Consider the following 97,453-nt stretch of genomic DNA (forward strand, 5'->3'; position numbering starts at 1 on the left):
AGGCATCGCATATTAAAGATAAGCTTATCGAAATGCAGCACCTCAACGAAACGTTGTATGCCTGCGGCATCGCCTGCTCCGCATTGGGTACGAAGACCGCTTCGGGCAACTACCTCATCGATCTCCTGCTGGCAAACGTCTGCAAGCAGAACGTTACCCGTTTCCCCTATGAAATCGTCCGCCTTGCCGAAGATATTGCCGGCGGCCTCATGGTAACGGCTCCGTCCGAAAAAGACCTGCGCGATCCGAAGATCGGGCCGTACGTTGAAAAATATCTCCGCGGCGTAAGCTCCGTATCGACGGAAAACCGCTTGAAAGTACTGCGCCTCATCGAAAACCTCAGCCTTGGCACGGCTGCCGTCGGCTACCGCACGGAATCCATGCACGGTGCAGGCTCGCCGCAGGCGCAGCGCATCATGATTTCCCGTCAGGGCAACCTGCGCATGAAGAAACAGCTGGCTAAAGCTATCGCGCATATTGAAGACTAATTTTGGTATCACTTCACTGCTTATGAATGATGTATAAGGCATATCCGCCCTGAGGCCTGACTCCTTGCCTCCGGCGGTATGCAGTTGCAAGGCAAGATCTCCCTGCAGGCGGCGTGCGCCGGCACGTTTACCTGACAGGGAGATTTTGCATCATGAGAGTATAACGGATAAGAAAGGCGGAATATACATGGCTATTGGATTGAAAGCTCCCGGATACTATATCCAGGGCGAAGGCGAATTGGATAAGTTAGGCAAGTATGTAAAAAAATTAGGGACGACGTTTTTGGTGTTGCTGTCTCCCAACAATAAGAAGCGCATTGGCGACCGCATTGCGGCCTCACTGGAAAGCGCCGATAAAAAGGTCGTATTCTGTGAATTTGGCGGCAAGTGCACGAAGCAGGCCATTGAAGATGCAATGACTGTAGCCAAAGAAAGTGGCTGCGACGTCATCGTCGGCGTCGGCGGCGGCACGGCTCTCGATACGTCGAAGGCCGTCGCTACGAATTTAGGCGGATTGCCGTCTGTCATTATTCCGACGATTGCGTCTAACGACGCGCCATGCAGCAGCGTAGCTGTCATTTATAACGATGAAGGCGTGGTCATCAAGGCCCTCATGATGCACCGCAACCCCGACGTCGTCCTCGTCGATACGGGAATCATTGCCCAGGCTCCGAAGCATTATCTCGTTTCCGGTATGGGCGACGCCTTGTCGACGTATTTTGAAGCCCGTGCCTGCTACCGCAGCGGCGCAAAGACCATGTCCCGCGGCAAGTGCTCCATGACGGCCCTGGCTTTGTCCGAATTGTGCTATCAGACGCTCCTCAAGAATTCTCTGAAAGCCCTGGAAGCTGTAGAACAGCACGTCGTCACGCCGGAACTGGAAGCCGTCGTCGAAGCCTGCGTATATTTGAGCGGCGTCGGTTTTGAAGACGGCGGCCTGGCTGCGGCGCATGCCGTCAACGACGGATTTGCCTATGTGCCTCAGGCGCACGGCATGTCTCACGGCGAAAAGGTAGCCTTCGGTTTGTTGGTACAGCTGCAGCTGGAACAGGCTCCGCAGGAAGAATGGGATACGGTTCTGCAGTATATCAAGTCCGTTGGCTTGCCGTCGTGCTTAGCCGATATGGGCATTACAGACGTCAAGGAAGAAGAACTTCGCCAGGTTGCCGCCGCAGCGACAGTTCCGACGCAGTTTACGAAAAACGTCCGCGCCGATATTACGGCTGACGAAGTGTACGCTGCCATTATGGCAGCCGACGCGGCTGGCCGCGCCTAAGGTTATGTTTACCGTAACGCCGGCGGCGAAAGGGTATATTCAAAAGCATGGCGGACACGTTATCATATCCTTGACGTTTGAACCGTCCTTGGGCGGGACTTGAAAAGGTGATCGCATCTGGGGCAGTTATGTTCCGGAAATTGGTTTAGGTAAACCAATTCAAGGCGGTTTTCTGCGTAAAGAATGCGACGGAATAACCATATGGTATCACAGTCGTCTCAAGATCAAGGAAGGCTTTTCTTCTATACGCATAGCACTCCGTTCCATCTGGATAAGCTCTTGGCTTGAAGTGGAAGGGGCTACGGGATATGCTGTCATACCGCCGGCAGCTGACAAAACATAATATAATGAAAAAGATGTCGCTTGAAGAAAGATCGATTTCTTCGGCGACATCTTTTTTATGGGGTGTTTTGACTGTGTTTAAGATTAAGGCTCTTGATGGGGCTGGCTGTATGACTGATGAATTTCCTATGTAAAATTTGCAAGGGAGTCCTAAGGCAAAGGTTTCTTGCGTATGATATACTAAGAGCGTTGCTTACCCAAACCGCAACGGGGAGGGGGTGGCAGATACAATGCAGGAGTTTGTTTCATTCATTCTTTCTATTATGGCAAGTGTAGTAGCGAATTACATTTGCAGATGGCTGAATAGAAAGATGTGAGCAACCAGCCTTGCCGAAGCGCCTGTATAAATAGCGTTAGAACCCCCTCACAGTGGCCGCTGTGAGGGGGTTCGTTCGGTGCATCTACAATGCTCCTTGTTTCATTCATTCTTCATGGTTAGTATATCATATCCTGAAGAATTTACAAGGTGAAAATCGCTTTAAAGGATATCAATTTGGCACATTTTCATGGCCTCCAAGGCCCGCGCGTGGCTTTCCGGCGTGACGCCGGCGCAGCACGAGGCGTCGACGCAAATTTCTTTTTCCGGATAAAAGGCTTTCAGCAGCATGGCGTTGGAAATGACGCAGATATCCGTACATACGCCCATGAGGACGATGCGGTCGTACTCCGCCGTTTCAGCAATCAAATCGGTGCTGCCGAAGGTAGGCTTTTCCAAGATGGTGGCAAATAAGGTATACGGCAGGAGCTGACGGCATATATTCCAGCCCTTTGTATCCTTGATACAGTGCGGGACCGGAAGTTTCTGCCCTTCCTGCGTGTCTAAGTAATTTTCTCCGTGCGTATCCTGCGTGAAGATCAAGTCGGTGCTGACGGACGTGTCCTTTTTGCTGGCGACGATTTTAGCTTCGATGCGCGGTACGACGGCCTGGGCTTCCTTGGTCCCCAGGGCGCCGTCGATGAAGTCGTTCTGCATGTCGATGATGACGTAAGCCTGATTCATACAGTATCCCTTCTTCCTTAATGCTGCTGCTTGAGTTCGCGGACATAGGCCGGCACGTCATGGCAGACCATGAGCCCTGACATGAGGGCGACGCCGGCAACGGGCGTAGTGCCGAGCTCTTTGACCGTTTGAAGATTGATGCCCCCTAAGGCGTAGACGGGAATCGACACGGCGTCGCAGATGGCCTGGACGGTCTGCGTGCCGATTGGCGGCATCGTTTTTTTGCAGTCTGTCGGAAATACGTGGCTGGCCATGATGTACGTTGCGCCCAACTTTTCGGCGCGCGCTGCTTCCTCCGGCGTATGGACTGAAACGCCCAGGGTCGTCATATAATAGAGAAGGGACGAATGGGTTTCCAAATACTCCAGCGAACACTGGAAACGGGGAACGTGCAGGCGGATGGCCGCTTTGCCGAAGTGGTGGAGAATGCACGTCTTGTCGTGCATGTTGCACAGGCGCAGCGCTTTTTTTGCGTATTCGACGTATTCATCTTCTGACAGCGTTTTTTCGCGAAGAACAATGGTATCGACGTCGGACGCGGCGATTTGTTCAAGCTGGTCCCAATAATTCGTCGTGGCAAGTTCGCGATTTGTTATTGCAACTACTTTTAACACAATAATATCACCCGATCGTTGTATAGTATAATGACATAAAATTATAATGTATATATACTATTACTATATATTAATCTCATAGCTCCGTCAATGTTTATACGGTAGGAATATAGGTCATTCTAAAAATAAATGATGTAAGGGCATACACTGTATAAATTTTTACAAAAATAAGTATTTTCTGGAGATTTATCTAACAAAATAAATGCCGCGAAGATATAGAAATAATGATAAATAATCATAGCAAAGACAGCAGGGGGAGATAACAAAAACAGCTTGGCAGTGGATTAGTCTGCAAGCTGTTTTTGCCGTTTCTATAGTTAGGTTATAAAAAGGAGATAGCTTATACATAGATGTAGTCGCTGGTCACAGGCTGCAGGCCCATGTGCTTGATGGCGGCGTACATTTCGTCGAAAGAGCGGCTGTCGGTGATTTCAAACTGTTCGTCGCCCATTTCGGAGCCGTCGTCTTCCAAGTGGCCGCCGATGCCGACGCAGACGCTGGCCGATACCTTCGTAGCGGCGATTTTCATGATGGCGTTGCGGTACCGGGCGCTTTCTCGGCTCGATACGACGATGCCCGCATAGGGGAGAAACAGGCGGTAGGCGCAGATGATCTGCGTGAGCTTCCGTTCGTCTACGTCTTTCGGATTGATTTTATCGTTGTTGATAATCGGGCACAGCCGCGGACAGGACAAGGAAATTTCAGCGTGAGGATATTTGCGCTGCATGAGGTAGGCGTGCATGCCCGTGGCGACGGCGTCTTTCTGATAGTCGTCGAGGCCGAGAAGGGCAGCGAAGCCGACGCCGCGCATGCCGCCTAAAATTGCCCGTTCCTGAGAATAGAAGCGGTAGGGGAAGATGCGCTTATTTCCAGCCAGGTGCAGCGTTTCGTATTTCGTCGAGTTGTACGTTTCCTGGAATACCGTAACGTAGTCGGCGCCGCATTCGTGGAGGTATTTGTAATCGTCGGAGTTGACCGGGTAGATTTCCATGCCGATGACCCGGAAATACTGGCGGGCGATCTTGACGGCGTTTCCGATGTACTGAATGTCCGACATCTTCGGGCTTTCGCCGGTCAGCATGAGGACTTCTTCGATGCCGGCGTTGGCGATGTTCTGGCATTCGCGGTGGAGCTCTTCGTCGTTCAGGCGGGCCCGCTTGATTTTATTGTGGGAGTTGAAGCCGCAGTAGATGCAGTAGTTGTCGCAGTAGTTGGCAAAATAAATCGGCGTGAGGATGGAAATGTTGGAACCGAAATGGCGGCGCGTCACGATGTGGGCCTTCTGGGCCATTTGTTCCAAATACGGAGCGGCGGCCGTCGACAAGAGGGCCATGAAGTCCCGCGGTTCCAGGTGCTGCTTATTCAGGGCCCGTTCGACGTCTTGGGACGTATAGTCTTCGTCATGGAAGGCGTCGTGGTATTTCGTCACTTCGTCGAGCATGTTCGAATCAAGGACTTCCATGCCCGGAAGATAGGTCATGTGGTCAATGCGTTGTTCTGTCATCGTCGTACCTCCTTAGTCGCCCAAGAATCCTGTCAGCGGGTCTGACGCCGATGCCGTTTCGCTGACGCGGCCCATGCCGGCCAGATAGGCCTGACGGCCTGCTTCAATCGCCTTGCGGAAGGCGCTGGCCATGAGGGGCAGGTCTCCTGCCGTCGCCAGGCCCGTGTTGGCCATGATAGCGGCGGCGCCCATTTCCATGGCTTCGCAGGCCTGGGACGGGCGGCCGATGCCGGCGTCTACGATGATGGGCAAGTCGATTTCGTCGATGAGGATTTGGATGAAATCCTTCGTGGACAGGCCCTTGTTGGAGCCGATCGGCGACGCTAAGGGCATGACGGCGGCTGCGCCGGCCGATACGAGGTCGCGGGCCGTGTACAGGTCGGGGTACATGTAGGGCAATACGACGAAGCCTTCCTTGGCCAGGATTTCCGTCGCCTTTACCGTTTCGACATTGTCGGGAAGCAAGTATTTAGAATCGCGCATGATTTCGATTTTGATAAAGTCGCCGCAGCCGATTTCGCGGGACAGACGGGCGATGCGGACGGCTTCGTCGGCGTTGCGGGCGCCCGACGTGTTGGGAAGAAGGGTTACGCCCTTGGGAATGAAGTCGAGGATATTATCTTTCTGCCCGGCTTCGACGCGGCGCAGGGCCATCGTGACGATCTGCGCGCCGGCCTGTTCGACGGCAGCCTGAATCAGGTTGACGGAATACTTGCCCGAACCGAGAATGAAGCGGGATGTAAATTCATGACCGCCGAGAATCAACGTGTCTTTTTGTTCCATGAGAAACAACTCCTTTGTATTTGCTGCTGTATGAGATAATGGTACTTCTGTGCGGGGAATGCCTATCAGCCTCCTCCGACGAACTGGACGATTTCCATCGTGTCGCCGTCGCATAAGGTGACGGTGCGATAGGTTCCGCGCTTTACGATAGCGCCGTTCAGCTCGACGGCGATGCGTTCCGGCCGCAGCTCTTCCTGGTCCAAATAGGCCTGCAAATTCATGCCCGCAGCCTGGACTTCTTTTCCATTAATTCGTACCATCGGCGTTCTCCTTTCATAAAAAATAAGCCGCACGAAGAGAATTACACCCGCGGTGGTGTACCCCTTCGTGCGGCTTTGTCAGTCACACTCTACATATTATTATAGCGGATAGATGCTTCTTGTCAAGATATTCGTGAATTTTAGTACATATGACAGCGCAAACTAATTATGGGAAAATTTATTATATAAGAGTAAATGACGTATAACGTAACGGCAATACCCGTACCGGCATATGGCTGCATGGCGTTTATGACGCAACGATAGCAGCAGTATCAACTAGTTAAAGGACCTATTGAAAATGTCCTTTCAAAAAATACCTACAACTACTTTACACTATTAGCCGAGAGAGTTCTGCTTGACATGTCTGAAAACTGTATTATAATACAATTATTGGTCTTTTTTTATTGGCGTTTTTGTGCATACAGACCTTGAAACCATCTCGATTTTTGAAGAAATCGAGATAAATTTATTTATAAAATTGCAAAATCAACGGCTGGAGTTTGATCCATGCCATACAAAACGGAGGGATTTTAAGATGAAATTCGGACTGTTAAAGGATATCAAAACCGGCGAATACCGCACCATTGTTACACCTGCGGAAGTCGACGCCATTGTGGGCGACGGCCACGAGGTCTACGTCCAGCGCGGCGCCGGTATCGGCGCGGGCTTTTCGGACGAGCAGTATGAGAAAGAGGGCGCTAAACTGGTGGACACCATGGAGGAAATCTATGGGACATGTGACTTTGTTACCAAGGTCAAGGAACTGGAGCCCTGTGAGTTTCCCCTGCTGCGGGAGAATCAGATCATCCTGACCTGCATTCATCCTGCCGCTCATCCCCAAGAGGTGCAGGCTCTTCTGGACAGCAAGTGCATCTCTTTCAGCGCTGAGGACAGCCATCGGTATGGCTCCCCTAACTGTGAGGCAGCTGGCAAAATGGGGGCCTTGATGGGTCTTGATTCCCTGTTGTCTATCCACGGGGGCAAGGGAAAATTTGTCAATGGCCTGGGCGGCGCGCCTGGCGTCAAAGCTCTGGTACTGGGCGGCGGTACCGTGGGCCGGGCTTGTGTATCTGTCCTCCACGCCTTGGGGGCCTGGGTGACCGTGATGGACATAAATATCGGCACTTTGCGGGATATTTCCCAGCAGTTCAACGAGGAAATCAATACCCAGATTTCCAACCGGTACAACCTGAAAAAGCTTCTGCCGGAAATCGACGTAGTATATAACTGCGTGCGCTGGCCCAAGAACGCCACGGAGTACATGATCGACCGGGAAATGGTCCGCTCCATGGAGAAGGGCTCCGTCATCGTAGATATCAGCAACGACGTAGGCGCTATTGAGACGTTCCACGAAACCACTCACGACGATCCCCGCTATATCGAGGAGGGCGTGGTTCACTATTGCGTCAGCAACATCCCCGGCGCCATTGCCCAGTCGACCTCCATCGCCTATGCTGCCTCAGTGCTTCCCCACTTCCGTTCCATTTTGAACAACGGGGTAGCAGAGGCCTGCGCCCGGGACGGATTCCTTCGGCGCAGCTTGACTACCTATCAGGGATACCTCACCCATGAGGAAACCAGCGCTATCCAAAACCGGCCCTGGATTCGCCCTGAAGATATTCTGGGGATAGCGGATCGGGAACTGGATCCCGCTCCCCGCACTACGAATACCCGTTCGGAAAACTTCATTCAGCTCTAAGCATACTCGCAGCCCTCTGTGTGGAGAGCTTGGCGAGTTTGGGAAAGTCCTGCTGAGGAGAACCACCCCGGCGGGACTTTCCCTTTATTTTATTTCATGGGAGGAATTTTATGAGCGTCAACGACTTTTTACTGGACTTTGCCTTTGCCTCGCTGTTTATTGTGATTGGACAGTTAATCCGGGCCAAGGTGCCTCTGGTTCAGAAATTTTTTGTGCCGGCCAGCATGATTGCCGGTTTTATCGCTTTGGTCCTGGGGAATCAGGGGTTGAACGTGCTGCCCTTCTCCAACTCCATTGGCAGTTATCCCGGCGTGCTGATCATCCTGATTTTTGCGGCCGTGGGCATGGGGGGCTTCTCCTTCTCCAAGACCAAATTTAAGTCCGAGGTGGAGCGGGTTGGCTCCTATTTCTCCTACAAAGTGCTGGCTCAGGCCATCCAGTTCGCCTTTGCGCCTTTGTTTGGGGTGCTGGTGATTTCCGAGCTGTTCCCGGAGATTAACTACGGCTTTGGGTTTTTGCTGGCCTCCGGATTCTCCGGCGGTCACGGTACCGCCGCTGCGGTGGGCTCTGCTATGGCGGAGCTGGGCTTTACTGACGCCACCGACATTGGGATGACCTGCGCCACGGTGGGCATCCTGTCCGGCATCTTCGGCGGGCTGTTCTTTATCAAGATTGGAACCAAGCGAGGCTGGACCAAGTATATTGAGAGCTTCCAGTACATCTCCGGAGATTTGAAGACCGGCCTGATCAAGGATGAGAAGAATCGGGGCTCCATGGGTAAGGAGACGGTCGCCTCCGTGGTGCTGGATCCCTTGGCCTGGCATTTGGCCCTGCTTTTGATAGCTTCCGGCGCAGGATTTTTGGCCAACGGGTGGATCAAGGACGCCATAGGATTGGACCTGCCCAGCTACCTGCTGGCTTTCCTCATTGGCATGGCCATGTTCCTGTGCTTCCAAAAAACTGGAGTGGGGCATTATATGGATAATACGGTGATCAGCCGCATCTCCGGCACTGCCACTGACTATTTGGTGTTTTTCGGTATCGCCTCTATCAAGATCTCCGTTATTGTGGCGTACGCTATACCGCTGCTGTTGCTGTTGCTGTTCGGCATGGTGCTGGTGGTGCTCACCCTGATGTACTTTGGCGCTGCTATGAATAAAGGCAGCTGGTTTGAGCGCTCCCTCTTCGTGTGGGGCTATTCCACTGGTGTGTTTGCCATCGGCTTTATCCTGCTGCGCATCGTGGACCCGGAAAACAAGTCCAAGACCCTAAACGATACTGCCTTGGCCGGGCCGCTGACTACTCCCTTTGAAATGTTTGCTTGGTCCATGGCCCCCAGTATGCTTCTCTGCGGCCAGCACTGGCAGTTTATTATCCTCTATATTGTGATCTTTGCGGCTTGTATCCTTCTCAACCGCGTCTTTAAGTGGTGGTGGCTCAAGATGCCTCTGAACCGCCCTGCGGAGAATGAGTTCTGATACTGCAAGCCGGAATTTCATCAAAAAAAGAGTATTGCCCATGCGGTATGATTTTATGCTATTCTTGTGAAATCCCGTGCAACAGCGTATGCACTGTATTTAAAATCAATATAAATCGTAGCAACATGAGGGGCTGCCGCACTGTTACCGTGCGGCAGCCCCTTGATATTTTAATTCTATTTATAGAAAGGAATGCATCGAACCTGCGTTTGGCAGGTGCAAATGTAAAGGAACGGAAGGACGCAAATTCTCAATGTCACATGCCGCGGCTGGATATGACAGAGCCATAAGCGGGTAAAACGAATGAGAAAGTTACAAGCTAAGGGCAAGGCTTACGCATGTCTGGTAACGTTGACAGCCGGGAAAAACCGGTATTTGTCAGGCGGCAAAGCAGCAAACAAAATGGCGCGAGCTATCAATGACGCAATGCTTCGGGTATGGAAAGGCCAGCCTCTTCGCAGTTTTACGCTACCGTGTCAGCCATGACAGCGATGAAAATACAAAGGGATGGTGCGGGAGTATTTTACAAAAGGGATGGATATCACGACTATTTCAGGAACCTATATGCAGCCTGTCTTTACAGAGCTCAATCTTCGGCTGCAAACATGCTGGGGATATAAAACACCTTATGAAGTCTGCCATTAAAACATTGTACTTAGCTTGACAATTCACCCCACAAAAACATGATACGGCATTATACCTATAAAGTTATTACGAGGTACATTCCAAGTACATTTTGCACAAAAAAACGGGTTCCCGATTCCGGGAACCCGCATGTTTTCTGGAGCCACTAATAGGATTCGAACCTACGACCCTCTCATTACGAAATAAACGAGGCCTCTTTTGGAGTGCATATAGATGGTTTCAGTTTCCTAATAAATAGCTAAATAAAGCCATTTTTTATGAATGTAAAAATAATAAGTTTTTTTGCTTCTAAAAGGTATTTTTAGGTATACTAGGTACAAATAGGTACATGTTTTGGGTCGAGATTTTCTGGGCAAAATTTTGACAGGGAAAATGATTATAGAGAACAAGATTCATTTTAGTCCATGGTTTTGAATAAAGAAAGTGTCAGTAAGAAGTGACACATGGAGCTAAAATGAGCAAATATAATATTTTTTAATTAACACTACAGTAAGAAAGAGAAGAAGGGGGTACCCCCTTCTTCTCTTTCTTACTGTAGGTATTATGCAAATTATCGTTATAGAATTTTTCAAAAGTCTTGGAGAGATGTAATGCTAAATAAGATTATGTGCTTTACTAAGTTTTGTAATATACTCTACTGAAAGTTTGGTATATTTAGCGATAGTTTCAATGGGTACGCCGTCCTGTAACATTTCTAAAGCAGTCGACGTTTTACCTTCTACTAAGCCTTGCTTCTTGCCCTCCACTAAGCCTTCTTCTTTACCAGCTTTATACCCTTCTCTGTTTTGACGCCATTATTTCATTGCTAGTGTCATATATTCTTACCTCGTTTTCAATATTGTATATGTTTGGGTTTAGTAATCAGATGGCGACACGTAACGTAACATAATAGTAAATAATGTCCAAAGGAGGTAAGGCGTAATGCAGATTACAAAAGCTGTATTTTTTGTATCAGAAGCAGCGTGTTTATTAGGATGCAGTTCGTACCAAATTTATCGTATGATTCATGAAGGCAAGTTATTGGCGTACAAAGATGAGGGTGCCAGAGCTTGGAAGATACCGGAACAAGCTATTCAGCAGTATATTCAGAAACAGTTTAAAGCCTGTTCAATTTCGTCGTCATGAAGAAGCGTTTTTGTTGATGAAAAAACATGTTTATAGGTTTGTTGGCTTTGTATGGCATTTAGGTAAAGGAGGTTGTTTTTTTATGAATGGTATTATTTCAGATGATATTATTACTGTGGACGAGATGTGCGAAATACTGATGATTGGAAAAAATATGGCATACCGGTTGTTAAATTCCGGAGAGATCCGATGTTTTAAGATAAGCAGAGAGTGGAAAATTCCCCGAAAAAGCGTATATGAATATATTCAACGCCAGTGCAGCAAGAAGGGCGACGAAGATAAAGTTCACTGATTTTTTAGAAAATTCTGTATATTGGTTAGGTTGAGGGTGTCAGGGGAAAAGCCATGTAAAACTTCTTTTTTTCAATGATATATTATAGAAGTGAATATATCAATTAGTTTTATGTAACGAATAGCTGGTTGATATATACGTTTATAATTTTAAAGTCTTAGGAGGTGAATGAGCATGATACTGGATATTGGAAAAATTATTTTAGATATTTTATCTAAAAACAGTGATGGAACGATGAAGTAAAATGAGTTAAGTTTTTAGGCGCGAAAACAGCAAACAGCCCTGTCGAGTATTCGGCAGGGCTGTTTGCTGTGCCGTTTTTTTATCACAAGGAGGAAATTACGATGAAACAAGGAAAAACATTACAAGCGTTAGGAGAAGAATTACAACGGCAGCGTGCGGCACGGAAAGACTTTTTAGCCGATACGAGAAGTTTGCAGATGACGACCAACGGCAATGCGTCGCTGCTGTATATGACCGTTGGCAAGGAGCAGAAGGAGTTTAAAGTGGGAGAACTGGCCCATCAGCAGATTGCCTCACGGCTGCAAATCCCCTACCGGTATTACCAGAAAATGCAGCGGGAATTTCCCGATTTGCTTGATGAAAACGTTAACGGCTGGTTTGACCAGAATCCGGAACGGCGTATGATCCGGACACTGGACGGCCATGTACGGGCATTTTTGTCGGATCGGTACAGACGGCTGGATAATCTGGAATTGTGCGCCGCTGTCTTACCTGTCATACAGAACATGAAGGGCTCAAGTATTGAAAGCTGTGACGTGACGGAAAGGCATATGTACCTGAAGGTGGTCAATAAAAAGATGAAGGCCGAAGTAGCCGTCGGCGACATTGTACAGGCCGGCTTTGTCATTTCCAACAGCGAAGTCGGCTTGGGTAGCCTGCGGGTAGAGCCGCTTATCTTCCGCTTGGTCTGCAAGAACGGCCTCATCTGCAAGGATTATTCGCAAAAACGGTATCATGTCGGACGACAGGCGGCAGCTTCGGAAGATGACGCCTACGAGCTGTATTCCGACGAAACATTGCGACAGGACGACAAAGCCTTCTTTATGAAAGTACAGGACACAGTGCGCTGTGCTGTGGACGAAGCGAAATTCATGCTGACGGTAGACGCTATGAAACGTTCTATGCATATCCCCTTGGAGCATGATCCAGTAAAAGAAGTAGAAGTCTTGGCCGACCGGTTCCCTCTCAATCAGGGCGAACGTGGCAATATCCTGCGCCAGCTCTTTTTAGGCAAAGACCTGAGCCGGTACGGACTGGTCAATGCTGTCACGGCGGCCAGCAAATTCTGCGATTCCTACGAACGGGCAACGGATTTAGAGCGCATGGGCGGCGAGCTGTTGGCTTTGCCTATTCCGTCTAATATGCAGCCGAAATCCTTGGAACAAAGGCGGGTGCCAAAGGACATTACGTCGAGGATACCGCAGATGCAGGTTATTCCGTAAGGTAGGATTGTCTAGGCAGCCTTTTTTCAGTATAATGAAATATATAAGAACGCATTACGGGAGGGATGGATATGACGATTGATGCCATTAAATCGGCAGTATTAGACGTTATCAAAGAATACCCGGCCATTACAAAAGTTACGCTATTTGGTTCTCGTGCCGCTGGCAACAACCGTGAAGACAGCGACATCGATTTGCTGATTGAATTTACTACGGACAGCATCAGCTTGATTACCCTGTCTGCGATACGGTACGCATTGGAAGATCGGCTGTCTCTTCCCGTCGATGTGATTCACGGGCCGCTGCGGCCAGACGATATGCTGGAAGTGGAAAAGGAAGTGGTGCTGTATGCCGCTGCGGCGTAGAGACAAGATTGTGCTGGAAAAGATTCTATCTGAAATCGACGTCGGCCTATCGATTATGGATGGACATAGTAAGGAAGAGTTTTTAGCCAATGAAGTCGTCAAGCGGGCGATTGCGATGACGGCTATTAATATTGGCGAATTGGTTAAAACGGTTACGATGGAATTACGAGAGCAATATCCTGAAATTCCATGGAGACCGATTGCTGGGCTGCGCGATTTAGCAGCTCATAAGTATGCTACGTTGCGAATGGAAGACATTTACAGCACAGTTACAAACGATTTTCCTAAATTGAAGAAAGATATAACACATATTTTGAAAGCACATGTGTAATATATAAACTGTATTTCGGCGAGGTAAGGCATAGTCCTTGCCTCTATTTTTATTTGTTTCTTAGCAATTAAGGGAAACGCAGCAAGATCCTGTGCCAACTCTTTTACGAACTTGGAATGCATGAGCGGCGCACTGTTAGCCTTGCCTGTGGCGTCCAGTATATAGCCGAAAGCCATGGATTGTGCAGACAGTTTCTTTTCCATATAAAATGAATAGAGATAGTATGAAGAAAGGGTAAGGCCGGCGCCTTACCCTTCTTTTTATGTAAGGAGAATACATGATGAAACTACCATATCCTTTATCTGATGAAGAATTATTGACGGCTTTTGTTCCCAAGGACAGTGCGCAAAAGCTGATACAAGAGTATGCCAGCCTGTATCACATTTTTACCCGCGTGTCTGACGAGCAGTTACAGCAGATTGCCGGTATCGGTAAGGCCAGATTGCGCAAGATGTCTATGGTCAAAGAAGTCATGGAACGGATAGATGAAGAACGGCGGCAGGAACTAACAGACGTGTCCGACGATAAAACGGCGTTTGCCTATTTTCAATTTCTGGCCGACAAGCCTAAAGAGGAATTATGGGCTTTACTGCTCACTACGAAAAATCAGGTCTTGGCTTGCAAGCAGATTTCTGTTGGCTCCGTCAATTCGTCATGGGCTGGCGTGCGGGAAGTATATCATGAAGCCGTACAGCATCTTGCCGCCGGCGTCATATTGGCGCATAACCACCCGTCCGGCGATCCGGCGCCTAGCTTGGAAGATGTTAATGTGACCCGGAAGATGATACAAGTCGGCGAGTTGATGGATATTCGTTTTTTAGATCATGTGATTATTGGACGATACGGCAATTACAGTTTTTATGTTCAGCGGCCCGAATTATGGTGTTAAAATATAGGAAAAATTTTGCGTATTTATAGAAATATAAGCATATATGCGATATACTGTACACAGAGTACCAGAATAAAAGAGAGTGAGGTGGATACCTGTATGATCCGTATTAACCCTTATCGTCCCGGGGCGGGCATGGTTCCCGCCTATTTGGCTGGGCGGCAAGATTGTATTGAAGAAGCTGTTCATGTACTGGAAGCTGTCAGCGTTGGCTTCCCATCACGATCCATTGTCTATTATGGGTTGCGCGGCGTAGGTAAGACTGTACTGCTGAATCACTTGGAAACGGTAGCGGAAGAATTGCCGGTTGTATCAGAGTATATGGAAATTACAGAACGTGGACGCTCCTTTCAGCAATATCTGGCCTTAGCTGTATATAAGCTGATTCATCAGCTCAGTATAAAACAGCAGATAGCCGAACAGGCTAAAAAAGTATTATCTATCTTAAAAGCCTTTTCCCTGAAATATGCCTGTGGCGATGTGAGCGTCGAAATTACCTTAGATGCAGCCCATGGTATTTCTGATACGGGAAATTTAGAAAACGACATCATGGAAGTCCTTATATCTTTGGGGCAGGCTGCCAAATCAAGCCGTCAGGGCGTCGTATTATTTATTGACGAAATCCAGTATATGAAGGAAGATGAACTGGAGTCTCTCATGACGGCCTTGCACCGGTTGAATCAGAAAGGCCTGCCTATCGTCATCATGGCGGCAGGATTGCCTAAAATAGCCAAAATTGCCGGAGACGTCAAATCGTATGCGGAGCGTTTATTCCAATTTGTAGAAATCGGTACGCTGACTGCCGAAGATGCAAAAAAAGCACTGACGGAACCAGCCGCGCAATTTCACGTGACTTACGAACCGGAAGCGTTGCAATATATGCTAAACATAACGGAAGGGTATCCGTATTTCTTGCAGGAGTATGGAAAGTGGACGTGGGAAGCGCGGAAAAAGGATACTATAATTACCAAGGCGGACGCAGTGGCTGCCTTTGGGAAATTTGAAGCTAGTTTAGACGAATCGTTTTTTAAGGTGCGTCATGACCGGGCAACGCCTAGGGAACTGGCATTTATGATCGCCATGGTACAATGTGGAGAACGGCCTTGTAATACGAAAGATATAGCCTCGCAAATGGGAGAATCGGTGCAGCGCATTTCGCCGTTACGGGCTCAGCTTATTCATAAGGGATTTATTTACGCGGCGAAACGAGGCGCTGTCGATTTTACAGTGCCGCATTTTGATAGTTATTTGAAACGAATGCACTTGGTATAAAGAATTTTGAATTGTATAAACATATATTATAAGCCCTGACACGTAGATGTCAGGGCTGTTTTGTTTAGTTGAAAGGAATGATGACCTATGCCAGCTACACAATTTATTTGCCCTGACGGAAAACAAGTTCCTATCCTGCACTGCTTGCAGTCCTGCCCGCAACGGCAGCGGTGTATGTTTCTGCCGACTTTACGGGCTATTGCAAAGTCCCTGCACAGGGATATTACGGAACCGACGGTGACGGAACTTATCGCCGGCGTCCGGGAAACGTACCTCAAGAAAACGACAGAGTATGCTGTTACTCCTCAATCCGTACTTTATGCCCTTCATGGGCAGGGCGTTCATGCCGTTCATGAACAGTGTACTCAAGGAGATATGCTCAGCGAGATTCGTCTAAAAGATACGTTGACGAGCGGTAAATTTGATCTATACGGCAAGATTTTAGACGATACCGAAGGCGTACTGGGCGATCTGAAAATAACCAGCTCATATAAGCTCATGAAAGCCCTCGGCATCTATAAGGTTCGCGTTCCGACGGGAGAAGTCTACAAGACAGGCCTGCGAAAAGGACAAGCGAAGTATCGGAACGAGCTGCGATACGACGGCGCAAGGCATGTCTTGGACTGGGCTATGCAGCTTAACTACTACCGCATTTTACTAGAACAGGAAGGCTTTACGGTGCAGAAAATGTACATTCAGGCCATGTGCCGGGATAACAACCTGCGCATGGCTGCCGAACGGGGCATCGACCAGTCCGTCTATATTATTCCTATCTATAAAATCAGCGACCGCTGGTTGCTACGCTATTTCCATCATAAAGCCGCCCTACTCCACGAAGCCATGAAGGAACGGAAACTGCCCCCTATCTGTTCCAGCCGAGAACGATGGCATGATCGGAAATGTCTCGGCTACTGCGCCGGCCGGGCAAACTGCCCGTATGCGCGGCGGCTTCAACGAGAAAAGACAGGAAATGTAGGCTAAAGGAGGACGATAACTATGCCTCGCTATTCGAGAAGTTTAGATGATTTGCAGTCCTTGTTCCATTCTGTCGTCATCGTCAGCCAGACCGACGACAGGCATTGCATTACGGCCTATCAGGGACGATTATACCAAACCGTTTGGGATGATCGTATGGGACAATATATTTTAGAACCTATTCCATGGAAAACGTAAAGGAGCGTATGATACATGGCAAACCATGTGCAAAATGTATTACTCGTAGAAAGACAAGCCACACAAGCCGTCCGGAAATATGTCCAACGTCCAGAAAATCTATTTGATTTTACAACTATCCTCCCCCTATCGAACGCCTCACTGGAAGAAAAAATACGATGCTGGGGAACGAAAGAAAATGCCATGGGAGCCGTCTTTCATAAAGAGGACGGCTCTTTTTCATTTCAAACGCTAAACGCCCCTCCCCTACCCGTCATCGAGCAGTTGTCTAAAAAGTTTCCGAATTGTACATTTACGCTGCGCTGGGCAGACGAAGGCGGCGGAATCTGCGGCGAAGCAGCCTATCGGAACGGCTACGAACAATACAGCCTCTATCCTGCCGACGGTACTCGCTGGCAGGAAGAACTGTATGAGCTTTGCTGGGGCCAACCTATGTATATTGAAGGAGTGAATCAACCATGCAAAAATTAGCAAAAAAATTTATCGATGTCATGAAAGAGTGCAGTTACGTCGAAAAAAACGGCACGAATACATATCACAATTACCAGTATGCGACCAGTGCCGATGTATTAGCTAAAGTCAATGCTTCGCTGGTAAAACACGGCATCGCTTCCGTAGCCGTGCCGGAACTGCTGGATATGGCCGATGTAACGACTGCCAAGGGCAATGCGGAAAAGCTGGCAACGATCCAGATGCAGATTACCCTGATAGATACGGAATCGGGCGAAACCTTTACCATCGTTGGCATTGGCTCCGGGCAGGACAGCGGTGATAAGGCGGTGATGAAAGCTGAAACGGCGGCTATTAAATACGCCTATATGCTGAGTCTGGCTATCAGTACAGGTGATGATCCCGAAGCAGACCTGCAAACCGACCTTGCTACGGCTCAGCAAAAGCGACAAACTAATACGAACCCTGCCGCTCCTGTGAAACCAGTTTCCAAAGCGCAGCCGTTAGTATGCGCAGATTGTGGAGCCACCATCAGCGATAAAGTTAGCCGGTACTCGCAAAAACAATTTGGCCGTCCGCTGTGTATTCGTTGCCAACATCAGGTATCTAATATTGCCTGATTGTTAATAATCGAATGTAAACAAGATAACGCATAAAAGGCCTCGTGGGAATTACCATGAGGCCTGCTATGCTAATGACAGTATAGCAGCGGTTTAAGCGCTTGATTAAAATCGGGGAATATTTTCGAAGAAGTACTTATTGGTAATTTCATCAACTATTTCGGTATTAAATTGCGGATATTGTTGTCGCATGTAAAATAATAATTGAATAGAATCCATATTTGTTAAATTGCCTAAAGAACTAATATAACTTGTCCAGATATTATTGGGATCAATTACATTTCGAGATAAAATTTCTTCGTTAGAAGTATTGTTTACGCATTTCAAAGTAAGGGTTAAATTTTTTTCATTAGTGTTGAAGTTAAAATATTGTGGGGAGTTTTTGTCCTTAAAATAAGATGATAATATATTTGACATCTCTGAAATTTCTCTAAAGCACGCGTTGTATAATATAGAAACACATAGACAATCCATTACTGGAAAAGATATAGTAATTTGGCGAAGAAGAATTTGAGTTAATAAGTCAATAATTATAGAAAAATGAAGAGTAGTGCCATAAGAAAGGCATAATTCTAATAATTTTATCCGGGCAGATGGGAGCGGATACAGGAGAAGTATACGAATAAATTTCGTAAATGATAGGAATGTTTTTTCCTCTTGGAAGAACTCCTGATGCGGTGTAACCAGATCATAGAATTTATATAATAAATTTATGTTTGTAAGTCGTTCTAATAAATAATCGCTTTCTCTTAAAAAATCGGGAGTCAGATCTGATATTTTTATGAAGGGGAAGTCCTCAAATAAAGAAAGAAACTTTTTAAAAGAAACCGGAGGTATTTTGTTCTTTATTGGCGCGGATAAGATAGATAAAAACGGATTTTTATATATTGCAGGCGATAATAAAATTTTTAAGAGTAATAAATCATAGTGGGAATCTAATTTTAATGATTTCCTCTTCGAGAGAGGATCTTCCGATAGCTCCCCTGATAGCGGATTGTAAGCAATATATTGATAAATATAGTCGTCTATCGCTTCAGTTCTAGTTAATACGGCTAAGCATTTTTCCTTCCAGTTCGAGATTAATTGACGATATTTTTCAGCGGTTTCAGGATCGATGCCGGCCTTTTTCCAAGCAGCTACTATTGTTGTAGGGCAGGTATCTTTTGTAGCAGAAGTAGCATACAGTGCAGAGAGGAACAGCATGTCTATTAACTCGGCATAAAAACCAGCATTTTCAGCAGCAAAAAAATTTGTCAGTTTATCTATTTCATATTCCCACATAGTTTCTTTTCCTTTAAACGAAGGAGGCGGTGTGGGATAATTCGATATTAAACCGCCTATTCGGGAAAAATAATTTGTGCAAATATTTAAAGCTAGCTCAAGCGGAGGTAATAAATTCTCGTCTTCATAGATATAGCTAAGATAGGGAGTTAATAAAGCCGGGTCAATTACAGAAAGCTCTAACAATGTGTCTTGCGGAGAGAGTACAGTCAATATGTTATCTTTGAAGGTATCTGTGCCCATGGTAAATAGATTTTTCATAGTCCGCTCCTTTGGTATACAATAAATATCTATAGTTAATAAAATATAAATAAAAAAGATATAATTATACTAATATTATATCATATTTCATAAATTTTATATCTTAAAATTTTATATAAAGATATATTTCCTGAGAAGCAATTTTCCACGTATACTTAAAGCGTGAACAGAAGTTCACAATCCACATTAAAGGAGAAGATACTTATGAAACCAAAGGAACCACAATGGGAACAACTTCTTGATCCCAAAACAATGCCGATTCGGTACGATGGCCGCACGTTTTATACCCCACGGCAGCATGGACAGATTGTTGTCTGGCACGAAATCGAAAGGTCTCATCTCTTGAGAGAAATTCGTATTCACCTTCCAGAGGAGTTTAATACGCCGGAAGCTGCCAGACGGGTCAAAGATGAAATTATGACCAGTAAACGTTTTGCCATAGACCCGCCTCAGACAAAAGGAGACCGGCATGAGGTAATCACGTTGCAAGGCCGGTTGAATCTGGACACGCTGGAGGTGTTGCCGGTTGCCCCCGAAGAAAAAATATTTCATTGTTCCCTGTTTCGGTATCGGCCCAATGCCGAATGGCGCGACGCCCCGAACTTCGTTAAATTTGTTCGGACGTCCTTACACATTGATCTGGAAAAGGCTACGGGCAGTAGTGTTGTTGGCAAGCGACGTCTGTTGCTTGAAATTTTAGTATACTTGCTGACGGATCTTTGGGGCGCAAAGAAGGCCATCATTCTTTTGGGGCCTGCTTCTTCCGGGAAAACCGTATTACTCAATTTTATACGTGGTGTAGCGGGAGATGATGGATATACGGCCTTATCGCTGAGCGATTTATCTGACCGGTTCAGAGGAGCGCTAATTGCTGGACGCCCGCTTATTCTCAATGATGAAATAGGCGCGAAAATCAAAAATCTTGATTACGTAAAAAAAATAATAAGCGGCGAGCCGATCATCATCGAACGAAAAGGGGCCAACCCGTATACGTATTGTCCGCGGGTTAAGCTGTGTTTTGCAGCCAATTCACTTCCCCTGCTTCTGGAATGGGACGGCGAAGGAGCTTTTGCCAAGCGGCTGCAAGTGCTTCGGTTTCCCGTAGCTATTTCACCAGACCAATGGGACTATTCATTGGCAGAAAAAATTTTGAAGGAGCGAGATGAGATCATGAGCTGCGCCATTAAAGAAACAGCTTCCTTTATAAAACATCATGTTTTTTCTAACGATGAAGAAGGCGCTGACGTCCTGCAACAGTACCAGCGGGAAAATGACAGCCTTAAAGCGTTTCTGGAAGAACCCGGCTTTTGTAAAAAAGGAAAGGAGGAAAAATGTCTGGCCGAGGAGTTCCGGGAGTGTTACGAATCGTATTGTAAAGAAGAAGGGCTGAAGCCCATAAAGCGACACCTGCTGGGGTTGTTGGCGCAATACGGGATTGGCCATACACGGCTTCGAGATGGAAAGTATCCTAACGCCCGCGCCTATTTTACCGGCATATCTTTGACTCAAAGGGAGGCATAGCGATGGGAGATACAAAATCTCTTTCTATTCGACTGCCAACCCCGTTGGCGGACGAACTGGAGGAAAGGGCTAAACGAAATCAGGTTAACAAAAGTCAACTTGCCCGTGAAGCCGTAGAACGTTATTTGCACCCTGATTTTATCGTTCCCGTGGACATTGTTGACAGGGCTCAGTTCATCATGGTGTTGTTACAGGAAGATATTCAAGGGTGCAAGCTGGAAAGCAAAGTTAAACAGGAGGTAGAAGAGCTATGCAAGCAAATTATCGATTTGCAATTTTAAAGTGGGTAAATTACAAAAAGACATCACTGGAAGGGTTGGAAAAAACTGTTCAGTACATATGCAATCCCAAAGCGTCTCCCCGTTCATGGCAACATCATTCATTCTTGTCGTCAAAGGATCCGGTTCGGGCTTTGGCAGCGATAGACCGCCGGTATAAAAAGAACCCTGACGGGCGGTTATATAAGCAAGGTATCATTTCGTTTGGGTGTGAAGTCAACGAAGAGAACATGAACAAGGGCTTTCACATGGTAAAAGAATTACTAAAACAGTACCATGGCACATACCCGTACATTGTTGCCTTGCATACCAACGTAAAGTCCCGGTTACACGCGCATTTTGTCTTGGGAATGACGAGTATGCGGGACGGCCAGAAGTTTTCTCAATCGCCTGAAGATCTCCAGGCCTTTAATCGCCTGTATAAGAAAATTGCGATAGAAACCCGTATGCCCCCGTTAAAAGGGTATCTGCCTGTTACTAACGTTTGCCCAGAAGATGATGGTTGGGAGCATTCCGAATATGAGGACGGGTATCCTATTATCTGGAACCCAATGGAGTCTATAGCTAGATATAACGCTGCCATAGAGCAATCAACATATCTGGCTAATTCCGGTCAAGGACAAGTAAGCAATCCCACGGTGGATTTGACGGGAAATTCCTCAGATCTACTTCCGGTTGCTACGTCAAGCAGTCCGTATGAGCCAGTTTCAGTGCCGATGGGGCAATATATAATGCCAGCCATGAATGATGCCGAAATCCGAAACCTGCTTACTATGCTGTTTGCAACCCTTATACGCTCAAACATATACATGGACAACTTAAAAGCAGAAATAGAACGAGGACAAGAATCTTTGAGGGAGCAACTGGCATACTGTCAGGCCGAAAACCAGCGTCTTCGACAACAAATAGATGCATTAACTGCTCAACAAAGGGGGAACATATTATGAGTGATACGACAGCAGCTCCGGCATTGCCTCAGATTCACGTCATGACGGAACGTGAATTGGCGGAATATTTGAATTTAAGTTGCTATGCCGTACGGCGAATGAGGCTCTGCAATAAATTACCTTATTTCAAGATCGATAAAAGGGTTTTATACTGTGTCGAAGATGTCGTAGAACATATCCATCAGGAAGGTATGCGCCATATAAAAATGCAAGAACTTTCGTCGATGCAGATACCAAAAGATCCCTATTGTTTGGAATAGAAATTGTAGGGCCTGCCGACAACGGCAGGCCCGATACGTTAAGGAGGAATCAGCCATGCCTACTAAAATATTAAAAATGAAAAACGGAACCTACCGACTGGCAGTCACGCTAGGCGTAGATTTACGAGGTAAACAAATTGTCCGATATAAGACCATACAAGCTGCAACGCAAAAAGACGCGCAAAAGCAGTATCGTATGTTTGAGGCCGAACTCTTAAGCGGAAAAAATTTAAATACGGAAAAGCTGAAACTAGCTGACTTTGCCCGGCTTTGGTATAAGGACTACGTTAAACAAGAATTAGCGCCCAAAACGATTCTCAGCTATAAAAGCCATCTAGAAAAGCGAATCCTTCCCGCATTAGGACATTTGGAGCTTCAACAGCTCAAACCGATAGACATTATCCGGTTTATTCGTGAATTACAGGAAAAAGGTGTGCGGTACGATAAAAAGAAGCAGCCCTTATCGGATAAGTCCATACAGTATTGCTTTCGCGTGCTCTCCTCTATGTTGCAGGACGCTGTGGAATGGCAGCTCATAGAGGATAATCCTTGCCTGCGGGTAAAGCGCCCGCGAGTTAAACGGAAAAAAATCAAGATCCCTTCTGAAGAAGAGCTGCAAAATATATTGAAATCCTTAAAAGGAGAACCTTTGCAATATCGGGCGATCATCTATTTAGCGATAGACAGCGGCTTGCGACGAGGCGAAATATTAGGGTTGAAGTGGGCGGATATTGATTTTGACAGCCGTGAAGTTCATGTCCGGCGGAGCAACCAGAGCATTCCGGGACAGGGAACATTCAGCAAAACGCCTAAAACGGAAGAATCTATTCGTACCGTTGTCATTTCGGCCTATACCATCTCGTTGCTGAAACAACTGCATACATCGCAGCTGCGGCGGAAACTGATGCTTGCTAATAAATGGCATGATGAAGACTGGGTCTTTGCAAGATGGAATGGCGAGGCGTTATATGACGGAACTCCGTCTCTTTGGTTTTCACGTTTTTTGAAACGCAAAGGCCTTCCCCATATTCATTTTCATAGCCTGCGTCATGTGTCGGCTACCATACTCATCGCAAAGGGAATACCGTTAAAAAGCGTGAGCAGCCGGTTAGGCCACACAGATATAAAGACGACTGCCAATATCTATGTAGATGCTGTACGCTCCGTAGATGCGACGGCTGCCGAAAAAATGGACGATTTCTTTACTGGCGATGAGACCGGTCATAGCGCCGTTAAAGATAAAATCGTCATGTATCATAGGGCCTGCGGTATGTAGAGGGGCTAAAAAATAGGACTCTTGTGAAAGAGTCCTATTTTTTATGCCTAAATATATTAAATGTAGGATAAAATGCTACAAATCAAGGCGCACATAAAAACGCACAATTATGGCATAATTAGTAATATAGATAATAATGAAGGTAACGGAAGTGGTGAATGTGGTCGATAATCGAAAAAGGCTGTGCGAAATTATCGGGGCGAAAGTTCGGTATTATCGAACGATAAACAGGGTAACGCAGACGGAACTGGCGAATCGGTTGAACGTAAGCCGAAGTGTTATCGGCCGGATAGAACAAGGGACGTATAACCATGATATTAGCGTAGTACGGCTGGCGGAAATCGCTGAAGCTCTGCATATCAATACGCAGTATTTATTAACATTTACAGAATATGAGCGAAATTTGCTGGAGTGGAAAGATCCATGACGCTTTAGCATATTTTATACGAAAGAATAGGGAATATTTTCGCATTGGCAAAATATTCCCTATCTTAAGTATTGGAATAAGTAAATGAGATAACGATGGGAATGTATGCGTTTTTGGCATCATATATGTAAATTTTTATTTTTTATTTTCTGATGACGTTATATGTCATTGGGAAATTGTATGATGTGATTGGAAGAAACGAGGTGAACGAATGAATCATGCGGAACGAGTATTGACGTTATACTGGAGGTTATTACAGGGAGAACATGTTCACAAAGTAAATTTTTCAACAGAATTTCAAATAACGGAACGCTCATTTGCACGGGATATTCAGGCTATCCGGTATATGTTAGCAGAGGTACATTCGCCGGCGAGAGTATGTTTCGATAAGATGGCTGATAGTTACTATTTGTCAGATACACGGTTATCTTACATAGATGGCATGGACGTAATGGTGCTGATAAAACTATTATTAGGGACACGGGCACTGAGAAAGGACGAAATGACGCATTTGGTTCATGTCGTCGGTTCGTTTCTTTCCGCTCATGAGAAAAAGGGGGTGTCCAGTGTATTGTCTGATGCCATGGAACAGTATGAAGGCCCGGTACACAAAAAAGCCATAGTGAAAATGCAATGGGACTTAACGCAGTGCCTAATAAAACGTTGCCGGATACGGATACAGTATCAAACGTATAAAGGAGAATGTTTGGAAAGAGTTGTAATTCCTGTTGATCTGGCCTTTTCAGAGTGTTATTTTTATTTGATTGCATTTCGCGTACAAGGAAAGCCTTATGCCTACCCTGCTTTTTTCCGTATAGACCGGATTCAGTCCTTCTCCATTCTACCATCGGTGCCGGATGATGCTCCGTACTGGCAATTCCGGTTTAGCAAAATAGCGCCGTCCTTACATTTTATGTTTGGCGGCGAACAGACAGAGGCAACGCTGTGGTGCAGTACATGGGCAAAAGAAGCCGTGTTGGACAACTTTCCTAACCATCAAATTGTAGAGTATGCAAAGGATGGGGTGATATTTACAACTAATGTCTGTATAGAAGGATTTTTACGCTGGCTTCCGACGCAGGGAACGGAAATAAAAATCCTCTCGCCAAACTTTTTACAGGAATTACTGAAAAAAAGATTGGAAGCGATGATTGGTATGTATTTACAGAAAGGATAAGAAAATGATGAAATCTACATTGCAGGATACGTTAGTACGGTATATGGATGCCGGTTTTCCGATTTTATATGTTAATACGTTTGAAGAAGACAAGGCTGAAGCGATGATACGAGATATTGTCGGAGGCCGAAATATATTATCATGGAGCGTACTCGGATTTTATGATGAAAAAGCGCATGTAAGACAAGAGTGGAATTTGGCGGATACCCTTTATAGCCTCGTAACCGGGACAATTCAGGCTGATCGGAGCGTACTGATTCTACGTGATGTGCATACGTTTTTATCGGACGCGCTCGTTATAGGCTATTTGAAATATTTGTCGCGTCGTATCAATAATGGGGAAATTGATTTCACGATCCTTATACTCTCCCCTGTGGTTGTCATTCCGCCAGAGTTGGAAAAGCAACTGACCTTATTAACCATGGATTATTTAACATTGCCGGAAATTCGCCAAACTATTCGAGATTTCTGTGAGGAGCAAGAGATTACGCCTCTTCATAAGGATTTCTTTGATGAACTGGCATTGGCGTTGAAAGGATTATCAGAATTTGAAATTCGGAATATTTTAGCTTTGGCGATTTCGGACGATGGTGAAATTACGCGGGCGGATTTATCGTTGATCTTTGAACAAAAAAAGCAAATTATTCAGAAAGCCGGGATCTTAGAAATGATCCCCTTAAAAGAAAGTTTAGATGATATTGGCGGACTTGAAAGGCTCAAGCAATGGCTGCGCCGCAAGGCAAAAATCTTTAAGAGCTTGGAACAGGCAGAAAAATTTGGCGTGGATATTCCCAAGGGCGTACTCATTGTAGGGATGCCGGGTTGTGGTAAATCCTTGAACGCTAAAGCGGCGGCTAAGCTTTTCGACGTCCCGTTACTGCGGTTGGATATGGGCCGAATTATGGGAAAATACGTTGGAGAATCAGAAGCGAATATGCGACGGGCTATTGCGTTGGCCGAGGCTATTTCTCCTTGCGTATTATGGATCGATGAACTAGAAAAAGCCTTTGCCGGTACAGGCGGCGAAGGCGGCGGTGCGGAAGTGACAACACGACTGTTTGGAACCTTCCTGACATGGTTGCAGGAAAAGGAAAGTCTGGCTTTTGTTGTAGCAACGGCAAATGACATTACGAAAATGCCGCCGGAATTATTACGAAAAGGCCGTTTTGATGAAATTTTTTATATAGCCCTCCCTAAAAATGAAGAACGGCGAACTATTTTTTCAATACATATTCGCAAGAGACGGCCTGATGATGTGCAAGCAATCAATTTGGATAAGTTGGTTTCGTTGACCACGGGGTATAGTGGCGCTGATATTGAAGGTGTAGTCAGAGACAGTGTTGAAGAAGCGTTTACGAAAGGTAAGGATCGTATTACTACGCAGGATATAGAAGCGGCGATTAAAGATACGCACTCGTTGTCAGAAATCATGAAAGATTCGCTGGATAAGATGGCTAAGGTTTATCAGGAACGCAAATTTAAGAACGCATCGGAATGAGGAGTGAACAGGCATGAAAGAAGCAAATTCAAGAGAATATATAGAAACAGAGGTTATTGAAACTGACAACATAACGATTCAAGGGAAGCCTGTACTTAGTGAAAAAGACGCTGCGGCATTGCAGCCTATTATTAAGGATTTTATGGCGTCATATGCGGCCAAACCTGCCGATGTAACTGATGAAACATGGCTTATAGAAAAACTTCAGGCAGAACTCCCGGATAAGCCGGTTGCAGAGATACGCGCTATGGGACAAGAAATTTTACAGGAAGTAGCCCGGTTTGATGAAAACTTAGCGTCTGTTCGTACCGCGTGCGATAATGGGCAGACGAAAGAAGGTTGGTTTCGGGATAAAGCACAGGAAGCTGCTATCGGAATCAGTGTCAATGACTATGGCGCTTACTTGCAGCAAATTGATACGGCACTATCGCAAAGTAATGCGGCGATGGCGGAAGCTGTTTTGACAAAAAGCGGAGCCATAAATATGAATCCGAATTTGGATGGCTTTATTGCAGAACAGCAAACTGCTAATTCCTTTAATCAGGCGGCCGCATTAAAAAACTCTCCGTATCGGGCGGAAGTATTAGTGCCGGACGGAGAGGGATATGGGAAAAACTCTGTTGATATAGTGATTCGAGATACGCGGAAAATGACGCAAAATATCGTACGTCGTTACCAATTAAAGTTTGGGCAGGACGCAGAGGCGACGGCCCGGTATATCCAGCATGGAGATTACCGGGGACAACGCGTGGTAGTCCCGGAAGGGCAAAGTGAAGGTGTCCAACACTGTCTGGACACGCAACGCAAAGTCAGCGAATACATAGAAAGTCCTGATGGTGTACGCTCCAAGCCGATCAGCAAAGAGCGGGCAAAACGTATGCAGGAAGAAGTACAGCAGGGAAAGGGAAGCCCGAATGTGTCGTGGAACTCGTATAATACGCGGGAACTGGCTTTTCAGATTGGGAAGCAAGCCGCGTTTACCGGAGTAGCGGCGGCTGCGATTGGTACGGGATTCCATTTAGCGTCTAAGTACATACAAGGAGAAAAAATTGACGGTGAAGAAGTAGTCGCGACGGCGTTGACAACAGGCGCAGATGCCGGCATTAAAGCGGCGGCGACAGGCGCATTAAAAGTAGGCGTAGAGCGGGGACTCGTACCTGTCTTACGAGGAATCCCCAATAATGGATTAGTTGCGATTGCCTGTACAGGTATTGAATCAGCTAAAATTTTAGGCCAATTTGCCGATGGCAAAATCAGCGGCATGGAAGCTGTAGATAAAATGGGGCAAGTGGCGGTCTCGACAGTCTATGGATTGTCTTGGGGAGCTAAAGGAGCCGCTATTGGCGCAGTGGCATTAAGCTGGATTCCCTTAGTAGGGCCTGTCATAGGTGGATTTATCGGCGGAACCATTGGATATATGGCCGGTTCTAAGGTAGGCAGTGCCATATATAGCGGGGCAAAAAAGATTGGCAAGGTTGCCAAGTCGGTAGCTAAGACTGCTTGGAATGGAGTCAAAGCGGGGGCAAGAGCTATTGGTAGTGGCATAAAATCTGTTGCTTCAACTATATTATCATGGTTTTAAAAAATTAATGGAGTGTAGTGATAATGGCGAAGAAAATAAAATTTGCATTAACAATGAAAGATGGCGTGAAAGTGCGGACGTTGGAAGAACTGCAAGCTCATTTTGATTTGGAAACGATTATCGGATATTTCCTTGACGGCAAGCTGGAAAAGTGGCTGGAAGATCGCTATTATGATGAAAAAGTCAAAGCTTTGAGGCAACTGGATGCGAACCTGCCGGACATAAGGGCTATTTGTAACATTTTAGAAGTTCCATATGCTGAAACGGTAAAGTTGGATATAGACGGCATACAAGAGCAGAACGAAAAATTGGATATATTAAAACAGCTTACAGACGATGACAACGTATTAGCTAATATTTCAAAAGTCGCTTTTTCGCAGGACGAATTAGAGGCGCTCTTAGCGCGGGGGGAGCGGACTATTTATCTGTGTGGGGAGACGTTTTCTATTTCTTTAAAATGGGAAAATCGGACGTATATTGGCGTGGGGAAAACGCCTTATATAACCATAAAAGAAGAGATTTCCCTTAAAACACTAGAGCAGTGCCAAATTTCTTTTGTTAATATACGGGTACCTGAATATGCGCATTCAGTACAGACCTTGAATACGGAGGAACAAGGTTCGACATGTCATAGAAAGCATAGTACTTATAAAGCATCTCAAGCTTTTGATTTTATGTTGAACAATCAGCAACGCAAAGAGAGTGAAACGTTATTTGACTGCATTATAGAAGAACTGGAAAATTATCAATTCAATCCTGATAAAGAAAGCGATAAATTACTAAAAGTTATAGAAAATAATTTGTCAGGGTATATATTTGATCCAGATTATAAAAAAATTTATTAAATGTAATTCAATATGGCAACTTGAATGGGTATTTTCAACATTTTTTGAAACGTATGGTATGGGAGGAAATTCTAATGGAAACTGTAAATGAAGTAAAATTGACTAAGTTTGAAATGATAGTAAGGGAAACTTGTAAGTGGTTGTATCCTTATGAATCTCACTTTGTAGAACTTCCTTTTTACTTACCTGTTTTAGACAGTTCTAAAATTAAAAAATATTTGGAAAATGCGTATATAAAAAAAATATATACAATATGCTTTAATAAGAGAAATAGCGAATTAGGTCCTGAGGTACAGTACTTGCGTTCAAAGATAGAAGAGATAAAGAAGGTCCAAACACTATGTAGAGTAAGCGGATATTATAGTGGTGAGTATACTATTCCTTGTTATAAAATTCGTGGCGGATTGATATTTTGGGCTTTAGTTTTAGTAGCTATAGACGAAGAATTTTATAAGAATGAAGTTAATATGATTGCTGATTTAGCGTATATGTTGGATTTTAACGAGGACATGATGGCAGATTGGATTCAAGCTGTTAAATACCTGCTTGATGGAAATATGTTCAATGAAAATATGAACATTGATTTTAAAACGGCTGAAGCAAAGTTATTTTTTAAACATGAAAGAAAATCATTTTTTTAACATGAAGGATTAGACTAATTTTATTTTACTTATGCTATTCAGCTGTTTAATAAATTTAAATAATTGATGAAAGAAGTGCTCGTGATAAGAAGTATGGTGATATTACATGGAAGAATCAAAAAGAATAGCGGTATTCTTAGATTTGTTGGGCTTTTCTGAATTAGTAAAAAGAGATAAGGAGGCAGCATACAACAACTTGAATAAAGTTAGTAGGCATATACATACGATGTATAGTGATTGGAAAAAATTAAAGAAACGGAATTTATCTAGTGAGGAAAGAGAATTATTTTTGAGAACTTCTGTTGATTCATTTGAATATCTGCTATTTATTAGTGATTCGTTAATTATTGGGGCACGTGCTCAGGAAATAGAACTATTTATTTGCCAATTAAGTAATTTTATTTCAAAACTGGTCATAGAACAACTAGAAAATTTTCAACGGCGAATTGAAAATAATATTGATGAGGTCAAAGATTATAATACGATAAATGGATCTTTGGAAGGGGAGATTTCATACCCCAATGCATTTCCTATTTTATTTAGAGGTGGAATGGCAGTTGGAGATGCTGTATTTCATATGGAGCCCAGAATAGCAGATAAAAAATATTCCCAGTTAAAAAACTTGAATGTGTATGGCAAAGCGTATGTAGAGGCTGTACATTTGGAAAGTAGTGGCAAAGGGCCACGTGTCTTTTGTAGGGAACAAGATGTTATTGATCTAAAAGAAGAACTTCCAGCAGTTCAAAAAGTTAAAAATGAAGTGTACGAAATAATTTGGCCTTATTATACTTGTCTAAGTAAATCAATTGAACATTGTCCTGAAAAAGCAAAAGAGAATATAAATAAAGTTATTGAAGAGTTATTAAGTCCTGCTTTGAATTTAAGTACTTATTATTGGAAAGAAGGTGCCATCTCAGAACATTATATGGAATTATTGCGACTAATTTGGAAGGGGATTATTCTCTATGCTGAAAAATGTTTAGATGATAGAGAGGTTGAGAAAATAAAACAATATATGGATCAACAGTGGTATAAAAACTTAGAGCAATCATTTTTGAATAAAGAAGGATTTTTATAATATTCTGAAAACTGGGGTAATTAAAATTTAGTTAGTATTTTTTAGCAGTCCGAAGTTTCGGGCTGCTTTTTTTACAAACTAAAGTTTTTTGTCATAAGATACTACTAAACCATAGTAAGCTAGCAATTAGTGCGCTACTAAGGTAAAGAAAATTGTAATATCTATTCTGCTCTTAGGAGTCTAAAAATGTACTTAAGAGTGGTAAATCACAAATCGCTTTACAGACAAAGATATTGGGACAGTTATAACTTTTTATGAAGACAATATATGGATAGCGTTCAAGAAGTGATAGCAGGGTTAAAATCTTTTTATACCAGGATACCGATTTGTCACACAAGGATTGTATGACAGGTTAAATAGCCGGAAAAATGCAATTTCAGCGCCTTTATGTAAGGAGCGCTATGATAGCAGCCAGTGCAACACATTTTTCTTTTGGATACCGTCGTAATTCATATCGCCGAATACTTCATCTAGCGTCAGCAGATATTTCGGGTAGTTATCCCGGATTTTCCGTAACGGCGCTAATTCTCGCGCCAAAACGTGTTCATCTAGCGTGGTCTGGGTGACTTGAAAATAGGTCGGCATACTGTCGCGGATCGCAACAAAATCTACTTCGCCGTCTGCGCCAAACTGGCCGACGTATACTTCGGGGTATCGCCGCTTTAGTTCCAAATAGACGATATTTTCAAGAATATGCCCGATGTCGGAGTCTTGGCTTCGTACTAATAAGCTCCGCATGGCTACGTCGCAGACGTAATATTTGTTCATAGAGGCCAACAATTTCTTCCCTTTAATGTTGTAGCGGCGTGCCTCATAAAATAACAGGCTGTCTGTCAAGCCGCGGAGATAGCGGTCTACGGTTTTAGGGTCTATTTTCATTCGTTGCGAAGTCATGGTATTAGCGATTGTAGTTGGGGACGTCCGGTTGCCAATGTTGTGCATCAAAAATCGCGTAATGTTTTCCAGCATATTCACGTCGGCTACGTTCAAACGTTTTACAATATCATTGAGCAGGATTGTATTGTATATACCGCTCATATATTCCCGCGCCTCTTGCTCCCCGTAGCCGTATCGCACTGCATAGGGAAAGGAACCGTTTCGGACATATAGGTTGAAGGTTTCGTTTACGGATAGATTTTCGTCAGCCAGACCAGAATAAAATTCTTTAAAAGAAAGAGGCAGCATAGATAACTCTACATAACGGCCAGTCAATAACGTGGCTAATTCGCCGGAAAGCATGTAGCCGTTTGAGCCGGTAAGGTATAGATCGCAGTTTTCACGCAATAAAAGGCTGTCTACGGCTTTTTCGTAATTTGCTACGTGTTGTACTTCGTCCAGAAAGATATAATTCATCTGACCTTCAAGAAGCCGATTTTTAATGTAGTTATACAGTGCTTTATAATCTGTCAAATCTTCAAAGTCTAAATCTTCAAAATTGATGGCTACTATTTGTTCTTTAGCGACGCCATGGGTGAGCAAATAATCTTGGTACATGGAAAATAATGTTGATTTCCCGCAACGCCGCACGCCTGTTACTACCTTGATGATTTGTTGATCTTTCCATTTTAGAAGCCAATGGAGATATGTTGTTCGTTCTATTCGTTTCATGACAATACCCTCCTTTATCAATAGTATATTCCATACAAAATAAGATTTCAACAATAAACGGAATATATTCCATTTACTGTCGAAATCTTGGATTTATTGGAATTTGTTTTTTATGAAATAGAATAAAAAAATTTATGACACAACTGACACAGCCAACACAATAAATATTTTAATTTGATAATATATTTTAATATTGCAGATGTAAAATAATGATTAAAAATAACTATGTGCTTTGAAAATGCGGGCTTTAAGCTAAAGAGACGGAAACTATAAAAAGTTCAAGGTACATTCTAGGTACATTTCATACAAAAAAACGGGTTCCCGAAATCGGGAACCCGCATGTTTTCTGGAGCCACTAATAGGATTCGAACCTACGACCCTCTCATTACGAATGAGATGCTCTGCCAGCTGAGCTATAGTGGCGAGTACTCTGTTATTATATGCGGAGATGGATGTTTTGTCAATACTTTTTTTGAAATAATTTGAATTTGTGTGAAGGGCTGTCAGCAAATATTGTAAGAGAGCAAAAAAAAAGAAATGGCCGGAACCATTTCTTTTTCTGCTAACGTTATTCTTTTAGGTAGACGGCGAAGACCCGTGCCGGGAAGCCGACGCCGTTTTTTACCTTGGGGAAGGTGACGAAGATGATGGCTCCTGTCGGAGGAAGAGCGTCGAGGTTGGTCATGAGTTCGACTTGCAGCCTGTCTGTTTCTAAGATATAGATTTCGCCGGCAAAGTTGACATTGGCTCCCGGGGCGTCCGTGTCAGCTGTTTCGTGTCCAATTGCGCCGATATGGCGTTCTTCGACGAGCCAATGCAGCGCGTCCAGCTTCCAGCCGGGATAATGGGGCTGATTGTTTTCATCGTAGTTGTTCATGTCTGGCCGCTTGGACCAGTCGGACCGGAAGGCAACAAAGGCGCCTTCGGGAATGGGGCCGTGCTCCTGCTCCCATTCCCGAAGGTCGGCAATGGTCAGCTCGTAGTCGGCGTCTGCTGCACAGGCTGCCGATTTATCGATGACGACGAGAGGATATACCATTTCCTTCAGCGTCATTTGGTCCAGCGTACGCGCTCCTTGAACGAAGTGGCCCGGGGCGTCGACGTGGGTGCCGAATTGGCCGGCAGGAATGACGTATTTGTCGGAGTGGAAAATGCAGTCAGGACTAAAATCGTAAATGACTTCGGTGGTCAAATCGCCGAAGCCGTACCAATGGGGCGTCGCAGGACTTAGTTCATGCGTTAAATCTACCCAGCAGTATGCCGGAGATTTTAATTCGTTGACGAATTCCCATAATTTCATCATATAAAGCCCTCCCTTCGTAATAGACGATGTGCTGCGTTTCAGCATATATACAAATTTCTATAGTGATGAAAGGATTCCTTCTGATAAACGAGAAATTTATATGAATTAATGAAACTAATTCATTGCATGAAAAGTAAAAATATATGTATTCGAAAATAATAAAAGAACACGATTATCTTGCACAATGAATTTGAATTCTATGTTATAAGAGTTAAAGATACCAAAGTTGATGTCAGCGCAGCATCGGGGAGGGATTAGAGATGAAAAATCGATTTTTAGACAAGTTCCGCAGCGGTGAGCCTTCTGTCGGGACGTTTTTTGAAATGGGCGGGCCGGCTGTCGGGGAAATGATCGCCTTGACGGATTTGGATTATTTTGTGATTGACGGCGAGCACGGGCCCTATGACGTGCTTCAGGCTGCCGATATCATCCGGGCGGCCGAAGGCGCCGGCACGGCGGCTCCCTTTGTGCGGGTGAAAGACAGCCAGCGCAATTCCATTCTGCGCATGCTCGACGTCGGCGCGAAGGGCTTGATTATCCCGCAGGTGCAGAGCGTCGACGAGGTGCGGCGCATCGTCGAATACGGAAAATATTATCCCGTCGGCAGCCGGGGATTCGCGCCGACGCGCAATTCGCTGTACGGCTGCTCGGACGACGCAAAAGGGAGCGTGCAGGAGTATTTCGACCGATGCAATGCGTCGCAGCTGCTGATTCCGCAGTGCGAGACGATGGGCTGCTTGGCGGCTATTGAAGAGATTGCTGCCGTAGACGGCGTCGACGGGATCTTTGTCGGGCCCTATGATTTGTCCGTCGCCATGGGCGCGCCGGCGCAGTTTGACCGGCCGGAATTTGCCGCCGCCTTGACGCGGGTGCTGGAAGCGGTACAGCGTGCCGGTAAGTTCTGCATTATCTACGCCGATACGGAAGACGCGGCGGTGAAACGTTTTTCCGAGGGATTTGACAGCGTGGCCTTGTCCATGGACTGCATCTTGTACCAGCGGGCAATCAACGGGGCCGTCGCCGCGATCAAAGGGGCCTTATAGCGGTTGCCTTGCAGTGCGCCTCCTGATATAATAGAAATGGTTTTACGCAGGTTACGAACCGATGAAGGATAACGACTGCGGCATGGATGTCATGCCCTTCGTTATCCTTTTTTAGTATGGGAGGGAGATACGAATGAAAAAAGAGATTCGCCGCTATGCATGGAAGGATGGAAAAACGCTGACGATAGGGGAAAAGACGCTGATTATGGGCATACTGAACTATACGCCCGACTCGTTTTCCGACGGCGGCAAATGGAATCGCATAGACGATGCCCTGCGTCATATGGAGGAGATGGTCGCCGACGGGGCGGACATCATTGATATCGGCGCAGAATCTACGCGCCCGGGCCATCAGGCGATTACGGCGGAGGAGGAAATCGAGCGGCTTCGCGGCATCTTGCCGAAGCTGGCCGCCGCTTGCCCCGTGCCTATTTCCGTCGATACGTACAAAGCGGAAACGGCGGCCTATGCCGTGGACATGGGCGCCCATATCATCAACGATATCTGGGGGCTCCAGTATGAGGCAGAGCCGGGACAGATGGCAGCCGTCGCTGCGGCAAAGGACGTGCCGGTCGTGGCGATGCACAATCAAAACGGCACGGAGTATACAGATATAATCGGCGATATGAAGGCCTTTTTTGCCTGTACGGCCGAGCTGGCCGCCGAAGCGGGACTTGCGCAGAGCAAGCTCATCTTCGACCCGGGCATCGGCTTTGGCAAGACCTTTGCCCAAAACATATACGTCATGAAGCATTTGCGCGAACTGACGGCCCTGCCGTATCCGATGCTCCTCGGCCCCAGCCGCAAGCGGTTCATCGGCGAAGTCCTCGACTTGCCGGCAGAAGAGCGGATGGAAGGGACGGGCGCGGCCTGCGTCGTCGGCGTGTTGGCGGGCTGCGCGATCATGCGGGTCCACGACGTCAAGCCGATTGCCCGCATGTGCCGCATGGCCGACGCGCTGCGCGAAGACGACGGCTCGAGGTAATCTGGCTACAGGGTATAGGTATGCGGAAATTTTTCTGAATTCATGCAAAATACGGGGCTGGTTATGGATATATATGGTACAATAAGAGTGTACAACGCGGATTTGCATGAACGAGGAGGAATACCGTATGAGTCGTGAAGTGACGGATTGGATGAATATAGCCCAGTGCTTTTATTGGAGCAACGAGCGGCTGCTGCAGTTTTCCCAGCAGTTTTCCGCTGAAATAGAGCGCGTCCTGGCTGGACAGCCTTCATCGCTTCAAGCCGTTAAGTCGTATTTGTCCCTGCCGACGGGCAGGGAGCAGGGGACCTACCTGGCTCTCGACTTCGGCGGCACGAATGTGCGCGTCTCCCGGATTCGCCTGCTGGGGCACCATTGCTTTATCGTGGAGAAAAAGATTTCCCGTCCCTTGAAGCAGGACGGAGAATACAATTATATGACGGCTCAGACGACGGCGGACGAATTGTTCGATTTCATTGCCGATCTCGTCGGCGAAGCGGCCGGCGGCAATAAGCCCTTCTATTTAGGCCATACCTTTTCCTTCGGCGTGGCACAGCACGACGTCGGCGACGCCCGGTTTCTGCAGTGGTCGAAGGAAATTACCGTCGCCGGAGCCGAAGGCCGCATGGTCAACGACATGCTTCGCCAGGCCTTGGTGCGAAAGGGCCTGGACGACATCATTCCCGTCGCGCTGCTCAACGATACGACGGCCTTGCTGCTGGCGGCGGGATATCAGCACGGCCAGTCCCAGGTCGGCATCATCTGCGGGACGGGGTTTAATATGTGCTATTACGAGCCGCGCTGGGATATGATCGTGAGCCTGGAAGCCGGCGGATACGACGGCATGGCCCGGACGAACTGGGATATTGCCGTAGACGAAGCGTCGCAGCAGCCGGGATACCATCAGCTGGAAAAGATGGTCAGCGGCGCCTATCTGAGCGAAATATACCGCCGCGTCGCCATGGAGTATTTGGAAGCCGAATCCATGCCGCCCTTTACGACGGAGGCGATGAATCATATCGTGGCGAACGACAGCCCGGCCGAAGGGCGGCTGCTCATGGGGCGCGTGTGGAAGCGGATCGTCGCCCTGCAGGACGTTAAGCCCCTGCGCAGCATCGGCGCGGCCGTGTTCGTGCGTTCGGCCCAGCTGACGGGGGCGTCCTGCTTCGGCGTGCTCCGCCATTTGTATCCCGACGGCGCGATTCCTGCCCAGACCATCGCCGTAGAAGGCAGCGTCCTAGAGCATGTGCGGGGCAGCTTATTCATGCTGGAAGACGCCCTGCACATTTGCCAGGCCGGCTTCGCAAGAGGGAAAAAGATCGAGGCGTCGCCCGTTTTGGTTAAGGACGGTCCTTCTGTCGGTGCGGCCATCGCCGCGGCTATGGCTGCCCATCATTAGCCGGGCAGGCCGGCTTCCGGCCTAAATCGCGGAGCATTTCCATATCGGCAGACTGGTCGTTTCCCTTCGTCGTCAAGTAGCCGCCGATCATGAGGCCGTTGAGTCCCCCTGTCAGGGCGAAGGGCTGGAGGGAGCGCAGGTTTACTTCCCTGCCGCCGGCAGTGCGGATCAGGGCCTGCGGCAGGATGAAGCGGAATACGGCGAAGGCCCGCAGTATTTCAAGGGGCGGAAGCTGCGGCGCATGGGCCAGCGGCGTTCCCTGAATGGGCGTGAGGATGTTCAGGGGAATGGAGCGGATGCCGAGCCGTTTCAGCGTAAAGGCCATTTCTACGCGCTGCCGCGGCGATTCGCCCAATCCCAATATGCCGCCGGAGCAGACGGAGACCCCTGCGTCCTGGACGGCGCGGATCAGGCGGATTTTGTCGTCTATCCCATGGGTCGAACAAATATGAGAAAAATATGACGGAGCCGTTTCGATATTGGCGTGGTAATGAGATACGCCGGCGCGTTTGAGCTCTCTGGCCTGGGAGGCCGTAATCAGGCCGAGGGAACAGCAGGCCTGCAGCCCTGCGTCCCGGATAGAGGAAATCGCGCGCAGGATTTCGGCGAATTCGGCTCCTTCCCGGACGGAGCGCCCGCTGGTCACGATGGAAAAGCGGGACGCTCCCTTTTCTTTGGCCTTTTTGGCGGCGTCCAGTATCGCGGCCTTGTCCAGCAGCGGATAGGACTGGATATTCGTTTGGTAATGAGACGATTGGGCGCAAAACCGGCAGTCTTCGGGACAGCTGCCGGAACGGCTGTTAAGGATGGCGCAGCAGCTTACGGCGTCGCCGCAGAAATGCTGGCGGATCTTGTCGGCCAGGGCCAGCAGCAGGGGCGTGTCGGTGTCGGGCAAGGTGATGAGCCGTTCTCCTTCTTCCGGCGTAATTTCCCCTCCGGACAATACCTTTTCAGCGTATGAGCAAAGCTCGGCAATCTTCATGATAAAACCTCCTTGGACGTTTTTTGTAAGTATACTAAACTGTTGGTAATAAATCAACTTCTTACAAGTAAATAAAAGTTAACAATAAGAGCTGTGTATACTTTTTATAGCCCTAAACTTGTACAGATATTTTGTTTGTCAGCTCTTTTCACTAGGCCAGTTTTTCGCTACAATATAACTAATCATGACAAATCATAGTTAGGTGTCTCGTATGCTGCAAATCGACAGAACGCTTAAAATACCATATTATGTACAAATCTATAGATATTACCGCCGCGAGGTGGAAGGACAGCGCATGATTGCCGGCATGAAGCTGCCCTCTGTCCGCGAGCTGGCCCAGACGGTGAACGTCAGCAAGATGACTGTGGAAAAGGCCTATTATCAGCTGGCGAGCGAAGGATATATTTTGCGCAGGAATAAGGCGCGGTATGAAGTGGCCTTCGTCGGCCAAAGCCGGGAAACTGCCGGAGGACCGGGCGATGAAGCGGCGCCGGCCGCGTCGCGCCGTTCCTACTTATATGACTTCGGAAGCGGCGACATGGATATGGAGCGCTTTCCCCTGGAAATTTGGCGAAAATATATGAATAAGGTACTGTCGGAGCCGGCGTACCTGACGGCCTGCAACGACGAGCAAGGCGTGCCGGATCTGCGTGACGCCCTGAGCCGCTACGTCTATGAGACGCGCGGCGTCTATGCGCCGCCGGAGCGCATCGTCGTAGGAGCCGGCACGGCGGCCCTGCTGGGCGTGCTGACGTCGCTGCTGCGGGAGGCGCACTCCGATATTGTCGTAGAAAATCCCGGCTTCCGCTTGGGACGGGAACTGTTCCGCAACATGGGATACGGCATTGTTCCCGTAGCGATACGGCAGGGAATTCTCGACATGGATGCTCTGGAACGCAGCGGGGCGTCGCTGGTGTACGTCAGCCCGTCGCACCAATTTCCTACGGGGACGGTCATGCCCATTGGCATGCGCCGGCAGCTGCTCCGCTGGGCCGAGGAGCGCGAAGGCGTCATCATTGAGGACGACTATGACAGCGAGCTGCGCTACTACGGCCGCCCCATTCCGGCCTTGCAGGGGCTGGATACGTCGGGCCGGGTCATTTACATGGGAGCCTTATCCAAGGTGCTTCCTTTTTTTGTCCGCCTGAGTTATATGGTGCTGCCGCCGAAGCTGATGGAGCTGTACAATGAGCGGCGGAGTCTGTTCCGGCAGGGAGCCTCCGTACCGGAGCAGTGCGTGCTGGCCGCGTATATCCAAAGCGGCGAGCTGGCCCGGCAGGTGCGCCGCCTGCGCAAGGATTATCAGGAGAAAGGCGCGCTCATGGAGCGCCTATTGCTGGAGGCCTTCGGGAAGGATATTTCCGTGAGCCGCGTCGTGTCCGGCGTGTATTGCCACATCGCCCTGCAGAGCCCCTATGACGAAAGCGAGCTGCGCCGCCGGGCAGAAGAGCGGGGATGCCGCGTGCTGGCGATGCAGTCTTTTTACGAGCGGCCGGAGCAGGCGGACACGAAGGAATTTCTCTTGTCGTTTTCAAAGATACCCAGTCAGGACCTGAAACAGGCCGTTGCGGCCCTGCATCGGGCCTGGACGGAAAAGGAAGGATAGCGTCATGGCAAAAAGTTTACGGTTTATTCATTGCGGCGATTTACATTTGGGCAGTCCCTTTCACGACGTCGCCGCTGTCGGCAGCCGGTGGGAGCGCATCGTAGGCAAAGCGCCGATGCGGGCGTTTCAAAAAATCGTGCAGCTGGCCATTGATAAAAAAGCGCACGCCGTGCTGATCAGCGGCGACGTATATACGAGCGCAACGCACAACTTGACGGCCCAGCTGGACTACGTGCGGCTGTTGCACAAGCTGGCGCAGAACAATATACAGGTCTTCGCCGTCTTGGGCAATCACGACCCCCTGGAGGCCTGGAAGGCCCGGATTCCCTTTCCGCCGAACGTGCACATTTTCAGCGCCGAGAAAATAGAGCGCATGCCCCTGGTCGTCGACGGCGAGGAAGTAGCGGCCGTGTACGGCCAGAGCTACGCCAAGGCGGAACAGCGGGACAACCTGGCTTGGAACTTTGCCCGTGAATCTGGGGACCGCTACGCCATCGGCCTGCTCCATACGCAGATCGGCGGGCCGTCTCCCTATGCGCCGTGCTCTTTGACGGATTTGAAAGAGAGCGGCATGGACTATTGGGCCTTGGGCCATGTCCACGCCCATCAGATATTGAGCGAAAAGCCCTATATCGTGTACGCTGGAAGCCCGCAGGGCTTAGACTGCACGGAGACCGGCGCCCACGGCTGTTATTACGTAGAGGTCGGCCCCTACGGGACGACGAAGGTCGAGTTTTTAGATACGAGCATCGTCCGCTGGGAAAGCACGGACATCAGCATCGAGTCGATTGAGTCGGTATCGGGCCTGCGCGAGGCCGTGCGGTTCGCCAAGGAAAAAATCCGCCGCGACATCGGCAAGCCGACGTTCCTGACGGTCAATTTCACCGGCGCCGGCAGCATGTACCAGGTCATCAACAATCCCGAAGCGACGCAGTACTGGATCGACAGCTGGCGCGAAGAGGAGCAGGGGAAATACGCCTTCGTCATGGTGGAACGGCTGCGCAATATGGCCCGGCCGAAGATTAATCTGACGGAACGGAGCAAGCTGCCCGATACGGTAGGCGATTATTTGAATGTTGCCGACAAGCTGGCCGCCCTGCCGCCGGAAGAAATGATCCAGGCCCTGCGGGAGATCCTGCGGGAACGGCCCGAATTCGACCGCCTCGGGGCGTACGGCAAGGCGATTTCTGACGACAGGCTGCTGGAAGCCTTTGAAAAAGCCAAGTGGCTGGGGATGCAGAAATTGCTGGAAGATGGAAGAGGATAGGACTTATGAAGATTATACAGATGAATTTAGACGATTTCGGCATTTACCATAATGTCGAATGGAACCCGCCGGAAACGGGACTCATCGTCATGCACGGCCATAACGAAAGCGGCAAGACGACGCTGATGAAATACGTGCGCTCCATGTTTTTCGGCTATCTGCGCGGCGATTGGAAAGGCTTTTTCGGCCATATGGATATTCGCCGCGACGATGGGCGCGAATACCGCATATATCGGAAGGAAAAAGAATCGTATATGACGGACGGCCAGCTGACGCTGCACGACGAGCCGGCCGACTTGTGGTGGCACGGCCTGGACCGGCAGACCTACGATAAAATTTTCGCTATGGGCCTGGAAGATTTGCAGGGCTTTAAGATCTTGTCCAACGAAACGGTGCGCAGCCAGTTTTTCAGCGTCGAAGGCGGCGTGCGCATGGGCGCGACGCGGCGGGACATCATCCGCCAGATGGGCGATCTCCTCGTCGCTTCGCCTCAGGGGAAGAAGCCGATCAACGCCCTGCTGGCGGAGCAGCGCGAATTTGACAACCGCATCCGGGCTCTGTCCTACGACGAAGACGAGTTCGCCCAGCTTCAGGGAAAGGAGCAGGCGACCCACGAGACGGAAAACCGCATACGGCTGAGCATCGAAGAAACGAAGCAGCAAATCGAGCGCATCTCCATGCCTATCGCTGCCTGGGACGTATACAAGCGGGGACAGGACGCGCTCAAGCGCATGCAGGATCTGGCCGACGTCTCCCAGTTTCCGGCCGACGGCGCGCAGAAATGGACGGAGCTGGAAACGAAGATTGGGGAAATCGACGAGCAGATTCGCAAGCTGGAAGCCCTGTCGGCTAAAGGGCCGGCCTTCCGCGAGGAATGGAACAGCTGGCTGCTGTGCGGCCCTCACCTCGACGACCTGTATCTGCACGTCGGCGAGTGGAAGCAGGGACTGGAAGAAGTCGCCGCCCATGCCGATATGGAAATAGACTGGCAGTTTGAGCAAAATCAGTGCGCAGAATCGCTGAAGCAATGGACCGGCGATACGATTCCCGCTTCCGTCGATTGGACCGGCGGACAGGCTGCGGCGGCCGGACTGGCTCGCTGCGAGCAGGAGCTGGAAAAGTGGCAGGCCGCCAAGCCGAAGAACGTCGCGGCGGACAAGGCGGAAGCACCTGCCGAAGGGGAACCGTCCAAGGAGGAATGGCAGGCTGTAGGCAAGGCCGTTTCTTCCATTCAGGAATGCCTGATGGAGCGGAAGAAGCTGCGCGAACAGCTGCAGTGGCTGAAATCGGACGGAAGCGGCGTATCTCACGGGCCGGCCGTATTGGCGGTCCTGTGTTTGGCCGCCGCTGCCGGGCTGGCGGCGATGGTCTTCGTATACGGCATGGACCAGCTGTTCGGCTACGGAGCCGGCTTGTTCCTGGCTCTGGCCGTCGCGGCCTTTGCCAAGCAAAAATCGCTGGCCGGCAAGGGCCCCCGGCGAATCGAGGAATTGGAAAAGAGCCTGGCCGCCGTGCAGGAGCGGATGGAAGCCTTGGCGGCGGAAGCGAAGGCAGGTCTGGCGGCGAGTGACGATGACGACGTCTGGTCGCGTAAGCTGGACGAAATCAGGATGCGGTACATGGACTGGAAGACCCAGGAGTCGAAGACAGTCTGGGAAAAAGAACAGAAGGTCATGTACGACGCGATTTATGACGAGTGGAATAAGAAAGGCGCCGCCTGGCAGAGCAAGCTTGAGGCCAGCCGGAAGGCCTGGGAATCATGGCGCAGCGGCAGCGGATTTGCTTCCCTTGAAGTCGGCCAGCTGGCCCAGGCCAAGGAAGTCTGGGACAAGTGGCACGCCGCCGTGTCGGCGTCCGAAAGCTGGCGCGTCCGCAAGGAAGAGCTCCTGCGGCGCATGGGCCAGTGGCGCGACAGCGCGGAACAGCTGTTTCGGGAATTAGGCGTCGCCGGCGAAGGCACGCCGGAACAGACCGAGGCCGTATATAAGCAGTGGCAGACGATCCGCGTGCAGGCCGAAGTTGCCCGGGAGCAGGACAAGCAGCAGCAGGAACGGCAGGCTCAACTCGTCCAGCTGCGGAAGGACAAGGAAATCCGGCAAAACCAGCAGCAGGACTTATTGGCCCTGACCGGCGCCCAGACGACGGGGGAATTCCGCAGCAAGGTCCTGAAATTCCGCCAGTTCCAGCAGTATAAGGAAGTATACGAGCAGTCCGAAGCCCATATCCGGCTTATCGCCAAGGCGCCGAAGCAGCTGGCGGAGCTGCGGCACGAGCTGAAAGTCCATACGCTGAAAAACTGGACGGACGAACGGGCATATTACGAAAAGAAAATCGCCGACGCGGAAAAGAAATTAGCCGAAGTTGCCGAAAAACGGGGCAGCATCATAGAACGGCTCAGCCAGATGGCCAGAAGCGACGCCTATGGCCAGCTTCTGCAGGAAAAACAAAACCGCAAGGCCGAACTGGACGGCAAGGTGAACGAGTGGCTGACCTGTCTCTTCGCCCAGTATATGCTCGGCGAGGCTCAGTCGTATTACGAACGGGTGCGCCAACCCTTGGTCATCCGCCAGGCCGGCGACTACCTCCACCTCATGACCCAGGGCCGCTACACTCTCCAGGCCAGCTTTGACGGCCGCCAGCTCTACGCCGTCGACGGCACGCAGCGGCGCATCCCGGAAAAGCAATGGAGCAGCGGCCTGGGCGACCAGATTTATCTGGCTATACGCATTAGCCTGGCTATGGCGTTTTCCAAGCAAATCGAGGCGATGCCCCTGATTTTGGACGACATCCTCGTCCGCTTCGACGAACAGCGGCAGAAGGAAGCCATTCACTTCCTGGCCGATTTAGGCAAGAAAGAACAGATTTTCTTATTTACCTGTTCCCAGACGACGAGAAATCTCGCCGGCGAGGTGCAGAAGGAATTAGCCGGAGAAACCGATACGATCCATTTATTTGAAATCGAACAGGGAACGATTCGGCAAAGCGTATAACCCGCGAGATTGGAAAGGCAGGTGCAGAAGCTATGACAGCTGCTCGGCCGGCGCTGCCGTCGGCTATGATGCTGGCGGCGATGGACGCCGTAAGCGACGGCATCGTTATCGTAGACAAGGATTCCCGTATTATTTACATAAACGACGCGTATACGCGCATCCTGCGGGTAGAGCGGCAAAAGGTGCTGTATAAGCAGATCAGCGTCATCGAGCCGGGCGCCGTCATCCTGGACGCCTTGCGCGACAGGCAGCCCCGCTCGCGCCTTCCCGTAGAAGTCAAGTCGCGGGGCAAGCAGATACTGGTCAACATCACGCCGATTTTCGACGGCGGCGAAGTCATCGGGGCCGTGTCGGTCTTTGAAGACATTACGGAGCTGTCCCTCAGCCATCAGGAGCTGGAACGGGCTCAGCGGCTGAGCCGGTCGATCTTCAAGGCCGCTGCTGACGGCTGCCATACGCTGCCGCCGGAATTTGCCCATATCGTCGGGGACAGCGCCAAGTTCCTGCGCTGCCTGCGGCTGGCGGAGCTCGTGGCTCCGACCGACGCGACCGTCCTGGTAGAGGGGGAAAGCGGCGCAGGAAAGGAAGTCGTCGTCGACGGGATTCTGCGCCTCAGCGGCAAGCGGCGGCGTCCCTTCGTCAATATTAACTGCTCGGCCATTCCGGAAAGCCTCATGGAAAGCGAGCTCTTCGGCTATACGGCCGGCTCGTTTACCGGCGCGGCCAAGGGCGGCAAGGCCGGGAAATTTGAGCTGGCTGACGGCGGCACCATCTTCCTCGACGAAATCGGCGAAATGCCGCTGTTCATGCAGGCCAAATTGCTGCGGGCCCTGCAGTCGGGGGAAATACAGAAAATCGGCTCCGACGCGATGCAGAAGGTCGACGTCCGGGTGATTGCGGCGACGAACCGCAACTTGAAGCAGATGGTGCGGGATGGGAAGTTCCGGGAAGACTTGTACTTCCGCCTCAATACCTTTACGATCGTCATTCCGCCTCTGCGGGAGCGGGGCGAAGACGTACTGCTCCTGGCAGAGAATTTCCTGGGAAAATTTTCCAAGAAGTATGGAAAAACAGGACGCCTTTCGCCGGCGGTGCAGCGGTTTTTCCTGTCTTATGCCTGGCCGGGAAACGTGCGGCAGCTCGAAAGCTGCATGGAGTACGCCGTCATCGTATGCGGCGACGGAGAAATCCGGATGGAGCATCTGCCTGAAGAACTGCAGGGCTTTCCGGCAGAGGGAGACGGTACGGACGCGGCAGAAGCTTCCGCTGCAGGCGCGCCTCACGGCTTAAAGGCCGACATACAGGCTATGGAGCGGGATTATATTCTCCGCGTGCTGAAAGAAACCGGCGGCAACAAGACCAAAGCCATGGAAGTCCTGGGAATCAGCCGCCGTACCTTTTATAAGAAGTGGAAGCTCTACGGACTAGATAAAGAATCGTCTATAAAGTAAACACTATATACATGGTAAACACAAGAAATCCTCCCAGGTATACAGTTTGTACTCGTATCGCCGGGAGGATTTTTTGTACAGATATAAGATGTTGTGCTTACAAAAGGGCAGTTAGACAGGAGTATATGCGCAAAGTGGAGTTTTATTGTAAAAATGCATGGCGGAAATACTATATATTGGCATATAAATTTCATATACATAAGCGAAGCTATTCTGATGATAGCGCTGCGTCGCGACAATACATGTAATATAAGACAGAAAGAAGGTATATCTATGAAGACAATACGCATCGGCGGCGGCCAGGGTTTTTGGGGAGACCTGATCGACGCGCCGATTATCATGGCGAAGGAAGACAACGTAGATTATATTTGCTGCGATTATCTGGCGGAATTGACCCTGTCCATCATGCGGCGGCAGCAGGAAAAACGGCCCGAAGCCGGCTACGCCCGCGATTTCATCACGTCGCTGAAGGGCATGCTGCCCTACCTGGCAGAAAAGAAGACGAAGGTTATTACCAACGCCGGCGGCATGAACGTAAAGGCCTGCGTGGAAAAGGTAAAGGAAGTCGTCAAAGCCGGCGGCTACAACCTGAAGGTCGGCTACGTCCTCGGCGACGACGTGCGGGAAAAGATTCCCCAGCTTCGCGAGCAGGGCGTCCAGATGCAGCACATGGATACGGGCGAAGATATCGACGGCATCCTGCCGAAGATGGTCAACGCCAACGTCTATTACGGCGTAGAGCCTATCGTCAAATGCCTGGAAGACGGCGCGGACATCATCATCCTGGGCCGCTCGACCGATACGGCTATGTTTGAAGCGCCCCTCCTGTATGAATTCGGCTGGAAGCTCGACGACTGGGACGCCAAGGCCACGGGCATTCTGGCCGGCCACCTCTGCGAATGCGGCGCCCAGGCTACAGGCGGAAACTACGACTACGACTGGGAACACGTCCCACGTCCGGAGCTTTTAGGCTATCCCATCGTCGAAGTCAGCGAAAAGGGCAGCCTCGTTCTGACGAAGACGAAGAACACCGGCGGCCTCGTGACGGTCCAGTCCGTCAAGGAACAGCTCATGTACGAAATCCACGACCCGTCGCAATACATTACGCCCGACGTCGTCGCCGATTTCAGCAAGATTACACTGGAAGAAATCGAACGGGACCACGTCGCCGTCCGCGGCGTCACGGGCAAACCGGCTCCCGACACCTTGAAGCTCTGCGTCGGTTATCTCGAAGGCTACCGCAATATTGCCTACCTGCCCTACAGCTGGCCGAGAGCGCTGGATAAAGCCAAGATGGCCGCGAATATTCTGGACAAGCGCATGGCCATGAAGGGACTGAAAGCCATCCGCACCCATATCAGCTACTTAGGCGTCAACGCTCTCCATGGCCCGCTGGCTCCGGAACTCGACGCCGATTTGAACGAAGTCGTCCTCCGCTACGCGATTCTGACGGAAACGAAGGAAGAAGGCCTGAAACTGACGCCGGAAGTCGCCGCAGTCAGCAACCTGAACGGCCCGGCCCAAGGCTGCTTCTTCGGCGGCCGTACCCGTCCCAGCGAAGTATTCGCCCTGTGGCCGACGCTCATTCCTAGAGAGGCCATTACGATTGAAACGCACGTAGAGGAGGTTTAATGTCATGAAAGTTCAGTTGAAAGATATAGCTCACGGCCGCTGCGGCGATAAGAGCGATACGTCCAATATCTGCATTTACGCCCGCAAGCCCCAGTATTATAAGGCCATGGAACGGCAGCTGACGGCGGAAGCCGTGCGCCGCCACTTTGAAGGACTCGTTTTCGGCGACGTCGTACGCTACGATTTGCCCCAGCTGGACGGCTTCAACTTCGTCATGCATCATGCCCTGGACGGCGGCGCGACGCGCTCCCTGCGCCTCGACACGCTGGGCAAATGCATGGAAGCGGCGCTGCTGCGCATGTACATTGAAGTTGATGACGAATAAAACAATTTGGAATTATACATAGACCGTGTCAGGATGTTAAAGGAGAGATTACATATGAAAACCAATAATTACTCTGGATTCCATAAACTTTCTGTAAGTCAAAGAGCGGCGGAAGTCGCTGAATTTGCCAATCTTACAGAAGACGAACTGCGCCTGATTACCGAGCCGGGCGCACTGCACAACGACGTAGCGGACAAGGTTATCGAAAACGTCATCGGCACCTATCAGCTGCCTATGGGCGTCGCCATGAACTTCATCATCAACGGCAAAGAAGTACTTGTTCCCATGGTCGTAGAAGAAGCGTCCATCATCGCCGCGGCGTCTAACGCCGCAAAGATGGCCCGTCCAGGCGGCGGCTTTACGACGAGCTATACGGGAAATATCATGATCGCCCAGATTCAGACGATTGGAATTTCCAATCCGTATTTTGCCAAACAGGTTATCCTGCACCATAAAGAGGAAATCTTGAGCATTGCCAATGAAAAAGACCCTGTGTTAGTTGGTATTACAGGCGGCGCGAAGGATGTGGAAGTCCGCATCGTCGAATCCCTTATCGGTCCGATGGTCGTCGTGCATCTGCTCGTCGACACGGGCGACGCCATGGGAGCCAACGCCGTCAACACGATGGCCGAAGCCGTTGCTCCGTTTATTGAAAAAATTACCGGCGGCACCGTTAAGCTCCGTATATTGTCTAACTTGGCTGCATATCGTCTGGCCCGGGCCACGGCGACCTTTACGAAGGAAGCTATCGGCGGAGAAGATGTTGTCGACGGCGTGATTGCCGCCTATGCCTTCGCCGAAGCCGATCCCTTCCGGGCTGCTACGAGCAATAAGGGCATTATGAACGGCATCGACCCGCTCATTGTAGCGACCGGCAATGACTGGCGCGGCATTGAAGCGGCCTGCCACGCATACTGCTCCTATAAAGGCAAGTATACGTCTATGACCCGCTGGGAAAAGAACGCCAACGGTGATTTGACCGGTTCTATTGAACTTCCCGCCCTTTGCGGCCTCGTAGGCGGCGGCACGAAGATTCTTCCGGCGGCTAAGGTCGGCGTGAAAATCCTCGGTGTCCAGACGGCGGCGGAACTGGCTCAGGTTATCGCTGCGGTAGAGCTGGCGCAGAACTTCGCGGTCATGCGCGCGCTGGCTACAGACGGTATCCAGAAAGGACACATGAAGCTCCATGCCCGCAATATCGCAACCGTTGCCGGTGCGACAGGCGAAATGCTGGATAAGGTCGTCGCAGCTATGGTTGCAGAAAAGAATATTTCCGTTGAGCGGGCAAAGGAATTATTGTCTACATTGTAAGCAAAGGAGGCCGTTATGAAACGAGCGGTTTTAGCAGATATTTGGGGAGATACGGTAGATCTCCGAAACTTGACGGGCGGTATTCTCATCGGCGTCGTTCTTAGTTTCTGCTGCTATTTGGGCGCTAGTACGGCAATTTCGTCTTCATATCCGGACTTAGCGGCGAACCTCGTCTCGGCGTACTCTTTATTGTTTGGCATCGGCGGCTGTGTTTTGTCGGCCGTCGTATCAGCCAAGCTGTTTAAGCCGAAGCGGACGCTGAACGAAGAGGAATTTTCCGAAGCTGACAGAGAGCGCGTCTTGAAGGAACTGCAGATTGATTTGGAAAAAGAACGGGAAGAATTGAAATATGTCGATGAAAAAGTGCTGCAGGAAATGAAAGACCTGCGGTTGTATGAATTGTTTGCCGGGACAAGTGAAAACGCGCCGCCGGCACAGACTGCAAAGGATGGTGAGCGGTAATGGACGGAATGATTCTTCACGATTTGCTCTGGGCCGTAGGCATGGCCTTGGCCGGCGGGATTATCTTTTCCGGCATCGGCCTGATTTCCGGGACGGACGAAACGTCGACGATCGCGCCGCTGACTTTGCTGATTATCCTGCTCGGCGTTCCGCCAGTCGCCGTATTTTCCTGGTTTATGGCGGCGGCTATTTCGAAGCATATGATTCACGCAATTCCGACGGCCCTCATGGGCGTTCCCGGCGACACGATGGCCGTGCCTATGCTGGAAGATGCGGCGGTGCTGCGCAAGCTGGGCGTGCCGCATATGGCGCTGCGGAAAATGATTTCCGGCGGTATCATCGCGGCGTTTATCGCCTTGCCCGTCAGCGTCGGCTTCGCGTCCTTGCTGGCGCCTTTCGCCGACATTGTTAAAGCCTGGGCTCCCGTCGTATTTACCGTTGCGGCTATCATCATCGCCTATACGTCGGGCGGCAAATGGGCCAGCCTCTTCGCTCTTCTTCCCTTTGCCTTCTTCATCCAAGGCTTGAATAAAATGGCCATTGCCGGTATCGGTCACGGCGTATTTATCAGTATGTTCCTGGGCATCGCTATCGGGCCGATGTTTGCTGACTTGATGACGATTTTATCGCCTAACTCCCGCCATATCCTGAAACGGGATTCGTCCCGCGAATTCTGGCTGGCTCCGGAAGTTAAGATGTGGAAGGGATATTTTCCGAATCCCATCAAAATTTTGTCTAAGCATCAAATTATGTACAACGCCATGACGGCCGGCGTATCGGCGCTGACCTTTACGTTCAGTCCCGTCGGCATGACCGTTATGATGGGCGAATTCGTCGGTGCGCGCATTAAGAGCTTGTACCAGCGCATGACGTCTACCCTGGCTGTCATGAACGGGACGACGGAAGCGACGTACATTGCGGAAACGATTATTCCGCTCTTAGCCTTCGGCATCCCTCTCAGCCCCGTCGGATTAGGGCCGGCAGCTCCGTTATTCAACGCGCCGCCCGTATATACGGCTCAGCCTGTCCATAACCTGCATACCTTTTTATCGGCGGCGGATTTCTTGATTTATGGATATATCGGGCTGTTTGTCGCCTTCCTCGTAGCCTATCCGTTTTCGATGAATTACGCCCGCCGCGCCAGCGCATGGGTATTGAAACACGTAAGTCAGGAAGCGATTATCAGCATGTTCTCCGGTCTGATTGTCGTCATTTCGTACTTTGAAGCCGGCGTCGTCGGCATCGCTATCGCCATTACCATTGCCATCTTCGGCGGTATCTTAAACAGATATTTCGGCGTCCATACGGGCGTGCAGTACATGGTGTATTACGCTTCTCCCTGGCTGATGGCGACACTGCTGGGCATTAAATAAGATGAATTCATTCTCCTGCATCGCTATGCGGTGCAGGAGATACTGCATTTTCGCAGCAAAATTTGACAGCCCCATCTTCTTATGGTATGATAAACAAAGTTAGGCGACATGAGGCCTAGCTTTTTTAAGTTGCAGTAAAATTTTCTTGACTTAGCCTGACAGGTGTGGTATCTTATAAAGGCAGTCTTGCGCAGGCACTGGGTTTGCGCGTAGTATCAGACTATTTTTAAGAGAGGTGTAAGGGAATGCGTACAGCGATTACATTGGCATGCACAGAATGCAAACAGCGTAACTACCGGACAAACAAAAACAAGAAAAACAATCCGGACCGTTTGGAATTGAAAAAATATTGCCCGTTCTGCAAAAAACAAACCGTACATAAAGAAACGAAATAATTTTGATGGAATAAGATGTGCTTAATCTTATTTGGGTGTGAGAGGTTATATGGCACTTTCAAAAAAAGCAGCACAAAAGAATAAGAAGAATCCGGGCAAGTCATTTTTTCAAGGCGTTAAGGTGGAACTGAAAAAGGTCATCTGGCCGACGAGAAGAGAGCTGATAAACTACACGGTCATGGTCATCGTCGCGACGATCGTCGTCATGGCGATTATCGGCGTGGCCGACGGCGTTTTTGGTCAGTTGTTTAATTTGCTTCGAGCCGTTGTCGGATAGGGAGGCCTGCGCTTAAATGGAATCTGAAAAAAAATGGTATGTCATCCATACGTATTCCGGTTATGAAAATAAAGTAATGGCTACGTTGGAACGGAAAGTTAAATCCATGGGATTGGAAAATGTCATTAACCGCATCCTCGTCCCGATGGAGGAAGAAATCGACGTCGGCAAAGACGGGAAGAAGCGCGCCGTGAAACGCAAGGTTTTCCCCGGCTACGTCCTCGTCGAAATGGAAGTCAACGACCGTTCCTGGTATGTCGTCCGCAACACCCCGGGCGTAACGGGGTTTGTAGGCTCGGCGACGAAGCCTATTCCCTTGGAACCGGAGGAAGTTAAGAGTATTCTGAAATCGCAGAATCTTGACACGGAACCGAAACCGCATATTTCCGTTGAAGTAGGCGAACAGGTCCGCATCACATCCGGTCCTTTTGAAAACTTCATTGCGACCATTACGGAAATCAATGAAGAAAAAGGAACCCTCAAAGGCCTTATCGATATGTTTGGCCGGGAAACTCCAGTAGAAGTCGACTATTCTCAAATTGAGAAAAGTCTGGAATAAATACTTCTAAAATGCGGCGAAAGCCGCGAGTGGGAGAATCATTAGGATTCGCGTACCACATCTTGTAATGTGAGGAGGTGTAAATCACCATGGCAAAAAAAGTAGCAAGAATGGTAAAACTTCAGTGTGAAGCTGGCAAGGCAACTCCGGCGCCTCCGATTGGTCCTGCATTAGGCCAGGCTGGCGTTAACATCATGGCCTTCGTAAAGGAATTCAACGAACGTACGGCGAAACAGGCTGGTTACATTATTCCTGTTGAAATCACTGTATACGAAGACAGATCCTTTACCTTCATTACAAAGACACCGCCCGCTGCCGTATTGTTGAAAAAAGCAGCTGGCCTTGACAAAGCTTCGGGCGAACCGAACAAGAAAAAGGTTGCAAAACTGAGCCGCGACAAAGTCCGCGAAATTGCAACGACAAAGATGCCTGACCTCAACGCCAACGACGTAGAACAGGCTATGAAAATGATTGAAGGCACTGCCCGCAGCATGGGTATTGAAATCGTAGACTAATTCCGATTTCCCTGCCCGTGGAAGGGGCGAATGCCCCGCTAAACCACTAAGGAGGAAAAGACATGGCAAAAGTAGGCAAGAAATATGCTGAAGCCGCTAAAATGTACGATAAATACAAATTGTACGAACCGGCTGAAGCCATCGACATCTTGAAAAAGATGGATACGGCTAAATTTGACGAAACTGTCGAATTGGCTGTAAACTTAAACGTAGATCCGAAATATGCCGACCAGCAGGTTCGCGGCGCTTTGGTTCTGCCTCATGGCATTGGCAAAACGAAGACTGTTCTCGTATTTGCTCAAGGCGATAAAGAAAAAGAAGCTCAGGAAGCCGGCGCTGATTTTGTAGGCGCAGACGACCTGATTGAAAAAATCAAAGGCGGCTGGCTCGATTTCGATGTAGCTATTGCTACGCCGAACATGATGGGCAAAGTTGGCCGTTTGGGTAAAATCCTCGGGCCGAAAGGCTTAATGCCGAACCCGAAAGTCGGTACGGTTACGATGGACGTTGCAAAAGCTGTTTCCGAAAGCAAAGCTGGTAAGGTTGAATATCGTACGGATAAGGCCGGCAATATTCATTCCCCTATCGGTAAAAAGTCTTTCGACGCTAATAAATTGATTGAAAACCTTACGACTCTCGTCGACACGCTGATTAAAGTAAAGCCGTCGGGCGCGAAAGGCCAGTACATCAAAACGATTACTGTCAGCTCCACTATGGGCCCTGGTATCCATATCAACCCGTTCAGCGTAAAAGGCGTTGTAAAAGCTGACGAACAATAATAATATCACTCTTAGCTGTAGACTGAAGGTATGTATAATGGACGCAAGTCCGCCATCTGAGGCTAAAACTAGTAGATTATTGAGTACTACTGATAACGACTAGTTCGGCCTCATGGAAATGAGGCCGTTTTTATTGCTAAGACGATATAAATCCAAATCAAGGAGGTGTATCGAAGGAATGTCTATGTATGCAAAGCATCAGGTTTCTCCTGCTAAAGCCGCTGTCGTTGAAGAAATGAAGGAAAAACTGCAGGCAGCTCAGGGTGTTGTATTCGTTGGATTTACGGGTTTGACCGTAGCCGACGTTACGAAGCTCCGCCGCAAATTCCGCGAAGGCAATGTTGAATACAAGGTTATCAAAAACACCTTGACTCGCATCGCCGCCAGCGAAATCGGTTTCGAAGGGGTATCTGAATTCCTCGAAGGCCCGACAGCTATCGCCTATTCCACGGAAGACGCCGTAGCTCCGGCTAAGATTTTAAAAGAATTCATCAAAGAAACGAAAACAGAAGCTCTGACGGTCAAAGTCGGTATTGCCGACGGTCAGATCATCGATGCAGCAGCCGTCGACGCATTGGCAAACCTGCCGAGCCGCGACGAACTTATCGCGAAGGTTGTCGGCAGCATGCAGGCTCCTATTTCCGGTCTTGTCAACGTACTTCAGGGCAATATCCGCAATATGGTTTATGTGCTTGACGCAGTACGTGCTAAGAAAGCAGAACAAGAAACTGCTTAATCTAAATTACAACTTTTAATTAAAAAAATCGATACTATGGAGGTATTTTAAAATGACTAAAGAAGAAATCATGCAAGCCATTGAAAACATGACTGTTTTGGAACTTTCCGAACTCGTAAAAGAAATGGAAGAAAAATTCGGCGTATCCGCTGCTGCTCCCGTAGCTGTTGCTGCTGCTCCGGCTGCTGGCGCTGCTGCTGCTGAAGAAAAATCCGAATTCGACGTTATCCTCGCTTCCGCTGGCGACAAGAAGATCAACGTAATCAAAGTTGTCCGCGAAGTAACGGGCCTCGGCTTGAAAGAAGCTAAAGCTCTCGTTGACGGCGCTCCGAGCCCTGTTAAAGAAGGTCTCTCCAAAGCTGACGCTGACGCTCTCAAAGCTAAATTGGAAGAAGCAGGCGCTACTGTTGAATTGAAATAATTTCAGATGAAATTATACGCTCCCAAGACCCGCTGATGTTGGGTTTTGGGAGTTTTTCTATGCCTTTGTTTCATAGGCGGCTAACCATAGGGAGGAGGAACGGATATTGAACTCATTGATTAGTCCTGAAAATACGTGGATGCTGCTGGCCGTGATGTGCGCGTCCGTCGCCGCGTCGATTTATTTGGAACAGACCTATGCCTGGGCTTCGAAGGTGTCGGGAGCCGTCATCGCCCTGATTCTCGCCCTGGTGCTGGTCAACGTCGGCGTCCTGCCTACGCATGCGCCCTTGTTTGACGATATCGTCTGGGGGTACGCCGTGCCGATGGCGATTCCCCTGCTGCTGCTCCAGGCCAACATGACGAAGATCTGGCGGGAAACGGGTCGGATGCTCTTCGTGTTTCTCATCGGCTCGGCCGGGACGATTTGCGGAGCCCTGCTGGGGACGGTGATTTTCGGCTCTATGATCGACGGGCTGCCCAAGGTGGCGGCCATGATGACCGGCTCGTATATCGGCGGCGGCGTCAACTTCGTGGCCCTGGCCGATGCCTTCAAGACCGACGGCACGTTGGTGTCCTCGACGATCGTGGCGGATAATCTCAATATGGCCATTTACTTCCTCGTCCTGTTGGGATGCGTAGGCAACGCCTTTTTCCGCCGCCACTTTACCCATCCCCATATCGACGCGGTAGAGCAAAGCGGGCAGGCCGATGAAGGCAAGACGCTGGCCGCCGCCTATTGGAGCCGCAAGGATATCTCCTTGCGGGACATCGCCGTGAATGTCATGTATGCAGCCGTCGTCGTGACCTTATCCAAGTGGGTCGGCTCGTCCCTGTCCGCCCTCATCCCTGCGGACAACTGGCTTCTCCACATGGCAAATACCTTTTTCGGCAGCGAATACGTGTGGATTACCTTTATTTCCATGATCGTCGCCACCTTCTTCGACAAAAAAGTGGCCTCTGTCAGCGGCGCCCAAGAAATCGGCACCTATTTCATCTACCTCTTTTTCTTTGTCATCGGCGTGCCGGCGTCTATATCGGAAATCCTGCGCAACGCGCCCCTGCTCTTTGCCTTCTGCTTCCTCATGGTCGTCGTCAATATGCTGTTTTGCTTTGTCGGCGGCAAGCTGTTCCGTTTTCATCTGGAAGACATCGTCCTGGCGTCCAACGCGAATATCGGCGGCCCGACAACGGCTGCCGGCATGGCCATTTCCCAGGGCTGGACGAAGCTCGTCGGCCCGTCCATGTTGGTCGGTACCTTCGGCTACGTCATCGGCACTTATTTAGGCATCATTGTCGGCAGTATATTAGGCGCGTAATCAAATAAATGATACATGTGTATATGACAAACCCGCCGCCTTTCTAGGGCCGGCGGGTTTTGTCGTACTGCGTTGCTGCGCAGGAGCTGCAAGATATAGAAAACTTGTATGCTGGGAAATACGGGGCAGGCATTAGACAAGGCGGCGGCCAGACGTATAATAAACGTATACCGATGCAGGAAGGTGAGAACATGGAATATGTATTGTTAAACAACGGCGTGTCTATGCCTGTGCTGGGCTTCGGCACCTTTCAGATTCCCAATGGAGCCCCTTGCCGTGAGGCCGTCGCGGCGGCTCTTGCCGCAGGGTACCGGCATATCGACACGGCCAGCTCGTATCAAAATGAAGAAGCCGTCGGCCAGGCAATTCGCCAGTCCGGCGTCGCCCGCAGCGAATTGTTTATCACGTCGAAGGCCTACATTCACGAAATGGGCTATGACAAGACGAAGGCAGCCTTTGACCGCCAGCTCCGCCTGCTGGGGCTGGACTACCTCGACTTGTACCTCGTGCACATGCCCTTTGGCGATTATTACGGCTCGTGGCGGGCTATGGAAGAGTTGTATAAGGAAGGGAAGATTCGGGCGATCGGCGTGAGCAATTTCAGCAGCAGCCGGCTGATGGATTTGTGCTATAACGCCGACATCGCGCCGGCTGTCAACCAGATTGAACGGCATCCCTTCTATCAGCGGGCAGAGGAATTAGCTGTCATGGAAGAATTGAACGTGCAGGCCGAAGCCTGGGCTCCCTTCGCCGAAGGAATGAACGGCATGTTCACCCAGCCCGTATTGCAGGAGATTGCCGCGGCTCACGGAAAGAGCGTCGCCCAGGTCATTCTGCGATGGGAAATCCAGAGTGGGTTGCCGTGCATCGCTAAATCAGTCCGGCCCGAACGGATTCGGGAAAACTTCGCCATCTGGGATTTCGAGCTGACTGCGGATGAAATGAAGGGCATTGCCGCCCTTGATTTAGGTCATCCGCAGATGCTCGATACGGAGCGGCCCAGCGAAGTAAAACGGGTCTACGATTTCCTGAATAACCCCGTCGTTACATCTCTTCATGAATAACTGCACACGCAGTATGAAAAAGAACAGCGCCTTCCCTTGGGAGTGCGCTGTTTTTTTGACGACGTGTATTAAATTTATGAGGTATATGCTATCATAAGTAAGCTACCGCCTCCATACTGGCAGCAGGAAAGAGGAGTGCAAATGGAATGGCTCATATCTTTCTGTATCTCTTTCGCAGCAGGAATAGTATGTCACTATCTTTGCCGATGGCTGGATGGAGAATAGCCGGTAGTCAGCCTAAGGCCTAAGCCGTCCTTTGAATCGGAATAGGAAAAGCCGCAGGATGCAGCCTGCGGCTTTTTCGCTGTGCTTATGAATTTGTGATTTCATCCTTTTGCCTACGCTTAGTATAACAGCCCTTTCGGCGCTCGTCAATAGACGCAGGGCTCTGCTGGGAACGAAGGCGGCGGGATGCAGTACATTGTGCATTTTTAAGTACCTGAGACGATAACAAGTATTTACGAAAGAATGACAAGGGATATATTTTAATTTGCAACGAAATTGTAAAGAAACTGTGACACAAAATGGATTGAATCGAGGCTGTTTTGTGATACAATGAAGACAAGAAATCAAAGTACGAAGGAGGGATATTCGATATGCGCATTTGGAAACGGTCTATTATCGTAGCTGCTATTGTCGGCGCGTTGTGCGCTCCGACCTTTGCGATGGCTTCCCAGGCAAATTCCTTTGGCGATATGAGTTTTACCGGCGCGCAGCTGACGGAGTTCAAGGCTCGTCCTCATCATCCGGGTCCGCCGCCGCCGAAAAAGAAACCAAAACCGCCTAAAAAAGTTAAGAAGCCAAAACCGAAACCGCATAAGCCCGGCCGGCCTATGCCGCCTCCGCCCCCGCCGCGTCATCACCGCTAAGGGGAGGCATGAGGTACATGCTGAAAACGACAGGAATTTCGCAGAGAGATTTCTGTCGTTTTTGGCATACGCTGTGTTATGAAATATTTTTGAAAGGAGAGGTGCGTCATGTCGAAACGAATGGCCGCATATCTTGCCGCCGCAGCCTGCGTCGCCGTCTTGTGGAGCGCGCCGGCTCTTTTGGCCCAAGCTGCCGGACAAGATAATGCGGCGAGAAAGGGCAGCGCCTATATGACGGTACTGCGGGCGAGACAGCTTCCCCCGCCGCCTGCGCCTCCGGCAGCTCCGCCTATTCCTGCGCCGCGGCCTATTCGGCCTATACCGCCGCCGATGCCGCCTCCGCCAGCGCTTCATCCGGGACGGCCTCCCCAGCCGCCGCCCCCTCCGGTTTCACCGCCGCCTGCGCCGCGGCCGGACAGACCCCAGCCGGCACCTAAGCCGCCGTCTCTGAGTCCGCGGCATCCCATTCCGCCGCCGCAGCCGCCGGAAATTCCAAAACCGAGGCCCATTCGCCCCATCCCTCCGCCCATGCCGCCTCCTCCGCCGCGGCGATAATAGGGGGAGGGAGTATAGCTATATTTTTGCCAAAACCTCTCATTGTTAACTAATAGGTTGCGATGAGAGGTTTTTTGTCGTTCCGACTGCAGATTGCCCGTTTTTACTAAGGGTGAAAAATATGCGATAAATTCATAAAAATACATTGACAAATAGGAATACGCAGGATATCATCAAGTATTTCCGTTCGTTCCTACAGAAACAACGAAACCGGGTGCGTTGGGTTATCATGGATATGTCTAACCTGTTCCGGAAAGTTGTACAGGCGGTCTTTCCCAATGCTGTCATCATATGCGACCGGTTTCATATCGTCCGAATGGTGCTGTAGGCCATGGAACGGGTACGTAAGCGGATCCAGAAATCATTTCCCAAGAAAAACCGTTATTTTAAGCGGAATAAGCGGATTCTGCGGAAAGCCGGCCATACGCTGACGCCGGACGAACTGGTGTGCCTTGAGGAAATCCTGTCGCATTCGGAGGATTTACGGAAAGCGTACGCTCTCAAAGAAGCCTTTTACAAGGTACTGGATATGAAGCGAACTCCGTATGCAGAACCAGTGCTGCAGGACTGGCTGGAATTAGTCCGGTCTGCTGACCTGGAAGAATTTCAATCGCTGCAAAAATCGTTTACAGACTGGTTTGAGAAGATTGTAAATGCCCTGAAATACCCATGGTCCAATGGGTATACAGAAGGGTGCAACAATAATAAAACGAACCAGCTTGGGGATTCGAAGCTATAGTCGGTTAAAAAAACGAATTTGATATATAGCCTAATTAACAAGCGAGAATGAGACGCAAAACATTGTAAAAAGAGCAGATACCTCAACATTTGACAAAGAACCAAAAATAAGCTAACAAATTTGCTGAAATCGTTTGCTGATTTCGTGTATTTGTTAGCTTATTTGAATGAGTGTGAAAAAATTTGCAATATGTCAGCTCATCGGATGATGGGACATGTAATGCGACAAGGCAGCGCGGTTGGTAATGCCCAGCTTTTTGTATATTTGGCTCAGCGTCTTTTTTACGGTCACTTCGGCGATGTTTAGCTGTTCGGCGATGGCTTTGTTGGTCAGGCCGGTGGCGACCATGGCGGCGACTTCTTGTTCCCTCTTGGATAAGGGCAGGGACGGCTTGGCGAGAGCGGTACGCAGCGTCGACAGAGGCTCGGCCAGAGAAAGGTCTTGCGCTTGTTCGATAAAGGGCGCCGCCGCCGCGTCGGAGCCGAGCCGTTCCATCGTCTGCGGCAAGTATTCGGCGTGTTCGGCGAAGGGCATGACGAGATGGTCGGGCTGAGCCAGTACAATGGCCTGCTTCAATGCCGTTGCCGCTCCGTCTATGTTGCCGGCGTGCTCGTAGACGCAGGCGAGAAGAATCGATTCGTAAATCGCCGGCAATATGTACTGCGAGGCCATAGCCGTTTTATAATGTTCCGTCGCCTGCAGCAGGAGCTGAGGAAATTCTCCGCGACTCAGCAGGACCTTATCCTGTATGACGGCGGCTATCGGCGCGATGGGATAATAACAGCCATTTACGTCTATCGGGGGGGGGGGTGAGGTGTATAAGGGCACAGAAGCCGACGAACTGTTCAGCATCGACTGGAGGAAGGCTTCGCACAGGTGCTTTACAGCCGTGCCGCATTGTGGGTAGACCTGGAGCTTCAGCGAGTGCAGGTGCTGTACTTCTTTCTGCAGCGCTGCGGCGTCGCCGCGGCAAAGGGCCAGGCGAGCCAAATAAAAATGAGCCGTTTGCAGATGGGAAATGCATTTCGGCACGATAGAATTGGCATGAACGTACTGAGTCAGCGTCTGTTCCGCCTCGTCGAGACGTCCTGTCAGGTATTCGTATTCGCCGCGGATAAAATCGGTCTGGACCGGAAAGGCGTCGGCGTGTATCAGCCGTATATAAGAAGCTGTAAATTGCCGCAGTCCTTCCATTGTTTGCTCCAATTTTTCCGGCAGGGAATGATAGAGGGACAATGGCGACGGCGAGCCGAAGGTCCATGGCAGGATGAGGTCGTGCGGCGACGGGAGAAGCTCCCGGGCGCGCTGGACGTGCTCCGTCATAGCGGAAAGATCCGGGTACGAGCAGAAACCTTTCATCACCTCGGCATAGGCTGCGTAGTACAGGCGCTGGGCGGCGTCGGCGAATTCCGTCTCGACGCAGTCCGCCAGAACGGAAAGATATTTGACAGCGAGGAGCCGCTTGCCGCAGCGGAAGGCGTATAAGACGCAGTAAAAGCAGCCTTCCAGATGAGCGGCCCGCTCTGCGGCGGAAGCGTGCTGCAGCGTATCGGCTGCGACGTCATGGGCGAAGCCGTATAGGCTTTCCCGGCCGCCTTGTTCGATTGCCGTCAGGACCGTATCGTAATTGCCGGCGCGGCGGGCCAGGACGATGGCCTGTTTATAGTCGCCTTCCTGAAGGTACCAGCGCGCTGCCCGGAGCTGCTGCGCCTGCTGCCAGCGGCGGCTTTTCCGTGAAAAGACATAGTGCAGATACGAGGCCAGCAGGGGATGGAAGGAATAGGTCCCGTCATGGTAATCGAAATATAAAAAGGGATTTCGCTCCACCTCGGCGTCGAGAAGATCCTTGGCGCGGGGCGAATCCATCACATAGGACGCCAGCTCTCCCGTAAAGGATGGAAAGAGGGACAGGGCCAGAAAGAGATTTTTTCCCGCTGCGTCGAGATTGGCAAAGGCATTTCGTTTTATGTAGCTGTACAGCTGGTACTTGTCCTGCGTCGTCAGGACGTTTTCTCCATCGGCTTCGGCGCGCTGCTGGAAGTTGTGCATACCGTACTCGACGGCGAACAGCTCCTGGTCGTTCAGGCGGTTATAGGCGACGGAATTATTCAGGTAGATGATTTCCCAGCCGTCATCGCAACGCTGCGTTTTTTGAAAAATAAAGACGCAGCGCTGGTATTCGTGGATAAACATGTTGCAGGACGGGTCCGTCGTGATGTCGGAGCAAATCTGGCAGAGCCACGTCGTATCGCTCAGCGGGCGGACGGTGTACTCCTCGTTGCTGATGCGGCAGGGGACGCGCTGGCTGTGGCCGCGGCGGAGGGCCTCCGTGACGGCTTCATAGCCTGTGAGCTGCATATGCTTTCCCGCGCCGGCCCAGATGACGTTGTCCGATAAATGAGAAAAGAGCGGCGTCAAGTCCAGTTCTTCAAAATACGCCGTCATAATTCGTTTGCTTAGCTGCAATATAAGCGCTTCTTCCGTCATCATGCAAGCACCCCCTTCATAGGCAGATAGATAGATTCATGGAAACACCCCGAAACAACATGGGAAAAACTGCAAGTAATTACATTATAATACGGAATAAGGTCCTGGAAAATATACTTTTCACAATTTTATAAATATTTAATGAGCTTTGTGCGAAAAGAGAGAAAGAAATTCGCCGGAGCTCGTTTTTTATTAAAGTATATACTTTTGTATAATATATTTACCTTAGTACCTTCCTTTATAATATAAGTTGAAGAAGTATATGACTGCACGAACTGCGGAGCAGTTGGCAAAAAGTTTTGTATGACGCATAAAAAGTTATTATAAAGAATAAAAATACGATAAAAAGACCATAGAAACAGGAGGGTTACATGACGATGAAAGTCTGGACTAAATATATATCAGTTATCATTGCCTCCAGCGTGCTCCTTGGGGGTCACGCATGGGCTGTCGAATTGCCGCCGGCAAATGAGCTAGCCGGGATGAATGATTCGGGCGTACAACTGAGCCGAACGCGGCAGTATCTGGAATGGCAGCGGACGATGCAGCGCATTTCCGAAGGCCGCGAAGCGAGCCAGGTAGAGGATCAACGGGAAACGACGCCGGAAGACACGTCGAAAGCCGTTCGCTTTCAGCTGAACGACATTATCGTCGACAAGTCGGACGTACTGAGCAGCGAAGAAGTACAGGCTGTGACGGCGTCCTATATCGGCAAAGAAGTTTCCATACAGGACTTATATGCCATTGTAGAACAGATCAACGAACTGTACAGCAAAAAAGGCTACATGACCTGCCGGGCCTACTTAGCCCCGCAGACCATTAAGGGCGGCGTCGTCCATATCAGCGTCGTCGAAGGTAAGACCGGCACCGTAACGGTACAGGGAAACGACTCGACTAGGGAAGATTACATTCGAAACCGCATCGCTATTGAAGAAGGAAAGATAACTAATGTTTCCGACGTCAATAAAGATCTCCTGCGGTTCAACGCGACGAACGATGCGCAGCTGCGCATCGCCATGAAAGCCGGCGAGACCTATGGCACGACGGACTACGTCATTACGGCCTATGAGCCGCAGCAGCAGGTCTTCGGCCTCTTTTCCGATAATGCCGGCAGCGAGACGAGCGGCCTGTACCGCGGCGGCATGTTCTGGCAGGCCCGGAGCCTGACGGGTGTCCGAGATTCTCTCATGATGACCTCGGTCTTTTCCGAAGGCACGAAATCCTTTGGCTTGTCCTACTCCCTTCCCATCAACCGCAATGGGACAAAGCTGGGGATCAGCTACAGCACCAACAGCGTCCACATTACGGACGGGCCTCTGGAAGACCTGGATGTCAAGGGCCATTCCTATGCCTACGGCATTTCCCTGACCCAGCCCATTCTAACGACGGAAACGGTGAAATCCGAAATGGGACTGGAATACGGCTACCAAAACTCGAAAACCGACTTCATGGGCATGCACTGGATCGACGACACCGTCAAGGGATGGTCCCTGTTCTTCGACCAGATCGACTACGGCCGGACGACGATTTTCTATCAGAAGCATGCCTACCGCGTCGGCGATTACGACGACATCGCCGGCAATACGAAGCATTTCGGCAAGTACTACTTCAATACCTTATACCAAAAGGCCTTTCCGTCGGGACAAATGATTACGGCCCGCCTGGACGGGCAGCTCAGCAGCACCCAATACCTGCCGTCGGCTGAGCAATTCTACATCGGCGGCATGTACAGCGTCCGCGGCTATACAGAAAGCCTGCTCGGCGGCGACAGCGGCGTCATGGGAAGCGTGGAATACACTGTTCCCCTCACGTCGTCCAAGAAGACCAACGCCTACATCTTCCTCGACGGAGGCCGCGTCTGGGGCGAAAGCGCCTACGACGACACGCTCCTCGTCGGCACGGGCTTCGGCATCAAGACGGCTATCGGCGACCACATGTCGGTCAACGTCGGCATGGGCTTCCCTCTCATCCGCACGATCAACGACGAGGAACAAAGCCGGGCCCGCGTCCACTTTTCCTTCAACAGTCAATTCTAACGCGTTCATGTAAGGAGGCACTGCGATGAGATACATACGACAATTTACGCGTAAGCAAGAGCGTAACCAGACGAAAACAATAGAACAGCAGAAACACGACCTCGACTTGGCAAGAAAAGTCCTGACGGCCGTTACGGCTTTTAGCTTTATCGGCAATCCCTTTGCGGCTATGGCGGCGTCGACCGTTACTCGTGTTCCTGGTGCGAGCGGGGAAATAAAGTTTGATAACAACGTTGCCAATATTTATGCCGAACAGATGAAAGGCGACACGGCGGTGAACCGATTCCAGGACTTCAAAATTGATGCCGGTGATATTGCCAACATGTATTTTCAATCTACTGCGTTGCAAGGAACAGATACATGGGCCAAGAACTTAGTTAACTTCGTCAACAGCCGCATCGACGTAGCTGGCACGGTCAACGCGATTAAAGAAAATAAAATCGGCGGCAACCTGTTCTTCCTAAGCAGCAACGGCATGGCCGTAACGAACAGCGGCGTAATTAACGCCGGCTCGTTGACTGTGTTAACGCCGACGCAGGATATTATGGATTTACAAAATAAACTTGATGGTAATTGGTCGGCTTCTGATTTTGCTCAGATTACGGATGCTTCGCAACGAATGGAAATTCCTCTTAACCAAGATGGCACGATTACCGTTGCTGGTACGATTCATACGTTAGGCGACGTGCAGTTGTATGCAGGGAAACATGTTAATGTGTCAGGGATGATACAGACAATGACCGGCGTTTCTAAGTTGCCTGATAATATCTTTAAGCATACTGTCAATATTGGCGATAAAAACGTGGCTTTTGAGAGTGATTTAACCGCAACAAACGTTGGTAACGGCGACATCGTACTGTCGGCGAAATCGTCCGTTACGGACAATCGCAAAGGCAGCGCCGACGCCAGTATTGACATCAGCGGTAAATTATACGGCCACGATATTACTGTATCGGCCGAGTCGGAAGCATCTTTTGCCGATGACGGCGGAAATATCGAAGTTGGGGAAATTGATACAAATAAAGTTCTGGATAAGTTGAATTTAGGCACGCTGAATGCCGATTATGCCGACGTGTCCAGCAAGGCAACAGTCAATATAACAAATGGCGCCGAAATCAAAGCGACGAACGACGTTTCCATCACTGCGAACAGCACCGCGTCTGTTGATGTCGGCGCGGCTCCTACGCAAAATGAAGATGGAACATACGGCGGTTTTGTTCCGGCTGCCGGCGTCGTCGTAGCTGATGTAGACAACACGGCGAAGGTTACGATGAGCGGCAGTACCGTTGAATCCGGAAATAACGTCGACGTGAAGGCCAATGCCGCGACTGAGCTGAAAGTAAGCGCGGCTGATGCCGGCGAAGATGAAGACAGCGGCGGACAGAAAGCCGGCGGTCAAGAATCGGCCAGCCTGGTTCATGCAGCTGTGGCTGTCGTCAGCAATACTACAGAGGCTGCTGTTGAAATGAACGGCGGCACGATTACAGGGAAAGGCGACGTCAACGTCAATGCCAACGTAAACAACAGCCTGGACGTATCGGCACAAGTCGGCGCGCCCGGCGCATCGGCAATGGCAACGGCTGTGGCCGTTGTACAGTCCAAGGGTTCTGCAACAGTAGATGTAACCAATAATGCAGCCATTACGGGGGCAAACGTCACGATTGCCGCTGAAAACACGGTAGACGGCAACGTCATTAACGTGGACAACGGCATCGGCGTGCCGGAAGAAGACCCGGCGGAAGAACAGCCGGAACAGGGCGGTTCTTCCGTGACAGATGAGCTGAAAGATGCGGCGTCGCAGATTTTATCCGGCGACTCGCTGACCGACGTCTTTATGAACGGGATTACGGGCAAAATCGACGAAGCGACGGGTACGGAAGACAACGGCAGCGGCGGCAAGCAAAATGCATTTGTCAAGAAGCTCGGCAATATGCTTGATTTAGGCGCCAGCGTGGCCGTCGTAGAAGAAAGCAACGCCGCAAATGTATCTATCAACAATGCGGTAATTACGGCAGGAGAAAAAAATTCTGAAGGTGTACTGGAAAATCCGGGCAAGGTAGATATTCATGCGAATACGGTCGTCGACGGCACGTCCATGATCGTTACCGGCCACGCCAATAAACAGACTAATACGGCAAAGAAAAAAGGTTCGTCCGGCAGCGGCGCGGCGGCAAATACCGGCAATATCATAGCCGATGCAGCCGTGTTGTACAATAAGATCGACAACGACGCCGCTGTTGAAATCAACGGCGCAGCTATTTCCGGCAGCAGCGTAGATATCAACTCGTCTGCTCAAATGCGGTATAATATCCGCAAGATGTATGATGACTTAAAAGATTCTGTAGACGCGTTAAAAGACGCTCTGGGAGATGCGTGGGACGATACGAATGACTTCTTTAAGCAACTGGACGAATTGGTACAGAAAACCGGCGAAGCTGTTACAGCGGTAGAAACGGAAGGAAAAGACGACGCCGTAGTGGAACAGCTGTTTAATAAAACCGTTACGGCCTTGCAGACCATTGCGGAAAATGCCGATGCTGTGACCGATAACGCCTCGGCTATTGTTGATGATGTCAAAGGAGCGAAAGAGGCTTTTGACTCGGTTAAAGAAAATCTGGAAACCTTTAAAGATACGAATAACTACGTCAACTACTATGTCCATACGGAAAGTACAGACGGCATAGAAAACAGCGCTGCCGGCGGCAAAGCCGGCGGGTTTGAACTGGGGATTGCAGGCTCTGTCAACGTGACTAACGTAAACAATACTGCTGCGACGGGCATTGGCGCCGGCACGACGATTATGACGAACGACGCTAATATTGCGTCTAATACGCAGACGGAAACCATAAGCATTACAGGCAACGCCGTGGAATTGATGGGTTCTAAAAAGAAAAAGAAGCCGTCAGGCGGCGCAGGCAGCACTACGGGAAATTCGTCGTCGGCTAACGTCGGCGTCGGAGCCAGCGTAGCTGTACAGGATATTACTGGCAACAGCGTCGTCATGGTCGGCGAAGGCGTCAATATCAGCGGCCTTAATAACGGAGCGGCCAAAACGATTACGATCGCGTCGAAAAACGTCATGGGACAGCAGGGTATTGTCTACGGCGCAGGCATTAGCGGCGGAAAGTCCGGCAGCGGCGCGGGAAGCGGCTCCGGCAATATCGGCGTAGAACTGCAGGGCATGGTCAATCTGATGAACGGCGGCTCGGACAGCGTCGTCAGCATAGATGACAACGTAAATCTGACCGGCCGGACAGTAAACCTTACGGCAGATAACGACAGCCTGATTACGGCAGTGACCGGCGGCGCGACGCTAGGCAACGAAAATACGGCCGCGTCTGTCGGCGCGAGCGTCGGCATGGTCAATTATGATGTCAACAACATCGTCGTCGTAGGTGATAATGGTAACGGCAATTCGACCGAAAGCGGCGAGAAATCGACAAAAGAAAAGACTGCCGATGATAAGCGCAAAGAAGGTACGGAGCTGGCAAAGAATTTAATAAAAAATGCCGGCATAACAATAGCGGCTAATCCGAGCGGAACGACTGCCGAAAAAGGTACGATTACGGCATCGGAATTAAATGTCAAGGCCAATACGAGCGGCCTTATTACCAACCTTGCCGTTGAAGCGGCAGCTAATACGAAGAGCAAAAATAAAAAGCAAAACAGCGCATTGACAAATCTCACGAATTTGACAGGAAGTAACAACGCCGCTAACGGCCTTATCGGCGAAAACGGTCAGGTCAACCAGCATCTCGACGCCGGCGACGCCAGCGCTAATACTGCCGTGAATACGGGAAATACTACGTCCGGCGGAGCTATGGGCACAGGCACAGCATCTTCCGGAACGACGACCTTGGCAGCGGCCGGAGGAAGCAATACGTCTACTAAAAACTCTGTAAACGTAGCGGGAGCCGGCAGCGTAGCGATCAATCTCCTCGACGGCGAAACAGGGGCCTTTGTTGACAACGTCGACATTAAGATGCAGGAAGAAGGTTCTGTAACAGTAGGGGCGAACGATTCCCTCTTTGACGGCGCTTTAGCCGGCGCGGCGGCGATTAACTGGTTTACTGCCAAAAATTCCGGCGGCAGCAATACCCCGAATATTCCCGCAAACGCTGCCGGCGGCAGCTCCGGCAATAATACGGAAGTCAGCGTCGGCGGCGCCGCAGGCGTTTCCAAGCTGGACCGCAATGTTTCGTCTGTTATCAGCAATTCGACGATTACAAATGCCGGCAGCATTGAAAATACGGCGACAAAGAGCGGTGCGGAGCTGGCGACAGGGCTCGGTCTTGCCGTCGCGGGAAGCAGCGATACGAGCGGTACGAATGTGGCCGTAGGCGCAGCCGTTTCCTATAACGAAGCGGACAGCGATATTCACGCCCTCCTGATAAACAACATGGTCAAACATGAAGAAGGGACCGAAGGAAAGACCAATATTACCAACAAAGCGACGAATAAGGATCTTCAAATTGCAGGAGGTATCAGCGTAGGCGTTGCGAAAGGCGGTAAAAACGGCGTCGGTGTCGGCGGTACAGCCGTTATCAGCGATATTGACAGCAATCTCCAAAGCGGCGTCATCGGCGGCACGTATGAAGATGTCGGAGACATGAAGGTCACGGCTACGGTGGCGACGACGCAGATCAGCGCAGGCGTAGCCGGAGCAGCTGCTGTAGGCAACGGCAGTACGTCTGCGGCCTTCGGCGGCGCTGTCAATTACAGCACGATTGACAATACGAACCGGGCTTTTATCGATAAAGCGACCATTACAGCAGATGGCAGCGTCGCTGTCAGTGCCGGCGATACAAATTCAGAAACAAGCGATTTCGCTTCTTTGGTAGAAGATCATGGCATTGATGCGTCGGGAAATACGGGAACAGAATGGGCCGATAAAGGCTATGAAGACAAGGAAAACGGCGTCGATTTCAGCAATGAAGATAATACGGGCAGCACCATCGTCAACGTTGCGACGGCTGTCGGTATAAGTACAGGCGCAAGCAGCGGCAGCGGCGCAGCAGCTGTAAACGTGAGTCAGGTAACCAACGACATGAGCGCCGATATTACGGGCGCGACGATTACAGCCGGCTCTGTTGCCGGCACGGCTGACACAAATACGAATTTGGTTACTGTTTCGGCGGGCATCGGCGCGTCCGGCGGCAAATTCGGCGGCGCCGGTTCTGTAAGCTGGAATGAATTGAACAATAACAATAAAGTAACTATTTCCGGCAGCAAGATTACTACGGGCAGCTTGACGGAAACCGCTTTAAATAAGGCTGATATTGTCAATGTAGCCGGACAGCTCAGCGGCAGCGCGTCCGGCGTCGGAGTAGGCGCGTCTATGGCCTATAACGACATGAATAATACGACTGGAGTCTATCTTAATGGCAGTACCGTAGACCTGACTGACGGCAGTGTGGGTAAAGTTAAGTTGAATGCTGAAAATGAAGCCGACATCATGGCGATTACTGCCGGCGCGACGGCGGCCAACACTGTTGCTGTCAACGCTATGGTTGCGGTGAACCGAGGCTCCAATTCGACGGAAGCTGTTATTGGAGACGACGGCAAAGACGTTACGATCAACGGTGTAACCTCTCTGGATGTTTCTGCGTCTGACGAAACGGAAGAAATGACGATTGCCGGCGGTATTACAGGGGCAGGCACTGCGGCAATCGGTGCAGGCGTGGCTTATAGCGACGTCGGCGGCAGCAGCGGCGATAATGATAAGGCCCAGCAGAAAACCCGTGCGGAAATCAATCATGCGTCTATTACGACGGCAGGCGAAACCGTCCATGTCGGTGTGTCTGTAAACGATGCGTCTAAGCTGACGACGATTGCAGCCGGCGGCGGCATCGCAGGCACTGCAGCCGTACAAGGCGAAGCGGCGACGGCTCTCATTAATAAACAAGTCAACGCGGCCATGAACGATGTTGATATCAATGCCGACGACGCGGATAATACGGCGGCTGACGTCGATGTAACGGCGAACAGCGACAGCCATATTCTGACCAGCGCAGACGTACTTACTATCAGCGATACGGCCAGCGTCGGCGCAGGCGTCGCCGTCAACCGCATTGTGCAGCAGACGAACGCGGCCGTGAACGGCGGCGTCATGAATGTCAATAACCTTGCCGTTCAGGCTCACGGCAAGCCGCGAATTGAAAACGTCGGCGTAGGCATTGCGGCGGCAGGACAAGGTGCAGGCGTTGCCGGTTCCGTATCGGTCAACATGATCGACAACGACGTGACGGCCCATATCGGCAGCGGTGCGAATATCGACGCCGACGGCAGCGTAGGCGTGGTCGCAACGAGCGACGAGCAAATCAGCAATTACAGCGGGATGCTTGCCGCGGCTGGCCAGGGGGCCGGCGTTGGGATTTCTGTCAGCGTAAATCAAATTCAAGGTGAAACCAGCGCGACTGTCGGCGATGAAGGCACGAATACGACTGTTTCTGCCAAAGGCAACGGCGACGGCTTGACGACACATACAGATATTTCCGAAGAGGATATCAATAATACCTTGATCAGCAGCGATACTGTCGATATGAATACGACTATTGGCAGACAGGATGAAACGCGCAAGGGATTTATTGTCGACGCTTCTTCGACTCGCGATATGAAATCGTTCTTGATTAACATCGGAGCTGCCGGTCAGGGAGCTGGCGTAGCGCCTACGGTTAACGTCAATATGATAGACGGTGCTACGACTGCCGGTATTTCCCATACGGTCATCAACAAGGGCGTATCGGCTGGCGATGTATTTGTCAATGCTGGCGATTATACGAATATGTCCGGCTTTGTCGGAAGCGGCGGTATTGCCGGCATGGGCGCTGGCGTAGGTCTCGGCAGCGATACGAATACGGTGAGCCGCAACGTCGAGGCTGTCGTGGATGGCAGCGATGTCAATGCCAAGGCCTTTGAAATCGACGCGGAGTCGATGCAGGGCGTATCATCCTTTACCGTAGGTGCTGGCGTAGCCGGTATTGGCGGCGGCGTAGCCGGCGTCGTGACAGTAACCGACCTTGCCAACACGACGAAGGCGGAGTTGCGTAACAGCAACGTGACGGCGAATACTGTCGACGTAACGGCTGACCATAAAGGCATCGTAAATGCTGGTAATGTCGGTGTTGGTGCAGCTGGTATTGGCGCAGGCGTAGGATTGTCGGTTGGTGTGCTGAAAGATAATTCGGAAACATATGCTCTGGTAAGCAATGATAGTACAGAAGAAAAGTCTATTGTGGCAGCCGGCGATGTTTCCATATCCGCGCAGAATACGACAACTGTGAAGCCTTCTATCTCAGCAACAGGAGCAGGCGTGGCGGGCGTAGCGGGAGCGACCTCTATCAATAATCTTAACAGTAAAGTTGTTACTGATCTTGCCAATGCAAATATTAAATCGAAGAGTGGAAGTATTCACGGAACTGCTAATAATACCTTTAACATTGAAGCGTATATGGGCAGCCAAGCTGGCGGCGCCGTCGGTGTCGGTGCGGGCGTAACGGTCAACACGATTGACAGTACCGTGCAAATGAACGTTTCTGACAGCAAGTTGCAAGCGGCTCAAAATGTGGCATTGACTGCCGACGAAACTCGCAATATCCAGCAGACGGCTACGAATGTGGCTGCTGGCGGCGCAGCGATCGGAGCAAATATCGCCATTACGACGGTTGGGCAAGCTGTTGAAAATATCGTCAATGAAGATGGCGAAGTCATTTCTAATGCTTCCGATAAAATTGATGAAGCTAATGAGGTATATGGCAGTAATGCAGATACGTTATTAAATGGTGCCGGCGACGCTCTGAAAACGGCCGGTATTGATGAAGAGAGCGTAACTCCTTCCGTCGGCGCAGCATACGGCGGTGGCAAAGATTCGCAAATTACCGTCAATATTTCGAACAGCGACGTGACAGCAGACGGAACGGTCAAAGCAGAAGCGACAGAGCATGATGACATTGATATGACTTTGGGCAGCGGTTCGGCCGGCGGTGCAGCCCTTAACGCCAGCGTCGGCATCCTTGATGTACACCGCAACGTAGGCATCAACATAACGGACGGCCGCATGACGGCGAACGCCATTGATGTCGATACGGATATTACCGGCGCAGCCAATCTTGACGTATACCAGGGCAGTGCTGGTGTAGTGGCCGGTAATGCCGCTGTGGGACAGGTCAGCACTGGCGGTGCGAGCCAAATTGATATTATGGGAACTAAGTTGACCGGAAGCAGTGTTGCAATAGTAGCTCAGGATACGAGCACGACAGGGATTCAGGCGTTTGCCGCGGCGAACGGCGTTGGTGCATTAGGTGCGCTTGTAGCAGAAGCATCAAATGACAGCGATATTTCTGTTAGCCTGATTGATGCCGAGGTAGATGCGAAAGAAGATGTTACCATTCAGTCGGAAAAGGCTAATACTGTGACCGCAGAAGCAGTAAACGAGGCTGGTGGTCTAGTCGGCGGAGCCGGCATGGGTGCGACTGTAACCGATACGGGAAGCAGCAAGATTACTCTTGAGAATGCGAAGGTGAAAGCTGGAAATACGATCGGAATTGACGCCGAGACACGCTCGGCCCTTACGGCCAATATCAATTCTGATGCCGGCGGCTGGTTTGCCGGTGGTTCAGTCAGCATTGCACAGGTCAATGCCGGTACGGCAGACGACCGCCTCTCGACAACTGTAGCAATGAAAGGCGGCAATACCTTTGAAGCCGCTGAGGTCGATATGTCCACAATGTCTAGTGTGGAACAGCATGTCGATATGGATGCGCTGTCCATTAGTGCTTACGGTGCGGCGCAGGGCAACGTGACGGAAACGGGTGCGTATACGGATGTAGCGATTACTCAGGAAGGCGCAGACATCTTCAAAGGCGCGTCTGATGACAGCACGGCGAACGTTCTCTTCAATGCGGATAATACGGTGTCGCAGACTGTTGATACCAGCGGCATCAGCGCAGCGGGAGCTTTTGCAACAGGCACGAATATCAGCACGACTACCAGCGATCTGCGCACGAATATCGCTCTTGCCGGCAGCGGCAAAGGCAGCCGAATCGGTGATTTTAAAGCAGATGCCGGAAGCTATGCTTCTATCTCCAATCATGTTAACGGCGACGGCGGCGCAATTGCTGACATCAGTTCTTTTGCAGCTAAAGCAAACAATACCTATAAGGCCGATACGGATGTGACGATCGGCGGAAATTGGAATGCTTCCGGAAGCTTTACGGCGCAGGCGCTGAACGGCATGGATATTGATGTCTTGTCCGAAGCGACCCGTGCAGCCGTCGTCGGCGGTAGCGGCACATGGCTCCGCAATACGATTGACAACGCAGCCAACGTGACCCTTGACAATGCTACCATCACAACGGAAGGCGCGCAGAGCTACGTTGCGCAGAACCAGGTCGATTACGTCGGCGAGATTGACGGCTCCGGCTACGGCGGCATCAACGTCAACGCCACCGATTATAAGGACGACCTCGACTTTACGGCTGGCGTAGATATGAAGAACAGCACGCTTACCGGCGCAGGCGACGAAGGCAGCATCACCGCCTTTGCCTCGACGACGGGAGACATTCACGCCAATAATAACTTGAAATCGGCGGGTGTTATTCCTGTTGCCCTTGCTTTCAGCGACCATGCTATTAATTATAAAAATAGTGTCAATGTAACGGACTCTACGCTTACTACGTCCAAGAAAGATCAGGACATCACGCTCGCTGCCAGTGATGATACAGTTGTTGATTTAGAAGCCATTGCCGATACACAGGGCGGAGCTGTTGGTGCGGCCTCAGCAAGCCTTACCAATAACATGGTTCGTCAGAATACCGTGAAAATTGGAGATGGCTCGAAGATAGAAAGCGCAAACGACGTCAACTTATATTCTGGCGCGGATGCGGATGGAAGAAATTCTTCACTGAAGATCAATGTTATTGCTGATGCATATAACAAAACAATCATTCCTGTGTATACTGCGCCGACCCTTGACAACAGCATGAAACAGGAGAACCATGTAGAAGCTGGCGGGGAGGTAAACAGTGTTCGCAATATTAATGCGAAAGCGAACAAAGGGAATACGGTCTTGGTCAAGTCTGCCAAAGAATACAATAATTATACTGGTACAAACGGAAACGGTTCCATTGCATCAACGGCTGATGGCACAATTAACGAAGAATCTGATGAAAAACATGATAACAAGATCAATGTAAGTGGTCAGTATACTGCAGGTATTCACGATAAATTAGAAATTAATATCAGTGGATCTACTGAGACGACCGAAGAGAATGGGGTGAATTACGATCAGATTAAGGTAGATATTACAGAAGGAGCAGAATGGTTCAATCCAGAAGGAAAAGACCCTAAAGATCTGTTGGATGTAAAGACGTTGGAGCTTGAAAATACGTTGTTAGCTCAATATACGGCTCTTCAAAATGCACTGAATGACTATAAGCCTGGCTCGAAAGAATATAAAAATCTATCGGCTGAAATGGACAAGTTAATCGAGCAGATGAAAGAGCTGAACTTCGTCGATATGAAATACGAAGAAGGAAAAGGCTGGTATAAGACAAATACGCCTGCATCCAACGTTACGGTTCAGGGGATTGCGTTGCCGGACATTCTCGTATCCGGCGGCAATATCAATATGGAAAGCGATAGTCTTACCAGTACGAATAATGCTGTGCTGACGGCCAAAGGCTCGCCGGAAATCACGATTAATAATAGCAGCGATCTTTATCTGGAAATTCATGATTTGGCTATTGTTGGAAAAGGCGGCGAAATTAGCTTCAATGGCCAGGATCTGACCGATACCAATAAAGGTAATTACCAGGGAGCGTGGACAAGCATTTCTCCGACCGATGAATTGCCGACCATTAATATTACTTCTACCTCTGCTTCTTCGTTCTCAAACAATCCTCTGGCACAGCCAGATATCAGTGTCGTAGGAAATCTTTCCAATACGGAAGGCAAGATCTGTGTCACTAACATAAACCATAATATTCTTATTGGTGAAAATGGAAATGTCAGCGCGAAAAACGTGTTCCTTACGGCTGAATCGGGAAGCGTGTCTCAGACAAGTAAGACAGGGATTTTCAATGTAGCCGGCGATCCGATCAGCCAATATCAGTTTAGTGATAAGGTTGCTACGCAGGTTCAAGAATATCTAAATAAGATACTCTTAGACGATGATCCGGAGAATGATAAACTGAATTTTAATTCATATGATGAATATTTGAAATGGTTAGTATCCAAGGTTGGTGTTGATCCTGATGATTTGGGCATCAATTCCGAAACGGCAACAAAAAATGAAGTCATCGACGAATCCGCAGGCATTCTTGCTGGGAACAATGTTTACATTAATGCATTAAATGTGAATATTAATGGCCTTGTACAAGCTGGGTATGGCAATTATTCGTCAACACTTACAGAAGAAGCCAATGATCGGATTAAGGAGATTACGCAAAATTGGAATCACACGCCGCTTTTGGATAGCGATGTTATCGGGCAGGAAAAATATCTTGTCAACGCTGGCGGAAAACGCTGGAATGATGAGACCAAAGTTTGGGATTATGAGGTAGGGATCTATTATAACCCGGCTACTCAAAAACTACTGGTAGATAAAGTGAGCCCAGATGGAGGCCAGATCTATATCAATGGAGCAGTGTCCAGTACGGGCAGCAACGGTCGTCTGATGGCAATGGATGGTGCAGCAGATATCCAAATTGATACTACAGTTGTCAAGGGAGATGCGGTACAAGGTATTGTGATGAATGAAATCGCAAATAAAAATATCGAAGGACTTATCAGCATCACCGACATGAACAAGACGACGGACAGCAAAGGAAATGCAGTGGATGGCTTGGTAACGGAGTATAAGAACGGCAGCTGGCGCGAGTATGAGTATGGTACATCAATCATAGACCGGCCGGAGTTCATCAATGTCGACAATGATTCTAACAGCAACGTGGAATATACGTATCAGCCGGAATCCGGCCTTCGTTATGAATATACGGGAGGTTATAAAGCAGGAGAAGAAAATCACTATTCTTATAAGGACTATTTCATTGCCTGGGGCTGGATCGACTACAGTACGTCAAGTGAAGAGCTGGATAAGATTGCCCAAGAGGGTAAAGCTGATGTTGAAACCAGTACGACAAATGGAGACGAATTAGCAAACGGCGTCTATATTGGGAAAGGAACTACAGGCGGTGACAACTCAAAGGATTGGTATATTACCGGCTCGGCACAACGCGGTGAGGAAGTGCCAGTCGGGAAACCTACCGATCATAAAGAGTGGGGTATGCATGAAGACGATAGTAAGAAAGATCCGGATTGGGTCGGAAAAATGTTTGGTTATGGAAGTATTGTGTATCAGTGGATTACGGAAAACACCACTAGCACGACTACTACGTCTAGTATCAAGGCAGATAAGCCTATTACGATCGGATTTGTTGGCGGAAAAGCCAATGAAGGAAAAATCGATATCAGAGGTAATCAAAATATTGAGCTGGCAGGGAATATCAGCAATGCCGAGGTTAATGGTGAAGGAAAGGGATACGTAAGTATTTCCAGTGGAACTGGTAGCATTATTGCCGGAAGCAATGCCAACATCCTGTCGGATGACGTAAGATTGGATGCGGCGACAGGAATCGACGTGACGCATTCAGCTATTGGCGATGCAGCGCATGTCGCTTTGTCGACAGATAGCGGAGATATCCGTTTTGAAAGTTATCATGGTGATATTACTGTCGAGCAAGCTGTGACTGGCGGTGCGAATCCAATTACTGCTGAAACGGGGAATGTATACTTGGAAGCAGCGGGCAGCATCCTCGACGGCCATACGTCTGGAAATTATGCCGTAAAAGGACAGCGTATCGATCTCGTGAGTACCGGTGGTTCTATCGGCACGAAAGATAAGGCATTCACTGTCCTTGGCGGCAGCGAGCTCTATAGCTCCGATACAATGGCGTCGAGCGTGAACGCATCTGCCGCAGGTGACATCGTTCTCACGCAGACGTCCGGCAACATGCGCCTCGGAACGATCGAAAGCACGAACGGCGACGCCGTGCTGACTGTCACGAAGGGCAGCTTTGTCGACGCTCATCCGTCGGAAAATAGTTCGTCCAGCAGCGCCCAGGATAAGATCGACCGCTGGCTCGAAAGCGGACTCATCAATGCGAAAGACGAAGCTGGTGACAATACAGAAGCAGCCAAAGCATCCAAAAAGGAAAGAGTAGATGCGTTGACGGCTCAGGCAAACTCGCTTGCCGGCGGCGATGAAGCAAAAGTCGAAAGCTACTGGGCTGCGGCGGATGCCTTCTATAATGACGAAGGTGTGAATCATGCGAAAGAGACCTATCTCAAAGCGGTTGCAGAGGCAGGCGGAGACAAAGAGAAGATTAATGCCGCATATGAGCAGTATCAGAAGGATTATAAGAATGCCAAGACGAAGCACTTCGAAAATAAAGAGTTCAGTGACGGAGAGCAGGATCTCATTACGAGTTATGCGGAGGTCTCGAACAGCGAAAACTATGGCTGGAGCAAGAATGAGCTCCTCTACGCGATCCAGGACAGTGTTCTCAACACAAAACCTGGCGAAGTGCAGACGGTAGATATGCCTAACGTCACGGCCAACAACATTACGCTCAACGCGGCGAACGGCGGCATCGGCATCGACGGCGAAGCCCAGTTTATCAGCAATGATGCCCTGAATGACGTAGAAAACCTGAAAATCTTGGCGGCCGCCAAAGCCGGCGACCTGACCTGGAGCGACGACGGCGTTACAGTTCGTCAGCAACAGGCCATTACTGTACAGGTCAAAGATAAAGGGCAAGTCAACGTAACCGGCAGAGACAACGTATACTTGGCCGGTGTAGAAGGTACGATGCTCGACATCAACGACATCAAAACGACTGGCGACATTCGCCTCCAAGGCGACGCAGGCGTCGACGTAGATTTACTCAAAGGCCAGGATCTCACCATTGTCGGCGGTGCGGGCAATATTACGAGCAGCAGCAATGAAGGCGGCTATATTTATACAGACCTTACAGGCTCGATCGACGCCAATGCAGATGGCACGATTTCCTTTGAAAGCGTCAATGACAGCGATTTGAAGATCCTCACAGCTGCAACTAACAAAGACCTCAATCTCAAAGCGGCTGGTAATATCCTGATGCAGAATGCAGAAGGGAGCACCGCCCAGGGACGCCTCAACGCCAATGTAATTAATCTTGAAGCCGGTGGGACTATCGGCACATCCGATACGGCTATCCGCATTCTGGATAATGGCGCCGTAGTCAATGCTGATGCAACCGGCGGCATCTGGATTTCCGGCGAAAGCGGCGATGGCTCTACAGGCAATCTCGTCATCGGCAACATCAATGGCGGCAGCTTCGACCTGACCAGCGTCAGCAACGTCAGCCTCGGACGCACCGACGATCCGAATACGGATGAAAATGAAGCGCTGACAGGCAGCATCAAGACGACACAGGACGACGCGTCTATTTCGGCAGTCAACGTCGATTTGGCCGACGGTACAGTCAATGTAGGGACGAATGACTTCAATGTCATTGCTACGAACGGCGACATCACCCAGTCGGAAGCTTCGAAAGGCCTCATTGCTAATCACGTCAACCTGTCCAGCACGGGCAGCCAGCTCTTGCTGAGTGAAAAAAATAATATCAACTCCGTTACGGTCAAGGGCTTAACGGACGACAGCCTGACAGGCAATGTGGAAATTCACAGCGCCGCCGACAGCTTCGGAGTGCAGTTTGGAGATAAGAATGGTGATACCGCTGCTGGTATTACTGTCAACGACGGCAGCATTGTCATTCAGCATAACGGAAGTGCTGACGGTAAGCTCACTGTGACCGGCTCGGCGACGACGCAGAAAGCCAACGGTAGCGATGTGAATGCGGACATTAGTTTCAGCGGTAAACAAAGCGCTATCGACGTCAAAGGTACGATGAATGCCGGAGACAACTTCTCGGCGACGACAGAAAGCGGAGCCATCAACATTACCGGCACGGTAACGGCCCATAATGGCGAAGTCAAAGCGACGACGAACAGCGGCGCGATTTCTTTCGACGGCGACGTCACGGCCATGCGCGGCGACGTCACAGCTGCGACCGGCAGCGGTGATGTGACCTTCGACGGCAGCGCTGTTGCTAAGACCGACATCCTGCTGGAAAGCGGCAGCGGCGCCATTACGGTGAACGGCATCGCAACAGCTGGCAATCAATTCAAGGCGGATACGGTAGACGGCAAGATTACTCTTGGCGGCGACGTTACCGCAACGGCGGGATCTGTGAACGCCCATACTACTGCCGGCGACATTGAAGTCAAGGGCGACGTAGATGCGGGAACGGACATCGATTTGGGAAGCGGCAACGGTGCGATTACCGTAACCGGCAGCGCGACGGCTGGCAATAATTTCTCAGCAAAGACAGGCAGTGGCAGCATCACTCTGGGAGACACTTTGGAAAGCAAGGTAACGGCTGAAACTGGCAAGGTCTTGGCCCAGACGCAAAGCGGCACGGTGCTCGTCAACGGCAGTATTCAGTCGGCTTTCAATACGGAGCTGCAGGCTGGGATTACGGCTGATGACAGAGGCAACATTACTGTCAACGGCAACATCGCTTCGGGAGAAGAAGTCGTAGCGACGGTTGCGAACGGCGATATCGTCTTTGAAGGAACGACGACGGCTAGTGACGGCGACGTGAAGGCCGAAGTTACCGGCGACGGCTCCATTACCTTCAACGGCGCGGTCACGGCTAATTCGAATGGCGAAGGCGGCGGCAACATCGTGGCGAACGTTTCCGGTGAGGGTAACATCACGACGGAAAGCGATGCTGTATTTAATGCCGATAAGGACGTGCTGTTCACGACGAACGTCGGAAATATCACGGCCAACAGCGCAGTAACTGCCGGCGAGGACATCATTTTCAAGGTACTGACTGAAGGTGATATGACGCTTCGCGATGACCTGAAGTCTGAGCAAAACATTGATTTGAATGTAAATTCCGGCAATATCCTCTTTGAAGGTACGCAGGACGGCGTCCATGAAGACATCTATGTAACGTCGAATGGCGGCGACGTGACCGTTTCTATCAACGAAGGCGGCAAAGGCGATATTAAAGACACGAATGGCAAAGGTGCTGATGGAGACTGGGCGAATATTCGTGCCGAGGAAGGCAATGTGACGGTTAAACACGACGGCGTCGGCGACGTTGACTTGTATGAGCTGTATGCGAAGAAGGACGCCGGCGTTTCCGTAGCTGACGGCAATCTTCACCTCGTCGACGTCAGCGGCAACCTCGTAGCTATTTTCGTGAAGTCCGAAGGCAAGGAAATGGATGTGGAAAACATCGAAGCGGCCCAGCAGATTGCTATTTCCGGCTCCAACATGGATCTGGACAGCATTACCCAGCGTGAAGACGGCGACGGCTTCCTGGTCATTACGCCGGAAGGCACGGCGGACGACCAGCCGATTGACAACCTCGTGATCGGCGACATCCTGACCAACGGCGGCGTGCGTTTCGACCATCTGTGGCTGAATACCGGCAATATCCACGTCAGTGAGGGAGCGCTGCATCTGGACAAGGTTTACGTACAGGATAAGGCCACCTTCAGCACCGACGACATGACGACGAACGTCTTCGGCTCGGCTCCGGTCTACGATGACAGCGTATCGAGCTCGTACTGGGTCAACACGAGCATCAACAGCCCGAAGGACGACCTCGCGGCGTGGAACAGCGACGAGCTGAACGACAAGTGGATGCATATCTTCTTCTCGCCGGAAGGAACCGTCCAGATCAGCAACGGCAACCTGCTCCATCTGGCTGACCACAATTACGCATACAATCAGCGGTACAGCCAGGTCGATTGGATGAATCTGTTTACTGACGAAGATTTCTATAACTTCTATGACAAGTATTATGCGCCTGACCTGTCGTACCACGAACGGTACGGCCTGACGAGCGGCAGCGGTCACAGCGTAGAAAACGCTGAAGAAGACGAGGTCATCGTCGAATAAGGAAAGGCAGTTTGTATGAACTACATGGCAGCAGGGGCCCTGCATGATAGGGCTCCCAGCTGCTGTAAGAGAAAGGATGGGATTCCCGTGAACAAAAAAGCAGAATTATTTCAAGACTATTTAAAAGAAAAACAAATCGCGGCCTTTACGGTCGACGAAATCCAGGACGATGCGCTGAACACCGTCGTCTTCCGCTCCCACATCGACGTCGGCGGTAACCAGCTTCCGACGCTGGTCATCCTGGACAGCAGCATTTACTGCATGATCCGCCTTCTCGTCGCGCCGAAAGCCCTGCGCGATGACAATAAGGAAGCCGTGCTGGAGCTCATGAACGGCTACAATAAGAAGTACAAGTCCTTTAAATACTACGCTGACGATGAAGGCAACCTCGTCATGGACACGTGCGTATTGTTCAAGGACGGAGAAGCCGACGGAGACATGATTTACACCATGTTCAACGTCATCATCAACCACTTGAACGAATCATACAAAGACACGATGAAGGCCGTTTGGCAGTAAAAGCGAATAGTGCAGTGCATAAAAAACGGGCCTGCTTCGCGCAATCGCGCGGGCAAGCCCGTTTTGCTGTTATGATATTAAGCAACTAGCCTCGGCGTGGCGTTGGCCGTAAACAACGCAAGAGCCCCTTCAAGATGGCACTCTTGAAGGGGCTCGTTGTGTTTTGCATACTTTTCAGTCTACACGCTGAGTATACCAAGTTTTCGGCATATAGTCAATGCTGAAATTTTTTCTTATTATGCTATGTATATAATCGATTTTTTTGTTTTTCTAATACCCTTGGAATGTTACATGATCACTTACATAATATTTCTCTATCAAGATTTACTTCCAGAGGATTTTATTCTCACTTAGATAATGGAATTACCTGAGAGAGGCTATGTTTTCAATGCAATAAGTGAAACGCAGCTAGATTCAATTTGCATAAGATGAACGTTTTACTTGAATCTATCTTGCGAAGGTCTTCGATTTAAGGTATAATATAAATACCAAATGGTCATGATACAATGTACACTTAAATCTAATGTGCAACAATATTTAAGAATGAGAAAATCAATTCTTTTAACATGACGGAATAAGGGAACGGATTCAAGGATTTTTATGGATTCCCCAATAAATGAGGAGTTTACACCATGGATAATTGGATAGATGCCGCGCGTCTTACGGTTATCGTAGGGCACTTTGGCAGCGGCAAAACGGAACTTGCCGTAAATATGGCAATGGCCTTGGCCGATAAAGGACATCCCTTTGCCTTGGCCGATTTAGACGTCGTAGACCCGTATTTTCGCTCACGCGAATGCCGGGATATGATAGAAGAACGGGGCGGCCGGCTCATAGCCAGCTCGCAGATGCATGTCGACGCCGACCTGCCGTCTATGCCGCCCGATGTATTTGCTTTGTTTGATAATCCTGAGTTATATGGGATTTTAGATATTGGCGGCGACCCGTCGGGAGCCAGAGTGCTGGCCCGCTATCGTCATGATCTTCAGCGATGCGGAGCCCGCGTGCTGTGCGTCGTCAATGCCAATCGGCCCTTATCGGATACGGCAGAAAAAGCCGAACGATATGTACGGGCCATTGAACAGTCGTCGGGCTTGAAAATCGATGGCCTGATCAACAATACGCACTGCTGCCAGCTGACAGATGTTGAAGACGTCGTTGCCGGCGCGAAGATGGCCCAGGAAGTATCGGTATTAACCGGAATCCCCGTAGTCTGCCACGCTGTCCCCCTACATTTGGCAGATCGGGTTTCGGATTTAGTATATCCTGTATTCCCTATGCAGTTGTACATGAAGAAACCTTGGGAATGACACCCGCAAAGAAAGGAGACGTAACACCTATGGCAATGCATTTGACTTTCAGAAAAGAGCGTTGTAAAGGATGCGGTTTGTGCATCACCGTATGTCCCAAACAGATTCTGGCCTTAGAAGACGGCACGAATATTAAGGGCTACCGGCCGGCACACTGCACGGATGAATCGCTCTGCATCGGCTGCGCAAGCTGCGCAAGAATTTGCCCGGATTCGATCATTACTATTGAAAAGGACTAACAAAGAGGAGTGTGAACTGTTCCATGAAAAGAGAAATTTGGAAGGGCAGTGAAGCTATAGCTGAAGCCGCAATTCGCGCAGGATGTCGCGGTTTCTTCGGATATCCCATTACCCCGCAGAATGAAATCCCTGAATATATGTCGCTGAGAATGCCTCAGGTTGGCGGCGTGTTCGTACAAGCTGAATCGGAAGTAGCGGCTATTAACATGGTATACGGCGCAGCCGGTTCCGGCGTTCGCGCTATGACGTCCTCGTCGTCTCCGGGCGTCAGCCTGAAACAGGAAGGCATCAGCTACGCCGCAGGCGCACAGCTGCCGGCGGTTATCGTCAACGTCATGCGCGGCGGCCCGGGCCTCGGCTCCATCCAGCCGTCCCAGGCAGACTATTTCCAGGCGACCCGCGGCGGCGGCAACGGCGACTATCGTACGCCGGTCCTGGCTCCGGCCAACCTGCAGGAAGCCGTTGACCTGGTACAGGAAGCCTTCGATATTGCCGATCAGTACCGCACGCCTGTCGTCGTCCTGGCAGACGGCCTTATCGGCCAGATGATGGAACCGATCGTATGGAAAGAACACAAACAGCGTCCCCTGCCGCCGAAGGACTGGGCTTCGAGCGGACGCGGCGACCGTGACCACAACAACTTCATCAACTCCCTGCTCATCGACGCCCCGTCGTGCGAAAAGCACAACGAAGAGCTGCTGAAGATTTACGCAGAAATCGAAAAGAACGAAGTACGCTGGGAAGAAATCATGCTGGAAGACGCAGAGCTGGTCTTCACGGCCTATGGCACGCCGGCCCGTATTGCCATTACCGTTGCGGAAAACCTGCGTAAGAAAGGCATCAAAGCCGGCGTATTCCGCCCGATTACGCTGTGGCCGTTCCCGTATGCCCGCCTGAGAGAAATTGCAGAACAGGCATCGGTTAAGGTATTCCTGGACGTAGAAATGAGCGCCGGCCAGATGGTCGAAGACGTCAAGCTTGCCGTCGGCGACCGGAAACCGATCGATTTCTATGGCCGGTTGGGCGGCATGATCCCGACCGTTTCGGAAATCGAAGCCAAGGCAGAAGCAGTCATGGGGGAGGTAAAATAATATGAAGACTATATATGCAAAGTCCAAAGGCTTGCAGGATACCGAATTACATTACTGCCCCGGCTGCAGCCACGGTATCGTGCATAAATTAATCGCAGAAACGCTGGAAGAAATGGATGCAATCAAGACGGCCATCGGCGTATGCCCCGTAGGCTGCTCCGTATTCGCCGGCAACTACTTTGCCTGCGATATGCTGGAAGCCGCTCACGGCCGTGCGCCTGCCGTAGCGACGGGCGTAAAACGCACCCATCCGAACGTCCCCGTCTTCACCTATCAGGGCGACGGCGACCTGGCATCCATCGGCGCGGCAGAAATCGTACACGCTGCCATGCGCGGTGAAAAATTCACGACGATCTTCATCAACAACGCAATCTACGGCATGACGGGCGGCCAGATGGCTCCGACGACCCTGATTGGCCAGCGCGCTACGACGGCTCCCTTGGGCCGTACGGTAGAACAGGCGGGCAAACCGATGCGCGTAGCAGAAATGCTGTCGACATTGGATGGCCTCGTCTATGCAGAACGCGTCTGCGTTGTCGATATTCCACACTTGATGAAAGCGAAAAAGGCGATCAAGAAAGCCTTCGAACGTCAGATGAACGGCGACGGATTTACCTTTATCGAAGTATTAGCCGCCTGCCCGACGAACTGGGGTATGGATATTCATGAAGCAAACAAGTGGCTCATGGAAAATATGGCTACGTACTATCCTCTTGGCGTAATTAAAGATGCGGAGGTGCAATAATATGAAACACGAAGTCATCCTCTCCGGTTTTGGCGGCCAGGGCGTCATGTCCATCGGTAAAAACCTGGTAGAAGCAGGGGTAGAAGAAGATCTGCAGGTTTCATGGGTGCCCTCGTACGGCCCAGAAATGCGCGGCGGCACGGCGAACTGTACGGTTATTTTGAGCGATGAACGCATTGGTTCCCCGCTGGTAGAATATCCGTCGGAAGTCGTGGTCATGAACCGCGCGGCATTGGCAAAATTCGGCCCGCACGTACAAAAAGGCGGCATTATGTTCATCAACAGCAGCATTGTGCCGGACAAGGTAGACCGTGACGACGTCAAGGTATACTATGTACCGTGCGACGACATTGCCCGCGAACTGGGCAATCCCAAGGTCAGCAACATGGTTATGCTCGGCGCATACGTAGCAGCTACGAAGGTGCTGAAAGTAGAAACAATCGAAAACATGATTCATGAAATGTTCACGGGCAAGAAAGCCAAACTCGTTCCGCTGAACATGGAAGCCTTGAAACGCGGTATTGCCTGCGTAGAAGGATAAAGGAAACTCCGATTATAATTACATAGCGGAAAACCTTTTTGCGGGTTTCTAATAACAGGAAAATCCCGGTACTGTTTGCATAGCAGCACCGGGATTTTCTTTTTTCTGATTAATGAGAGATATACCTGTTGAGAAGTTTGATTGTCGGTTTGATCTTTATCATCGGCATCACTATTTTGAAAGGATTTGTCGATACGGTTACGGCCATCAGCCAGTTTGATCCTATTTGGGAATGAAAAAACAGGGCAGCGGCTGTGCGTCGCTGTCCTGTTTTGCTGCGGGATGTTATTCTTTGATTTGCCGCGCCTGTGATTGGGCGATGGCTGCGATTTCTTCAGCCGGAATGCCTGTAATTTGGGAAATGGTTTCATAAGGAAAGCCTTTTTGGAGCATGGACAGGACGATGCGATGCCGCTCTTGTTCCTGTCCTTCTTTTCGTCCTTCTTCCAAGCCTTCTTCGCGGCCCTTTTCGATGTTGTACATCATGGAAATGTAGTCGCGCCGCGCTTTTTCTTGAATTTCGTATTTACGGCGCAGCTTTTCATCCTGAGTAAAATGCATTTCGCAGTTCATCGCTTCTTTGATGGCCGGTTCGCTCATGGCTAACACCTCCCGTTGTTCGTCGCTGCATTGATGAGAAAAGTAAGCGATCCATTGTTCAGACTTGCGCAATTTTCGAATGTCTCCGATGCGTATTTTTTCCAGCTCGATAAAATGCATTTCCAAATCGCCGATGAGGATGTCGTGGGTTTCATCGTTGTGTACGTGGTAGGAGTGATGACACGTCGTATACTGCTCAAAGGCGTTAAAGTCCATCAAGTTGATGGAAATGGCCGGCATCAGGCTGCGGTAGGGCGCGCCTTTATGAAGTGCGCCGCTGTATATTCTTGCCCAGTAGTATAAGGAACGGCGGGCCATATCGGGGTCTTTGCAGACCTGCACTTCGATATTGACCTGAGAGCCGTCGTTCATTCGGGCCCGTATGTCGAGGACAGACACCTTGCCGGATTCGGTGATGGGCGTCATTTCTTTATCCAGAAACTCTAAATCGGTAAACAGGTCGTTTCCCGTTCGGTTTAAGATGCCGTTGATAAAGCTCAGGGTCAGCGATTTTTTCTTCTCATCGCCGAGGAGATATTTGAAAAATACGTCGTTGAGTCTGTTGAGTTCTCGCGTCATGGGACCTCCTTAAACATATTGTATCACGGTTTTTTTATTCCATATAGAGGCGCGGCCTTTCTCATATAGCATAAGAATCTATAGGCGGGCCGATAAAAAAAGCCCCGCGGCGTCCTGGCGGGGCAGGATATTTCGCGGGGCTAGAAAAGCCGAATGGTGTTTACGGTCGCGCGTCAAAACCAGACGGCTTTGTCTAAGGCTTTGACCTGGCCGGTCGTTACGGTATGGACTTCGGGAATGGCGTCCATGTCGGTGAAGATGCACAGGCAGGCGTCAGACGGGGCGTTCTGCTTGATGAATTCGTCGTCGAATTCCATGAGCTTGTCGCCTTGCTTGACTTCCTGTCCGTCTTCCACGAAGACCGTAAAGCCCTGGCCGTTTAATTTGACCGTATCGATGCCGATGTGGAGAAGGTATTCGACTCCGTCGGCTGTGGTCATGCCGATGGCGTGCTTCGTGTCGAAGACGAAGGTGACTTCGCCGTCGGCCGGAGCATAGACCGTGTTTTCCGTCGGATAGACGAAGAATCCGTCGCCGGTCATCTTGCCGGCAAAGGCTTCGTCGGGAGCGTCGGTAATGGGATGCAGCTCACCTGTAAAGGGCGAGTTGAAGTACGTTTTTTCAGCCGGATTTTCTGGATTTGCCGGAGCGGCTTCGGGAGCTTCCTCCGTGGCGGTTATTGTCTGTGGTTCCGGCGCCTGCATAGGCGCTTCTTCTTCCGCCTCGACGTCCGGCGCCGTTTCGAGATATGTTTCCAGATTGGCTTTGATGACGGCGACCTGCGGGCCGTATACGACCTGTACGCCCGTCCCTTTTTTGATGACGCCGACGGCTCCTGTCGCTTTCAGGAGGGCGTCGTTGACGAGGGACGAATCGGCGACGGAGCAGCGGAGCCGCGTAGCGCAGCAGTCTACGGCGGTGATATTTTTCTTGCTGCCCAGGGCGCGGGCGATGGTCTGGCTCAGGGCGTCGACGACGGGAGCTCCGTCGGAGTCGCCGCCTTTAGCCGCCGCTTTGCGGGCATTGACGTCGGCCTTGGTGAACAGCTTCGTTTCCGTGTCGTCGTCTTCGCGGCCCGGCGTCTTAAAGTCGAATTTCTTGATGAGGAAGGTGAAGATGAAATAGTACAGGAAGAAATAGACGACGCCTACGGGGATGATGTACATCCAGTTCGTCTTATCCTCGCCCTGGAGAATACCGAAGATAAACAGGTCGAGGAGGCCGCCGGAGAAGGTCAGGCCTACGGCGATATTCAGCATGTGGGCGATCATGTAGGCTGCGCCGGCCAAGATGACCTGCACGTAAAACAGCAGGGGCGCAACGAAGAGGAAGGAAAATTCAATAGGTTCCGTAATCCCCGTGAGCATAGATGTCAGGGCTGCTGACAGCAGGAGGCCGCCGGCTACCTTTTTCTTTTCCGGCTTTGCCGTGCGGTACATCGCCAGGGCCGCGCCGGGAAGGCCGAAGATCATGAATATGAATTCGCCGGAGAAATACCGCGTCGCGTCGGCGCTGAAATGGGTGACATTCGGCGACGCCAGCTGGGCGAAGAAGATATTCTGGCCGCCCTGGACGAGGTTGCCGTCAATCATCATAGAACCGCCGACGCCGGTTTGCCAGAAGGGCAGATAGAAGACGTGGTGCAGGCCGAAGGGAATGAGGGCCCGCTTGATGATGCCGAAAATCAGGGTGCCGATATAGCCCGTGCCGGTGACGAGGCCGCCGAGGGCGAAGATGCCGTTTTGTACGACAGGCCATACGAAGCACATGGCGATGCCGACGAACATGTAGACGACGGTGGAAACAATCGGGATGAAGCGGGAGCCGCCGAAGAAGGACAAGGCGTTGGGCAGGACGATTTTATGATAGCGGTTGTGGAGCCAGGCGACGCCCAGGCCGACGATGATGCCGCCGAATACGCCTTCCTGCAGGGACAAGATGCCGCAGACATCGGCAATCGTACCTTCGAGAACGCTGTCGGCAATAGAGCCGTCCGGCAGGATTTGTCCCGACAATTTCAATACGGCGTTCGTAGAGGCGTGCATGACAAAGAAGGAAATCATAGCCGCTAAGGCTGCGACTTCCTTTTCTTGCTTCGCCATGCCGATGGCGACGCCGACGGCAAAGATGATCGGCAGGTTGCCGAAGATGACGTTGCCGGCGCTGCTCATGACGGTGAGCAGCGAGTGCAGGAGCGTGCCGTCGCCGAGGGCGCCTTCCAGGCCGTAGGTCTGAATGGTCGTCGCGTTCGTGAAGGACGCGCCGATGCCGAGGAGCAGACCGGCAATAGGCAGGATGGCGACCGGCAGCATGAAGCTTCGGCCGATGGCCTGCAGCACGCTGAAAACTTGGTCTTTCATACGGATTCCTCCTTGGAATAGGGATATAAAAAATGACAGAAATATCTACGCGGCCGTGTGGCTGCGAGGATGACAATATCGTGTTTATTGTATCATATTCCATGAAACATTTTCTATATGGTGAAGAGATTTCGGCATAAGAAAACAGCAGCGACTCTGCGGGAATCGCTGCTGTTTTCTTTTTATATGTTAGAGAGGTATGAATGAACTTGAAAAGAGATGGTTATGCCTGCGCGGCGGCCTGGCCCAGTGCGGCGCATTCTTCGGCGTTATCCGGCGTTTCATTGACGATGGCCGTGCCGATGACGACAGCGCCGGCGTCTTCCGTGCGCTGCTTCCACACGTCCATCCATTCGCCCGTGCCCCAGCCGTAAGAGCCGAACAGGCCTACTTTTTTACCCTTTAATTTTGGCAGAAGCTCTGCGAAGAAGGGCTCGACGATCGTTTCTTCCAGCACTTCCGCGCCCATAGCCGGGCAGCCCAGCAAAATAACGTCCTTCGATGCAACGGCATCTACACTTGTATCTTCGAAACGAACCGATTCTACATCGGCGCCGGCAGCTTTGACGGCTGCTTCGATTTCCTGCGCCATGGCTTCTGTGTTGCCAGTGCCGCTCCAATATACGATTTCTACCATTATAAATTCCTCCTTATGCTACGATGAGTGATTCTAACGTTGTCCCAACGGCAAATCTGTTTATGTAGTCTTCCCGGCAGCAGCTGAACATTCGGAATATACGGGACGCTTCGTCGGCGTCGCCGTAGACCTTCCAGTCGCCGCAGATTTTGGCGTGGTTCCCCTTGTGGGTAATGAAGCCGCATACATCTTCTAAGGGATATCCGAGAAAGATCCCGGACTCATGGGGGAAGCAGCCGCCTTCGCGGAACCGGTCGGCCAGATGGTCCAGCATGCGCTCCAGGGCGTCGCCGGCAGCATAGCCATACTGCGTTAAAAAGGCCATGACAGCCTGATCCTGCACATAGGATGCGACCATTGCCGGTCTGTATACATATAACAAGGTGCGTTTGGGACAGGCGTATAATATGCGGAAATGAAGTCCTTTTGCGTTATACATATGATTGTATTTATCAATTAATTTTTCGTAATCTGTTCGAGATTCCAAGCGGGGGAGGCAGAGAAGCGAGCCCATCTTTAATCCCGCTAAGGTAGGCGAACAGTGATTGACTAATACAGCATCTATATTCATGTGCATCCTCCGTTTCGTCGTTTGATGGCTATATCATACCAATAATGAAAGTAAATGTCAATATATAAATGATATAATTTTTCAATATTAAATAATGTCGATGATGACTGATAGCTATCTGCGCTGCGAGAGTATATAATAAAGTAAAGCGCAGCGCCTGCGCTGGAAGGAGGAATTCGAATGACACAGGAAACGACGGCCGTCGACACGAGCTGGTGCTTCGGCTGCGGAAAAGAGAATCCCATCGGGTTAAAATTAGATATGAAAGAGATCGACGGCGTGTGGACAGCCTACTTTACGCCGAAGAAAGAGCACGAAAGCTACGGCGACCGCATGCATGGCGGGCTGACGAGCACCTTGTTGGACGAGGTCATGGGCGACTGCGTATTCCGTAAGGCCGGTAAACCTGCGTATACGGCAAAGCTGGAAATCCGCTTCCGCAGCGCTGTGCGCATCGGCGAAACGGTCAAGGTCGAGGGCTGGATTACATCGCGCCGGGGCCGGCTGGTCACGGCGGAAGGGCGCGTCGTCCATGAAGACGGCTCTGTCGCCGCCGAAAGCTCGGCGAAGATGATGCTGGCGAAATAAGCGCGTCAGAAAGGAGCCGCCTATGCTTGTCAATTCCTTTGAAACCTATCCTATACCCTGGACGTCGGCAGTACGGCCTGCGCCTGGCTGTGACTGCTCCTGCTGACGACGACGAACTGGCCGAGGGGCTGCGGCGGCTGAAAGCCATGCTGGACGATTGGCGGCCATAATTGTGTGCCACACAATTTTCTCATTGTATGGAAAATTCTCCTATGCTATGATGAATCTGTAAAGAATATACAGACGACGCAAAGGAGGGCTATACGATGAAATGTTATGTTGTCGACGCCTTTACGAAAGAGGTGTTTAAGGGAAATCCGGCGGCAGTCTGCGTCCTCGATTCGTGGATATCGGACGAACTTATGCAGCGCATCGCCATGGAAAACAACCTGTCCGAGACGGCCTTTACGGTCAAGGAAGGCGACGCCTACCGCCTGCGCTGGTTTACGCCGGGCGGCGAAATCGACCTGTGCGGCCACGCTACGCTGGCGACGTCCTACGTGCTGGCTCATTTCGTCGCGCCGGAAGAACAGGTATTCCGCTTTCAGACGATGAGCGGCGAATTGGTCGTCTCACGGGACGGCGAACGGCTGTCCATGGACTTTCCGGCTTATGAGATGAAGGAAATCCCCGTGACGGACGCCATGACGGCGGTCATCGGCGCGCGGCCTGCGGCGGCGTATATGGGACGGGACTTGGTCTGCGTCCTGCCGGCAGAAGACGACGTGCGGCAGGCGAAGCCCGATATGGAAGAGATGAAATCCTTAGACGGCCTGCTGCTGCACATTACGGCCCAAGGGACGGACTACGACTGCGTGAGCCGCAGCTTTGCGCCGAAGCTCAACGTTGCCGAAGACCCGGTCTGCGGCTCCGGCCACTGCCACATCGTGCCTATCTGGGCCAAGGCGCTGGGAAAAGACCATATCAAGGCTTATCAGGCGTCGAAACGAGGCGGTGAACTGTACTGCAAACTCGACGGCAGCCGCGTGACCTTGGCGGGATACGCCTGCCTGTATTCCGTTGCGGAGCTGCACGTATAAATTAGGGGGATACAGGGACGCTGACGTACAGGATATACCATACCAGCAATGCCAGTAAGTATGCGCATTTCCGGTATGGTTCTTTTTTTAGAAGTATGTAAAAAGTCCTGTATTAAGGGGGTGCGTAGGTTGCTAGTTGAGGACGTTTGTGCTATCCTAAAGTCATAAAGTATAGTATCATGAATACTTTATCAAAAATTTTTTTGAAAGGGGGGATACATATGAGACGTACGGAACTACGAAAGAAAGTGTTGTATGCGCTGGCTGTAGCGAGCGTAGCTACATTTGTTCACGGGGGGGGGGTGCCGACATACGCAGCAACGCTTAACGGACATGAAATAGCGGATGGCGTCGTAGAAGATCAAGATGTATTTGACGCTGGTAGCGGAAAGTTTGTTATTGGACAGGGAAACGTCAATATTCAAACAGATGCTAATGTCAACATTATTCTTGATAAATATCAAGATAATGGCGGCGGATTAGACGGATTACGAGACGCTGTAGCGCCGACAAAACCAGGCGATGTTCCCTTAGTAGGCGTTGTCGGCGGCGAAGGTCAGTTGGATAATGGATTTACTGGACTTTTAGGAAATCAGATTGTCGGAACGTTTCTTCCGACGGATATAAAGCCCATTATTGAAAAAGTTCAACATATTGATACAACCGGAGAAAAAAATGAAGTAGTGTTTGATGATGGAACGACTGTTGTTATTGGCAGTCATGAACATTCTCCTGTAGTCATCGGTGCTATCGGTGGCGATTTATCGGTAAATACTGGTCTTCAGGCAAGTTTATTGAATGGAAATTGGGGTCAGTATAACGGCGTAGCTACGACTATAGATAGAACTGGCGACGTAAACATGTTCCTCAACAATGGCAATGTATTGGGCGGAGTTGGTGCAAGTACTGCTGTAACGGTAGGCAATATTAGTGCGAAGGATAAAGATAATGATGGCGTTCTTCTTAATGCGGTTTTCAATGGGAATACGGCTACGACAATTCATGGTAATGTCAATGTCGGCGTATCCAATGGCGCAAACGTTGCTGGATTTGCTACAGGCGGCTTAGCGGCGGCTCTTGGTGGTACGGCTATATCTACCGTTAATGGCGATACACTGCTTAATATCAATTCGGATGTGAATTTGTTAAATGCGACAGACGGTGTTACCAGTGGTATTTCTGGCGGCGGTGCGGCTATTTCTACCTTGGGAGGAACGGCAACAAGTGAAGTTACTGGTTCCACTTCTATTGCCGTCAATAATGGATTAAGTATCGGGATTATCGGAGGCGGCGTAGCTGGTGCTGTTGATGCTACAGGAGCCGTAGAAGCAATCAAAGGCGGACAGATTGGCAATGACGATGGTTCTTCTGCATTCGGAATTTTGATTGATAATGGTATCAAGTTTGAACCTGATGAAAATGCGGATAATGTGTTTGTCCAAGTAAAAATTGATGATGCTATCGAAGGCGGCAGCGCTACGGCGACTACAGACGATACGAATATTAACTTGACAGGTAATACGACAGCAATCGGTGTTATCGGTGGCGGTGTGGCGGCAAGTACGCATACATATACTTGGAAAGGTGATGGTACTGCTGACGGTGAGCATGCTGTAAATGATGCCTATGGCAGCAGTAAAGCCACGGCTAATACTGGTAAAGCGACTATCGTTGTAAATCTTGACAGTCAAGCCCCTGATAACGTTGCGGCGAATATTGGCGGCGCATTGAGCAGTGTCATCGATGCAGTGAAAGATGGCAATTTAAATAATATCAACGCCGACGGCGTTGTAGGCCAAGGCGCGGCAATCGGCGTATTTGGCGGCGGTGTAGCCTTTGGTCACGGCAGCTATCGTTCGTTTATTGGCAGTGAAGACGTCGGGGCATACTCTGTTGCAAATAATGAAGACGGCGCTGATATTTACTTGCTGAATGGATATGCGGCCGGTGTATTCGGAGGCGGCGCAGCCGGGACGCTCAACAATGCTAAAGCAGAAACGAACACAGGCGTTGTCAATACGTATGTTGGCGAAAATATGAAAGCAGTGGGTATCTTCGGCGGTGGGTTTGCCCTGAGTATGGAAGGCGAAACTTCGGCTATTGATACGAACGGCACGAAAGGAACGTTAGCAAGCAGCAACGTAGAGCAGAATAATATCGTAGTAAACGGCGATGTCGACGGCATTTATGGCGGTGGCATGGCTATTGGCAATTCCAATCTGGGCCGCGGCGAAAATGTATCCGATGCGGCAACCCACGTTGGCACGACCAATATTACCGTGAATAAAGGAACTGTTGATAGGCTGCAGCTCATCAGCATTATGCAGGCCAGCAAAAACGATAATACCGACGGTGCTCCAGGGTGGAATCATTTGGGCATGAACGCCAGCATGGCTATGGCTGACTTGAAGGGTATTACCGATGAAACGTCTATTGCCGCCGGCGGTATGGGTATGGGCATGACCGGCTCTGATACGGTTGACGTAGCGAATGTGACGATTAACGGCGGTACTATTACGAAAGATATTTTAGGCGGCGGGATTGCTGTCGACAACATGCGGGACGGTAGCGGCGCTCATGTCGGTACTAGCACAATTACCTTAAATGGCGGTACTGTTGGAGGCAGCGTATATGCCGGCGGTGCTATTAACGGCACGACTCCGTCAGCAGTGGATACGTCAGCCAAGTGGGGCGAACATGATGTTGAAGGCCACAAAGGGTATAATACAGATGCTACTTCGTCTACTGTAGGTGAAGCAACAGTCGTATTAAACGGCACGGCTGTAACCGGCGAAATTTCTGGTCAAGGGTATGAAATGACTACGAAGTATAATCCTGCTGATGATAATGACTTTAATCCGTTTGATAATAATAAAGAAAATCCACAGTATGAAGCTACATATGAAAAGAGCGCTTATAATAGCGTTACAAACAGTACGCTAGTACTCGCTGGCGACAATACGCTTTCAGCACTAGATAACACGGATAAGAAATATACGAGCGACAGTAAAATCCATGATTTCGACAACATCAACGTTGAAGCAAACAGCGTGACAAAGCTGGACGGCAAGCTGAAAGCTGATCAAACGGCGCTCATTGACGGCGGTACAGTAACTGTCGCCGACTCGGCTATTTTGGATGTCAGCGAATTACAGGTTTCCGACGGCACGTACAACGTAGCGCAGAATTACGAAACCGGCAGTACCTTCTGGACGAATGAAGATTTGCAGTACGACCGTTTTACGAATTATGCTGAAACTGTATTTGGCGACGCGACATACGGCGTGAAATTCAGCGAACTGACTGATGAAAACAAGGATGCCGCTGCTAATGAATTGGCTGATTTCCTCGATGCCGGAGCGATTAAACCGCTTATCGACCAAGGCTATGCTGTCGGCTGGGATAATGTCGACGCCGGCGCATATGAATATTTCCATGACTGGAACGATAACGCGCCTGTTATGAACGCCGCCTTCGGCTGCGGCATGATGATTGGCGAAGACAGCGCCGTGACGGGCAATACGGTTTCCGTCGCCCGCGACGTAGCCGACGAAGTATCTCAGCATTTGTCCTTTACGGAAGATTTCGTCCAAGACCATGATTCTATCTATGGCGACGACAATATTTGGGCTAAATACATTCACAACAAGTTTGAAACGGACGGCATGAGCAGCAGCTTCGGCGGCATTACGGCTGATAACGATTACAACGGCGTCATCGTTGGCTACGATTTCAACCAGAGCGGCAAGCTCCAAAGCGGCGTAGCCATCCACTACGGCCACGGCGACGGCACGGGCAGCTTCACGCGCAATGATTACGACGCATGGGGCGTTTCCCTGTACGGCGCGTTGAAGGATGAAGAAGCGGGAACGAACCTCATGGCCGACATCGGCTACACCAAGACGAGCAACGATATTACGGGCACCATCGCCGGCAAAGACCTGACGGCGGACCGCGATCTCACGGCATGGACCATCGGCATCCGCGGCGAAAAGGAATTTGTCTCCGGCAGAAATCAGATCGTACCGTATGTCGGACTCCGCTACATGAACGTCGACCCGTCGTCGTACACGTCGTATTACAACGGCAAGAAGGCCTTTGAATACGACGCCGACAAGCAGGATATCTGGATGGTTCCGCTGGGCGTCAGCTTCCGCAACGAAACGAAGACCGGCAGCGGCTGGCGCATCACGCCGAAGCTGGACGTAGCGTACATCTGGGCCTTCGGCGATACGGACAATGAAGTGGACGTCAACATGGCCGGCGCATCGGCTCCGCTGTACTACACGGTTATGGACGACGGCAGCTGGCTGGCATCTCTGGGTGTTGATGCGTCCCACGGCGCATGGACCTTCGGCGCAGGCTACGCGTACCAGAAGGGCGACGACACGAAGAACAACAAATGGTATGTCAACGCTGGCTTTGCCTTCTAATTTCATCTCTTTGCATTATGAAACAGCGTCTTTTTCGGAAGGCGCTGTTTTTATGTTGTGTATGTGTTTTTAGTATGCTATGATGAAGACAGCGCATATGATGGAGCGAAATAGAACATGTCAGGAGGAATAGACATGGATAGAACGGATATGATGCACGTTATGTATGATAAGAAGGGGCCGGCCGTCGCCAAGCGCTTTGCCGCCCGGGGCTTTGAGGCCGTGTATTGCCCGACGAAGGAAGCGGCTCTGCAGACGGCCTTGTCCTATATTCCGGCGGATCACGTCGTGTCGTGGGGCGGATCGGCGTCCATCGACGATATCGGACTGCGGCCCTACGTGCTGGCGCATTACGCCGTCATCGACAGGGATAGGGCCAAGACGCCGGAAGAACGGGTGGAACTCATGCGCCGGGCCTTGCTGTGCGACACCTTCCTCATGGGGACGAATGCCGCCGTAGAGGACGGCCAGCTCATCAACATCGACGGCAACGGCAACCGCGTCGCCGCCTTATCCTACGGGCCGAAGCAGGTCCTTGTCATCGTCGGCATGAATAAGGTCTGTCCCACTGTCGAGTCGGCCATGGCCCGAGCCCGCTCGACGGCGGCGCCGATCAACATCAACCGCTTTGCCGGCTCGGACACGCCGTGCTACAAGACGGGCATGTGCGCCCACTGCGCGACGACGAACAGCGTCTGCGCCCAGCTGCTGCGCACGCGCATCTGCCGCCCTGCCGGCCGCATCAAGGTCATCTTGGTCGGCGAAAATTTAGGATATTAATCGTATAGGGGGAATTGCACTATGGAAATGAAATTATTTGACAACTGGAAGGATATTCCGACGATTCATCTGGACCTCATGGACCGCAAGATTTTTACGGGCAAGAACGTCATGCTCGTGCGCAATGAAGTGCATCCGAAGACGACGATGCCGGCTCACAGCCATCGGCACGAACAGCTGCTGTACGTAGAGTCGGGAGCCTGCGACGTCATTACAGACGGCCAGGTACAGCACCTAGAAGCCGGCGGCGTAGCCTGGTTTCCGTCCAATGCGGAACACAGCGTCGTCAATACGGAAGATGTACCCCTCGTCGTTTTCGATATTTTCACGCCGATCCGCGAAGATTTCCTGAAATAAGAAACGCATATAAAAAAGACGGTACTGTGATGTGACCCCAAAAAGTTAGACTTTAGTAACGAGGTAGTTTTTGCTATCTCGTTACTTTTTTATGCAGCGGACAGGGACAACCTGTATTGGACAGGACTCTTCCAGCCAAGTTTTTCTTTGATTCGTTGTTCGTTATAGTATTTGATATACTGTTCGATGGCTGATTTCAATTCTTCGTAACTATAGTACACGACACCATAGTACATTTCTTGTTTCAGTAGGCCGAAAAAGTTTTCCATTACAGCATTATCCAGACAGGTGCCTTTCCGGGACATACTTTGAAAAATCCGCTCTTGCTTGAGCTTACGGACGTACGCCTTCATTTGGTATGCCCAACCCTGGTCGGAATGGAAGGTTCGGCGATAGGGGCAATCCGCCGTGATGC

80 protein-coding genes, 1 tRNA gene and 1 pseudogene (1 of these 82 only partly in view) are annotated in these 97,453 nt (G+C 50.2%); 65 read left to right on the plus strand and 17 right to left on the minus strand.

The annotated features are described in order from the left end of the window. Positions 1-488, plus strand: the final stretch of a protein-coding gene (locus B5F80_RS02495; RefSeq protein WP_087477243.1) for a 4-hydroxyphenylacetate 3-hydroxylase family protein. It extends 964 nt beyond the left edge of the window; only the last 488 of its 1,452 coding nucleotides appear in the window; its start codon lies off the left edge, out of view; its stop codon occupies positions 486-488. A gap of 187 nt (positions 489-675) precedes the next feature. Next, positions 676-1,764 carry a glycerol dehydrogenase gene (locus B5F80_RS02500; RefSeq protein WP_087477244.1) on the plus strand — a complete coding sequence of 363 codons (1,089 nt, stop codon included), beginning with the start codon at positions 676-678 and terminating at the stop codon, positions 1,762-1,764. A gap of 820 nt (positions 1,765-2,584) precedes the next feature. Here B5F80_RS02500 and B5F80_RS02505 read toward each other — a convergent pair. From B5F80_RS02505 to thiS, 5 genes are all read right to left on the minus strand, one after another. Further along, positions 2,585-3,106, minus strand: coding sequence for an isochorismatase family cysteine hydrolase (locus B5F80_RS02505; RefSeq protein ID WP_087477245.1), 522 nt, complete (start codon positions 3,104-3,106; stop codon positions 2,585-2,587). Positions 3,107-3,123: 17 nt separating this feature from the next. Beyond that, on the minus strand, positions 3,124-3,720 hold the full coding sequence (locus B5F80_RS02510; RefSeq protein ID WP_087477246.1) for a thiamine phosphate synthase: 597 nt from the start codon (positions 3,718-3,720) through the stop codon (positions 3,124-3,126). Positions 3,721-4,060: 340 nt separating this feature from the next. Then, positions 4,061-5,224 carry a 2-iminoacetate synthase ThiH gene (thiH, locus tag B5F80_RS02515; protein ID WP_087477247.1) on the minus strand — a complete coding sequence of 388 codons (1,164 nt, stop codon included), beginning with the start codon at positions 5,222-5,224 and terminating at the stop codon, positions 4,061-4,063. Positions 5,225-5,236: 12 nt separating this feature from the next. Beyond that, positions 5,237-6,007, minus strand: coding sequence for a thiazole synthase (locus tag B5F80_RS02520; RefSeq protein WP_087477248.1), 771 nt, complete (start codon positions 6,005-6,007; stop codon positions 5,237-5,239). A 65-nt stretch (positions 6,008-6,072) separates the two neighbouring features. Further along, complete coding sequence (gene thiS, locus B5F80_RS02525) at positions 6,073-6,267, minus strand: sulfur carrier protein ThiS (RefSeq protein WP_087477249.1); 195 nt, start codon at positions 6,265-6,267, stop codon at positions 6,073-6,075. Positions 6,268-6,802: 535 nt separating this feature from the next. Here thiS and B5F80_RS02530 point away from each other — a divergent pair. The 13 genes from B5F80_RS02530 to B5F80_RS02585 all read left to right on the plus strand — a co-directional run bounded on the left by B5F80_RS02530 (position 6,803) and on the right by B5F80_RS02585 (position 18,072). Beyond that, the gene (locus B5F80_RS02530) at positions 6,803-7,966 is read left to right on the plus strand and encodes an alanine dehydrogenase (RefSeq protein WP_087477250.1); all 1,164 of its coding nucleotides are present in this window, start codon (positions 6,803-6,805) and stop codon (positions 7,964-7,966) included. A 110-nt stretch (positions 7,967-8,076) separates the two neighbouring features. Then, positions 8,077-9,444, plus strand: a complete 1,368-nt coding sequence (locus B5F80_RS02535) for a sodium/glutamate symporter (protein WP_087477251.1) — start codon at positions 8,077-8,079, stop codon at positions 9,442-9,444. 1,566 nt (positions 9,445-11,010) lie between these two features. Next, the gene (locus B5F80_RS02540; RefSeq protein WP_087477252.1) at positions 11,011-11,214 is read left to right on the plus strand and encodes a helix-turn-helix domain-containing protein; all 204 of its coding nucleotides are present in this window, start codon (positions 11,011-11,013) and stop codon (positions 11,212-11,214) included. Between the two features lie 82 nt (positions 11,215-11,296). Continuing rightward, entirely contained in the window at positions 11,297-11,506 is a 210-nt protein-coding gene (locus B5F80_RS02545; RefSeq protein WP_087477253.1) for a helix-turn-helix domain-containing protein, read from the plus strand. A gap of 344 nt (positions 11,507-11,850) precedes the next feature. Continuing rightward, complete coding sequence (locus B5F80_RS02550) at positions 11,851-12,972, plus strand: DUF932 domain-containing protein (protein ID WP_143747154.1); 1,122 nt, start codon at positions 11,851-11,853, stop codon at positions 12,970-12,972. Positions 12,973-13,043: 71 nt separating this feature from the next. Beyond that, positions 13,044-13,337 carry a nucleotidyltransferase domain-containing protein gene (locus B5F80_RS02555; protein WP_087477254.1) on the plus strand — a complete coding sequence of 98 codons (294 nt, stop codon included), beginning with the start codon at positions 13,044-13,046 and terminating at the stop codon, positions 13,335-13,337. Continuing rightward, positions 13,321-13,668 (plus strand): HepT-like ribonuclease domain-containing protein, encoded by a 348-nt coding sequence (locus tag B5F80_RS02560; RefSeq protein WP_239386286.1) that lies wholly within the window; start codon positions 13,321-13,323, stop codon positions 13,666-13,668. The genes B5F80_RS02555 and B5F80_RS02560 overlap by 17 nt, the downstream gene beginning before the upstream one ends. A 277-nt stretch (positions 13,669-13,945) precedes the next feature. Beyond that, positions 13,946-14,557, plus strand: a complete 612-nt coding sequence (gene radC / locus B5F80_RS02565) for a DNA repair protein RadC (protein WP_087477255.1) — start codon at positions 13,946-13,948, stop codon at positions 14,555-14,557. 15 nt (positions 14,558-14,572) lie between these two features. After that, complete coding sequence (locus tag B5F80_RS02570; RefSeq protein WP_143747155.1) at positions 14,573-15,829, plus strand: ATP-binding protein; 1,257 nt, start codon at positions 14,573-14,575, stop codon at positions 15,827-15,829. 174 nt (positions 15,830-16,003) lie between these two features. Next, positions 16,004-16,810: a hypothetical protein gene (locus B5F80_RS02575; RefSeq protein WP_204246326.1), complete on the plus strand. Its 807-nt coding sequence runs from the start codon at positions 16,004-16,006 to the stop codon at positions 16,808-16,810. A 15-nt stretch (positions 16,811-16,825) separates the two neighbouring features. Further along, the gene (locus B5F80_RS11240) at positions 16,826-17,002 is read left to right on the plus strand and encodes a hypothetical protein (RefSeq protein WP_158099948.1); all 177 of its coding nucleotides are present in this window, start codon (positions 16,826-16,828) and stop codon (positions 17,000-17,002) included. Positions 17,003-17,017: 15 nt separating this feature from the next. Next, the gene (locus B5F80_RS02580) at positions 17,018-17,473 is read left to right on the plus strand and encodes a hypothetical protein (RefSeq protein WP_087477258.1); all 456 of its coding nucleotides are present in this window, start codon (positions 17,018-17,020) and stop codon (positions 17,471-17,473) included. After that, positions 17,461-18,072 (plus strand): ERF family protein, encoded by a 612-nt coding sequence (locus B5F80_RS02585; RefSeq protein WP_087477259.1) that lies wholly within the window; start codon positions 17,461-17,463, stop codon positions 18,070-18,072. The genes B5F80_RS02580 and B5F80_RS02585 overlap by 13 nt, the downstream gene beginning before the upstream one ends. A gap of 105 nt (positions 18,073-18,177) precedes the next feature. Here the strand turns inward: B5F80_RS02585 and B5F80_RS02590 are convergent, their stop codons facing one another. Beyond that, complete coding sequence (locus B5F80_RS02590) at positions 18,178-19,614, minus strand: hypothetical protein (RefSeq protein WP_087477260.1); 1,437 nt, start codon at positions 19,612-19,614, stop codon at positions 18,178-18,180. A gap of 204 nt (positions 19,615-19,818) precedes the next feature. Between B5F80_RS02590 and B5F80_RS02595 the strand changes: the two genes are divergently transcribed. The 12 genes from B5F80_RS02595 to B5F80_RS02650 all read left to right on the plus strand — a co-directional run bounded on the left by B5F80_RS02595 (position 19,819) and on the right by B5F80_RS02650 (position 31,144). Then, the gene (locus B5F80_RS02595; RefSeq protein WP_087477261.1) at positions 19,819-21,135 is read left to right on the plus strand and encodes a phage/plasmid primase, P4 family; all 1,317 of its coding nucleotides are present in this window, start codon (positions 19,819-19,821) and stop codon (positions 21,133-21,135) included. A gap of 2 nt (positions 21,136-21,137) precedes the next feature. Next, on the plus strand, positions 21,138-21,416 hold the full coding sequence (locus B5F80_RS02600; RefSeq protein ID WP_087477262.1) for a ribbon-helix-helix protein, CopG family: 279 nt from the start codon (positions 21,138-21,140) through the stop codon (positions 21,414-21,416). Next, positions 21,386-22,360, plus strand: coding sequence for a relaxase/mobilization nuclease domain-containing protein (locus B5F80_RS02605; protein WP_087477263.1), 975 nt, complete (start codon positions 21,386-21,388; stop codon positions 22,358-22,360). Before B5F80_RS02600 ends, B5F80_RS02605 begins: the two co-directional genes overlap by 31 nt. After that, a complete protein-coding gene (locus B5F80_RS02610) occupies positions 22,357-22,620 on the plus strand; it encodes a helix-turn-helix domain-containing protein (RefSeq protein WP_087477264.1) in 264 nt (87 codons plus the stop codon). The genes B5F80_RS02605 and B5F80_RS02610 overlap by 4 nt, the downstream gene beginning before the upstream one ends. 55 nt (positions 22,621-22,675) lie before the next feature. Continuing rightward, complete coding sequence (locus B5F80_RS02615; protein WP_087477265.1) at positions 22,676-23,896, plus strand: tyrosine-type recombinase/integrase; 1,221 nt, start codon at positions 22,676-22,678, stop codon at positions 23,894-23,896. Positions 23,897-24,032: 136 nt separating this feature from the next. Further along, the gene (locus tag B5F80_RS11470; protein WP_087477266.1) at positions 24,033-24,323 is read left to right on the plus strand and encodes a helix-turn-helix transcriptional regulator; all 291 of its coding nucleotides are present in this window, start codon (positions 24,033-24,035) and stop codon (positions 24,321-24,323) included. 211 nt (positions 24,324-24,534) lie between these two features. Then, complete coding sequence (locus B5F80_RS02625) at positions 24,535-25,500, plus strand: WYL domain-containing protein (RefSeq protein ID WP_087477267.1); 966 nt, start codon at positions 24,535-24,537, stop codon at positions 25,498-25,500. 4 nt (positions 25,501-25,504) lie between these two features. Then, entirely contained in the window at positions 25,505-26,998 is a 1,494-nt protein-coding gene (locus B5F80_RS02630; protein ID WP_087477268.1) for an AAA family ATPase, read from the plus strand. A gap of 13 nt (positions 26,999-27,011) precedes the next feature. After that, positions 27,012-28,580, plus strand: coding sequence for a hypothetical protein (locus B5F80_RS02635; RefSeq protein ID WP_087477269.1), 1,569 nt, complete (start codon positions 27,012-27,014; stop codon positions 28,578-28,580). Between the two features lie 23 nt (positions 28,581-28,603). Then, a complete protein-coding gene (locus B5F80_RS02640) occupies positions 28,604-29,425 on the plus strand; it encodes a hypothetical protein (RefSeq protein WP_087477270.1) in 822 nt (273 codons plus the stop codon). A gap of 74 nt (positions 29,426-29,499) precedes the next feature. Beyond that, positions 29,500-30,066, plus strand: a complete 567-nt coding sequence (locus B5F80_RS02645) for a hypothetical protein (protein ID WP_087477271.1) — start codon at positions 29,500-29,502, stop codon at positions 30,064-30,066. A gap of 106 nt (positions 30,067-30,172) precedes the next feature. After that, a complete protein-coding gene (locus B5F80_RS02650; RefSeq protein WP_087477272.1) occupies positions 30,173-31,144 on the plus strand; it encodes a hypothetical protein in 972 nt (323 codons plus the stop codon). A 399-nt stretch (positions 31,145-31,543) separates the two neighbouring features. On the opposite strand, the gene B5F80_RS02655 is transcribed toward B5F80_RS02650, so the two are convergent. The 3 genes from B5F80_RS02655 to B5F80_RS02665 form a co-directional block, all read right to left on the minus strand. Beyond that, positions 31,544-32,752: an ATP-binding protein gene (locus B5F80_RS02655; RefSeq protein ID WP_087477273.1), complete on the minus strand. Its 1,209-nt coding sequence runs from the start codon at positions 32,750-32,752 to the stop codon at positions 31,544-31,546. Positions 32,753-33,099: 347 nt separating this feature from the next. After that, positions 33,100-33,175, minus strand: a tRNA-Thr gene (locus B5F80_RS02660). A gap of 145 nt (positions 33,176-33,320) precedes the next feature. After that, positions 33,321-34,055 (minus strand): cyclase family protein, encoded by a 735-nt coding sequence (locus B5F80_RS02665; protein WP_204246327.1) that lies wholly within the window; start codon positions 34,053-34,055, stop codon positions 33,321-33,323. A gap of 260 nt (positions 34,056-34,315) precedes the next feature. Between B5F80_RS02665 and B5F80_RS02670 the strand changes: the two genes are divergently transcribed. The 3 genes from B5F80_RS02670 to B5F80_RS02680 all read left to right on the plus strand — a co-directional run bounded on the left by B5F80_RS02670 (position 34,316) and on the right by B5F80_RS02680 (position 37,482). Beyond that, positions 34,316-35,098, plus strand: coding sequence for an aldolase/citrate lyase family protein (locus tag B5F80_RS02670; RefSeq protein WP_087477274.1), 783 nt, complete (start codon positions 34,316-34,318; stop codon positions 35,096-35,098). Between the two features lie 133 nt (positions 35,099-35,231). Then, on the plus strand, positions 35,232-36,083 hold the full coding sequence (gene folP / locus B5F80_RS02675) for a dihydropteroate synthase (protein ID WP_087477275.1): 852 nt from the start codon (positions 35,232-35,234) through the stop codon (positions 36,081-36,083). Positions 36,084-36,210: 127 nt separating this feature from the next. Continuing rightward, positions 36,211-37,482, plus strand: coding sequence for a hexokinase (locus tag B5F80_RS02680; protein WP_087477276.1), 1,272 nt, complete (start codon positions 36,211-36,213; stop codon positions 37,480-37,482). Here B5F80_RS02680 and bioB read toward each other — a convergent pair. After that, positions 37,463-38,464 carry a biotin synthase BioB gene (gene bioB / locus B5F80_RS02685; protein WP_087477277.1) on the minus strand — a complete coding sequence of 334 codons (1,002 nt, stop codon included), beginning with the start codon at positions 38,462-38,464 and terminating at the stop codon, positions 37,463-37,465. The two genes, B5F80_RS02680 and bioB, sit on opposite strands and share 20 nt — an antisense overlap. Positions 38,465-38,675: 211 nt before the next feature. On the opposite strand from bioB, the gene B5F80_RS02690 reads away from it, so the two are divergent. From B5F80_RS02690 to B5F80_RS11165, 20 genes are all read left to right on the plus strand, one after another. Then, positions 38,676-40,070: a PLP-dependent aminotransferase family protein gene (locus B5F80_RS02690; RefSeq protein WP_087477278.1), complete on the plus strand. Its 1,395-nt coding sequence runs from the start codon at positions 38,676-38,678 to the stop codon at positions 40,068-40,070. 4 nt (positions 40,071-40,074) lie between these two features. Further along, positions 40,075-41,337 carry a DNA repair exonuclease gene (locus B5F80_RS02695; RefSeq protein WP_087477279.1) on the plus strand — a complete coding sequence of 421 codons (1,263 nt, stop codon included), beginning with the start codon at positions 40,075-40,077 and terminating at the stop codon, positions 41,335-41,337. 5 nt (positions 41,338-41,342) lie between these two features. After that, entirely contained in the window at positions 41,343-44,327 is a 2,985-nt protein-coding gene (locus B5F80_RS02700; protein ID WP_087477280.1) for an AAA family ATPase, read from the plus strand. 32 nt (positions 44,328-44,359) lie between these two features. Beyond that, positions 44,360-45,778, plus strand: a complete 1,419-nt coding sequence (locus B5F80_RS02705; protein ID WP_087477281.1) for a sigma 54-interacting transcriptional regulator — start codon at positions 44,360-44,362, stop codon at positions 45,776-45,778. Between the two features lie 273 nt (positions 45,779-46,051). After that, positions 46,052-47,410 (plus strand): acyclic terpene utilization AtuA family protein, encoded by a 1,359-nt coding sequence (locus tag B5F80_RS02710; protein ID WP_087477282.1) that lies wholly within the window; start codon positions 46,052-46,054, stop codon positions 47,408-47,410. A gap of 4 nt (positions 47,411-47,414) precedes the next feature. Next, positions 47,415-47,735 (plus strand): hypothetical protein, encoded by a 321-nt coding sequence (locus B5F80_RS02715; RefSeq protein ID WP_087477283.1) that lies wholly within the window; start codon positions 47,415-47,417, stop codon positions 47,733-47,735. Positions 47,736-47,789: 54 nt separating this feature from the next. After that, positions 47,790-49,046, plus strand: a complete 1,257-nt coding sequence (locus B5F80_RS02720; RefSeq protein WP_087477284.1) for a hydroxymethylglutaryl-CoA reductase, degradative — start codon at positions 47,790-47,792, stop codon at positions 49,044-49,046. A 15-nt stretch (positions 49,047-49,061) separates the two neighbouring features. Further along, a complete protein-coding gene (locus tag B5F80_RS02725) occupies positions 49,062-49,508 on the plus strand; it encodes a hypothetical protein (protein ID WP_087477285.1) in 447 nt (148 codons plus the stop codon). Continuing rightward, entirely contained in the window at positions 49,508-50,881 is a 1,374-nt protein-coding gene (locus tag B5F80_RS02730; protein ID WP_087477286.1) for a tripartite tricarboxylate transporter permease, read from the plus strand. The genes B5F80_RS02725 and B5F80_RS02730 overlap by 1 nt, the downstream gene beginning before the upstream one ends. Positions 50,882-51,126: 245 nt before the next feature. Beyond that, complete coding sequence (gene rpmG / locus B5F80_RS02735) at positions 51,127-51,276, plus strand: 50S ribosomal protein L33 (RefSeq protein WP_087477287.1); 150 nt, start codon at positions 51,127-51,129, stop codon at positions 51,274-51,276. Between the two features lie 49 nt (positions 51,277-51,325). Next, the gene (gene secE / locus B5F80_RS02740; RefSeq protein ID WP_087477288.1) at positions 51,326-51,553 is read left to right on the plus strand and encodes a preprotein translocase subunit SecE; all 228 of its coding nucleotides are present in this window, start codon (positions 51,326-51,328) and stop codon (positions 51,551-51,553) included. A gap of 16 nt (positions 51,554-51,569) precedes the next feature. After that, positions 51,570-52,112, plus strand: coding sequence for a transcription termination/antitermination protein NusG (nusG, locus tag B5F80_RS02745; RefSeq protein WP_087477289.1), 543 nt, complete (start codon positions 51,570-51,572; stop codon positions 52,110-52,112). Positions 52,113-52,201: 89 nt separating this feature from the next. Further along, the gene (gene rplK, locus B5F80_RS02750; RefSeq protein WP_087477290.1) at positions 52,202-52,627 is read left to right on the plus strand and encodes a 50S ribosomal protein L11; all 426 of its coding nucleotides are present in this window, start codon (positions 52,202-52,204) and stop codon (positions 52,625-52,627) included. A gap of 62 nt (positions 52,628-52,689) precedes the next feature. Next, a complete protein-coding gene (gene rplA / locus B5F80_RS02755) occupies positions 52,690-53,406 on the plus strand; it encodes a 50S ribosomal protein L1 (RefSeq protein WP_087477291.1) in 717 nt (238 codons plus the stop codon). 178 nt (positions 53,407-53,584) lie between these two features. Continuing rightward, positions 53,585-54,142, plus strand: coding sequence for a 50S ribosomal protein L10 (gene rplJ, locus B5F80_RS02760; protein WP_087477292.1), 558 nt, complete (start codon positions 53,585-53,587; stop codon positions 54,140-54,142). Between the two features lie 52 nt (positions 54,143-54,194). Then, on the plus strand, positions 54,195-54,563 hold the full coding sequence (gene rplL, locus B5F80_RS02765; RefSeq protein WP_087477293.1) for a 50S ribosomal protein L7/L12: 369 nt from the start codon (positions 54,195-54,197) through the stop codon (positions 54,561-54,563). 106 nt (positions 54,564-54,669) lie between these two features. After that, positions 54,670-55,881: a DUF819 family protein gene (locus tag B5F80_RS02770; RefSeq protein ID WP_087477294.1), complete on the plus strand. Its 1,212-nt coding sequence runs from the start codon at positions 54,670-54,672 to the stop codon at positions 55,879-55,881. A gap of 191 nt (positions 55,882-56,072) precedes the next feature. Then, complete coding sequence (locus tag B5F80_RS02775; protein ID WP_087477295.1) at positions 56,073-56,945, plus strand: aldo/keto reductase; 873 nt, start codon at positions 56,073-56,075, stop codon at positions 56,943-56,945. A 596-nt stretch (positions 56,946-57,541) separates the two neighbouring features. Further along, the gene (locus B5F80_RS02780; RefSeq protein WP_087477296.1) at positions 57,542-57,814 is read left to right on the plus strand and encodes a hypothetical protein; all 273 of its coding nucleotides are present in this window, start codon (positions 57,542-57,544) and stop codon (positions 57,812-57,814) included. A 17-nt stretch (positions 57,815-57,831) separates the two neighbouring features. Beyond that, entirely contained in the window at positions 57,832-58,020 is a 189-nt protein-coding gene (locus B5F80_RS11165; RefSeq protein WP_143747156.1) for a hypothetical protein, read from the plus strand. A gap of 144 nt (positions 58,021-58,164) precedes the next feature. On the opposite strand, the gene B5F80_RS11330 is transcribed toward B5F80_RS11165, so the two are convergent. Continuing rightward, positions 58,165-58,344, minus strand: a complete 180-nt coding sequence (locus B5F80_RS11330; RefSeq protein WP_198947391.1) for a hypothetical protein — start codon at positions 58,342-58,344, stop codon at positions 58,165-58,167. Positions 58,345-58,514: 170 nt separating this feature from the next. Between B5F80_RS11330 and B5F80_RS02795 the strand changes: the two are divergent. Next, positions 58,515-59,108 (plus strand): annotated as a pseudogene (locus tag B5F80_RS02795) (transposase). A gap of 192 nt (positions 59,109-59,300) precedes the next feature. On the opposite strand, the gene B5F80_RS02800 reads toward B5F80_RS02795, so the two are convergent. Continuing rightward, positions 59,301-61,598 carry a LuxR C-terminal-related transcriptional regulator gene (locus B5F80_RS02800; RefSeq protein ID WP_087477299.1) on the minus strand — a complete coding sequence of 766 codons (2,298 nt, stop codon included), beginning with the start codon at positions 61,596-61,598 and terminating at the stop codon, positions 59,301-59,303. 368 nt (positions 61,599-61,966) lie between these two features. Between B5F80_RS02800 and B5F80_RS02805 the strand changes: the two genes are divergently transcribed. The 8 genes from B5F80_RS02805 (at position 61,967) to B5F80_RS02840 (ending at position 85,093) form a co-directional block, all read left to right on the plus strand. Continuing rightward, on the plus strand, positions 61,967-63,631 hold the full coding sequence (locus B5F80_RS02805; protein ID WP_087477300.1) for a ShlB/FhaC/HecB family hemolysin secretion/activation protein: 1,665 nt from the start codon (positions 61,967-61,969) through the stop codon (positions 63,629-63,631). Between the two features lie 25 nt (positions 63,632-63,656). Further along, positions 63,657-80,648 carry a hypothetical protein gene (locus B5F80_RS02810; protein ID WP_087477301.1) on the plus strand — a complete coding sequence of 5,664 codons (16,992 nt, stop codon included), beginning with the start codon at positions 63,657-63,659 and terminating at the stop codon, positions 80,646-80,648. 87 nt (positions 80,649-80,735) lie between these two features. Continuing rightward, the gene (locus B5F80_RS02815) at positions 80,736-81,167 is read left to right on the plus strand and encodes a YbjN domain-containing protein (RefSeq protein ID WP_087477302.1); all 432 of its coding nucleotides are present in this window, start codon (positions 80,736-80,738) and stop codon (positions 81,165-81,167) included. A 632-nt stretch (positions 81,168-81,799) separates the two neighbouring features. Next, positions 81,800-82,477: a hypothetical protein gene (locus B5F80_RS02820; protein ID WP_087477303.1), complete on the plus strand. Its 678-nt coding sequence runs from the start codon at positions 81,800-81,802 to the stop codon at positions 82,475-82,477. Between the two features lie 29 nt (positions 82,478-82,506). Further along, a complete protein-coding gene (locus tag B5F80_RS02825) occupies positions 82,507-82,716 on the plus strand; it encodes a 4Fe-4S binding protein (RefSeq protein ID WP_087477304.1) in 210 nt (69 codons plus the stop codon). Between the two features lie 23 nt (positions 82,717-82,739). Further along, entirely contained in the window at positions 82,740-83,807 is a 1,068-nt protein-coding gene (locus B5F80_RS02830) for a 3-methyl-2-oxobutanoate dehydrogenase subunit VorB (protein ID WP_087477305.1), read from the plus strand. Position 83,808: 1 nt separating this feature from the next. Further along, positions 83,809-84,552 (plus strand): thiamine pyrophosphate-dependent enzyme, encoded by a 744-nt coding sequence (locus B5F80_RS02835; RefSeq protein ID WP_087477306.1) that lies wholly within the window; start codon positions 83,809-83,811, stop codon positions 84,550-84,552. Between the two features lies 1 nt (position 84,553). Further along, entirely contained in the window at positions 84,554-85,093 is a 540-nt protein-coding gene (locus B5F80_RS02840) for a 2-oxoacid:acceptor oxidoreductase family protein (RefSeq protein WP_087477307.1), read from the plus strand. A 285-nt stretch (positions 85,094-85,378) separates the two neighbouring features. Here B5F80_RS02840 and B5F80_RS02845 read toward each other — a convergent pair whose 3' ends face one another. The 4 genes from B5F80_RS02845 to B5F80_RS02860 all read right to left on the minus strand — a co-directional run bounded on the left by B5F80_RS02845 (position 85,379) and on the right by B5F80_RS02860 (position 89,846). Continuing rightward, on the minus strand, positions 85,379-86,272 hold the full coding sequence (locus tag B5F80_RS02845; protein ID WP_087477308.1) for an Rpn family recombination-promoting nuclease/putative transposase: 894 nt from the start codon (positions 86,270-86,272) through the stop codon (positions 85,379-85,381). A gap of 173 nt (positions 86,273-86,445) precedes the next feature. Further along, complete coding sequence (locus B5F80_RS02850; RefSeq protein ID WP_087477309.1) at positions 86,446-88,632, minus strand: PTS transporter subunit IIABC; 2,187 nt, start codon at positions 88,630-88,632, stop codon at positions 86,446-86,448. A gap of 223 nt (positions 88,633-88,855) precedes the next feature. Further along, positions 88,856-89,269 (minus strand): flavodoxin, encoded by a 414-nt coding sequence (locus tag B5F80_RS02855; protein ID WP_087477310.1) that lies wholly within the window; start codon positions 89,267-89,269, stop codon positions 88,856-88,858. A 13-nt stretch (positions 89,270-89,282) separates the two neighbouring features. Further along, complete coding sequence (locus B5F80_RS02860) at positions 89,283-89,846, minus strand: DUF3793 family protein (protein WP_343224266.1); 564 nt, start codon at positions 89,844-89,846, stop codon at positions 89,283-89,285. A 174-nt stretch (positions 89,847-90,020) separates the two neighbouring features. Here B5F80_RS02860 and B5F80_RS02865 point away from each other — a divergent pair, with 174 nt between their 5' ends. The 6 genes from B5F80_RS02865 to B5F80_RS02885 all read left to right on the plus strand — a co-directional run bounded on the left by B5F80_RS02865 (position 90,021) and on the right by B5F80_RS02885 (position 97,038). Next, complete coding sequence (locus B5F80_RS02865; protein ID WP_087477312.1) at positions 90,021-90,428, plus strand: hotdog fold domain-containing protein; 408 nt, start codon at positions 90,021-90,023, stop codon at positions 90,426-90,428. Between the two features lie 26 nt (positions 90,429-90,454). Further along, positions 90,455-90,598, plus strand: coding sequence for a hypothetical protein (locus tag B5F80_RS11245; protein WP_158099950.1), 144 nt, complete (start codon positions 90,455-90,457; stop codon positions 90,596-90,598). Between the two features lie 96 nt (positions 90,599-90,694). Next, positions 90,695-91,468 (plus strand): PhzF family phenazine biosynthesis protein, encoded by a 774-nt coding sequence (locus B5F80_RS02870; protein ID WP_087477313.1) that lies wholly within the window; start codon positions 90,695-90,697, stop codon positions 91,466-91,468. 302 nt (positions 91,469-91,770) lie between these two features. Continuing rightward, positions 91,771-95,901, plus strand: a complete 4,131-nt coding sequence (locus tag B5F80_RS11175; RefSeq protein WP_143747157.1) for an autotransporter outer membrane beta-barrel domain-containing protein — start codon at positions 91,771-91,773, stop codon at positions 95,899-95,901. Positions 95,902-96,036: 135 nt separating this feature from the next. Beyond that, positions 96,037-96,681, plus strand: a complete 645-nt coding sequence (locus tag B5F80_RS02880) for a lactate utilization protein (RefSeq protein WP_087477315.1) — start codon at positions 96,037-96,039, stop codon at positions 96,679-96,681. Positions 96,682-96,702: 21 nt separating this feature from the next. Then, positions 96,703-97,038 carry a cupin domain-containing protein gene (locus B5F80_RS02885; RefSeq protein ID WP_087477316.1) on the plus strand — a complete coding sequence of 112 codons (336 nt, stop codon included), beginning with the start codon at positions 96,703-96,705 and terminating at the stop codon, positions 97,036-97,038. Between the two features lie 89 nt (positions 97,039-97,127). Here B5F80_RS02885 and B5F80_RS02890 read toward each other — a convergent pair. After that, a partial coding sequence (locus B5F80_RS02890) for an IS3 family transposase (protein ID WP_143747158.1) occupies positions 97,128-97,453 on the minus strand: 326 nt, incomplete at its 5' end.

This window comes from Megasphaera sp. An286 (genome assembly GCF_002163455.1).
GTDB lineage: Bacteria > Bacillota > Negativicutes > Veillonellales > Megasphaeraceae > Megasphaera > Megasphaera stantonii.

Excerpts from the sequence above, each read along its gene's own strand:
- B5F80_RS11165 (WP_143747156.1), top strand. The coding sequence starts at position 57,832 with ATGCTGAAAACGACAGGAATTTCGCAGAGAGATTTCTGTCGTTTTTGG.
- secE (WP_087477288.1), top strand. The coding sequence starts at position 51,326 with ATGGCACTTTCAAAAAAAGCAGCACAAAAGAATAAGAAGAATCCGGGC.
- B5F80_RS02595 (WP_087477261.1), top strand. The coding sequence starts at position 19,819 with ATGAAACCAAAGGAACCACAATGGGAACAACTTCTTGATCCCAAAACA.
- B5F80_RS02840 (WP_087477307.1), top strand. The coding sequence starts at position 84,554 with ATGAAACACGAAGTCATCCTCTCCGGTTTTGGCGGCCAGGGCGTCATG.
- B5F80_RS02725 (WP_087477285.1), top strand. The coding sequence starts at position 49,062 with ATGAAACGAGCGGTTTTAGCAGATATTTGGGGAGATACGGTAGATCTC.
- B5F80_RS02835 (WP_087477306.1), top strand. The coding sequence starts at position 83,809 with ATGAAGACTATATATGCAAAGTCCAAAGGCTTGCAGGATACCGAATTA.
- B5F80_RS02665 (WP_204246327.1), bottom strand. The coding sequence starts at position 34,055 with ATGATGAAATTATGGGAATTCGTCAACGAATTAAAATCTCCGGCATAC.
- B5F80_RS02500 (WP_087477244.1), top strand. The coding sequence starts at position 676 with ATGGCTATTGGATTGAAAGCTCCCGGATACTATATCCAGGGCGAAGGC.
- folP (WP_087477275.1), top strand. The coding sequence starts at position 35,232 with ATGAAAAAAGAGATTCGCCGCTATGCATGGAAGGATGGAAAAACGCTG.
- B5F80_RS02545 (WP_087477253.1), top strand. The coding sequence starts at position 11,297 with ATGAATGGTATTATTTCAGATGATATTATTACTGTGGACGAGATGTGC.
- B5F80_RS02700 (WP_087477280.1), top strand. The coding sequence starts at position 41,343 with ATGAAGATTATACAGATGAATTTAGACGATTTCGGCATTTACCATAAT.
- B5F80_RS02870 (WP_087477313.1), top strand. The coding sequence starts at position 90,695 with ATGAAATGTTATGTTGTCGACGCCTTTACGAAAGAGGTGTTTAAGGGA.
- B5F80_RS02710 (WP_087477282.1), top strand. The coding sequence starts at position 46,052 with ATGAAGACAATACGCATCGGCGGCGGCCAGGGTTTTTGGGGAGACCTG.
- B5F80_RS02715 (WP_087477283.1), top strand. The coding sequence starts at position 47,415 with ATGAAAGTTCAGTTGAAAGATATAGCTCACGGCCGCTGCGGCGATAAG.
- B5F80_RS02800 (WP_087477299.1), bottom strand. The coding sequence starts at position 61,598 with ATGATGACGGAAGAAGCGCTTATATTGCAGCTAAGCAAACGAATTATG.
- B5F80_RS02850 (WP_087477309.1), bottom strand. The coding sequence starts at position 88,632 with ATGAAAGACCAAGTTTTCAGCGTGCTGCAGGCCATCGGCCGAAGCTTC.
- B5F80_RS02590 (WP_087477260.1), bottom strand. The coding sequence starts at position 19,614 with ATGAAAAATCTATTTACCATGGGCACAGATACCTTCAAAGATAACATA.
- B5F80_RS02550 (WP_143747154.1), top strand. The coding sequence starts at position 11,851 with ATGAAACAAGGAAAAACATTACAAGCGTTAGGAGAAGAATTACAACGG.
- B5F80_RS02650 (WP_087477272.1), top strand. The coding sequence starts at position 30,173 with ATGGAAGAATCAAAAAGAATAGCGGTATTCTTAGATTTGTTGGGCTTT.
- B5F80_RS02575 (WP_204246326.1), top strand. The coding sequence starts at position 16,004 with ATGTTTCTGCCGACTTTACGGGCTATTGCAAAGTCCCTGCACAGGGAT.
- B5F80_RS02820 (WP_087477303.1), top strand. The coding sequence starts at position 81,800 with ATGGATAATTGGATAGATGCCGCGCGTCTTACGGTTATCGTAGGGCAC.
- B5F80_RS02780 (WP_087477296.1), top strand. The coding sequence starts at position 57,542 with ATGCGCATTTGGAAACGGTCTATTATCGTAGCTGCTATTGTCGGCGCG.
- B5F80_RS02825 (WP_087477304.1), top strand. The coding sequence starts at position 82,507 with ATGGCAATGCATTTGACTTTCAGAAAAGAGCGTTGTAAAGGATGCGGT.
- B5F80_RS02655 (WP_087477273.1), bottom strand. The coding sequence starts at position 32,752 with ATGAAACGAATAGAACGAACAACATATCTCCATTGGCTTCTAAAATGG.
- B5F80_RS02605 (WP_087477263.1), top strand. The coding sequence starts at position 21,386 with ATGCAAGCAAATTATCGATTTGCAATTTTAAAGTGGGTAAATTACAAA.
- B5F80_RS02580 (WP_087477258.1), top strand. The coding sequence starts at position 17,018 with ATGGCAAACCATGTGCAAAATGTATTACTCGTAGAAAGACAAGCCACA.
- B5F80_RS02670 (WP_087477274.1), top strand. The coding sequence starts at position 34,316 with ATGAAAAATCGATTTTTAGACAAGTTCCGCAGCGGTGAGCCTTCTGTC.
- B5F80_RS02585 (WP_087477259.1), top strand. The coding sequence starts at position 17,461 with ATGCAAAAATTAGCAAAAAAATTTATCGATGTCATGAAAGAGTGCAGT.
- thiH (WP_087477247.1), bottom strand. The coding sequence starts at position 5,224 with ATGACAGAACAACGCATTGACCACATGACCTATCTTCCGGGCATGGAA.
- B5F80_RS02600 (WP_087477262.1), top strand. The coding sequence starts at position 21,138 with ATGGGAGATACAAAATCTCTTTCTATTCGACTGCCAACCCCGTTGGCG.
- rplK (WP_087477290.1), top strand. The coding sequence starts at position 52,202 with ATGGCAAAAAAAGTAGCAAGAATGGTAAAACTTCAGTGTGAAGCTGGC.
- B5F80_RS02690 (WP_087477278.1), top strand. The coding sequence starts at position 38,676 with ATGCTGCAAATCGACAGAACGCTTAAAATACCATATTATGTACAAATC.
- B5F80_RS02645 (WP_087477271.1), top strand. The coding sequence starts at position 29,500 with ATGGAAACTGTAAATGAAGTAAAATTGACTAAGTTTGAAATGATAGTA.
- B5F80_RS02520 (WP_087477248.1), bottom strand. The coding sequence starts at position 6,007 with ATGGAACAAAAAGACACGTTGATTCTCGGCGGTCATGAATTTACATCC.
- B5F80_RS02630 (WP_087477268.1), top strand. The coding sequence starts at position 25,505 with ATGATGAAATCTACATTGCAGGATACGTTAGTACGGTATATGGATGCC.
- radC (WP_087477255.1), top strand. The coding sequence starts at position 13,946 with ATGATGAAACTACCATATCCTTTATCTGATGAAGAATTATTGACGGCT.
- B5F80_RS02625 (WP_087477267.1), top strand. The coding sequence starts at position 24,535 with ATGAATCATGCGGAACGAGTATTGACGTTATACTGGAGGTTATTACAG.
- rpmG (WP_087477287.1), top strand. The coding sequence starts at position 51,127 with ATGCGTACAGCGATTACATTGGCATGCACAGAATGCAAACAGCGTAAC.
- B5F80_RS02640 (WP_087477270.1), top strand. The coding sequence starts at position 28,604 with ATGGCGAAGAAAATAAAATTTGCATTAACAATGAAAGATGGCGTGAAA.
- rplA (WP_087477291.1), top strand. The coding sequence starts at position 52,690 with ATGGCAAAAGTAGGCAAGAAATATGCTGAAGCCGCTAAAATGTACGAT.
- B5F80_RS02540 (WP_087477252.1), top strand. The coding sequence starts at position 11,011 with ATGCAGATTACAAAAGCTGTATTTTTTGTATCAGAAGCAGCGTGTTTA.
- bioB (WP_087477277.1), bottom strand. The coding sequence starts at position 38,464 with ATGAAGATTGCCGAGCTTTGCTCATACGCTGAAAAGGTATTGTCCGGA.
- rplJ (WP_087477292.1), top strand. The coding sequence starts at position 53,585 with ATGTCTATGTATGCAAAGCATCAGGTTTCTCCTGCTAAAGCCGCTGTC.
- rplL (WP_087477293.1), top strand. The coding sequence starts at position 54,195 with ATGACTAAAGAAGAAATCATGCAAGCCATTGAAAACATGACTGTTTTG.
- B5F80_RS02855 (WP_087477310.1), bottom strand. The coding sequence starts at position 89,269 with ATGGTAGAAATCGTATATTGGAGCGGCACTGGCAACACAGAAGCCATG.
- B5F80_RS02830 (WP_087477305.1), top strand. The coding sequence starts at position 82,740 with ATGAAAAGAGAAATTTGGAAGGGCAGTGAAGCTATAGCTGAAGCCGCA.
- B5F80_RS02505 (WP_087477245.1), bottom strand. The coding sequence starts at position 3,106 with ATGAATCAGGCTTACGTCATCATCGACATGCAGAACGACTTCATCGAC.
- B5F80_RS02775 (WP_087477295.1), top strand. The coding sequence starts at position 56,073 with ATGGAATATGTATTGTTAAACAACGGCGTGTCTATGCCTGTGCTGGGC.
- B5F80_RS02810 (WP_087477301.1), top strand. The coding sequence starts at position 63,657 with ATGAGATACATACGACAATTTACGCGTAAGCAAGAGCGTAACCAGACG.
- B5F80_RS02885 (WP_087477316.1), top strand. The coding sequence starts at position 96,703 with ATGGAAATGAAATTATTTGACAACTGGAAGGATATTCCGACGATTCAT.
- B5F80_RS02865 (WP_087477312.1), top strand. The coding sequence starts at position 90,021 with ATGACACAGGAAACGACGGCCGTCGACACGAGCTGGTGCTTCGGCTGC.
- B5F80_RS11330 (WP_198947391.1), bottom strand. The coding sequence starts at position 58,344 with ATGGGCGGAGGGATGGGGCGAATGGGCCTCGGTTTTGGAATTTCCGGC.
- B5F80_RS02880 (WP_087477315.1), top strand. The coding sequence starts at position 96,037 with ATGGATAGAACGGATATGATGCACGTTATGTATGATAAGAAGGGGCCG.
- B5F80_RS02730 (WP_087477286.1), top strand. The coding sequence starts at position 49,508 with ATGGACGGAATGATTCTTCACGATTTGCTCTGGGCCGTAGGCATGGCC.
- B5F80_RS02860 (WP_343224266.1), bottom strand. The coding sequence starts at position 89,846 with ATGCACATGAATATAGATGCTGTATTAGTCAATCACTGTTCGCCTACC.
- B5F80_RS02705 (WP_087477281.1), top strand. The coding sequence starts at position 44,360 with ATGACAGCTGCTCGGCCGGCGCTGCCGTCGGCTATGATGCTGGCGGCG.
- thiS (WP_087477249.1), bottom strand. The coding sequence starts at position 6,267 with ATGGTACGAATTAATGGAAAAGAAGTCCAGGCTGCGGGCATGAATTTG.
- B5F80_RS02805 (WP_087477300.1), top strand. The coding sequence starts at position 61,967 with ATGACGATGAAAGTCTGGACTAAATATATATCAGTTATCATTGCCTCC.
- B5F80_RS02720 (WP_087477284.1), top strand. The coding sequence starts at position 47,790 with ATGAAAACCAATAATTACTCTGGATTCCATAAACTTTCTGTAAGTCAA.
- B5F80_RS02555 (WP_087477254.1), top strand. The coding sequence starts at position 13,044 with ATGACGATTGATGCCATTAAATCGGCAGTATTAGACGTTATCAAAGAA.
- B5F80_RS02535 (WP_087477251.1), top strand. The coding sequence starts at position 8,077 with ATGAGCGTCAACGACTTTTTACTGGACTTTGCCTTTGCCTCGCTGTTT.
- B5F80_RS02610 (WP_087477264.1), top strand. The coding sequence starts at position 22,357 with ATGAGTGATACGACAGCAGCTCCGGCATTGCCTCAGATTCACGTCATG.
- nusG (WP_087477289.1), top strand. The coding sequence starts at position 51,570 with ATGGAATCTGAAAAAAAATGGTATGTCATCCATACGTATTCCGGTTAT.
- B5F80_RS02560 (WP_239386286.1), top strand. The coding sequence starts at position 13,321 with ATGCCGCTGCGGCGTAGAGACAAGATTGTGCTGGAAAAGATTCTATCT.
- B5F80_RS02845 (WP_087477308.1), bottom strand. The coding sequence starts at position 86,272 with ATGACGCGAGAACTCAACAGACTCAACGACGTATTTTTCAAATATCTC.
- B5F80_RS02530 (WP_087477250.1), top strand. The coding sequence starts at position 6,803 with ATGAAATTCGGACTGTTAAAGGATATCAAAACCGGCGAATACCGCACC.
- B5F80_RS11240 (WP_158099948.1), top strand. The coding sequence starts at position 16,826 with ATGCCTCGCTATTCGAGAAGTTTAGATGATTTGCAGTCCTTGTTCCAT.
- B5F80_RS02680 (WP_087477276.1), top strand. The coding sequence starts at position 36,211 with ATGAGTCGTGAAGTGACGGATTGGATGAATATAGCCCAGTGCTTTTAT.
- B5F80_RS11470 (WP_087477266.1), top strand. The coding sequence starts at position 24,033 with ATGAAGGTAACGGAAGTGGTGAATGTGGTCGATAATCGAAAAAGGCTG.
- B5F80_RS02695 (WP_087477279.1), top strand. The coding sequence starts at position 40,075 with ATGGCAAAAAGTTTACGGTTTATTCATTGCGGCGATTTACATTTGGGC.
- B5F80_RS02615 (WP_087477265.1), top strand. The coding sequence starts at position 22,676 with ATGCCTACTAAAATATTAAAAATGAAAAACGGAACCTACCGACTGGCA.
- B5F80_RS02635 (WP_087477269.1), top strand. The coding sequence starts at position 27,012 with ATGAAAGAAGCAAATTCAAGAGAATATATAGAAACAGAGGTTATTGAA.